The organism is Bradyrhizobium sp. SRL28 (genome assembly GCF_018596315.1).
Classification (GTDB): Bacteria; Pseudomonadota; Alphaproteobacteria; order Rhizobiales; family Xanthobacteraceae; genus Bradyrhizobium.
On sequence record NZ_JAHEAG010000010.1, the window covers coordinates 115344 to 230363 of the forward strand.

Below are 115020 nucleotides of genomic sequence, written 5' to 3' on the forward strand. Positions count from 1 at the left end.
CGAAGCGGCCGACCGCTACGTCGATCTCGCTTTCCGTGCCGTGCAGGCCGCAGACGCAGCCTAGCAGGTTCGGGAAGCTCTTCAGATAGCCCGACCGCTCGAGCTGCCCGCGGTTCATGACGGGAGGGAAGCGCATCACCTCGGCGTCCGGTTCGCGATACCGCGTGATCAGCGCCGCAAGCCGCTCCACGATGTCTTCGTAGAGCGCGGTGCGGGCATAGACCCCCGGAGAGCCCATTCGGTGGAACAGCGCATCGGCGAGATGGTCTAGCGGATCAGCGGTTTCCACCGGTGCGGCGGCAAACATGGCCACGTTCATATCGAGCCCCATTCCTTTGAGAAAAAAAATTAATCGCGCAGCGACACCGGGACGGCGCTCATCAGCGTGGCGCTACCCATGCTGGTGAGGATGCGGTCGTTGTTGATCATGATTGGAGCTGAAAGCACGTCGCGGAGGTGGCGGCCAATGCTGACGTCGGTGTCGTTGCGGTAGCCGGACAGGCCGCAGGCGCGCATCGCGTGCAGCACGGCTGCGACGGCGAGCTCGGAAGCCTCCACCTTGAGAAGGTTGATCGAGGACTGAAAGTCGATGGACGACAGTGCGCGCCCGTCCTGTTCGCGGGCCGCATAGGACTCGAGATTCGCGGCGATGATGGCGCGCAGTTTGTTCAGCGTCATCTTGGCGGAAGTGAAATGTGACGCGGCGGGAGGCATGTTGCCGCCGGATCCGCGAGCGGCCTTGCGGATGAATAGCTGCGCGCGGTCAACTGCGGCGGCCGCAATTCCCGCCCAAACCGACGACCAGCACAGATGGGCGACCGGCGTCATCGTCTGCGCATGGATCCTGTCGTAAGGCACGGGGAATATCTGTTCCGCGGTGCCCTTGAAGTTCAGCTTGAAGCCGGCGCTGCAGGTTCCACGCATGCCGAGCGTCTCCCATGCGAGAGTGGGCTCCAGCGTATAGTCGTCCCGGGTGATGGCCAGCATCACCTGATCGGATCCGGCGGCCTCGTCGGCGCGGCGGGCGATAGTGACGATGCCGTCTGCCTCGGCGCCGTAGGAAATCACCGTCGCGTCGCGCATTAGCGAGATCTCGGTGCCGGCGTGCTCCACTGCCGCTGAACTGAAGCGTATGTTCCCGCCGTTCTGGCCTTCCGTGGTCGACGACGCCAGCAGCAGCTGTTCGGCCGCTACGCGGCGCATCAACCCTTCGTGCCAGTCGCTGCCCGCGCCGTGGCGGACCAGACACGCGACCTTGGTTTGATGCATCGCGAAGATCATCCCGGCCGATGCGCAGGCGCGGCCGAGCGCGTAACACATGTCGGTCACCTCGGATATCGATGCGCCGTCTCCGCCGAATTCGACTGGGATCTGGGTACCCAGAAGTCTCTGCTTGCGCGCCGCGTCGATGGCTTTCCGCGGGAATCGAGCCTCGCGGTCCACCGCTTCGACCTCTGTCGCCGCCGCCTCTGCGACGGCGGCTGCCCGCTGCCGGAATGAGGGGCGATCGGAACCGAATTGTACTCGGCTGCTTTCCTGGGCCAAGTTGCGGAACTGGACTTCCTGCACGTTCATGGCCCTAAGCCTCCCATTTGATGGTCGGACGACCCGCACCTAATGGTCGGATGGTCGGGCGACCGCACCGCGTTGAGATGATTTCCGCGCGCATTCGAGGGCGGCAATCTAACCGACGGCGCTTGCGGTGTCGGCGGCGCAAAGGTGGATGTCGATGAGCAATGCGCTTCCGGGCGAGGTACCTCCGAAGTAGAACTGTTGACCCAAGTTGCAGTCAGGTATCTTTGCATCGATGACAATCATGCCATGTCACGCGATGAGTGGGGTTGAAATGCAATACGTTAGCGCCAGCGTTCAGGACCGTGTTCTTTTCGTCGTCAAGAGCGTCCTCAAGCAGAACTCGATCGCCGCGGACGTCCATCCGGAGTCGCGATTGGTAGACATCGGGCTGGACTCGATGGATATGGTCGCGCTGATGCTCAAGGTCGAAGCCGAGTTCGATCTCACCCTTCCTCAACCCGAGATTACGCCCGAGAATTTCCAATCGGTGAAGACGCTGGAGCTGATGATCCTCAACCAGCTCGGACCCGGAGCGGGATGAAGCACTTGAACAGCTCCGGTACCGAGCGACGCCGCATCGACAATGCTCGCAAGGTCGCGTCCGGTCCGCGCCTCTACCGTTCCATCGCAGCTTTATCTCTTCGGGAGGCGATCCGCGCTGACATCGATCAAACTCATCTGCATGGTCAGGTCATGGAAGCAGGGGTGATCCAGCGGGCGACTCGAAGTGACGTGCCGTGGCGCAGGCCCTCCGTCGCCAAAACCTGGCTGAAGGCCATCGAACTGACCTCGCAGATTGAGGCCGAGCCGCATCGACTGTTCGCTGACGTCGTGGAAGACTGGGCAAAGCGGCAGCCCGGGCGCCCCGCATTGCTCTCGGATGGCCAATCCTTCACCTACGGGGAGCTTGCCGCCCGGATCAACCGATATGCGCGCTGGGCACTGAGCCTCGGCATCCGTACCGGCTGCACCGTCTGCCTTCTGATGCCCAACCGGCCGGACTACCTCGCTTGCTGGCTCGGCATCAGCAGGGTCGGCGGCACGGTGGCGTTGATCAACACCAGGCTGGTCGGACGGTCGCTCGCCCACTGCATCGACCTCGCACGCGCCGATCATGTCATTCTTGCCGCCGAGTGCGTGGATGCGTTCGAGACCGCACGCCCGCATCTGGATCGCGTGCCGCCCATCTGGAGTCTCGGTGCCGGCGGGGCAGGCGCAGATCTGGATGCGGCGCTCGCGGCCGCGGACGCCCGCCCGCTGCCCTCCGCCGAGCGTGGCCACGTCTCGATCAATGAATGCGCGCTCCTCATCTACACCTCGGGCACCACCGGGCTGCCGAAGGCCGCGAACGTCAGTCATCGCCGCATTCTCAGCTGGGGTGGATGGTTTGCCGGGCTCACGGATGCTTCCGCGGACGACCGTCTCTACGATTGCCTGCCGCTCCATCATTCCGTGGGCGGCGTCGTCGCGCCCTGCAGCATGCTGCGCGCGGGCGGTTCGGTCGTGATCGCGGAGAAATTCTCCGCGACGAACTTCTGGGACGACATCGTGCGTTTCGACTGCACCGTCTTCCAGTATATCGGCGAGCTCTGCCGCTACCTGCTGAACGCGCCGGCGTCCGGGCCAAAATCAGGACACGGGCTGCGGCTGGCCGTCGGCAACGGACTGCGCGGCGACATCTGGGAGGCGTTCGCCGGGCGGTTCGCGATTCCTCATATCCTCGAATTCTACGCAGCGACGGAAGGCAATTTTTCGCTGTTCAACGTGGAAGGAAAGCCGGGCGCGATCGGCCGGATCCCGCCGCTGCTGGCGCATCGCTTTCCCGCCTCGATCGTGAAGGTCGATGCCGACAGCGGCAGCCCGGTCCGCGGCGAGGACGGGCTCTGCATCGTCTGCGCCCATGGTGAGGTCGGTGAGGCGATCGGGCGCATCGGCGCCGCCGATCAAAGTGGCAGCCCCTTCGAGGGTTACACCGATCCGGCCGAGACCGAGAAGAAGGTCCTGCGCGACGTCCTTGCCGAAGGCGATGCCTGGTTCCGCACGGGCGATCTGATGCTGCGCGACGAGCAGGGCTACTTCCATTTCGTCGACCGGGTCGGCGACACGTTCCGCTGGAAGGGCGAGAACGTCGCGACCGGCGAGGTGAACGACGCGATAAGGGACTGCCCCGGCGTTCTCGATGCCTCGACCTACGGGGTCGCCGTTCCCGGCGGCGACGGCCGCGCCGGCATGGTGGCTTTGGTAGCGGACCAAGGGTTCGACTTCAGGATCTTCGCCGAACACCTGGCGCGCCGGCTCCCGGTCTATGCGGTTCCGATCTTCGTCAGGTTCTGCCGCGCGCTCGACGCCACCGAGACCTTCAAGCAGAACAAGCAGCGGCTGATCCGCGAGGGATTTGATCCCTCGGTCGTGAGCGACACACTGTTCCTTCGTGATCCGGCGACCGGCGATTATTGTCCGATCGACCGCGCCGTCTACGCGCGCATCGTAGAGGGCGGAATCAGGTTCTAGCATCGGCTCGAGAGCCGTCTTTTTGAAAGGTGAGGTGTTTCATGTCAGTAAGGTCGAGGATTTTCTCGGCGATGCAGCAGATTGCCGAAGAACAGAAAGTCACGCTTCCGCCGCTCCAGGACGATCTATCGCTCCACGACACCGGGTTCGATTCGCTGGCGTTCGCTATCCTGGTCGCGCGTCTGGAGGACGATCTCGGGATCGATCCGTTCACCATCGCGGAGGATGCCGCCTTCCCATCGACTGTAGGCGAGTTTGTCAGAGCCTACGAAAATGTCCCCGCCTGAGACCTTCGCACTGCGCGAATATCTCGGCCCGGAGCTTAAGGGCCGCACGATTTGCGATGGCCGGCACAGCGTATCGCTGACCGACATTCTCAGGAATAGCTGCCTGACCGGCAGATCCTGCGAGCTGTCCGGCCGATCGGTGCTGCTTGCGGCGTCGGGGCAGCTGCAGTCCGCGCTCGCAATGATGGAGCTCGACGGGGTCGCCCGCCGCATGCTCCTGTGCCCGCCCGACCTCGATCCGGATCGCATCCAGACGTTACTAGCGGATGCCGAGATCGATGCCATCGTCACCGATCAGCCGCACCGATGCGATGCTGGCAGGTACTTGGTCGTCGGCGTCGGCCTGCCCGAACGTCCGGCTGTGGGATGGAGGACCGAACGCGCGACAGAGTGGCTGATGCTGACCTCGGGCACATCCGGGTTGCCGAAGATCGTCGGACATACGCTCGATGGGCTGGCCGGCGCAATTATCGCCGACGGGCCTGCGCGCCACCGGAATGCGACCTGGGCGACGTTCTACGACATCCGCCGCTACGGCGGCTTGCAGATCTTCTTGCGCGCCGTGATCGGCGGCGGATCGATGGTGCTGTCGGAGCCCGGAGAGGCCATCGCGGATCACGTGGCACGGCTGCGCGCAGGCGGCGTCACCCACATCTCTGGGACGCCGTCGCACTGGCGCAAGCTCCTGATGAGCGGTGCTGCCGCGAACTTCTCGCCGCGCTATGTCCGTCTGTCCGGCGAAATCGCCGATCAGGCGGTGCTCGACGGCCTGGCTCGTGCGTTTCCGCATGCGTCGGTCGGCCATGCCTATGCCTCCACCGAGGCCGGCGTCGGTTTCGCGGTCGATGACGGGCGCGAGGGTTTCCCCGCCGATCTCATCGGGCGGAACCGCGACGGCGTCGAAATGAAGGTCATCGACGGCTCGCTCCGGATCCGCTCCCATCGCACGGCGCACGCCTATATCGGCGCCGACGCGCCACCGCTCGCCGATGCCGAGGGCTTCGTCGACACCGGCGACATGGTCGAGCTGCGCGGCGAGCGTTACCACTTCGTCGGCCGGCGCGGCGGCATCATCAACATCGGCGGACTGAAGGTCCATCCCGAGGAGATCGAGGCCGTGATCAACGGGCACGAGTCGGTGCGGATGTCGCGCGCGCGGTCGCGCAAGAGCCCGATCACCGGCGCCATCGTCGTCGCCGACATCGTCCTCGCCGACGGCGCTGATGCGGGTCGCCAGGAAACGATCCGCACGGAAATTCTCGGCCGGTGCAAGGACTCGCTGGCGGCATATAAGGTGCCTGCAGTGATCCGCTTCGTCGAACGGCTCGACGTCACCGCAGCGGGAAAACTGGCGCGCGCCGATGCGTAACGTCCTCGTCACCGGCGGCAGCCGCGGCATCGGACTTGCGATTGCGCGCAGGCTCGCCTCATCCGGCGACTACAATGTGGTGGCGGTCGCGCGCCGCGAGAGCGAGGATCTGGCACGCGCCATCCGCGAGGCGGGAGCAGACCGCCTGCACTTCAGGGCGTTCGATCTCGGCCAGACAGACAAGATTCCCGCCTTCGTGAAAGAACTGCGCGACGCCTTCGGCGCGATCTATGGCCTCGTCAATAATGCCGGGATCGGCACCGAAGGGCTGCTGGCCAATATGCGCAATTCCGAGATCGAGGCGTTGATCCGTCTGAACGTGCTGTCGCCGATCGTTCTGACCAAATACGTGGTGCGCCATATGATGGCTGACGGCGCCGGGCGCATCGTCAACATCTCCTCCATCATCGCCTCGACCGGCTACAACGGCTTGTCCGTCTACGCCGCGTCCAAGGCTGCGGCCAGCGGCTTCACCCGTTCGCTGGCCCGCGAAGTCGGCAAGCTCGACATCACCGTGAATGCGATCGCGCCCGGCTTCGTCGACACCGAATTGACCAAGTCCTTGGACGACGACGGCCGCCGGCGTATCGCCGGCCGCAGCGCGTTGCGCCGCTTGCCCGAGGCCGACGACGTCGCGTCCATGGTCGAGTATCTCCTCGGAGAAGGCGGCCGCAACATCACCGGCACCGTTCTGACGGTGGACGCCGGCAACACCGCCTGACCGCCGCGACGGCAGGCTTGCGCCCTCGCGGCGCACCGCATTCGTGCTCCGTTGAATGAAGCCGACACTCGTGCAGCCTCCCGCGCAGCAAAGTACGGGTGTTAAAAAACGACAGGTTGAATCGATAGCATTCGTGCTGTGCGCGTCCCCGCCCACCTACGGTGGTTACTGAAATCAAGCTCTCGATCTGGTTGGTCATCCGTTGCCTGATGCTGGCAGCGGCTTTCTTGGATGTACCCCTTAAGAGTTTGCCAGCAGCGGGCAAGCGAAGTGCATAAGGTGCGTGATGACGCATTTGTGAAGGCCATCTCACCGTGCGGCGGTTGATGGCAGATGGGTCGACCAATGAAGAACCGGTCATTCTCAGGCAAGGGTGACGTAGCTGTCGCCTACGAGATCTCGGGCACGTCGCGCGTCGATTCGGACAGGACGCTATTTGCCCAGACTACAATGATGCATCTGCAAGCGGAACGACGAGCGGCGCCCGCGTGGAGCGCTGCCGCTGTCGTCGGGATGACGTGGGAGCCCCAACCGCTGGCTTCCGCGGATCAGGCGCGAGACGCGGCGGATGAGCAACGCGCAATGAAGGTTTGCATGGAGGCGCTACATCCGTAGCACAGGGCTTCCGGCACCGGGGATCGGCAGCGCCTTCAAAGCTTGGAAAGGAATTGGCTGATGAATTGGTCTTTTGGTTTAGGTCCGCGACTTCTACTCCTGGCATTGACCTCTTTGCCCGTGATCATTCAGCCGTTCGATGCGGACGCGCAGACGCAAAATGCCCGGATGCAAGGCGTTCGTCCATTGCCTCGCGAGACGCAGAAGCCGCAAGTGGCGATGAATGCCTGGACAGTCGGTGTTGCAGGAGGCCTTCTCGAGGGGGCGCCAATCCGTCTGGCGGCAGAGATCGCCCGCGTCGTAGACGATGGACACAATCTGCACGTTCTGCCGATCGTGACACGCGGTGCCACGGAAAACGTGAATTCACTGCTCTATTTGCGCGGCATCGACGCCGCGATCATCAATTCCGATGCGCTGGAGGAATATAAGAGCCAGGTGCCGGATATTCAGCAACGGCTTGCCTACGTCCTGAATCTATTCCCGTCCGAACTTCATATCTTCGTTCGTCCCGAGATTCAGAGCCTGAACGATCTCGCCGGCAAGAAAGTGAACTTCAATACCCAGGGTACCGCCGCAGCCTATTCGGGCCCGCTGATCTTCAGTCGGCTCGGCCTCGAGGTGGAAAAGACGTTCATCCCGCATCAGGTTGCGCTCGAGCAGATGCGTAAGGGCGAGATAGCGGGGGTCGTCTTCATTACGTCGAAGCCGGTAGATGCTTTCGTGCGCGGCCGTTGGGAGCCGGGGTTCAAGTTCTTGCCAATGCCCTATGACAGCAAGTTCGAGGACTATTATCTGCCCGCCACACTCGATGCCGCGGACTATCCCAATCTGATCAAGCCGGGCGAACGAGTAACGACGATTGCCGTTCCGACCGCTCTCGTCGCTTTCAACTTCCCAGCCAAATCGAATCGCTACCAGCGCATCGCACGTTTCGTCGATCATCTGTTCTCGCGGATCGGCAAGCTGCAGGAACCCGGCTTCGACCCGAAATGGAAATTGATCAACCTCGCGGCGACGGTTCCTGGCCTCACGCGCTTCCCTGCGGCGCAAGCGTGGCTCGAACGCCAACCGCGCGCAACGCATGCATCGCAATGAGAGCCGCAGCCATCCCGATTGTAGCTGGAATCGCGCTCACAAGCGGGATTGCCTGGACGCAAGGAGCAGAAAATCCAACGGCGCAGATTCGCGACTGCATCCCGATGGAGCGGACCGAGCGGCTGGAGTGCCTGGACAAGGTGTCGCGGGCAATCGCGACGGCACATCAGGCGGCCTCCAAGGGAGACAACTGGATTATCAGCCAAACGACCTCGCCAGTCGACTATTCACCCGTTGCCACCGCCACGACCGTGTCGAACGATGGTGAGGCGGCCGAATCCGCAATGAAGCTTTCAATTCGCTGCCGCAAGGGTCGGACCGAATTGGTAGTCGCAGGACCCGGCATTTCGGGCCGCGGCAACGATTATGCGATTTCCTATCGTGTTAACGATGGTCAGCAGGTGCAGATCGCAGCAGCGCCGCCGGCGTTCGGGGCAGGGGTCGCGTTCGGGGGCGACGTTACTCGCTTGCTGCAGTCTCTTCCGGACACTGGGAGCCTCAGCGTCCACCTGGCACCCCGCACAGGAACCGCGCTGGATGGAACGTTTTCGCTCGGCGGGTGGGAAGCGGTGCGCGCGAAGCTGATTGCTGCGTGCAAATGGACACACCCGGCCGAGAAACCGAACAGGTGATGGTGTTGGATTAGTCTGTACAGGAGAGGCCCAATGAACATGTTTCAGCACTTTGCGAAGGTAGCCACGGTAGGAGTCTTCACGGCATTGTTCGCCGCATCATTCGCGGCGGCGCAGGAGAGCGGACGAAACCGGGTGCCACCAAAGGTGGGTACGGCCACGCTCCAGCCCGGCGCTGCGGCAAAACCCGCCACCACGTCCATGCAGAAGCGCGCCCCCCTTGCTGCGATGGCCCGGGCTGAACCCGACTCCATAGCGCATCGTTTAATCCTGCAGGTGAACACGAACGACGCTGCCGCGATGAACCTTGCGCTCAACAACGCAACGAATGTTGCACAGTACTATAAGGAGGCTGGCGAGAAGGTAAAAATTGAGGTGGTCACATTTGGACCCGGCCTGCACATGCTGCGCGACGACACGTCGCCGGTAAAGGCTCGCATCGAGGAGATGACGCTGAGTACGCCGGAGGTGTCGTTCAAGGCCTGCGGCAACACTCAGGAAAGAATGCGCAAGGCCGAGAACAAGGACATCGCGATTGTTCCTCAGGCAGAGGTGGTGAAATCAGGCGTAGTGCATGTGATGGAGTTGCAGGAGAAGGCGTGGTCCTACGTAAAGCCATGAGCGAGGCATCGGCTCATAACTCGGCCGACGCATGGTAGTGGAGATGGAGACGGCCACGCCGGCTAACCGGACGTGGCCGATCTCCGGCTACGCGCAAGGCTCATCTATGGGGCTCTGCTTCGTCTACCGCTCCCGCATAGACTCCTGCTTGTACCTTGCCAGCGGCGAGAGCAGGTAGCTGATTATTGTTCGCGAGCCTGTCTTGATCTCGACCGTCACGGCCATTCCGGGCCCAAGCTTGACGAGTTTCTCGTCTACCTGCATGGCCGCGCGGTCGAGCGAGATGCGAGCGGCATACTCCAGTTCCTGACCTTTGGGCTCGCTGCTGTTCGTCGCCGCGCCCATAGCCCGATCATTCGAAATGCCCTGTTGCCTGTCGCGGGTGATAGCATCGGACGAGACGCTGAGCACTTCGCCATGAAGCAGCCCATAGCGCGTGAAGTTGAATGTATCGATCTTGATCTCCGCTTTTTGTCCCGGATGCACGAATCCGATGTCGCGGTTGGAAAGCATGGCCTCGATCTCGAGCTGGCTCTCGCTCGGTACAAGCACGGCGAGCGCCTGAGCAGGCGTCACCACGCCTCCCACGGTATGAACGGCGAGCTGCTGCACGACGCCATCGACGGGCGCGGTCAAACGCTGGAGTTTCGTGCGCCGTTCGGCCTTGATCACCTCTTGCGCAGCGCTCGCAGTTTTCTGCTCGGCTTTTGCGAGTGCGTCATAGGTGGAACGCCGATACTCCGCGGCGGTCCTTTCCCTGGTTTCCTTCAGTAACGCCGTGGCTGCATCGGCTTCGCGCAACCGGCTCTGCTGCAGGAGGAGGTCCTGCTGAAGGCCGACCAGTTCCTGGTACTCGGAGAGATAGACGACCTTCGAAGCCAGTGCCTTGTCGACCAGAGTCTTACGGATGTCCACGCGCTCCTGCAGCACCGGTATCGTGGCCTGCAGCTTCGCGACGCTTGCCGAAGTGGTGGCCCGCTCCGCTTCTTTCTGGCCCTGCTGACGCTCGATCTCGGCGAGCTTGGCGTTCTGTTCGGCGCGCTGGCTGATCAGAAACTGGCGATGCATTTCGACCTCCGCGGCGCTCGCGCTCTGCGGCGGACGGAAGGCGGCCAGCGGATCCTCTGCGAGCGCGGCGCGCAGCCGGGCGACGTCGAGTTCGACCGCGATGAGATCGCTCTTCTGACGTTCGTTGTCGGCCTCCGTCATCGTCGGATCGAGTTCGATGAGAACGTCGCCGGCTTTTACGGTCTGCCCGTCGCGGACGTGGATGGCGCGGACGACGCCCGTCTCGAACGGCTGAATCAGCTTGGTGCGCCCACCAGGCACGATCTTTCCGGTCGCGCTCGCGACGATATCGACGCTGCCGAATGTCGCCCACAGTAGCGCGAAGCAGAAGACCGCGATGATGCTCGCGCCGATCGCCCGCCCGATCGGCGACGGCGGCGTCTCGGTGATCTCGAGCGCCGCTGGGAGGAACGCGATTTCCTGCTCGCGGCGGCGAGCCGGAGCCGGGGTTTTCGGAAACGGGACGATATTTCGGCTAGCGGACGTCATGGATACCGGCCTGCAGATAATGGAGGTTTGCGTAACGCCCGTTCGTGCGGATCAGCTCATCATGGCTGCCGTCCTCGACGATGCGGCCATGCTCGAGCGTAATGATCCGGTTCGCATTGCGCACCGTCGAGAGCCGATGAGCGATGACGAACACGGTCCGGCCGGCGGCAATTCGCTTCATGTTCTGCTGGATGGCACGCTCGCTTTCGTAATCGAGCGCGCTGGTTGCCTCGTCGAGGATGAGGATGCGCGGATCGGTAATGAGCGCGCGCGCGATCGCGACACGCTGGCGTTGCCCGCCGGACAGGGTGCTGCCGCGTTCGCCGACGACGGTGTCGTAACCCTCGGGCAGTTCCAGGATGAAGTCGTGAGCGCCGGCGAGCGATGCCGCCTCGATGACGCGCTCCATCGGCATGGCCGGATCGGCCAGCGCGATGTTCTCGCGGATCGAACGGTTGAACAGCACGTTCTCTTGCAGGACGACGCCGATCTGGCGCCGCAGCCAGGTCAGGTCGACCATCGCGAGATCGACGCCGTCGATCAGCACCCGTCCGCTCCCCGGTACGTAGAGGCGCTGGACCAGCTTGGTGATGGTGCTCTTGCCCGAGCCGGACGAGCCAACGATGCCGATGACCTGGCCGGGTTGGACGTTGAATGATACGTCGTGGAGCACCTCGGGACCGTCGATGCGATAGCGGAACGTCGCATGCTCGAACGTGACCTGCCCGCGGATCGGCGGGAGTGCGGCACGGCCCGGACTAAAGCTCGGCTCCGGCATCGTGTTGAGGATGTCACCGAGGCGATCGATCGACAGACGGGCCTGGTGGAAATCCTGCCACATCTGGGCGAGACGCAGCACCGGCATGCTCACACGCCCGGCCAGCATGTTGAACGCAACGAGCTCGCCGACGGTGAGATCGCCGCCGATCACAAGTCGGGCGCCGAAGTAAAGCGTTGCCGCGGTGACCAGCTTGTTGATCATCTGAACCGCCTGGCTTGCCGTATTATTCAGGCTAAGCACGCGGAAGCTCGCGGCCACATAGCCGGCGAGTTGCTCCTCCCATCGGCGCTGCATCTGCGGCTCGACCGCCATGGCCTTCAGCGTCTCGACACCGGTGACGCTTTCGACCAGAAAGGCCTGGTTCTCGGATCCTCGGTTGAATTTCTCATCGAGGCGCCGGCGAAACAACGGCGCAGCGCCCGCCGAAATGCCGATGTAGAACGGGAATGAGGCCAGAACGATCAGCGTCAACGTCGTCGAGTAGTAGAACATCACCACAATGAAGACCACGGTGAACAATAGATCGATGACGAGCGTAAGCGCCGAGCTAGTCAGGAACTGACGGATATTCTCCAGCTCGCGGACGCGCGCGACCGAATCGCCGACCCGCCGGGCCTGGAAATATGCGATCGGCAATGCCATCAGGTGACGAAACAGCCGGGCGCCGAGCTCGACGTCGATACGGTTCGTGGTGTGCGCGAAGAGATAGACCCGGAGCGTCTCGAGAACGGCCTCAAACACCGTCAGCGCCACAAGACCTATGATCAGGACGTCGAGCGTGCTCATGCTTCGATGCACAAGCACCTTGTCGATGACCACCTGGAAAAACAGCGGTGAAATGAGTGCGAATATCTGCAGGAAGAACGATGCGACCAGCACTTCGCCGAGAAGACGGCGATACTTGTGGACCGCGCCGACAAACCAGCCGATATCGAAACGGCGGGACAGATCGGTCAGGGATGCGCGCCGCGTCATCAGGATGATGTCGCCGTCCCAGATCGCCTCGAGCTCGGTCTGCGTCATTGTGTCGGGTTGGGGAGACAATGGGCGCTGAACAAGAAGCTTGTCGTCGACGACCTGGCCGAGGATCAGGAAGCCGCCGTCGCGCAGCAGAGCGATGCCCGGCAGCGGAGTAACTGCAAGTCTGTTCCAACTCGTCTTCTGTGCCCGAGCCTTGAGCCCGAATTCCTTGGCAACGCGCAGGATCTCGGTGACACCGAGCCGCGCCGCGCCCATGCGATGTCGGATCTGGGCCGGGTCGGCCGCAATGCCATGGCAACGCAACAGAATCGCGACCGCCACGAGCCCGGATTCGTCCTCGCTCTCCGGTTCGGTGCTCACAATCTCGGAGTCGGATCTGGCCGGCGGCACCGCCGTATCGTTTCGCTCGCCGAAGCGCGCACCCTTCAATGTATCGCGGGCACGCATCATGGTATCGCGGGCGTGCGTCAAGGCTTCGCCGGCACGTCCAACCAGCTCACGTCCGCGGACAGTCACGTCGGCAACGGCACGAAGCACCCGATTGGCGACGTTTTGCGATCCAGTGAGGATCAAACGGCCGTCCCAGATCTCCTCGAATTCCGTGCGCGTCATCAGCTCCGGGCGCGACGCGGTCGGATGCAGCACCAGTGCCCCGTTGTCGTCGACCTTGCCGAGAAGCAGAAATCCGCCGTCGCGCAGCGATGCGATTCCAGGCAGCTGGAGACTCGCAAGTCGCGTCCAATGCGTTGTTCGCGAACGGACCTCGACTCCGAACCGCCGCGCGCAACGAAGCAGGGCGCGGACACCTATTGTGCTGCTTCCACAGCTTTCGCGGAGCTGGTCCGGCTCGGCGTGGACGCCATGAAGGCGCAGAAACAGAGCCAAGGCTCGAAGCCCGTGGTCTGCGGCGTGGGTATTCCCATTCTGGATCGCCATAATGTTTAACTCAACCCTTCGCGGCTACCGGCCGCGTTTGATGTTCCTTCTCTGCATTCCCAAACTTTGATGGTGCCGCACCCAGGCGCTGATGCGCCTGGGTGCGGAAGCTGATCAATGTTGCGGTCTGGTCAGGAACGATGCCTGACCCGCAGTAGCTCCGTTCGACAAGCTTGCCACGATCTGACCGGAATCGCCCCGACCCGTGCCACCGGCCATATACTGGTTCAGCAGCGCATAGCTCTGGCTTGCAAGGCTCGCGGTTGGCGTTGCCGTCGAGCGCGCGTCATTCGTCGCGGTAATCGCCTGCGGCGCAGAGGTAGCAACGCCGCTCCCGAGGCCTCTGAGTTGGCTCATCAGAGCAGGCGCGGCGTTCGCCACGGCCTTGCTGGCCTGGTCCTGATTCTGGTTCAGCCAGCTCAGGGCCCGGTCCACCTGCGAGGTCGTGGTCGTACCGGTCGCAGGGGGAGTTGTCACGCTAGTGGTCTGCGACGCGGTTGTCCTCGTCGCCGCATATCGCGAAGTCGCCACGTTGATGGTCTGCGGCGCAGCCGACGTCACAGCGCCGGTGACCGGATCCTTCGCGCTTGCGGTCAGCGTGAGCGTAGATTCATGACTCCTGCGAGCGTACGAGTTCAGCACCAATCCGGCATCGACCTGGGCAGCCGTCAGGGTGATGTTATTTCCCCTGTACGTCCGACCATCGAGATTGCTGGTGATCGTCTCGTAGCTCGGCAGACCGGTGACGCGTACGGTCACGCGGTCATTAGGATCGGTCGTTGAGACACCGACCCCCAAGCCGACCGACCCGCCTCTGCCTCGCACCGACAGCGTCGGATCCGCAACGGTGAGGGCTGGCGTGGTCACGGATGACCTAGGGGGGGTTGGCGTAGCGGGAGTCGTTGGCGTGGTTGGAGTCGTCGGCGTGGTTGGCCTCGGGGGGGTGACTGTTGAGGGAGGCGTGATTGGGGTCGTCGGCGTGGTTGGCCTCGGGGGAGTGACTGTTGAGGGAGGCGTGATTGGCGACGTCGGAGTGGTTGGCGAGGTGGGCGTGGTTGGGCCGCCGGTCGTGATCGGCGCGTACGACCCCGTTGACATCGTGAACTCTCGAAAATTGGCGGCAAGAGTCTGGGAATTTGCCGACCGATAGAGTCCTTCCATCCAATAGGTGGCGTACCCATAGCCCAACGGGCCATTATAATCCACGACCTGCTTGCCGTTTATGAAAACGTCCAGATACCCGCTGCTGTTGTTTACAAAGTTGGCCCGGACGTCGATATCGTAATACTGGCCACGCTGAATAGGATTGGGGTCCGTCCAGAGCGTAAGCGTCTTGACGTTTCCGGCAGCGTTACTGGCATTCACGCCCGGCGCGACATATCTGGCAACAATTGCGAGATGCTCGCCGTTAAGGTTGATCGATAGTGGAGGCGAGGTAGGCACCCCCCCAGCTATGTCATCATTATGCATTTCTCCGGTAACCACCCACGATGCCGTGTTCGGGGCGCCGGGCTCCACCATGAAATGATAGCCGATGTTGACCGGAGTTCCGAGCGGAACCTTCGGAGCCCTCTGAACTTCGGAACGATCAACATTCGACCCATCGTACCAGGCGCGATCACCGGCTCGAACTTCGAAGCGCAGCGTGTGATTGTCCGGCGACGTCAGGGCATAGCTGTCGCCCGACGTGTGCACGGTGGTTGTAACGCCATCCACCTGAAAGGCGGTTTGCGGCTTGTTCGAAAACGACGTGATCGTGCCGTCATTAGTAGCCATTTCGGTACTCCATCGAGTTACTAGTGTTAGGGAATTCCACTGCCGCGCATCACGATGGCGCACGACATACCGCATGCTCGCTGCAACCGGCATCGCGAACACATTTCAACGCATCGCAGCCTCAGACCGCGAGCGGATTTCAAAGCAGTGGGATTTCGCCCCCCCGACTGCTGGCTGCGGGGTTAATAAGCAAAAATGGCGAAAAAACTTTCAAAGTATGATTTATACCCATGTATGTAGCCCAATACGTGCCCAATCTGCCCATATCGGGTCGATTCAAGGCACAGGCGCAATTTCCCCATCCGATTGCTTCGTCGTCAACGTTGCGGGAGATCGAAAGCGTCGGAGCCAGCCGAGAAAATTGACGCCTGGTGCGAGGGGCGCTTCGTTCACGCTTAGATCGATGTCGCGTATCGTCGAAATCCGGACCGAGCGACCAGTCGCTCTGTCTCACAACCATTCCGCCGACCCGCGCTCTTTCGCGGCAATATCGACTGCGCAGGGAAGCTCAAGCATGCCCATGTGGTACGTGATCGCGTTGCAGGCTCAAACGAAACAGGGAAGCAACGCGGCTTTATCGCTCATGAGTTCGCGCGATTTATTGCTTGCTTAGGTTCTGGGCCGTGGCAGCAAGGGGAATTCGTCTCGGGGCCCGCGCTTGAGGCGTGGCGGCGCTGCACCGCGCGATCCACCGGCGCTTGATGGATATGACCCGTCGCTAGAACCTGCAGATCAGGCGGGAAGGGCGTCGCTGACCCTCAGGTTCGCCCTCGCGGGTAGAGCCGGTTTGCGGATGATAAAGATGATGTCGTTGTGATCGGAGCTCAGGCGGCCGAGGGACAGGACATGAAGCGTCTTCTTGTAGGCTTCCACCAGCTTCTGCTTGAAGCTGTTGTTGTTCAGGCCGTGGCTGCCAGGCATCCCGTATTCGGCGGCCAGGACCAGTCCGTTCTCTCCGCAGAACGCCCGAATGCCTTCGCGCGACACCACCTGGTCGTAGGTGACCTTGTAGGGGCCGTAGCCTGGCTTGCCGGCGTTCTTCCATCCGAGAATCAGGCGATAGAAGAGCACGTGAAACCAGTGCGGCGTCATCCTGGCGGTGAAGCCGTGCGCCGAATAGGGGTCGGGGATCATGATGATGATCAGCCCGCCCGGCCTCACCCATCTGTTGAAGTTCTCCAGGACCTGCTGCGCTCCCGGCACGTGCTCCAGGACGTAGGAGTTGAAGATGACGTCGAAGGTCCGCTGACCGAAATCGGCCGTGCGCAGATCCCCGACGATGCCTTCGTGGAGGTCTTTCGTTTCGTCGCGCCGGATGCGAAGGGCTTCGGCGTCGAGGTCGATGCCGGTCAGCACATAGCCGCCATCGCCGATGTCGAGATCCCACTGCTGGCCGCAACCAGCTTCGAGGATCTCAAGAACCTTGCCAGGATGCTTGATCGAGCGAATCTCGCGGGACATCAACTCCATCGCGTGATCCCAACCGTTCGTCAGCGGAATCCGGGTTCGTGCTTTCATCGACTTGGCTCCCTTGGCGCAGGCTGACTTCCCGTCCGGCCGGCCTCTCCAATGCGGCGCACTCAGCAGGGGCGTTCAGCCCGGGCGACCTGGGCAACGGCGTGCGGAAGGTCCACGGTAACGTGGTCATACGCATGTATCCTACCGTCAAAATTCGCCTCGAGTGCCGGCCCTTTCGGATTACCCCGTCGGCTTCTCCTGGATTTCGCGTTATCGTCGACCCAATCGACCAGCGAAGCCGAGGCTCACTATGCAGACATCCATGATGCATCGGTGGCCTTTACCCGCACGGGCACACAGAAGCCATTGGGCGGACGCACACTTAGAGAAGATGGCCGAAGACAAATTCCCCGACCGGAACTGGCTAGTGGCGGCCGCCGAGTTCGAGAATCTGCGAATACAGCTGATTGTAAGCAACTTTGCCCTTGTGGAGCAATTCCAAGTTCGGACCGCGCTCGGTGGCGCTATCGAGGATCTTCAGCGCTGTTTCCGCGTCAAGGTCTGGCCGATGCTGCATACACCCACGCCGCAGTAAGTAGCGATCAACATCGAGCAGCTCCGATCGGTAGATCGAGACCGTTGGGATACCGAGCACTGCCATCTCCCGGGTCATTGTCCCACCAGCGCCAATGAATAGATCGCAATCCGGAGCGATGTCTGCCAGATCAAGTGCGGTATCGATCACGCGTATGCCTTTGAATTTTTCGGCTCTGTAATGTGCCCCCTGTGCACGCCCTCTTGGTAGGACGGTCAAAGCGACATGATTGCGAAGCCCAAGCAAAAGACTATCCAGGAAATTGATATCACTCTTGTAGTACTGGGCGGTCCAGGGCTCCGGCCTCACGTAGACCGCTCTGCGCTGATCCTGCGCCGTCCTATCAGTGCGTCGCGACATGAACTGATCGGCAAAATACCATAGATACATGCCTTCCTTTATTCCCGGAAAGTGGCGTACCTTGGCGGCACGAGCCCCCTGCCAGCGTACTCTGCTGATGTCGAGGAATTCCGGCAGCATGATCACATCGGCGAACAGAAAAGATGGCACGTTTCCAAGAGCGTGCTCATTGTCGTTCAAATAAATTGATCGGACACCCAGAAGCCGCGCGACGACCGGTGAATAGAAGGAGCTTTGCGAAACGGCGAGGTCAATGGAACGGTCCTTGAGAAAACGGTGCAAGTCGCGCACTCGCACCGGATACCCTAGAAGCTTTTTGGCGAAGTTGGCCCCGTAGTGCTTACCGACGACTTCGTAATCGAGCCGATGCAGCTTCAGCAGATCAATCGTGTTCGCAAGCGGTCGAGCCGTGATAGTTACTTCATGTTCCCCTTGAAGCTCACTTATAAGCCTTCGAAACATGTTGATGTGGGGCGAGTTATGGAGATCAAACCAAATGTTCATCATCCGTCCAAACTTGCTTGCCGGCCCAGACCACGAAACCGAAATCCGAGTCAACGCACGGCATCCAAACCCACACACACAAGCATAGTCTTTTGACTGGTCCGCAGCTTTACCCTTTCGGATTACCTATTCTCGATCTGTAGAAGATGCCGAGACCAGCCGATGGGGGAATGGACGGCCTTACTGTGATTGCGTACAGGATACGTACGACTCCCGCGTTGGCTTGCAAACAGCCAGACAAGGTTCGTGAAGGCGAAGCGAAATCCAGTGAAGTCGCCTCATTAACGATCCAGATTTGAGATGGCCTGTGGGCGAAAATGGGAAGGCTTTCACATCGAACGCGGTTAGACATTGAACTTTGATTGATTTCGAGCGGCGTCCAACTCAGTCGGCGCTACGGGCCGAAGCTTCGATATTGGATCTGAAACGTGGCGTTGACATCAACCATGTGAGGCGCTTTTGGAATCCGTTTTAGGCCGGGCCGCCTGGTACCGTGACCGTCTGGCGGCAATGAGCGCGGCGGAGATTGTTCACCGCCTGGTCGAAACTGCCAACAAGCAAACTGCGCGTTGGCATAGTGGCGGCTGGGAAGGGGTTGAGTCATCTGGTCCGCTGACCACCATACCTGGCCTTCGTTCCCGGATTATCGCTTCCTCATCGGATCTATCCGCTCTCATAAGCTGCGAAGCCGACAACGTACGTGCGGGCAGTTTTTGCCTGCTCGGTGCACGCTGGCCGAAGCCTTCCTTGATTCCACCAGATCCGACGTTCTGGCGCATCTATCCCGAGGACGGCGAGCCATTTCCGCAATGGGACGCCTATGCCTTCGATATTTCATTCCGACACGGCATGAACACGCGAGATATGAAGCCCGTTTGGGAGCTCAATCGACTGCAATTTCTGGTTCCTCTCGCCGCTGATGCGGTGCTCAAGAAACATGACGAGTCCATGCTTTTGACCGGTATGATCAGGTCATGGATGGCGGGCAATCCACCCTTTCGTGGACCAAGCTGGATTTTCGGTATTGAAGCCGCACTTCGTGTCATCTCGGTCGCGCTGGCGCTCTCGATCATCGGGGTCGATCGCCTCGACGGCGTAACACGCAGCGCGGCGCTTCGCTTTTTCTTTGCACATCTCGACTGGACCAAGCGATTTCCGTCACTGCATTCCTCCGCTAACAATCATCGGATCGCCGAGCTTGCCGGACTGATTGTCGGTTCGATCATGGCTCCGGGATTCCCCGATGCAGTGGCATTGCGCGAGAATAGCTGGCGTGCGTTGCTCGCCGAGATTGATCAGCAAATTCATCCCGATGGTGTGGGGGCCGAACAATCTCCCAGCTATACCGCGTTCTCGATCGAGCTGTTTCTTGTTGCGGCCACCGCCCTTGGACGCGAAGCCAGCCTGCCAGCAACTACCGTCGATCGGCTTTCGGCGTGGTCGGAGCATTCGCTTTGGTTGATGGACGCCGATGCAAAGGTGCCTGCGATCGGAGATTGCGACGATTGCCGAGCTATAGCGACAACACAGGCGCCTGAGCCAAGATACGTGGCGTCCGTTGTCGCAGCCGTTTCGGGCTGCGTTGGCCGCCCAGATCTTGCTCCACCGGCCAAAGATCCAAGCGTTCGCGATGTAGTCCTGGGATCCGCCGCCGTAGCGCCGGCACAACGTGTTGGAATGCGCTCATTTACGAGCGGGGGCTACTCGGCAGTCCGAAGCGGGCATAAGGATCCTGTCGTTCTCACGTTTGATCACGGACCCATTGGCTATCTGTCAATTGCTGCTCATGGCCATGCAGACGCGCTTTCCATCTGGCTATCTGTAGGCAGCCAACCTGTTATCGTAGATGCCGGAACGTACCGATATAATCCGAATAGGGAGCTGCGGGACCAGTTCAGGGACACCGCGGTTCACAACACTTTGAGTCTTTCCGGGATTGGATCAAGTCGCCCATCTGGGCCGTTTAATTGGGCGAGCAAGGCGAATGCGCGCCTCATATCATCCGAAACTACTCCAGTAACGCGGGTTGTGGCAGAGCATGACGGCTATGTCGGGCAATATGGCGTAAGGCACCGGCGTACGGTGGAGTTTGATGACGTTTCGCGGTTCACGATTATCGACGAACTCGTCGGAGTTCCGACAGATGGAAGCGTTACAGTATCGTTTCTCATAGATCCGACTTGCCAGTCGACGGTCGAGCCGGATCGGAGCGGGGTGCTGATCACAAGCGGCAATCATCAACTCGTTCGAATAGCAAACGCCGGCCCGCTGAAAGCCAGAGTGGTTCGGGGTGACCAAGCGACAGGACTTGGTTGGTTATCGCCACGCTACGGTGTGCGCGTCCCTACCGATCAGATCCTTTTTGAGGGGCATCTCCGTGATACTACGTCGACTATCACGATTGAGGTTCTTTAAAGCGAGATGAGTTCAGGTTGAATCGATCCGGGATCTGGTCGTATTGGCGGCCGTATTCGTGTCGGAGACTGCAAAGCCTTGGGTGCCGCCGGGTAGGCCACCCGCCGTCGTTGTACCGCCCCTCACTCGATCCTAATCCCGCGCCGCCGCGGCTCAATGGACCATTTTAGCTACCCCATACGCTACCCATAAATAGCAATGTCCCCTCCGTGACTCGGATGGTACCGATCATCTACCTGCGTTGGCTAGGGCGGCCGGACATGAGCCATTTGTTCTTTACCAGTTTGCCGTCCTCCACGAGTGTTAACGGGCTTCCCGCGCTTTCGCACGATGTCGGCGGGGCAGCCTCAGCCAGGGTCGGTAGGGGTAGATTGATCGTCCTGTTGGTATTGGCAGCAGCTACTTTCCTATTCATCGCCGTTGCCGCCTATTTGGCAGCCCTGCTCTATCATCGCCTTCTGCGGTCCAGCGTTGAGCAGAAGCGCCCCGTTGGTGTTCTCATCGGGGGCGTGCATTTCTGGGGAATTGAAGGCCGTGACCCATGTTAGGGAGACCGCTATGCTGAATGTTGGTTTGATCGGGCTTGGCAAGATGGGACTTTCCCATCTCGCGATCGTCAACACGCATCCTGCGGTCAAGCTGGTCGGAATTTGCGATAGCGCGAGTTATTTGTGCAGCATCCTCCACAAATATACGGGCATCGAGGTCTTCTCCAATTATCGGGAAATGCTCAATAAGAAATCGCTTGATGCGGTCATCATTGCGACGCCTTCGCGATTTCATGGTGAAATGGTCCGCGAGGCCCTCAATAGAGGCCTGCATGTGTTTTGCGAAAAGCCATTTTGCCTCGATGTATCCGACGGTCTCGATCTGGCGGAGCTGGCTGAAAGGAAAGGTGTTGTCAACCAAGTGGGGTATCACTACCGATTCGTCGGGGCGTTCAACGAGGCCAAGCGTCTACTCGATGCGCACGCGCTTGGCCGGCTTCATCACGTCAGGGTTGAAGCCTATGGTCCGGTGGTGTTGCGACCCAAAGGGGCGACATGGAGATCGAAGGGCAGCGAGGGCGGGGGCTGCCTTTATGATTACGCATGCCATGCAATCGATATCGTGAATTATCTCGTTGGCAGGCCCGATGCTGTGTCCGGGACGGTGCTCAACAGGATATTTTCCCGGGACGTGGACGACGAGGTCTACGCAACGATGCATTTTGCCGATGGCATGACGGGGATGATCGCCGCCAATTGGAGCGACGACAGTTTGCGCAGAATGTCGACGCAGGTCACGCTCTGGGGCACGAATGGACGTATGGTCGTCGACCGCCAGGAAGTGAAGACATACATTCGAGCCGCGGCGGGCAGCGCTGTTGCGGCGAAAGAGGGTTGGGATATTCGTCATACAACCGACTTTCATAGCGATGTCTGGTATTACCTGCGGGGCGAGGAATATTCTGCGCAGCTCGACCACTTCTTCCAATGCATCGTGGAAGGTCGCCGGGAGAATATCTCGTCCTTCGAGTCCGCGGTTCAGACTGATTGTGTCGTGTCCGCGATGTTACAGAATGCGGGAGAAGCGTGGCGGCAGGTGGATTCCGGATCCAGGAGCCCAACTCTGAGCCCGAACGGGTCTGGAGGCTTCTTGTCCGCGGTCATGGGGCGCTGAGATAGTCCCATCAAGGGAGGAGCGGCGAGTGGATCGAATATTGTTCGGCGATAATCAGTTCTTCGGCATCAATCACATGTCCGAGGAAAAGGCGCGTGCGCAGGCCATCCGCTTTGCGGATATCCAGGAAATCATTGACCTGCTGGATGCCGCCTATGACAGCGGCATCCATGTCTTCATGTGCACGACGCATGATCGAATCGCTGAGGTCTGCGCGCATGTCCGTTTGCACCCGGAGCGATATTCGAAGCTCGAATTCTATCCCTGCATGCCTTACGCCCACAAATATGCAAATGCCGTGACCGAGCACGGAACGATCGAGGCATTGAAGCGGTTTTTGCCCGCGGAGGGTGCCCTTTCTGCCCTGGTGAGGGGTGGTGTATCTGTGGCCAGGCGCGATGTGGAGGGTATGGCGCGGCTCCTGGTCGACGCTGAGATGAAAATGTTCAGCGGGCTGAAGACGCCGGTTATCTTTCTCCAGAACGTGGTCACCGACCTGCTGCTTGGGATGGGGATCAAGGACGCGTTTCGCATCTTTGCCGACCATGTGAGGGACCGCTACAAGGCCGAGCCAGGCTTTATAACGATGAACTTGCCGCGTCTCCTGGATGTTCTGGAGCAAGTTGGCATAGAAAATCCGATCGTATGTGCGAACATGAATAAGCTGGGCTTTCGGATGTGTGGCGGTATCGACCAATATGAAAAGGTTATTGCGTCGCGCAAGTTCAGACCCGTGGCAATGTCCGTCCTGGCTTCCGGAGCGATCGACCCGCGCGAGGCCATTGAATACGTCTGCAGTCAGAAGAAAATAGAATCAATCGTATTTGGAGCTTCCAGCAAGAGCAACATTCTGAACACGAAACGTCTGATCGACGAGTATAGTGTCGCGTAGGGTCCGCAGGTCTCTGACCCGGCTGTCATAGCGGCATCCTGCCAGGTGCCCGTCTCGAAGCGCACGATAGCCCGCGCTACGATCTCACCTCGGGTAACGTTTTTTCCGCATTCTGGCGTTGTTCAGTTTGATTGATAGCTTGATCGTGACGGTCACCGGAACGGGCATATGCCGACTATCATCTAACTGTCTCCAGATAAGGCATTTAGCGATGTGTGGGATATTTGGATGGGTTCTTGGGGCCGCGAAGCGCGAGGATCGCAGGACTCTTATCAGACTTACGGATTTGATGTTTCATCGGGGGCCGGACGGCTCCGGCTACTGGCTTCACAAGACGCCTGATGAGCGGTTTCAAATCGGCTTCGGCCACCGCCGGCTTTCGATTATCGACATCGGTGGCGGCGCGCAACCAATGTCGAGTGAGGATGGCCGATTCACGCTAATCTTCAACGGCGAGATCTATAATTATATTGAACTACGACAGGAGCTCGTCGCCCTCGGTCACCGGTTTCACACGAACTCGGACACCGAGGTGCTCATTGAGGCATATCGCGCCTGGCAACTCGATGCAGTCCGAAGATTTCGTGGCATGTTCGGCTTTGCACTCTGGGATGAAGCAGAGCAGCGGCTGATACTTGCCCGTGATGCCTTCGGCAAGAAGCCGCTGTTTCTTGCCGAGCTGAAGGGCGTTCTTCTCTTCGGCTCCGAGATTGAACCGCTCGTTCAGTTTCCGGGCCTTGATAGAGAGTTCGATTCCGACGCACTCGGCCACTATCTTCTTAATCGCTATGTTCCGGGGCCTTCCACTTTCTTCCGCGCGGTGAAGAAGCTGCAGCCTGGTCATTATGCCGTATGGCAGGGCGGAACGCTGAAGACGACGCGCTATTTTACACCACCGTTTGCGACGACAGTGCCGGACATCAAGTCATTCCATGATGCAATTCGTTTGTTCGAAGAGACATTCGATGAGGCCGTTCGAATTCGGATGCGCAGCGACGCGCCGTTCGGCGCCTATCTTTCGGGAGGTATCGACTCGTCGGCGGTCGTGGCGACCATGGTCAAGCATAGCGCGGAGCCCGTACGAACCTTCTCGGTAGGCTTTCGGGAAGCGGAGTATTCGGAGCTCGATCATGCGCGGGTTGTTGCAAGTCGATTTGGTACCAACCACAATGAACTATTCGTAGAACCCGACTCCTTCATGGAGCATTGGTCAACCGCCGTCTTGCGCCGTGGTGCCCCAGTCAGCGAGACATCTGACATCCCGATCTTTATGCTTTCGGAGATGGCCTCTCGTAGCGTGAAGATGGTGCTCACGGGAGAAGGCGCCGATGAGCTGATGGGTGGATATCCGAAGCATCGGGCTGAGCAGTGGATAGATCTGTACCACTGGGTGATGCCACACCTGTTGCACGAACGGCTGATCTATCCGCTGGTGCGTTCATTGCCCTATGGGATGAGACGCGTGAAGATCCTCGCGTTGGCCGCGGGCGAGCGCGACCTTATGAACCGCATGCGAATGTGGTTCGGCGGTACTTCGGTTGCCGAAGTTGAGGCGATGCTGGGTCGGCCCGTATCGGCAACGCCGCCGGACATCTATCCATACTCGTCTGGGCTGAAATCCAGTCTGCGGCGTATATTGTTTTTCGATCAGACATCCTGGCTTCCAGACGATCTGTTGGAACGAGGCGATCGAATGATGATGGCAGGGTCGATCGAGGGCCGGATGCCATTTATGGATACGGTGCTGGCCGGCGTCGTAGCGCGTTTCCCCGACGAATTTCTGACGGGAGGCAAAGGCGGCAAGACTGTGCTTCGCGCCGCAATGGACAAGATCCTTCCACCGGAAATCGTGCGACGGAAGAAGGTCGGATTCCGTGTTCCGATCGGAGAATGGTTCAGAGGCCCTTACCGCAATTTCGTACAGGACATGCTGGTAAGTGACGCGTCAAGCGTAGCGAGGATGTGTAACGGGACGAAGCTTCGTGGCCTCGTGGCTGAACATATCGGAGGCCGGCAGAATCATGAAAGAGTCCTATGGTCATTGATAAATCTCGAAATGTTCATGCGAACATTCAAGGTATCACAATGCGAGGAGTTCGAGGGTAATGTTGTGAGGGCTGCTAGAGGACGCTAGTTGTGATCGTCGATGGATTGTTAAGACAAGCAGAACTTGAAAGATGCGACCCCCTAAGGAGTACCCGGGGATGCTTGTAAACGCGCTGTTCTTGTTCCTTATGTTTCGGTGCGGTGCCGATATTCTCAGTCCCGGGGAAAAGGGGACAACGGTGGTCGCGCTTTACGTCGCTTTGGCGTTGGGGCTGACCGCCATAAAGATTGCAACATCTGGCACCACCCGCGGGGACATAGCTATTGGCCTTGCCGTCTGTTGGCTGGCGATAGTTAACCTGCTCTGGATTCCTGCCGAAGCGACCTCACAACTCTATTTTTCCGTAACAGTCTTGCTGCCGATCGTATTCCTGTTGTTCCTGTCGCGCTGCGAGCCGTCAATCTTTGTCGATTTACGAAAGCGAACTTTGACATTTGGTGTACCGGTGTTGTGCGGACTATTGCTCATCTTCATTTTCCGCGAGGGCGCGTCGGAGGCAGATCTGTTGACGACGTTCGGTGGAAATGCCGGCACCGGTGAAGGGGAGAAGTCGTTCCATGTGGTCGCTCAGACGATAGCTAAATTTTCAATTTTGTTGATCAATCAATGGATCGGTCTTCCAATCATTGCTTTGGTCTTGCTAACCGCTCTCAATGTCCGATCCGCCCTCCTTGGTTTCCTGCTCGCATTCCTGATCAAGAAATACAGCACATTAAACTTGAGAGTGTTTCTGGCGACGGTTGCAGTTTCTGTCGTCGCCATCGGCTTTCTTATGTCGAACTCCGAATTGGTGGACGCCTTCCTCCAACGAATTCTCTATCGAGATCGAGTTTTCTTTGAGCAAGACACAACCAATCTGATGAGCGGGCGCGACGAGATTTGGCGCTACTATGGTCAAATGCTGGAGAACTCATCGTTCTTGGAGCTGCTATTTGGGCGTGGAGCGATCTGGCTATATGGTTCCTTCCCGTTCCTTGCTCATAACGACCTTCTTAATCTGATGATTTGCTACGGACTTGCCGGCACAACAGCCGTTCTTTATGCGTGGTATGTGATCCTGTCGCGCCTGGACCCCGAATACAGGATGCCCTGCGTTGCATTGTTCCTGGTGCTCTTTTTCACAAACGGTGTGGTGTTTCATCAATCCAATCTGTTGTTTGTGCTTTTCATGGCCGGCAAAGCACAGCAAAAAGAGCTATCCGAGATCTTGGGTGATGAGGTGATCAAGCGGCGCGCTTTGCCGGCACGCGGATGAACCTCGATGCTGCCATTCGATCTGACACACGGATGAGCTAAGGCAGCTGACTTATACCGTTGAGCTGGATGCGGCGCTTTAACCGCCACATCGCACACGCATCCCTCATTGGGGAACGGTCAACTTAGGTCCACAGGGCGTGCCGTCTCCGCAAGGAAATCCATCCCATATTTCGATGTCCTTTACCCACTGATACAGTGGGAGCGATCCACCAGCGTAGACTTGCGTGAGCATAATGCGGTCTATGGGATCGTTTCCGCCAAGCAATGACCCGAAGCGATCGAACACGACTTGTCCATTAATGGCCTGCCATGCGCGTCCGTCGTGTTGAGAACTCCGGTGCCAAAAAAACTCGAATTTGAACCATTCGCCGACCGGCACGGGGGCTGTGTGGTTCGAGACCTCCCAGAAATTCTTGGCCGGACCAGCCGACAGATCGTCCGTTTTCAAATACCAATACGGCCTGGTTTGGCGGTCAACCAATATATAGGTAATGAGCCTCTGTTGTGCATTGGTCTTCCATTCGAAGAGCACCCACCAATTGTTCGGCCCAAGTTTTTCCAGAAAGTCAGGCTGAAGTTTTATCCAGTAGCTTACGTAAAGGTCGCCTTGCAAAGCAGTGGTTGAGGGCGTGAGAAGATATGGATTTTGTGTGGCACTGCTGCCGCGCTTCCGGATCTCACTATAGAGAACGGAGGTCTGTTGACCGCTAGGCCCCATGACTCTCTGGATTTCATTGTGAACGTAATTGCCCACCGTATCTGGCGTAACTGGTGCATCGGCGAGAAGTTGAAGCTTTCCGCCGCCCTGCCAAACTTGAGGCTCGCCGCTATGCTCGGTCAATGCATCAGAGCCCTTGATATCCTGCCAGCACGACGTTTGACATTCATACGGCTCACTCAACAGCGGGCTTCCCTCGAAGCTTGACTTGAAAAGAAGCTCGGCGGCATGGCTAGGCGACGCCGATCCCAGGGGGAGAAGAAGAGCACCCAAGCGCAAACCTATGCTTGCGATCAAGCCAAGTGTTGGCGAGCGGACTGTCCATGAGAGGGGGGCTGACCCACCAATCTGGTCCACGCTGAGGGCAATTCCCTCGTGTATCCTGAACCTGGTACTGACCACCTTCTGCGAATCCCAAATCCGACGAACTACTCTTCCGAAAAGCGGTCGCTTCATGCTCCGATCCTTACGCGGGTCAGAACAAACGTCAAACTGTATCAACCCGTGGGACAGGCTCATCGCGCCTGCACCGCCTCCATGATACCGCTCATTCGAGCCGTGAAGCCTGAACGACTGCTAAAGCCGATTCTGGGAAGTGCAAGGTGATTCATCTTGTGCTCGTGCAATTGCCCTTGTCGCGTCGTCACCGCAGTTTGAAAACCAACGTCGTTCGCGAGATGCTCTTCACGAAGACCGCACGCTCTGGGACCGCCATACGGATATGCAAGGTGTCGAATGGACCGTTGAAGCAAATTCTCAAGATAAGCGCGGTTATCGGCCAGTTCCGCACGCGCTGAAGGCCCGTCCAGGGTCGCAAGCGCTGCATGTGAGGTCGTGTGGCCGCCGATTGACGCGAGCGGATGACGCGCAAGAATGCCAAGCTCCCGCTCATCCAGGAAATACGCGTCATTCAGTGTCGCCAGCGAAATTCCAGCCTGTTTGAATGTCGGCGCGAGCATCGCACTTCGCCGGTAATCCTGGTGAACCCACCGGATGACCTCGGCCAACGCCAACGTCTTGCTTCGAATGTCAGAACAATGGAACTGTCGACCCAATGCATCGATTGCAACCTTGTCTCTAGAGAGAAACAATTTGCGCAAACCCAACCACCACGACTGCATGGATCGTGTAGGGGCTCCAGTGGGCACGTACATCATGAACGGCGCGTTATGCCGCTCCAGGATTGGAAGCGCTACCGAGACATTGTCGCGATAGCCGTCGTCGAAAGTCAGAACTGCATAACGGCTGGATTGATCGTTCCTTGCCAGTCTCTCGAGGCATTCATCGAGGCTGACGATTGACCATCCTTCGCGCTGCAGCCAATTGAGTAAGTATTCAAAAAGCGAAACTGATGTTCCGGTCATCAATTCCGCCTGACAGTTCGGCTGTATCTCATGCAACAATATGATTGCCGCTCGAGCTGCGAAGCGTGTCCGAAGGAAGGGAAGTTCTCCAACCCGACTCGCGCTGTAGTAGATGCAATCCTTCAGAATCTGGGTCATCTGGGTCACGAACATATTCCCGGATAAACAGGTTGAAAGAAAACGATATTATCGCTTGAAGACACAGTACATGGCGCTGCTTGCGCGGCGCATGCAAAGGTGAGTTGTGGGCCAAGGTGCGTGGAATATCTGATCGCGGCAAAAACCGCTGCCGCAATGTGATAGCTTCTTCTGCAATCAAAATCGCACTGGCGTCGTCCGTTGGAACAAGGGTCGTCGGTAGTTTCAGTTCTCCGCTTCTGTAGGGCAGCGCAGCTCCCGGGATCGAATCTACCCGTAACTTTGCGTGCGGTTACGGTAGTCCTGGGGTCTGCCCGACCTAACGTTGAGCCAGTGTAAGCGAAAGGGTTGCGAATAAGAACCCGTAGAAGATCGGGTTCACTCGGGGCTGAGTGACTACCAAATATGAGTTACTCCGGAAGTCGATCGCAGGACACCGTCTACAACGAGGCGCAACCCCGCCGTAGGCGCGCTACGCCGCCGCCGGGCGGGCGGCCGGCAGGAGCTTTCCGCTCTTGGCGGGTCGTAGGACCCGATCATATTTGCCCCTGATGCGCTGTTGCAAATTTCGCGCTACAGCTAGCGTCCCCCGCTCGACTAGGCCACAATCCCCTCCGCCGTCAGCCCATCTCCTGCCAACAGCACAATCCGCGTTCTCCAAGCTACCTTCTGCGGCGTGTTACGGTCGCGAACCAGCCGCTCACGTTTGTCACTGCCCGAACACTAGCCGCCGGCGCACCATACCTTGGATCGCGGGGGCGGCCCACTTCTGATCATTCACCTGGCGCTGGCCGTCATCGAGCTTGGAGGGGTGGCCCGTCGCCTTTCCGTCCGCGAAGCTCCGCGCCACACTCCCACAAGCCTGTCGACATAGCCGCCAATCTCAAATCGGACAGCATGCTGGGCCCGCGCCTGAATCCCCAGCCGGGCACGAAGGGCGGGATCGGTTAGTAGCCGCTCCAGCGCCGAAGCCAGAGCCCGGGCATTTCTCACGGGTACCAAGAGACCCGTCCTTTCGTGCTCCACAATCTCAGGCAAGGCACCGACCGGCGTGCACACAACTGCTAGTCCATGACCAAAAGCTTCCACCACGCACATCGGCAGGTTTTCGACCCAAGACGGCAGGACAAGAATATCAGCCGCCTGCAGTTCAGCCGTTACACCGTCGTCATTGAGCCATCCAGGCACTTTCACGCGTCCGGCAAGCCCAAGGCGTTCGACCAAAATGCGGGTCTCTGTGACTGCTCCATCACCGGCGAGCGTCGCCCGCCAGTCATTGTGATGCCGAATTATCTCGAACGAATCGAGGAGCTCGCCAATTCCCTTGGCTGGACCAAGACGGCCGAGAAACAGGATGGTGACCGGGCCATCGGCGTGAAAATCATGACGCTGCGCCCTGGTCGAATTGGGCATAACGATTATGCGGTCTCTAAGCTCCGGCAAGTTTGTGACAAGCAGATCCGACCATACCCGACCAAGAACGATTATGGATTTAGCATTGGTAAAGAGAGCGTCTATCCAACGGCGCGTCTGTCCATTACACGAGTCCCAGAAGGTGCCGAATTCACCTGAATGTAGATGGACGACGTACGGAATGCGCAACGCCGACGCAACCGCTGCAACGACAAATTTCCGGTAGACGCTTGCATTTGCGGAAAGGTTTATATGGATGACATCGATCCCCTGCCATGCTTGCAGGAAAACTATTCTCAGAACAGCCCAAGCCAACACAACGGGCGACAGATATATACTCGCGCCCCGACTGACCACAAACTTGAGATCAACATTGACACGCGGATGCTCGCGAAATTCGTGTCGAATGGCATCCATCATGCGATCAATTCCGCCCCGTCCCCCTTCGCCGCCGGGCGTGACCACCACGGCATTGAGCTGCGACGCCGACTCCCTGTGAAACTTGCTGAACATCTGTCGAAGGACCTTGGTCAGGCTATCGATCGTTTATCACTTGTACGTCGCGAAACGCGCTGAGGCTTTGCCCCAATTCTCTCCTTTGTCAGAAGCATTGCGGTCGATGACCGTGTAGAATCGCACCAGTCAGCGTTGATCAACTTGTCAAACGAAAGCAGCGGAGATTTGAACTTCCTGGACGCGTAGACTTTATGATTCGAAAGAATGACCAACACGTCCGCCCAGCCGTCCACTTTTTCGATGGGGAAGAGCTCGAGATCCCAATCTTTCACGAAGGGGTCATGGCAGCGGATCTGGTACTTTTTCGACAGAAGCTTTGCGACTTCCAACGCCGGAGTTTCGCGAGCGTCATCGACGTCCGGCTTGTAACTCACTCCTAAAATCCCAATTTTCTGAACGGATGGGCCGATCTTGTTCTGAATTCGCTCGGCGGTGTGCTTCGGCATATCGTCGTTTAGTTCGCGCGCCCTTCTGATAAGATTCAGATCGTCGACATCTTCGGTCAAAAACCACGGATCGATGGCGATGCAGTGACCTCCGACGCCGATTCCCGGTTGCAAAATGTTGACGCGCGGGTGCTTGTTTGCAAGCTGAATCGCCGCTGAGATGTTGAACCTGAACTTGTCGGCAATCAGGGAGAACTCGTTCGCGAGAGCGATATTGACGTCCCGGAAGGTGTTTTCCATCAGCTTTGCGCACTCCGCGGTCACGAGATTTGTCTGATGAATCGTACCCTTCGTGAATGTCGAATAGAGGCGCGCCGCTCTCTGCGCTGCTTCCGGCGATGTGGCGCCGATGATGCGGTCATTGTGCACAATCTCATGGAGCGTGTTCCCGGGGATCGCCCGCTCCGGGCAATGCGCGACTTCGATCTTCAAATGTTTCGATTGGAGGATTGGAAGTACGATGTCTTCACAGGTCTTCGGCTTGATCGTCGATTCGATGATGAGGAGATTTCCGTCTTTCATGACGGGAAGCAGGCTGTTCACGGCCGAAACAACGAAGGACAGATCGCACTTCTTGTTCTCGTGCGGAGTCGGTACGGCCACAACGAAAACGTCCGCAGCCGCAGGCTTCGTCTGAGCCTTGAAGTTTCCAGTCTTCAGGGCCGCCGTCAACAACGCCGGAATACCCGTTTCTTCAAACGGGCAGCGGCCGGCGTTGATCTTACTCACTTTCCTCTCGCTGAGATCGAAGCCGGTGACCTTTACGCCGGCGTTCGCAACCAGGAGGGACGTCGGAAGTCCCATATAGCCAAGGCCCACAACGCAAACGGTATCCTGTGTTTGCGGAACCGGCTGCACATGTCGGCCCGTGACGATGTCGAGAATTCTCTCGGCGGTGTGGCCGTCTCCAAATGGGTTCGTCCAAGGGGTCATCGGGCGATTGAGAGCCGTAACCATCGCCTCTGCGTTTCGGTGCACCAAAACATTCGCGCCGACGTCGACGGTTTCGGGCCGTTCCGTGGAATCGCGAATCGTCACGCAAGGTACGCCGAGGATACAAGCTTCTTCCTGGACACCGCCGGAATCAGTAATGACGGCCGTGCAGTTCGAAAGTAAATTCAGAAAATCCGAATAGCCGACTGGATCGGTCCAGGTCAGATTCCCAGGCAAATCAATCTTGCTTTCCTTGAGAACTTTCTGCGTGCGATAGTGGATCGGCCAGCACACTTGGCCGGGGATTGTCCCAATCAGTTGGATGATTTCCTTCAGCGCATCCGGATCATCGACGTTCGCGGCTCGGTGGGACGTAAGGAGGTAGTATCCCTTCCTTTGTAATTTCAGTTCGGAAACAATCTTACTCGTTTTCTCCGCGCGAACCCGGTGAGAAAGCAAAGCGTCGACGATTGTGTTTCCGACCTTGAAGATTTTCGACTCCGGAAGACCTTCTTTTTTCAGGTAACCGACCTGCAAGTCGGTGACGGCAAAAAGATAATCCGAAATATGATCGGCGATGATCCGGTTGCTTTCTTCCGGCATGGTTTGATCAAACGAGCGCAATCCCGCCTCGATATGCCCGACCTTGATATGAAGTTTGTTCGCCGCGAGTGCGCCAGCCACCACGGTGTTCGTATCTCCTTGAACGAGCAATACATCGGGCTTTTCCGACATCAGGATCGGCTCAAGCGTGATCAATATGCGGCCCGTTTGGTTGGCGTGGCCGCCGGAGCCGACATTCAAATTGTATTTCGGTGCGGGAAGATCGAGTTCCGAGAAAAAGATCCCGTCGAGTTTCTCCGAATAATGTTGCTTCGAATGAATGATGAAGTAATCGAGCTTTCGCTTCCGGCATTCGCGAATGACCGGCGCCATCTTGATGATTTCCGGGCGAGTGCCAACGAGAATCGCGATTTTCATCATGTTCTCCATGAGCGGCTTAAACACGACCTACTGATGATACCTGGTAAAACTGCTACTCCAGAAACTTCGCCCTCAGATTTCGATTTCGTTCAATCGCCGAGGTTCGCAACGATTCAGTGCATGGATCGCCGTGCGCTGCCGGCAGTTTCCACTAGCCACCGGTGGAAGCCGGACCGTGGAGGGCAGGTCACGAAATTGTAGCCCAGCTTCGGATCCTTCTTCACGCGATCCAGCGCGCAGAGCTCCTTGATCTCCGTAATTGTCCCATCGGCAACAATCGAGAAGACCGGAAATCCGAGCTCGTCGAACACGAACCTCGTGGTAGCGTGGCTCGGATCGTTGCCGTGGTCTTCGTAGATGATCAGCGCGTCGCGCTTCAGTACCTGGTGCGCGCCCTTTAGAGCCGAGATTTCGGCTCCCTCGACATCCAGCTTGACGACGATCCGATCGTTGTCGGTCAGCTGCAGTTGCCGTGCCAGTGCATCAATCGTTGTTGATATGACCGGTTCGATGTGTGTCAAACGGCCGCCCTGTGTCTCCACGATGTGGCGCGCGGCATGATGTCCATTGGAGACGAAGAACAGGCGTTGCCCGTCGTGCTCGCTCAATGCCTTGTGGCATATCTCGAAGCGCTGACCGTTAGCGTTGCAGTTCTGTTGCAGAATCGCGATCGTTTCCCGTGACGGCTCGAGGGCAATCGCGCGTTTGCGCCCCAACATCTCTGACGTGACGAGAACGGACCAGTATCCGATGTTGGCGCCGCAATCGAAGAACAGATAGTCGACGTCTTTCAGCCGCAGTAGAAACTTCCCTATCTCCGGTTCGTAGTCGAGGTGGGGCTGGCAGATGAACGAATTCCAGTAGACGTCGTCCAGCCGAAAGTACAAGCGGCTACCGTCGGTGAAATGGACACAAGACAACTGGGAATGCAGAAGGGGCTTGATCGCCTGCATGGCGAGTCCCATTCCGCGCCCGGCAATCCGCGTAATCGCGGCGTGCAGAAGCTTCACCAGCCCCATCGAAAGCCGGCTTCCCGAAACTTCGTATTCGAATGCATCCATCTTCATGTGCTCATCCATGCTGGGCGCCGCCTTGCGATCGCGATTAGCATCGTGGTGGGTGTGAGATCGATCCCTTCGGCAGCGTAAAGGTAGGCGGCCATCCAGGCCTTCGTCGCGACCCACACGATGGTGACAACGATCGCTGTTCCCCAAATCCCGAACATCCAGGTCGCGGCGATCATGGCCACAACCCCCAATGCGGAAGTGGTGACCATGATGTTCATCGCGGCCCGCTGGTGCCCGGTCATGGTCAGTGCGATACTTCCGACGCCGAAGTATATCGACACCAACATGCCGACCGACAAGACCATCAGAACGCCGTGGGCGCGAACGAAATGCGGTCCGAACGCCATCAGCGCGATGTCGCCAACCAGTGCCAATGCCACGACGCATGCAAGGACTCCGACAAAGGCAACCAGTGTCGCACCCGACATGACACGTGTGATCTCCGGGCGACGATTCTCGTCGAATAGGCGCGCGATGAGAGGTGCTGCGGGAATGCAGAAGGTCCCCAGGAAGAAATCGAGAAGGAGCGCGATCCGATTGGCGGCGTAATAATATCCGGCGGCCTCTGCACCAACGAAGACCGAGACGATGACGATGTCGATTGTACCGAACAGGACGGTGGCAATGCTGGTCACCCAGAACGGTGCGGAAGTGGAAAAGGCATCGGCGATGCTCTCCTTCGATCGCCGCACCGCCATGGTGAACAGCCTATGGCCCTCGGCGAGACGTCGCAGGTGAATTTGCTGAAGGGCGATCAGCACGATCAGGACGCCGGCTGCGATCACGAAAACATCTGCCGCCTTCAGTGGATGGCCGTACGTTACGAAAAGAGCTGCGCCCAACAATATGATGAACAATCGCCACAACACGTCCTTTGGCACGAGTGCGAGGTTGATGGAGCCCAGCGCGCGACCGACCGAACTCTGCATTTCGATCAAGGCCAGGGGCAGTATCAGAAGCAAGCTCGCGGAATGCTCCCAGCGTCCGAATACTCCTCCCCGGCCGTAAGCGACGACGAATATGAAGAGGGCGATCACTGTCGCGGCAATGCTGCCCAAACCTGCCAGACGAACCCCTTGTGCGACGATCGAGCCGATCGCCGTATAGTCTTTCTGGGCTGCGAGAACCGGTATTTCCCTCAGCACACGGAGTTGCTGACCGACGAGGCCAATCGTCGAGGCGATCAACCCGAAGGTCATCAGCGACACGAGAGCGCCGTACTCCTCGATGCTCATCATCCTGGCGAAACTGACGCCAAAGGCGAACGTGACGACCGCACCCGAGCAACGATAGACGAAGGTCAGCGCCGATTTCCAGAAGAGGGATTCGAACATCCAAGACCCTCGCATTCACTTCCTTGAGTACTGTACAAAGCAATTGTCCTGTAGGCGTCGTGCTGTGCCGACCACGTTAATCCCCGCGCGGTCCGACCCAAAGATGAGTGGCCGTTGGGAACATCTAGGACGAACGCCAACGATGAAAACAGGGAATGATTTTGTCATTCGTGGACGCTCCTATCGAGTATATTCATCCGACTGCATTGAGCCGCGACCCTTTTGGGTTACCTATTTCGGTTCTTGGATTGACGCGCATTCGGCCACGTGCGCGGCGTCGAGCAGACAGGGGGCGGCGGGCGATGAGCGGGATTGTGCCTTCCGAAGCTGGCGGCCGTCCTGATGATCTGTCACCACGACGTCCGCTTAGGTGCGGATCCTCGATCTGACAAATCGCGCAGCATTCCGAGAGCGATGCCAAGAAGTAGGCCTCCGATGGTCGATACTCCAAGCACGATTCCGGCCTTCGGCGTACTGGCGGTCAAGGGACGTGACACCTCGGTGAGCAGGCGCGCCTCGAGCGCCGGCGAGGCTTGGTGCTGCACAACTTCCATATAACGTTGCGTGCGGACAAAATTATCATAGGTCCTTGTGGCGACTTCCGCAGCGGCTTCCAGTTCGCGGAGCTCAGCTTGCATCTTCGCGGTCGACTGCGATGCGGATGTTCCTGCATCGGTAACACCTGGGAGATTCGCGATCTCGCTCTTTTTATCCGCCACTGCCGTTTTTGCAGCCGACGCCTGGCCGCTCAATTCGTTCGTTCGTTCCTTGACCCACTTCTCACTCTGCAATGCCGATTTGTACTTCGCGTCCATTTGACCCGAGGTGTATGAGTCGACGACAGCGTTTAAGATCTGCGCGGCGCGCTCGGGGTCGCCGGAGTCGTAGGCAAGCTCGACAATGTAGGTCGAGCCGGCGCGCTTCACCGAAAGATTGCGGGCCATCGAGTCCGTGGCATAGCGCATCAAGCTATATTCCGTTTCTGCCTTGCTCCAACCGAGCATTCGGGATACCGCCCTTTTCATGCGTCGCGAAAAGCCCTGGGAGGCAAATTCGGGATCGTTTGCCAAATCGAGTTTCTGTATCACGGTGCGGGCGACACTCTCAGATCTTATGATTGCGATCTGACTTTCCACGATCGTTGACACGGACGCAGGGTCTCCCGGCGCCGCCTTCGAGTCTATGATCAGTTGCGCGTTGGCGGTGAATGTGGGTGCTGCGGCGATGAGGTAGAGCACAGCGATGACAAGCATTACCGAACACGTCAGGAGCATGAGCGAGAGATGTCGCCTTATGAAGGCCACCCCCTCTCCCAGGGGCTCGAAAGGCGACCGAGCTTCAGACGGTGTGATGTCCTGATTTGCCGAACTGTCCGGTTTATAAATCTGCAGCATTTCACGTACCTGCACTGACAATTGAACTACTCATGCTCTGCGCATCAGGCGCAATGGGACACGACGGACACGCGGATCGAATGCGTCGTGCGATCTACTAGACAAAAGATTGGCTGGCAGAAGGTGCGGCAGCCGAAGTCGCGCTAATAGGCGTTCCAATACACCTTTCTGGAAAGGAAGGTCATGATCATGATCTTGAGATCGAGAAGGAGTGACCAGTTGTCGATATAGTAGAGATCGTGCTCCACACGACGCTGCATCTTCTCGAGGGTATCGGTGTCGCCACGATACCCGTTGACCTGAGCCCAACCCGTAATGCCAGGTTTGATGTTGTGGCGACGGGAAAATAAGGAAATCAGCTCAGCAAACGTCTCGTTCTGCGAGGTTGCATGTGGACGGGGCCCAACGAGCGACATGTCGCCGACCAGGACATTGAATAACTGCGGAAGCTCGTCGATATTGGTGCGGCGCAAGAGACGGCCCAAACGGGTGACACGTGGATCGTGTCGGGTGACTGGTCTGAAATTGTCGCCATCCTCCATTACAGTCATCGATCGGAATTTCAGCACACGAATTGGCTCGTTGTTGTAGCCGTGCCGCGTCTGGCGAAATAGCACCGGCCCACGGGAATCGAGCTTGATTGCGAGAGAAATGATGACGAAGAGGGGGCTAATCACAATAAGTCCAGCGATTGCAGCAACGACGTCGAATGCACGCTTCATTGCGCGGTTGAAAGGAGTGAGCGGGGACTGGAAGATCCGCATCGTCACCATGTCGCCGAACTGAGTGAACCGCGACACGGCCATCAGATCGATAGCTCCAACAGGAACGATATGAACGTCAACTGGCAGCTCTGATAGGGCGCTGGCAAGCGCGAGGGCAGCCGGAACATCCGGCTCCGAATTCAGAATGACAATGTCATCTGCTCGGAGCGGCCGGCAGTTCGCGACCAGTTGGCGGGCATCAGGTAGCGCTTGGACGGCGTCGGGGCGCGCCGGTACTGAAGAGTCGGCAGAGTCGGCGCGATCCGTCGGAAAGTCGAACGAGCGGATGGTCCGAATTCCAGTGGCGATTGCTCGAGCGGAAAAATGCGCGCAGTGGCTCGGGTCGCCTATGAGAATGATGCGCCTGGCGTCGATCAGCCCTGATGCAATGGCAGGCTGCAGCAATGAGAACCATATTGCCCGTGTGCAGAGGACCGAAAGGAGGACGCTCACAGCTTGGGCAATGACCGTTGCGCGCGAGTAGTCCACTGAGATTTTCAGAAGGAATATCATCGAGATGAAGAAAGAGAATGCGAAGAAGACGCTGCTGGCGCCGCTCCATAGAAACACGTGCCGGGGCTGCGTCTGGATCCGAGAATATTGCTGGCGCGCTATGGAAACGAGCAACTGCAACGAGGAGATGAGAAGGGATTCCTGGATGTAGTGGGCGGCAACTGGCGAGTCCTGCAGGATCAGCCGATGATAGAGGACGGTTGCGAAATAGGCCGCAATGGCTACGAGTAGGAATTCGGTAGCGGCTGCGAACGCTAGCAGGGCAGTCAATCGGCTCTTATCAAGCGCCCTGCCGCCAGCGACCGAATGCGCCGGAATCTTGGTAGAGGCCGGCGAGTTGGTAAAGGACGCATAACTCACCGGTCGCTCCCAGCCAGACCATTCCGTCACCCAGCAAAACAGTAGCATTCGGATCACTGGGTAGGATTGGCTATGAATGGGTAGAATTTGGGGGGTAACTACGATGGGCGATTGAGCCGCGGCAGTGCGGGACTAAATTGTCGGGAAGCAATTCGTTCTGATGCCCATCCCGGTGGGCTGATGGGAATACGAATTGAAAATCAATAGCGGACCGACCAATCGAGCATACCCAGGAAAGCACTGAACGGCCCAGCGTCAACGAGGAAACAGCACGTTAGTTTTGCGGATCGGCCGTCAGGACGGCTGCTCGGACGGGACCGATGTCCACGCGCCTGCCTTCCGCGAACAGATTCGAAGGATTTCATCCAGTGACCATGTTCCACACCGATATCTTTGGCAGTGACCTGAGTCGTTGCATCAAATGGGGCTTGGTGGCTGCTGGTCTGGCAATTTCCGTCACTCAAGCAAAGGCCGAGTATCGAATAAACATCGGAGACGTGCTGGAGGTCGCGGTGGCGGGCGTGCCAGAGCTACGGCATCGCGCTCCCGTCCAAATAGACGGAAATATTTCGTTGCCGTTGGTCGGAATGCTTCCCGTAGCCGGCCTGCCTTTGCCGCAGATCCGGGCTCAAATCGGGGCCGCATTGGCGAGCAAAGTGTTTCGACAGAGGAACCCCGATGGCCGGGAGAACGTCATCGTGATCAGCGCAGATGAGGTCACGACGATCGTAGTGGAATACAGGCCGGTCTATATAAATGGGGACGTGTCGAAGCCGGGCGAGTACCCTTATCGTCCCGCCACCACCGTACGCCAACTCGCCGCTGTGGCGGGCGGCTACGACATCATGCGCATCAGAATGAATAATCCGTATCTCGAGTCAGCGGACCTGAGAAGCGAGTACGGATCGCTTTGGACAGAGCTCGCCAAAGAACAGGCGCGTATGTGGCGCATCAAGAATGAGCTCGGAGAGGCGACGCAGCTCAATCCTGGCATTCTGACGGACGTGCCCATAGCTCGATCGGCGATTTCGGAAATCATCAATGCAGAAACGGAGTACTTGAAAACGAAGCAGAGTGATTATCAGCAGGAAAAGACGTTCCTTCAGCGTGGCGTCCGGCAGGGAGACGACCAGGTCCGCGTGTTGTCAGAGCAGCAGAAAAAAGAGGAAGAGGGAGTTCAGTCAGATCTCGAAGAACTGCAAAAAGCGTCCGATCTCTTTGCCAAGGGTTCCTTGACCAGCCCTCGCGTTACGGATGCGCGGCGCGCGGTGCTGCTGTCATCAACGCGGAAGCTGCAGACCTCTGCGCTACTAATGCAGGTCAAGAGGCAACAGGACGAGGTCGCCAGAAGGCTGGTAAAGCTCGACGACCAGCGGAGGCTCGACCTGCTCCGTGAGCTGCAAGACACCAGCGTAAAGCTCAACCAAATCCGCGAAAAGCTGCAGAGCGTCGGCGAGAAGCTCCAGTACACTGCGATGGCTCGATCACAACTCGTGCGGGGAGCCGGCAATAAGGCGGTAATTACCATCTTTAGAAAGGGCGAGAAGGGGCAGGAGCGGATTATCGCAAGCGACGATACCGAATTGCAGCCGGGTGACGCCGTCGAGGTCGCCCTGCCATACCAGGACGGTCCTGACGCGCCTTCCCGAAGGCTAAGGAGTTCATCGATAGGCCAGACCGACGCGACCGAGTCGCTGCGCGCCGGGAGGTGACGAGAGCTGCCGCAACTTCCAAACGTAATTCGTGGCGATATAAATCTGGCGGTTCGCGGCTTTTTTCCGCATATCATCTAATGGTTTTGACGGCGGGTTTTGCGTCCATTCGGGTCAGCGTTCAGAACGCCGATATGGGCACTCGGCGGCGGCTGGTCGGCAGGGATTTTACGGTTCCAGCGACCCCGCTCCGACCGCGCGTTGCTCAATGACCCGTCGCGCGCCCGAAACCGGCGAGGGAGCTTTGAGGAGTTCACGTTTCGGTAGATGGACACAACGCTCCGTGGCCGAACCCCGAAAGAGGTAGGGGAGGGTCCTCCATGCGAGTTATAGGATTCGCGTCAGCGGAGCGCATAATGACGCATCTCAGAAGCCGTATCATCAGCGAGAGGTGATTGCAGATGGACCGCGCAGTCATTCTCAATGGGGAAATGAACACCGCCTCCGGTATCGCGGGCGCGTTGCGAAACGATGCGGACGAGGCGCCGTTTGCGCAGAAGACGATGAGGCTGTCCAGGCAGGGACGGTCCGCGAGCCCGTGGGTAGCCGCGGCTATGCTCGCGATGACGTGGACGTCGGAAACGCAAGGTTTCCCGGATCAAGCGCAAAACCGTGCGGGTGCGCAACACGCGATGGCTGCCCGCAATTTCGATCCCGATGGACCGGCAGGTTATGGCGACTTCGTGGCTTTGCTGCCGAGCAGCGGCAGCAACGATAAATCGGTGCAGGTTGCGCAAGCAACGACCGGCGATCCAGGACGCCCTCCGGAACGGGAGCAGCACTGGGCGGAGACACTGTTACTTGAGCTCACGATTGCAAGGCGCGACATCGAACTGCTGCAACGTCTCTCGCAGGAGAACGATCGGGCCGAGGGACTGGAGGAGGCTCTTGCGGCCGCGCGGCGCGACGCTGAAACGCAGACCGCGATAGCGGAGAAGGCGCGTGAGCAAGCGTCCCGGCTGAAACAGGTGGGGGAGAGTGGCACGGCGGAGGTGCAAACGTCCTTGCAACAAGAGCGCGAGCGGTCCGCGCGGCTGGAACGGGATCTCGCGGCAGCGCGGCGTGATGTCGAAGCCCAGACTGCGTTGGTGGCGAGGGCAGCCGAGGAAGTTTTGCAGCGGAAGCAGGCGGCAGAATCCGGTGACGGCGAGCTGAGGCAATCGATGCAGAAGGAGCGAGAAAGGGCCGACGCACTCGCTCACGACCTCTCGATGACACGCAGCGCGATGCAAGCATCCGAGGCTCAGGCCCGAAGAGCCGGAGACGAAGCGGCGAAGCTCAGGCAGGCTATTGCAAACGACGCGCCATCGCTTTGTAAATCCGCACAGGACGAGCATGACCGGTCCGCGCGGCTGGAGCAGGATCTTGCGGCGGTACGGCGCGACGTCGAGACCCAGACGGCACTGGCGGCGAAAGCAGGCGAGGAAGCGTCCCGGCTGAAACAGGCAAGCGAGAGCAGCGAAGCGGAGCTGCAGAAGTCTGTGCAGCAGGGGCGCGAGCAGTCCGCGCGGCTGGAGCAAGATCTTGCGGCGGCGCGGCGCGACGTCGAGGCCCAAACGGCACTGGCGGCGAAAGCAAGCGAGCAAGCGTCCCGGCTGAAACAAGCAAGCGAGAGCAGCGAAGCGGAGCTGCAGAAGTCTCTGCAACAGGGGCGCGAGCGGTCCGCGCGGCTGGAGCAGGATCTTGCGGCGGTACGGCGCGACGTCGAGACCCAGACGGCACTGGCGGCGAAAGCAGGCGAGGAAGCGTCCCGGCTGAAACAGGCAAGCGAGAGCAGCGAAGCGGAGCTGCAGAAGTCTGTGCAGCAGGGGCGCGAGCAGTCCGCGCGGCTGGAGCAGGATCTTGCGGCGGCGCGGCGCGACGTCGAGGCCCAGACGGCACTGGCGGCGAAAGCAAGCGAGGAAGCGTCCCGGCTGAAACAAGCAAGCGAGAGCAGCGAAGCGGAGCTGCAGAAGTCTCTGCAACAGGGGCGCGAGCGGTCGGCGCGGCTGGAGCAGGATCTTGCGGCGGCGCGGCGCGACGTCGAGGCCCAGACGGCACTGGCGGCGAAAGCAAGCGAGGAAGCGTCCCGGCTGAAACAAGCAAGCGAGAGCAGCGGAGCGGAGCTGCAGAAGTCCCTGCAACAGGGGCGCGAGCGGTCAGCGCGGCTGGAGCAGGATCTTGCGGCGGCGCGGCGCGACGTCGAGGCCCAGACGGCACTGGCGGCGAAAGCAAGCGAGGAAACGTCCCGGCTGAAACAGGCAAGCGAGAGCAGCGAAGCGGAGCTCCAGAAGTCCCTGCAGCAGGGGCGCGAGCGGTCCACGCGGCTGGAGCAGGATCTTGCGGCGGCGCGGCGCGACGTCGAAACCCAGACAGCACTGGCGGCAAAGGCAACCGAGGAAGTTCAGCGGGCGAAGCGGGCTACGGAAGCAGATGCTGCCGAGCTGAGGCAGTCGATGCAAAAGGAGCGCGAAAGGGCCGACGCCCTTGCGCAAGGCCTCTCGATGACGCGCAGCACGCTCTATGCATATGAGGCTCACGCCCGCAAACTTGAAGACGAGGCGGCCGAATTCAAACAGGCGGCTGCCAACGGTGCGCCGTCGCTTCCTAAATCCGCACAGGACGGGAGCGATCGGACGAAGCGGCTGGAACAGGATCTCGTAACCGCACGTCGCGATCTCGATACTCAGGCTGCCTTGGCGGCCAAGGCGAGCGAGGAGGTGGTGCGGACCAGGCGGGCGGCGGAGCGCGACTCAGCCTCGTTGCGCAGCTCATTGCAGCAGGAGCGGGCTCGGGCCGAACAGCTCGAGCGGGATCTCGCGCTTGCGAAGCAGGTTGCACCCAATGCCGTGACGGTTGGCTCGATCACGCGGGACAAGCCTGCGGAAAACGCGAAGTCAGTCGCCGACTGGTCACCAGCGGCGGGCGTTCGGAGCGATGCCCAGCCCAATTCCAAGAAAGTCGGGGTGGCGGCAGCCTTGCTTGCGCGTGCGAGCTCGCTGCTCGGGCAGGGAGACATAGGCGCGGCGCGGATTGTGCTGGAGCGCGCCGTCGAGATGGGTAGCGTCCAGGCAAGCTTCTCGCTCGCAGAAACCTATGATCCCTTGATCCTTGCCAAATGGGGAACTCTTGGAACGCGCGGCGATGCGGTCAGGGCGCAAGACCTCTACGCGAAAGCCGACGCCGCAGGAATCAAGGAGGCGAAAGCGCGGATTGAGGCGCTGCGTCGGTAGCACCAGTTTGGGCGAACACGAAAGGTGTCCGAGACAGCCTTATTGAGCGGGGATGCCGGCCACATTGGAGCAGACACTCGTTGCCAGTTCATCCACGAGCGTATTTTGACAGTTGCCCTGTCGCGATCGCGAGGCCGCGCTATACCGCTATACGTAGACGATTTCAATGAACGGGCTGCGACTGTTCTGGAATCGTCAAGACCTAGGTGCCGCGATAGCCATTCGGGTTTTTCATCTGCCAACGCCAGTGGTCGGTACACATCTGCGTCAATGATCGGCTTGATCTCCAACCCAACAGTCTCCTCGCGAGCGTCGGATCAGCGTAACAGGTTGCGACATCACCGACCCTGCGTTCGTCTATGACATAGGGAATTGGTCTGCCGCTCACGACCTCGAATGCCCGAACCACCTCCAGGACGCTGCTGCCGTTTCCTGTGCCGAGATTGACGGTCAGTACGCCGGGCTGTTTCAGGTGGCTCAAAGCACTTAGATGTCCGGATGCAAGATCCACGACATGAATGAAGTCGCGGATTCCTGTGCCATCCGGAGTATCATAGTCGTTTCCCCAAATGTGTAGTTCCTCACGCTTTCCGATTGCCACTTGCGCCACAAACGGCAACAGGTTGTTCGGAACGCCCAGAGGATCTTCTCCGATGAGTCCGCTTTCATGCGCGCCAACCGGATTGAAGTAGCGCAAAACACCAATCCGCCAATCGTCGTCGGACCTATAAAGATCCTTTAGTATTTCTTCGATGAAAAGCTTCGTGCGGCCGTACGGATTTGTCGGTCCGACGGGATGCTTCTCGTCCAGCGGCAGGTACGTAGGAGCGCCATAAACGGTCGCGGACGAGCTAAAAACGAGTGTCTTTACGCTTGCTCTCGTCATGGCTGACACAAGCCGCATCGTTCCCCAGACGTTGTTCTCGTAATAGGTCATGGGCCGAACGTTGGAATCGCCTACCGCTTTGAACCCCGCGAGGTGAATAACGGCGGTCACTTCGTAAGCGCGCAGTATCTCGTAGATCGCCTCTTCATTGCAAATGTCGGCATGTCGAAAGACGAGCGATCGTCCGCAGATGGTTTGTACACGTTCGAGAGACGCTTCGTTGCTGTTGGAGAGGTTGTCGACTGCGACGACATTGAGCCCAGCGTCAAGCAACGCGACAGCGACATGGGACCCGATATAGCCAGCGCCTCCGGTCAATAAAATCATGTCGGAGCTTTCCGTTCGGTACTTGCGCGGTCATGACCAATCCTAGCAGAGCTTGCGGTATTCAGACAGCTTATGCTTGTGTTCAGGTAGCGGCGTCCCGTGCCCGACCATCTCGCGGCGTTCGCAACTCTGGTCACGCGGAATTTGCGATGAACGCCGACGGAGCTTGCGTCCGTGATGGCGTGCATGGGCTCGATGTCGACGCTCATGTGAGAGCACTTAGGTATTATTGACGAGGGGCTACTTGGTGTTGAAATAGTGGAGCGGCTGAGCGTATAACGGGCAAATCAATCCAAACCGAAGTCAACCTCGAAGGCAGGAGCGCCGCTGGCGTCGATCCTGTCTTACACAAGGTCGCGTGCGACTGGCTCAGTCGCAATCGACAGCTTTCGGTGTAGTTCCGCTCACGAAACAGGGGACGCGAGAGTCCTGACAGTTGCCTGGCCTACTTGCCGAGCCGCGCTGTTCCGTTGCGTATCAGGCGACCAATATTGGGAGCCTTCACGCGATTTGCGGGTTGATTGATCAACTCTGGTCGTACTATTCCCTCGATCTGCTTGATATCGGAAACAATCGGGAGCGAATCCGGAAATTGCTCGCTTGTAGTGGAGCCGTCAATTATCGGCCGCACCAGTGAACCGTTGTTCATACCCCAAATTGCCGCTTGGGTTCGGTTCTGGACCCGGATCTTGCGAAGGATCGCCTTGACGTGGACCTTCACGGTCGCCTCCGCGATATCGATCTTGCGCGCTATGCACTTGTTGGAATCGCCCGCGATCAGGCATCGCATGATTGATTTTTCGCGGGGGGACAATTGTTGCGTAATGCTGCGCTCCGCCGTGAAGGCGATCGCCCGATCATTGTCGTTGCGCAGCTCCGCCTTGGCGAAGTGGTCTCTTTGAGAGTGGAGAATGGATGCCATGAATGCCGGCGGGAAGATTGTTTCGCCCATCATCACCAGTTCGATGGATTTGACGAATACATCGCACGTCATGACGTCGATGAAATAGCCGCTGGCGCCCGCCCGAAATGCGGAAACCATCTCGTCTAGCCGATAGTGATCGGCCACCACCGCAATGCGTGCTTTCGGATTCCGCTCCCGCAGGAGCTCGATTTGTTCAACCACGGCTTCGAAATCATCGCCCGCATGGACAATGAGAACCAGCAATGGGTGCGATTGGAGTTTGTGCGGCGACAAATCGTCAGCGCATGACACCGACGCTATGGTGCGAAAATTTGCCGCGCTTAGAATTCTAGCAATTCCCTCTCTGATTAGAACGCTTTTCCCAACAATGAACGTTGCAAAAGATTGCCGCCTCGCCATTTTACTCTCCCAGCCATTTACGCAATTGAAAATATCGACAATTCCGAAGACGCCGTATCAACAACAATTCCGAAGACGCCGTAGGCCTTGAATTAGCGCTTTTCCGACCAATTGAATCTTCTTCTTCGTCGGCTTGTTTCTAAGAATTCGGCAGGCTTTAGTCGGGTAGAATTGTTCTCCTTTCACAACATCGGGTTGGTGGATTTCGAGTACCCAAAATTAATAAGCCTTTTGTGAATGTTAGATTCGAATTGCCGTTATCCCTATATATCTTCGGTTATAAGCCTTCCGTTATGCGCGGGGCATGTCGTTCATAATAGCAGCCCCTTTCTGACGTCCGAGATGAGGTGCTCGCGACATTCTCTGAGCGAATTAGACGTGCGATGTCGATCGATCGTTGCAAAATTTCGATCGAAGCTACCACTTGCCAGAACTTCATCCGCGAGCGCTTAAGGGGTGGAAAGCGCACTCGCATCCCGCAGTTCTACGGGCGCTTCGTCTTCCAGGAATGTGCGGAGGTACCAAGAAAGGGAAGCCAACTCTCGCTACCTCCGCTTCTGTTGCGATGCAGCATTAGCCATACCGTCATGATCGATATATAGTATTACGGCATCGCGCAGGGGGAGACGAACAAAGGCTGGGGGGCGGGGTTTAACATTGGGGGACAGGCTGAGGACTGCCCAATGCGTCGTATCACCGTCGTGATTGCGGATCGGCATCCCGTCGTTTTGCACGGCTTGAGCAGCGTGCTTGGGGCCCATTCCGATTTCCACATTGTTGCATCTTGCAGCGGTGGTTCGGGCTACGTCGAAGCAATTCGGAATCTGGCGCCGGACATAGCCATTCTCGACGGCTCGATGCCTGGCGTGACCGGGCCGGAGATCCTCTCCATCGTAAATGCCGAGAATTCTTCCACGCGGGTCGTCTTTTTCATCTCATCTGAAGTGGAACGTGAGCTGGTCATGTCAGCCGCGGTCGACGGTTACAGCTTCATCTCAAAGGACGTAGCGCCCGAAATTCTCGTGCAGTCCTTGCGCCAGATTGCGAAAGGCCGGCGGCTGTTGCCGCTGCCCACAGTCGATCAGGCCGTATTGCGGGAGCAAAGTACGATCACGGAGAACGCACTGGCTGTGCTGACAGACCGGGAGCGCCAGATCATGCGGTTGGTGTCCGAAGGTCTGTCGAACAAGGAAATTGGCCGACGCCTGAACATTACCGACGGCACCATCAAGGTGCATCTTCATCACATCTTTCAGAAACTTGAAATCAGCAACCGAACGGTACTCGCGGCCATTGCGATCTCGCAGGATGACGGCGCGGGTCTCGCCCCGGAACATGAATCGTTTCGGTCTCGCCGTGGTTTAGCAACGAATGAAGAGCGAGATTGAATCACCCTCGATCACAAGCAGTCTGATCTGCGCTTATTGGCCAGGACGGGGGCACGCCGCGCGGCTGGTTCGGCAGGAAAGCCTGTTGGCAAGACCCACTCAAGTCCGTGAGTTGATATCTCTGATTTGGACGACGACGCGTGCGCCGTGACATCAAAGAAAAGCGCAAAGAGAAGCAACGTGTGTCATGCAGCAGCATTCAGGCGGAGACGAGGGAATAGCTCGTGCTTCTACCGCCGCCTTCGTCCTTGGCGAGGATGCCCTGGTCAACGAGATCCCGAATGTCGCGCAAGGCCGTATCGGGCGAGCACTTCTCGATTGTTGCCCATTTGCTCGAGGTAAGTTTTCCATCGAAGCCGTCCAGCAGACGATTGAGCATATCGCGCTGCCGGTCACTGAACCTGGCCGTGGCATGCCGCTTCCAGAATTCCGTCTTTTCGAGCACAGCTGCGAGAATAGTATTAGCTCCGCCGAAGGCGCGGTCGAGACAGTCTAAGAACCACTCAAGCCACGACGTGACGTTGAGGTCGCCCTTCTGGGTACTCTCCAGCATGTCGTAGTAGGTTTTCCGCTCCGCACGTATTTGGGCGGACATGCTGTAGAAGCGTTGCGGGCTTCCTTCAGAACGGGCAAGCGACATGTCGGCGATGGCGCGCGCAATCCGTCCATTGCCATCCTCGAAGGGGTGGATGGTCACGAACCAAAGATGCGCGATCGCGGCCTTGATGATCGGATCGATGTTTTCTTCCGTGTTGTACCAATTGAGAAACGCGGTCATTTCGCCGTCAAGCTTGTCCGCCGTCGGTGCCTCGTAATGCACGCGTTCGCGTCCGTAATCGCCGGAGACGATCTGCATCGGTCCTGCCGACGCGTCGCGCCAGGCTCCCACAGTGATCTTCTTCATGTTGCTGCGGCCCGTCGGGAAGAGCGATGCATGCCAGCCGAAAAGTCTCTCTGCCGTAAGCTCGGCTTTGAATTTCTGAGTGGCGTCGAGCATCATCTCGACAATGCCTTCGACATTGCGATCTGCCGACGGCAAAGCGCCCGCGTCCGTGCCAAGGCGACGCGCGAGCGATGAGCGCACCGCGTTCTTGTCGAGCTTTTCTCCCTCGATGTCGCTGGACTTGAGGACTTCTTCGGTCAGGGTGGTCAGGACAGCTTCTTCCTGCTGGGAGAAACCTAGTCCCTGCATCCGGCCAAGAAGCTGCCCCTGCCGCAGCCGAACCGCGGCAAGCTGCTTTGCCAGGGTGTTCGAATCCCAGGAAAAGTGAGGCCAATCAGGTAGTTGGTGGATATAATTCATCATTTACCGCAGTTTCTGCGGAGAATATACCAGCTATTCTCCGCATCCGCAAGGCTATTTTCCGCAAATTATGCGGAGAATAGAGCGGCCATTCCCTGCATCGGCCCAAATCCCAGCATCGGACGATGGATTGAGCCCGGGTTAGCGAGAGCGGTCCGCTCTTCAGTTCGCCCGGAGGGACGTTCTACGACCCAACTCGGCCACGTAACCCAAAGTCCTTGGGAGGATCGTTCGTTGCTTTCGATGAAAGGACCGTCGGTTCGGGCGAGTGGAGCGGGGCCATTCGTTCGCACGCAATCATAATCGCTTCGTCGAATGAGTATAACCCGGCGCGCTTTCGTGCAGTCTGATCCCACGAACGCGCGAACGAGGTTCTTCGATTTCGCTTACCTACCGGCGCGCCGTCTTGTGCGCAGCGCAATCGATCTCACCTCGACGCGTTTGCAACGCGGGTTTTGTTGCGGATCACGATCTTTGTTTTCGATTGAATGTGCTCCGTTCTCGCCGTCTTTCATCGCGCCGTTCACGCCGCGCTATGAAGGGCAGGGAATGTTTCTGATAAAGATATCTCCGGCGTGCTCCTCGGGCATGCAGCGCCGGCCTCACAAACTCCCGCCGTTGATCATGACCGACATCTCCCGTCATGGCATGCTGGATGCGAAGATTGCGATTCATAAGTGTGCTGGCCGTGATGGCGGCGCTCCTGGTTGCTTCCCTGGTTTCGGGGCGGGAAACTCCCACTCCCGATGCCTCTCGCAAATGAATAACATCCCTGCGTTTGCACGACGGCTAACCCGTTTCAAAGCGGTAGCTTTTCCCATTTATCTGCGGCTAATGTGCCGCCAAACGGGAGAGAAGCAGCATGAATGAGGGGACCCCCCTGCGGCCGGCGCGGAATATCGAACTCGGCGCCAGCGGTGAAGAATTCCAGAATCTTCATGAATTCATCCGAAAAGCCCGCTCCCGGCTGAACCAGAACGCATGGGACTATATCGTCGGCGCCTCCGAGACGGAGACCACCATGCGCCGCAACCGCATGGCGCTCGACGAGATTGCATTCCGGCCGCGGGTGCTGCGCAATGTCGCTGAGGTCGACGCCTCGACCGAGGTATTCGGTCGTCGCTTGCGGTTGCCTGTCATGATTGCGCCGGTCGGCGCGCTCGAGATTTTCGATCCCGATTCAGGCGCGGCGGTCGCGCGGGGAGCCGGTCAGTTCGGCGCGGCTCACATGTTGAGTTCGGTGTCCGAACCGGGGCTTGAGGCCACCGCCAAGGCCGCACCCGACGCGTTGCGCATTTACCAGCTCTATGTCCGAGGCGACGATGCCTTTGTCGAAGACGTTGTCAGCCGCAGCATCGACAACGGTTATGCCGCATTCTGCCTGACCGTCGATACGGCGCATTATAGCCGGCGCGAGCGCGATATAGCCAAGCGGTATGTCCGAGAAAGCCGCATCCGGGCCACCGGCGGCGACTTCCAGAAGGGGCTGGAATGGCGCACCGTAAAGCTGATCAAGGACAAGTATGATATTCCGCTGGTGATCAAGGGTATTGCGACCGCGGAAGACGCCGCCATCGCGCTCGATCATGGCGTGGATTGGATCTATGTGTCGAACCACGGCGGCCGCCAGCTCGACCATGGACGCGGTGCGATGCACGTCCTGCCGGAAATCGTCGACGCCGTTGCCGGCCGCGCCAGGATCATGGTCGACGGTTCGTTCTGCCGTGGCACCGACATCGTGAAGGCGATCGCCTCCGGCGCTGATCTGGTTGGCATCGGCCGCCTGCAATGCTGGGCACTCGCAGCCGCGGGTGAAGCCGGCATCGTGCGGATGCTGGAGCTGCTGGAAGATGAGGTGATCCGCTGCCTCGGGCTGCTCGGCGTCACCAGCCTTGCCGAACTCGACAAGTCCTACCTGCATGCGGCGACCGCGACGAATCTGCCGAGCGTGTTCAGCGCCTTTCCACTGCTGGATATCGAACCCTATCGCTATTGAGAAGGGCGGCCGCGCGGGGTTCTTTCGCCTGAAACCAGCCCCGTCGTTTCCGGAGTTGGTCGCTCGTCAGGGAACCTGGCGGGCAACCCCGCATTATCAGGTGCGCCGAGGACGGCGCCGCCAAACCCGAGTCTGATCTCCCATGGTCAAGTAGCCGCAGGCGAATGGCAGAAAATCCTTTCGCTCAATTCAGCCTTGAGAAGGCAATCGACCTTCGCTGGACGTTGCGGGATATTCAGGCTCGCCGGCTGAAAATGTCGCCGGTCAGCGACGAAGATTTGAGGACATTGACGGGCCTCGGCCTGGTCGACGTGCGCGACGAAGGGCTCGTGCTGACGCCGGCTGGAATCGCCGTGCTGAACAGGGAGTGATCAGCGCGCCTTCAGGAAGCTCTCGCCGGAGTCGCAGGGCGTGCAGCGGTAGGTCAAGACGTCATAATGCTGGTCGCGCGGCTCGATCATGGCCAGGCGCATCTGTGCGCCGCATTTCATGCAGGGCATTTCTATGCTGGTTTGAAACCGTGTGCAGGTTGGCGTCGGCCGAAACGTTTGTAGCATCGTATCCCCATGTCCCAAGAGACTTAAAACCAGAGACGCAACGCCACCGACAATCGACCCTTAACCCGAATCACTATGCCACACTGTTGCCACCATTGGAATCGGCTGCTGCACCCGTATGGCTACGGACCGCGAGGGAAGGAAATCATTCCTTGGGATTGCGCCAGCCCGGATGCCGGCGGCCAAAGTCCATGCCCGCAAGTCGGTCCATTCCGACGCAGACGCAGCCGGGAATTGTGCTAACCTGCCATAGTCGACATTGGAGAAGCGACCATGACTGAACCGAAACTCGAAGTCCCGGCCGAGCTGCGCGATCTGGCCGAGAAAACCATCGATCAGGCAGAAAAGGCGTTCGGCATGTTCTTCGATGCCGCCGGAAAATCCATGACGTCGATGCCCGGCGCGGGTACGGAAATTTCCAGGCAGGCGCTATCGTTCACCGAACAGAATATGAAGGCTGCGTTCGAGCATGCCCGCAAACTGGTTCATGCGACCGACCTTCAGGAAGCGATGCGGATCCAGTCCGAATTCCTGCGCAGCCAGTTCACCAACGCCGGGGAACATATGCGTCAGATCACCGGCGGCGTCATTTCGGCCGCTAAAGATTCGACGAAAGGCAAGTTCTGAGCCGGCGTACTAGCGGCGGCGCGCGATCGCGACACCGAACAGAAAGGCGACGAACAGGCTGGCCAGCGGCGCTTCGCGGGTAATTGCGCTGATGGTGGAGAGCGGCATCCCCGGTTGCCGTGCCGCCGAGATCGCGTCGCTGAGACGACCGACCGCGGCCTGCAGCCCGGCGGACACTTCCGTGAGCGTGCGTGACACATCGGTCGCGGTATCGATGGCGCGTTCCGCCATGCCGGGCTGCGATGGCTCTGTGGGTTCGATTTTCACGGTCTGCAACTCACTCGGTCGCTCGGCATTTGCCGGGCAACGGCTGATGTCCTTACAATACGAAATCAGGACATTTGTTCCCGCAAGCTATCGCCTTCGATAAGGAACCTTGGTGCTCGTCGGGATTTAATCTCGTCAGAGGAAATCAACGCGGGTTTTCATATGGCGAAGGTTTTGACGGAAGATCGTCTGAGTCGGTCTGGTGGCGCGCCTCTGAAGGTTGCGATTGCAGTCGCAGTTCTCGGCGTGCTCGGCATGCTGATCGTCGATCATGGGCCATGGAACAAGCCGAAGATGCAGCCGGCCTTCATGACGAGTTACAGCTCCACCGGTGAAGCTGCCCGGGCCGCCGGCGCCAAGGTCATGCCGACCGAACCGAAGCTGCAGGTGGAGCCTGAGCCACCTGTGCCAAAGCCCGTTCATCCGGTGAACCCGGCGCCGCAGTAACGCGCGCCGTTTGACACGTCGGGCAAATCACCGGCATAACGGCATCATCGCGCAACTTCGCCAGCTTCCGAACGAATGCGTCAGCGCACGCTGACGAATGCGCCCCAGCACGCAGCCAACCCTGCAGCCACCAGCACGAGCAGCGGATTGTCGCAGAACGGGCTGCCATATTGGCACATCGCGACACCCAGCGAGCCGATCTCGTGACGGCTCGCTGCATAGAACAAGCCCGACAGAATCGTGAGCACGGCAGCAACGAAAAACATCCGACAGCCTCCTTGCGCTCGGTTGGGCCGCAGGTTGCGCCGTCCATGGCCCAACGATTTCGTTTCGATGTTGCTGTGCTGAATCTGGTTTGCTTTGGCCACTTGACGCGTCGGGCAAATCAGGGGCACATTGGCATCATCGCCGATATCATAGAGCCCGCGCCGGAAACGGCGGCGGGCTTTTCATTTCGCAGACAATCACCAGTCACAAGACAATCACCAGAGCGGTTTCAATTTGTCGAAACCGTTTCGTCGAATTTTCTGCAATTTGTTGACTGCTTGAAAACGGTTTGACATGTCGGGCAAATCACCGGCATAACGCCATCATCGCAAAAATTGCAAAAGCCCGCACGGAGAAATCCGTCGCGGGCTTTTTGTTTGGAATCCTCGAATCGGACGGCGGCCGCACATCGACGCCGCAACTCCCAACGCCCTCGCCCGGGCGTCGCGAGCGTGCCGTCGTCCGAGCCTTTCATCACACAATTGGTCGGCATGCGCGAACATGTCGGCCTGCGGCGCGGATCGTCACCGCCGCACGCGGTCCCCAACGGGACGCGGCGCGCAACAAGGACTGGAGCATTGGCCGGACGCTTACCATGCTCGAGCAATATAACGGCCTCGGTTACGCCGCGCGCGGGAGGCCGTCGCCTTACATCTGGTCCGGCACCGATCAGTATAGGTCCGGCAAGTATGTCCGCGACGGAGTCTACGATTCGAACGTCGTCGACAGCCAGCCTGGTTGCGCCGGCCTGCTGATGGCGATGATGGCGCTCGATCCCACCATCACGTTCACGGGTGCGACGATCACGCCGGCGATTTCGGTCACGACGAGTCCGGCCGAAAAGCGCGCCGCGCCATCCATCGCCAATCCGGCGAAAGGCTCCATCGGTGCGTTCATTGCCAACATCTTCAACGCCGTTTTCAGGAGGAACGCATGATCACCACATGGAACAAGATCAAGGCATGGTTCAAGGATTCCGTGACGATCCTCTGGGCACGTATCCAGTACGTCGTCGGCATCGTCGGAGCTGGGCTCATCGGGGCGTTCTCGGGATACGACTTCACGCAGCTGTCGAGCATGGACGCCAGGTCAGCGTTCAAGATGCTGGCCTTTGCTGCGCTGGCTGGCGTGATTACCGAAGTTTGCCGTCGCCGGACGCTCTGACATGAAGATCGCTTTCGTCCTGCTGACATGGGCGGCCGTGCTGGCCGGCGCATGGGTGATCTGGATGGCGAGCCAGCTCCACCAGGTCCGTCCCGGTGTGTTTGGTGCCGAAGGGCTGGCGGTCGTGTTCGCGGTGTGGATGACGCTGGAGGCGCGCAAATGTGGATGACCATCATCAGTTTCATCGGCGGTCCCGTAATCAAGGGCCTGATCGACGGTTACAAGGCCAAGCTGGCGGCCGGCAATACGTCGGAAAAGATCGCGAGCGAAACGGCGTCTGCGGAGATCGCGGCGCAGGTCTCCGAAACCAACGCCATCATGCAGTATCGCATCGCCGAGATCGGACACTGGTATGAGCCGGACAAGCTGATGGGATATTTCGTGACGATCTATTTCGGCAAGCTGCTGATCTGGGACAAAGTTCTCGGCCTTGGCACAACCGATCCGCTCGCGGGCTTTGCGGCGATCACCTCGAATCTCGTGGTGTCGTTCTATTTCGCCAAGCGGGGTTTCGAGAACGTGGCGCGGATCATCAAGCGATGACCGGGGAGCAGGCTGCGGATGTCAGGGCCATCGTCGTCGAGACCTTGGCCGAACAGCAGAGGATTCGTCATGACGATATCGATGCAGTGGTTCTCAAAGCCGTCGCGACGACACTGACCTCGTTCGGAATCGACGAGGAAGACCGTAAAGAGTTGCGCGCGGATTTTCAGCATCTGCGACGCTGGCGCCGAAGCGTCGAGCAGGCACAGAGCTACACCTTCAAGGCGGTCATCACGGTGATCGTAACCGGGTTCGTCGGGGCCGTGTGGCTCGGTATCAAGGCGACGCTCGGAAAATGATCTGCGGACGTGCCGAAATACTAACGATGAGCACGAACTCAGGTGCAACGATGTATCGGATTCGCGAGGTTGACGGGAGTGACGATGACATTGCGGACTCGCTCGCAGAACTTCATCAGTTGACATTCCTTGACGCCGCTCCCGTTCCCAAATTCGATCAAGGGCACTGGTGGCTTGCCTTTCGCGGAACAGAGCCGGTCGCCTTCGCCGGTATCATTCCGTCCACGCATGTTTTTAACGCCGGCTATTTTTGCCGTGTTGGTGTGCTGGGCAAGCATTACGGACACCGGCTTCAGTTGCGCCTGATGCGAGCCATGGAGGCGCGTGCGCGTCTGAACGGGTGGTGTTCGATCATCTCCGACACCACAGATAATATGCACTCAGCCAACAACTTTATTCGCGCAGGCTATCGCCTCTTCAGCCCCAGGACCCCTTGGGCCTGGCCGAATACGCTTTATTGGCGCAAGGACGTAAAGTAGCTGCTCGTCCGTTGCGTACCTCAAATTGCTTAACTCGCCCGGTGGCCTTGTGGCCGCCGGGCCTTTTTGCGTTTTTGGGGCCGGCGCCCTGTAGTGGAGTAGCCATGCTTCCCTTGCGCCTTGATCATTGGCGGTCAGCCGGTAGACTGGCAAAGCTCGGGCGGCGCAAAGCAACGGAGCAGGCGAGGAAACCTATGGCTGGAGACGGCGGAAAGCCGGATGCAGGTTCGTCCGCGGGGCCGGGCGCGGACAGCTATGTCGCCATGGTTGCTCGTGCCAAGGCTCTGATTCCAGAATTGCGCGATCGTGCTTCAAAGACGGAAGAGCTTCGGCGCCTGCCGCCGGAGACCGAGCGCGATTTGCATGACGCTGGTTTGTTCCGAATTGTGCAACCCAAACGCGTTGGAGGTGCCGAGCTTGACTATGTCGCTCTGGTCGATTGCGCCGACGCGCTGGGGCAGGCGGACGCTTCCGTGGCGTGGAATTTCGCCAATCTTGCCAGCCATCACTGGATGCTGGGCATGTTTGATCGGCAGGCGCAGGACGCCGTCTGGGGCAGGAATGCCGATGCGTTGATCGCGTCGTCCTTCATCTTTCCAGCCGGCCGCGCCCAAAAGGTCGATGGCGGATACGTCCTGCGTGGTCATTGGCCGTTCTCCTCGGGCGTCGAGTCTTGCGACTGGAACATGCTTGCCGGTGTGGTGTCTTCCGACGATGAGGCTGATGGTATCGAATATCGGATATTCCTGCTCAACAAGAGCGGCTACAAGATCAACGACACGTGGAACGCGACGGGGCTCAGCGGTACGGGGTCGAACGACGTATGGGCCGAGGGTGCCTTTGTTGCGGAGAACATGACCGTCGCGGTCAGTGATCTGACCGGTGGCCCGACGCCAGGAAGCGCCGTCAATCCAAATGCGCTGTACGGGTTGCCGGTGTTCTCGCTGTTTCCCTACGTTTTGTCGGGTGTCGGTTTGGGCAATGCGCAGGCCTGCCTGAATGACTATGTCGGGTTCGCGCGGTATCGGGCCTCGACCTACAATCGTGCCAAGCTCAGCGACCTGCAGACAACGCAAATCAAGATCGCGGAGGCATCCGCCAAGATCGACGCGGCCCGTCTCGTCATGCGCACGAACTGCATCGATGCGATGGCTGACGCGAGGCGGGGCTACATTCCCGACCTTGCAGGCAAGACGAGGCTGCGGCGGGACGGAGCATTCGCGGTGAACCTCTGCACCGAGGCGGTCTCGTTGTTGTTCGCGGCAAGCGGTGCGCGTAGCCTGTTCACGTCAGGCGCGCTGCAGCGGCAATTCCGCGACGCTCACGCGGTGAATTCTCACCTCGCATTCAATTTCGATGCGGCGGGAACCAATTATGGACGTGTGGCGCTTGGCCTGCCGTCCGAAAACCTGACGCTCTGAGGCTTGGCGGATGTCTGACGCACCCAAACATCCAGCCGATCCGGCCAACGAGTTTGCCAGTGACAACTCGGCGATCGATCCCCGGGACTTTCGCAATGCACTTGGCACCTTCGCCACAGGCGTCACCATCGTCACGGCGATGGCGGCGGATGGAAGGCCGTATGGCGTGACCTGCAATTCCTTTGCCTCGGTGTCGCTCAATCCGCCGCTGGTATTGTGGAGTCTGGGGATGTTTTCTCAGGGACTCACGATCTTCCAGAATGCCAGTCATTTCACGGTCAATGTTCTCGGAGCTTCCCAAGAAGCACTGGCGTCTCAGTTTGCAAAATCGTCGGACGACAAGTTCGCGGGCGTGAGCTGGACGCCGGGGCTTGGCAACGCGCCGGTGCTGACCGACAGCGTCGCCAATTTCCAGTGTCGCGCGGCCAATCGGTATTATGGCGGAGACCACATCATCTTCCTGGGCGCCGTCGAAGCCTACACCTATAATCGGCAGGAACCGCTGCTGTTTGCGCGGGGCAGCTTCGGCCGGTTTATTGCCGCGGATGGCAAGAAGTCCTCGTGAGCTGGTCGCCGAAGCTAGCTGGATCCCTCGCGGTCCTGCGGTAGACCCTAATTCTTTGCCATCTCTGCGCGATACCAGTCGCCGATCTCGCTGGCTGTCATCAGTGCGACGCCGTTGTGACCGAGGACGTAGTCGAGCAGCGCCTCCAGATACTTGATGCGATGCGGCACACCCGTGATGTAGGGGTGAATCGATATTGCCATGATCCGCGCGTTCGATGCGCCTTCGAGATATAGCCGGTCGAACTGATCGGTGCAGCGTTTCAGGAACTGCTCGGAAGGCAGATGCTGCAGGGCGTGGATGACGATATCATTAGTTTCGACCGAATAGGGGATTGTGGTTATGACGCCGTGAGGCGTGGCGATGTCCTGCGGCAGATCGTCGATCACCCAGTCCGCGACATACTCGATGCCGTTGAGGCGAAGCAGATCAAGGGTTTCCTCGGTCTCCGTGAGGCCGGGGCTTTCCCATGACCGTGGCGGCTTCGCTGCAAATTTCGAAATTGTCTCGACCGAGCGCTTAATGGCATCCGCCTGGTTCTCGACCTTGTGCATCGGCCCCTGCACGAAACCGTGCCCCATGAATTCGAATCCCGCTTCCAGCGCCGCTGACGCGACACGCGGATAGGAATTGCAGACATTGGCATTGATTGCCAGGGTCACCGGCATTTTGCGGTCGGTCAGTGCCTTGAACTGACGCCAGAAGCCGGCGCGCATTCCGTATTCATGCCATGACCAGTTCGGCACGTCCGGCAGTAGCGGCTGCCCCATTGGCGGGCTCAGCACCGTGCGAGGCATGGCGTTCTCGATCCGCCATTCCTCGACATTGAGGATGACCCATACCGCAAGCTTCTTGCCGCCGGGAAGCGTCAGCTTCGGTCGGTCGACTTGTGCTTGATAGGGGATGCGATCGCTCAGCGCCACGGCAAGCTTTCCTGGTGTAGATGGACTATTCGGCGGCCTTGGAGGAGCTGGACGCGCTGGCATTGACGCGCGGCATGACCTTTTCGGCCATCAGAATCATTGACTGGCGTCCGAGTTCGCGATCTTTCCAATCCTTGCCGGCATAGAGCAGTGTGCCAAAAGGCCCGGTCTCCTCCTGAAAAGCCAGCAGTTGGTCGGCCACGCTCTCCGGCGTGCCATGAATGATCAGCTTGTCGCAGATCGACTCCAGCGTCACCTCATCGTCGGGCTGATCGCGGCGCGTTTTGAACAATTCGATACGACCGCCGCGCTTCAGCTTGGTGAACAGCGAGCGATAGTAATAAACATAGGGTCCATTCGGATCGGTGGCGTAGGCTTTCGCCGTTGCTGCGTCCTTGGCGACGAACACGCTCTTGGCGACGCGCCAATTCGCCGGGTCCGCGGGACGGCCGGCGCGTTCGCATCCCTCTACATATTTGGGCCAATGGCTTTTCACCCAGGCCGGCATCAGGAAGTTTGCCGAGATTGGCTCCCAGCCGCGCGCGGCGGCTTCCGTCACACCCTTTGAGAACGGCGCCACCGCCGTGACCACGATCGGCGGGTGCGGCCGTTGCAGTGGGCGCGGAATGAAGCCCTGGCCGATGTCCTCGATCAGGGTCTTCTGAACCGATATGTTCCAGAATTGGCCCTGAAGATTATAGGGCGGCTCGCTTGCCCAGATCTGAAGCACCTGATTGATCGCCTCCAGGAACATGGCATTCCTGTCCACCTCGAGGTTGCCGAATACTTCGGCGTCCGACAGCAGGCCACCGGGGCTGATGCCGAAGATCAGGCGTCCGTCGAGCATATGATCAAGCATCGCGATCGAGGCTGCAATCGCCGCCGGATGAGCGTTGGGCATGTTGACGGTGCCGGTGCCAAGCTTGATCTGCCTGGTTGCGGCTGCGAGCCACGCGATGAAAGCTATGCAAGAAGTAATATTCTCGGCCTTGTCGGTGACATGCTCGCCGACATAGGCTTCGGTGAAGCCGAGTTCGTCGGCCAGCAGGAAAGCCTCGCGGTCCTCCTTGAGCGAAAGCCGCCAATCCTTGTCGACAGGATGAATCGGCATCGTAAAAAACCCAAGCTTCATGGTCTGCTCTTCCCCAAAGGCAGGCTTTTGTTTGGCACAGAACGTGCGTCGTTCGTCGCTCGAAAACAAGTTCAAAGTCGAAATAATCATTCTATAACAAACTTGACCTTTGGCGGTCTCAGCCGTCTAATCCCGCGAAAATGCCGATAGTATTGGCCGGGGAGGTCACACCAAACATGAAGGCCTCGGCTTTCGCTTACGCCCGCGCGACCAGCGTCGCAGATGCGCTGGAGTTGCTGACCGCGCATGGCGAAAGGGCCAAGGTGTTGTCGGGCGGCCAAAGCCTGCTGCCGGCGATGAATTTGCGCCTGATCGCGCCCGAACTCATTATCGATATCGGCGCGTTAACCGAGTTGCGTGGAGTTGTGGTGAAGGAAGGCGTCCTCACCATCGGTGCGCTGACGTGCCACGCCGATCTCCTGAAATCTCCGGAAATAGCAGCCCACGCTCCCTTGCTGACGGATGCGGTTGCCCATGTTGCCCATCCGGCAATCCGCAACCGTGGCACCATCGGGGGAAGCCTTGCGCACGCAGACCCAGCTTCTGAACTGCCGGCCTGCATGCTTACGCTTGGCGCTACCATCATTGCTCGCGGGCCAGGCGGCGAGCGGCGGATTGCCGCTAGCGGGTTCTTCGCCGGGATCTACGAAACCGCGCTTGCGCCGCAAGAGTTGCTGGTCGCCGTTGAGTTGCCGGTGCCCCCTAAAAATTCGACGCATTTCTTTCATGAGTTCGCCCGTCGACAGGGCGACTACGCGATCGTCGGTCTCGCAGCGCAGGCCTTCGTCAGGGATGGGCGGTTTACCGATCTTCGCCTTGGTTTCTTTGCCGTCGGGGATCGCCCGTTGCTAGCCAGGTCTGCCGGCAAACTGGTCGATGTCGCCATCACGCCCGCCGTGTTGGCCGAGGCGGCTTCTGCATTGAATGACGAACTCGATCCGCTGGAGGATCATCAGGCGACACCCGCAATGCGCCGGCATCTGGCGAAGATCTTGTTGGCGCGTTGCGTTTCTTCGCTGCTTGCCCGCCCTGAACTCCGCGCGGGAGCATCAGCGTGACGGCTGCGGTTGAGATTTCGCTGAATGTTAATGGTGAGCGTGTTGAAGCGAATGTGCTGCCGCGCCTGAACTTAGCGGACTTTCTTCGCGAGCATCTTGAGCTGACCGGCACGCATGTCGGTTGCGAACACGGGGTGTGCGGTGCGTGCACGGTCCGCGTCAATGGCGATATCGTCCGTTCCTGCTTGATGCTTGCAGTACAGACGCACAATGCGACGGTTGAGACGATCGAGGGGGTCTCCGACAGCGGCGAGATTGCCGATTTGCAGTCTGCATTCCGGGAACGCAACGCACTGCAATGCGGCTTCTGTACGCCGGGAATGCTGATGGCGGCACAGGATCTGCTGAAGCAATCGCCGTGTCCGGATCGAGAACAGATTCGCGAGCATCTTTCCGGCAATTATTGCCGCTGCACAGGCTACCAGGCAATCGTCGACGCCATCGAGACCACAGCGCGTGCGCGCGCCGGACGCTTGACATGACAACGGCACGGGAAAATTCTGAAACGCTTTCTGCGCTGGACCGTCCGAACTCCTATATCGGCAAGACAGTGCCGCGGCCGAACCTCGACCGGCTGATGCAGGGGCGGGGGCTCTATGTCAGCGACATCGAGCTGCCGCGCATGGCGCATGTCGTGTTCCTGCGCTCGCCGCATGCCCACGCGAAGATCAATGGCATCGACGCTTCGACGGCCAAGCAGATGCCGGGAGTGATCGCCGTTGTCTCAGGCAGCGAACTCTCGACCGTCATTACGCCGTGGGTCGGCGTACTCTCGCATTTGAAAGGCCTCAAATCCGCTCCGCAAAGCGCTATCGCGGTTGACCGCGTGTGCTGGCAAGGCGAAGCGGTCGCGGCCGTGGTGGCGAGCAGTCGCGCTCAGGCGGAGGATGCTGCGGAGCTTGTCTCGGTCGAGTATGAGGAGCTCGATGCCGTAACGGACATGCGCACCGCGCTCGATCCAGCAACAGCAGTGATCCATGCCTCGCTCGGCGACAACCTGGCTTTTGAGCGCAATCACGACGCGGGCGCCGTCGATCAGGCCTTCGCTGAATCCGACGAGGTGGTGGAGGCAGAGTTCGTTTTCGGACGGCATACCGGCGTGACGCTGGAACCGCGCGCGGTGGTAGCAGACTGGAACGCCGCGGAAGCGAGACTGACCATCTATCAAGGCACGCAGGCGCCGCATATGGTGCAAAACATTGCGGCGCTCCATCTCGGTTTGAAGGAATCGCAGGTCCGCGTGGTCTGCAAGGACGTCGGCGGTTCTTTCGGCATCAAGGTCCACATCTATGCCGACGAGATGGCGACTTACGCGCTGTCGAAGCTGCTGCGGCGGCCGATCAAATTCGTCGCCGACCGGGTCGAGAGCTTCAACACCGACATTCATGCCCGCGACCATCGGTGCAAGGGAAAGATCGGCGTCACGCGCGATGGCACTATCACGGCATTCGAGATCGACGATCTTACGGGCATCGGACCCTATTCGATGTATCCGCGCACCAGCGCGATCGAGGCCAATCAGGTCGTCAATCTCGTCGGTGGTCCCTATCTGACCAGGAATTATCGTGCCCGGGCCCGCGTCGTGTTCCAGAACAAGAACGTGATGTGCCAGTACCGCGCCGTTGGCCACCCGATCGCCTGCTCGGTGACGGAAGGCCTGGTCGATCTGGCGGCCATGAAGATCGGCATGGACCCGATCGAAATCCGTCGCCGTAATCTGATTGCCGACGACGCGTATCCGTGTGCCTCGCCGTCCGGCTTGCGCTTCGAGCAATTGTCGCACCATGCATCGCTCGCCAAGCTCATCAAAATGATGGGCTACGACGCGTTGCGCGCCGAGCAGACCGCCCTGCGAGCGAAGGGCATCCATCGTGGGATCGGCATCGCCAGCTTCATCGAGGTTACCAATCCCAGTGCGGCGTTTTATGGCGTCGGCGGAGCGAAGATATCCTCGCAGGATGGGGTTGCGGTGCGGCTCGACGCGCAGGGGTCAGTGATCTGCCAAACAAGTATCACCGAACAGGGACAGGGATCGGAATCGCTCACCGCACAGATCGTCGGAAGCGTGCTCGGCGTCTCGATGGATCGCGTCCGCGTTATTCTGGGCGACACTGACATTACGCCGTATGGCGGAGGCACCTGGGCCTCGCGCGGCGCTGGTATCGGTGGTGAGGCCGCGCTTCAAGCTACCAAAGTACTGCGCAAGAATATTCTCGACGTGGCAGCCGCCGTGCTGCAATCGACGCCAGGGGATCTCGACATTGTCAACAATGGTGTCGTGAATGCCGCCGATGGTACGCCGCGGATCGATTTGAGCGAGCTCGCGCGTATTGTCTATTTTCGTCCCGATACGCTGCCGCCCGGCATTCAGGCCGAGTTTATGGCTACCAGGCACTTTGTCCCGCGCGAATATCCCTTCGCCTTCACCAATGGCGTTCAGGCCTCCTGGCTGGAGGTCGATACCGATACCGGCTTTGTGAAGCTGCTGAAACATTGGGTTGTCGAGGATTGCGGCACCATCATCAATCCACAGTTGGTCGATGAGCAAATCAGAGGAGGCGTGGTGCAGGGCCTTGGCGCCGCGCTGTTCGAGAAATGCGTGTATGACGAACGCGGCCAGCTCACCAATGCCAACATGGCCGACTATCTGGTGCCGATGTCCGGGGAAATGCCTGATATCGATGTCGGGCATGTGGTTTCACCGACCCTGGAATCGGAACTGGGTGCGAAAGGCGCAGGGGAGGCAGGTACGGCAGGTGCGGCGGCAGCCGTAACCAACGCGGTCAACGATGCGCTCCGGCCGTTTGGGGCAATAATCACGGAAATTCCGCTGACGCCTCAGGTCATCCTGACTGCCTTGGGGCGGATATAGACCACGGCAATAAGATCGACCGGACAGAACGAGAAGCCATTTGGATCAAGCCTAACGCACCACGCAAACCGAATCCAATGAAGTCCTTTATGACGTGGCTGACCATATCGCGGTCATCACGCTGAACGCGCCGGAGCGCATGAACACGATTTCCGGGCCCATGCTGAATGATCTGACGCGGCTTCTTATCGAAGCAAACGAGGATCGCGACGTTCGCTGCGTCATCCTCACTGGCAACGGGCGCGCATTTTGCGCCGGCCTGGATTTGCGGAAAGAGCGCAGCGGCGATGGCCTCAGTGCGGCTTCGTCAGCAACTTCGCTGGACCTGCACAGCACGCCGCCGACCGTTCTGCAGGCCATGGACAAGCCGACAATTTGCGCCGTGAACGGCGGCGCCGTGGGATACGGCGCTCGGCTGCGACATTCGCATCATGGCTGAATTGGCAAAGCTGGCAGCCGCCTTCGTCAAGCGCGGCGTGGTGCCGGAATCAGGCGGTACCTGGTTTTTGCCCCGCATGATCGGCTGGGCCAAGGCATCCGAGCTGATTTTCATCGGCCGCACGCTCTCGGCGCGGGAAGCGCTCGACTGGGGTCTTGTCAACGAGGTCGTGCCGGATGCCGCCCTGATGGGCCGGGCTCGCGAGATGGCACGTGAGATTGCGGCCAACGCGCCGCTGGCGGTACAGGCCGCCAAGCGCATGATGCGGATGGGACTCAACAGACGTTCCCCGATCATGTGCATCACGTCTATCTGCAGCTCTTGCCGCTGTTCAAGACGCAGGACATGCAGGAAGGCATCAAGGCGTTCATGGAGAAGCGGGAACCGGGGTTCGAAGGGCGTTGATTGCCGTTCGCACTATTCGGCTGCCGCACTCGCGATCGCGCCTGCCTGCCGGTTGGTGACGACTACCTTGATCGCATCTTCGACGCGCTCGCGGGCATAGCGCAACGCGGTCGGCAGGTCGGCCAGCGGAAATGTGTGAGTATGGATCTTCGTGGCATCGAAGCGCTTCTCCGCCATCAGCGCCATGGCGCGCCGGGTGGCGCTGCGGCCTTCGCCACGAATTCCGTAGGCATATATATTGTTTTTCACGAGATGCGCGAGATCCATCGTGACTGGGTCGTGCGGAAACGCGGCGAGACAGATTTTCCCGCCGCGATTGGTCATGTGAATAGCCTGATTGATCGTTGCTTCGGTGCCGGCGCACTCGACCACATAGTCCGCGCCGATACCGCCGGTGAGTTGCTTGACGACCTTAACCGCGTCCTCGTCGTTAATATTGACGACGCGGTCGGCGCCGAGCTCCCGGCCGATCGCCAGCCTTCCGTTGCGTGTCCCGGTCAGGATGACCGGGCTGGCGCCGAGCGCCTTAGCAACGGCCACCGCGAGTAGTCCGATCGGCCCCGGGCCGATCACCACGACGCTCTCGCCGGCTACCAACCCTCCCAACTCCGTCAATCCATACATCGAGGTCCCCGCGGTGACGACCAGCGTCGCCTCGGCGTCGCTCATCGTGTCGGGCACCCGCGCCAGCGTGTTGATATGATTGATCGCGTATTCGGCAAAGCCGCCGTCGGTCGTGAAGCCGTTGGCGCGATGGCCCTTCTCGGGCTTCCCGTAGTTCAGACATGACGTATACATGCCCTGGCGGCAGCGCTTGCATTGACCGCAGCCGGCGTGGATCTCCACGCTAATCCGCTCCCCGATCTTGAATTCGTTGACGTCGGGCCCGAGCGCGGCGACCGTGCCCATATACTCGTGGCCCGGCGTGAAATTCTTATTGAAGGGCAGGCCACCTTCAATGCTGGCCGGTGACCCCGAATGAATGATTTCGAGGTCGGTTGCACAGATCGCGACCGCATCGATCCGGATCAGGACTTCGGCGCGTGAAGGGATGGGCACAGGTTTTTCAAGCAGCAACAGCTGGTCCGGGTCGCCGAGCACCCAGGCCTTCATCCGGTCGGGAATGGGAAGCGCGGGCGATGTCGTCACGCCTGAGGGTTGGTACATGGGCGTATCCTCTCGCGCCGGATGCTACCGGAAATCGCCGGCCGACAAAATTGCTGAATACGGGTGGCGTTTGCCGGGGACATTTGCTGCATAGCAAAACGCCTTGTCGCAAAAGCTTCATACGCGGCCTATACTTGCACACCGGTTGGTGATGAGATCGTCAATTGCCGCCCTAAACCGGAGTGACCCATGAAGACCGCCCGTTTTGTACTTGCCTTGCTCGCGCTGTCGCTGATCGCGCCCTGGCAGTCCGCCAAAGCGGCCGACGTCATCTGCTACAATTGCCCGCCGGAATGGGCGGACTGGGCCTCGATGCTGAAAGCGATCAAGGCCGATCTCAACTACGATATCCCGCACGACAACAAGAATTCCGGCCAGGCGCTGGCTCAGATCCTCGCTGAAAAAAACAATCCTGTCGGCGATATCGGTTATTTCGGCGTGACCTTCGGCATGAAAGCCAAAGCGCAGGATGCGCTCGAGCCTTACAAGCCGGCGAAATGGGACCAGGTCCCTGCCGGCCTGAAGGATGCCGACGGCTACTGGACCACTATTCATTCCGGCACACTGGGCCTGTTTGTGAACAAGGACGCGCTCGGCGGCAAGCCGGTGCCGGCCTGCTGGAAGGACCTCCTGAAGCCCGACTACAAGGGCATGGTCGGCTATCTCGATCCGTCGTCGGCTGCGGTCGGATATGTCGGCGCGGTCGCCATCAATCTGGCGCTCGGCGGCTCCGAAACAAACTTCGATCCCGCGATTAATTTCTTCAAGGACCTGCGGAAGAATGATCCGATCGTTCCCAAGCAAACGTCCTACGCCCGCGTTGTCTCCGGCGAGATGCCGATCCTGTTCGACTATGATTTCAACGCCTATCGCGCGAAATATTCGGAAAAGGGCAATTTTGAATTCGTGATCCCCTGCGAGGGATCGGTGGTGTTTCCCTACGTCGTCGGCCTCGTCAAGAACGCGCCCGACAAGGACAAGGCCAAGAAGGTGCTGGATTATCTTTTGTCCGACAAGGGACAGGCGATCTGGACCAATGCCTACCTCCGCCCGGCGCGGCCAATCGAGCTGCCCGAGGCTGTGAAGAAGAAATTCCTGCCTGACAGCGATTATGCGCGCGCGAAGAACGTCGACTGGGGACAGATGGAAAACGTGCAAAAAGGCTTTGTCGACCGCTATCTCGCCGAGGTCCGCTGAGGCAATATGGCGCCACTCGTCGGGGCGCTTTCTTCTGATGTCACATAAGTCCTTTGTCTGGCTTTGCCTGCTGCCGCTAGCGGTACTGACGGTGGCATTCTTTCTGCTGCCGATGGCGCGGCTGGTCGTGACCGGCGCGGAAGGCCCGCAGGGGCTCGCGGGATATCTCGCGATCCTGACCGAGCCGCGTTACCGCGCGACCCTCATCAATACGGTCCTGCTCGCCGCCGCGACCACCGTCGTGACCCTTATCGTGGCGACGATCGCCGGAATGTTCCTGCAACGGCATCGTTTCCCGGGTCGCGCCGTCCTGATCGCGATGCTGACCTTTCCGCTGGCGTTTCCCGGCGTGGTGGTCGGCTTCATGATCATTCTCCTCGCCGGGCGACAGGGCCTGATCGGCGATTTCTCCAACCGCCTGTTCGGCGAGAAGCTGGTCTTTGCCTATTCGATCTACGGCCTGTTTCTCGGCTATCTGTACTTCTCCATTCCGCGCGTCATTCTCACCATCATGGCCGCAGTGCAGAAGCTTGATGTCGGCCTGGAAGAAGCCGCGCGTTCGCTTGGCGCGGGCCCGTGGGCGGTACAGCGCGACGTCGTGCTGCCGGCGCTGGCGCCGGCCTTCGTCGCCTCCGGTGCGATTGCCTTTGCGACCGCGATGGGTGCATTCGGTACGGCGTTTACGTTGGCGACGAACATCGATGTACTGCCGATGCTGATCTATACCGAATTTACGCTGGCTGCGAATTTCTCGATTTCGGCCGCGCTGTCGGTCGGGCTTGGCATCATCACCTGGTTCATTCTTGCGCTTGCTCGCTCCTTCAGCGGAAGCGCCGTCGCTGCGGCTGGATGAGACCATGCGCGATCGCCTGATCTTCGCCGGCCAGTTCATCTTCACCCTGCTCGTGGCCGGATTCCTGGTGGTGCCCGCGATCCTGTCGATCTCCGCCGGCGTCACGGTGAACTACTTTCGCGGCATCCAGTCCGGCGTGACCCTGCAATGGGTCGTGCAGGTTTGGGAGCTCTATGCCGGCACCATCCTGCTGTCATTCGTAGTCGCATTTGCGACGCTTGCGGTAACGCTCACTGTGGGCGTTCCTGCCGCCTATGCCTTGCATGTGCGGGGAGGGCGCCTGTCGCGGATCGTCGAGGAGATCATCACCCTGCCGTTGGCGATCCCCGGCCTGGCCATCGCGCTGGCACTGCTCTTGACCTACGGGGGATTCGGCGATTTTCGCCGCTCGTGGTTATTCATTCTCGTAGGCCATGTCGTCTTCACCATGCCCTTCATGGTGCGATCAGTCATGGCCGTGTTCGCGACCGTCGACATCAAGACGCTGGACGAAGGCGCGGCGTCGCTCGGTGCATCGCCGTGGCGGCGCTTCCGCGACGTGATCGTGCCCAACGCTCTGCCGGGTATCTTGGCGGGCAGCCTGATGGTGGTGACGCTGTCGCTCGGTGAATTCAACCTGACCTGGATGCTCCACACGCCGTTGACCAAGACGCTGCCGATTGGCCTTGCCGACAGCTATGCCTCGATGCGGCTCGAAGTGGCATCGGCTTACACGCTGATCTTCTTCGTGATGATCATTCCGCTGCTGGTTGCCATGCAATTGTTTGCCGAGAAGGAGCAGAAGAGATGAGTGCGCAGGCCGGACACGGCGCCTCGGTGCGTATCGAGGCCTGCGGCAAGACCTTTGCCGACGGAACGCGCGCGCTCGAACCTGCAACGCTTGACATCGCCCGTGGTGAAACGCTGGTACTGCTCGGGCCCTCCGGATGCGGCAAGACCACCATGCTGCGTATCATCGCGGGGCTCGAAGTGCCCGATGCCGGCGGCAGGGTGCTATTCGACGGCATGGACATGACGGCGGTGCCGATCGAGCGGCGCAATGTCGGCATGGTGTTCCAGTCCTATGCGCTCTTCCCAAACATGACCGTGTCGGACAATATCGGTTATGGCCTGAAGATCCGTGGGGTGCCGAGCAAAGAGCGCGCCGAACGCGTCGCCGAACTGGTGGCGCTGACCAATATCTTCGGGCTTGAAAACCGCCGCATCGACCAGCTTTCCGGCGGGCAGCGTCAGCGCGTCGCGCTGGCGCGCGCGGTTGCGATCCGGCCGGGCATCCTGTTGCTCGACGAGCCGCTAACGGCGCTTGACGCCGCGTTGCGCGACCGGCTGCGCGGCGAACTGAACCGCCTGCTGCGCGCGCTGGGCATCACCACGATCTACGTGACCCACGATCAGTCCGAGGCCATGGAGCTTGGCGATCGTGTCGTCGTCATGCAGAAGGGAGCGATTGCTCAGATCGGCACACCGCGCGAGATCTACTTCACGCCGCGAAGTCGCTTTGTTGCCGAATTCATTGGCGCTGCGAATATTGTCGAAGCGGCCATTGAGGACGGTCATCTCGTGTTACCAGGCGGACGGCAGCCAATTCATTGCGATGTGGACATGCCGGCGGCGGTTGCGATGATCCGCCCGGAAACCATCCGCGTAACGAAAGCTGGAAATGCGTCGCTTTCCGGCATTATCGACAGCGTCAGCTTCATTGGCGACCGGCAACGGTTGGTCATCAGTGGCGCATCCAATAGATTGCTCACCGTCGACGCGCCGAATACGGTTCAAGTCAAGCCCGGCGAACGGATCGGATTGTCGATTTCGCCGGACGCCGTTCGTCTGCTGCCGCCTGACAACTGAGAAAGCCAATGTCGCCAAAGCCGGTTCATATTGCCCAGATTTCCGATCTCCATATCAAGCCGCCGGGATCGCTCGCCTATGGCAGGGTCGATACCGCCAAGGCGCTTGAGCGCTGCATCACCGCACTGAATGAATTCGAGCCGGTGCCCGATTTCGTGGTGATCTGCGGCGATCTGGCGGACACGCCGACGGCTGAGGAGTATCAATATCTCAAGCGGCTGCTGGCACCGCTCAAGCTTCCGTTTGCCGGTATTCCCGGCAATCACGATTCACGCGAGTTGATGCGCGCCGCGTTTCCTTCCGCTTCGTATGCTTTCGTATCCGGGCCGCTCAACCAGAAGATCGAGGTCGCCGGGCTCGATCTGCTGTTGCTGGATTCAAGCGTGCATCGAAAGCCGCATGGCGAACTCGACGGGCCCACGCTGCAATGGCTTGATGCTACTCTGGCTTCGTCGATCGACCGGCCGGCGCTGCTGTTTCTGCACCATCCGCCGTTCAAGGCGGGCATTTGGCACATGGATCGCCAGAATCTCCTTAACGCGGCCGATCTCGCGCCCATCGTGCGCCGTCATCCCCGCGTGCAGTTGATCGCAACGGGGCATGTCCATCGCGCGACACTGACCATGTTTGCGGGCGTGCCGACCACGATCTGCCCGGCCCCGAACCATGCGGTCGATCTCGATCTGGCCGAACTGCGCCAACCCTCCTTCAAGGTCGAACCGCCGGCTTTCCATCTTCATACGTGGTTTCCAGGCGAGGGATTCGGCACCGTCGTGACCCATCAAGTCCCCATAGGTACCTTCGACGGGCCGCATCCGTTTTTTGGACCGGACGGCAAGCTCCTTTAGTCACCGCTGGTCGGCATTCGCTGCCGGGGGCAGTCCATTTTCCGGACCGATTGCAAAGCGGTGAGTTCGAGCGCAATCTTTCCTCAAGAGAGGCGGCTGCGATTGCGCAAGGCCGCCCGGTCAGGGGGAAATGTATGCGTCTGGTCCATTTGCTGATTCCGGCCCTCGCGCTGTTCTCAAGCCACCAAGCGATTGGCCAGGGGAGTTATCCCGACCGGCCCATCAAGATGATCGTGCCGCTGGCCGCGGCAAGTGCGGTCGATGTCGCCGCACGGATCGTCACCCAGAAGATGGCTGACAATATGGGCCAGCAGATCGTGATCCTGAACCAGCCGGGCGCGTCAGGACTGATCGGGGCGGAGGCCGTCGCCCGTGCCGAACCGGACGGCTACACGATTGGCGGGTTCAACGACAGCATCATGACGATGGTGCCGAACCTGCAGTCCAAGATGCGATGGGACATCCTCAGGGATTTCGAGCCGGTGTCGCTGGTTGCGACGGTGGAGTGGGGGCTGGTTGCCAACAATCGGGCCAGCTTTAAGAGCGCAGCGGATCTGATCGCGGCCGCGAAGGCGACGCCCGGCAAGATCGATTATGGCTCGGGCGGGCCGGGAAGCCCGCAGCATCTGGCGATGGCGATGTTCGCGTCGGCGGCCGGCATATCGCTGACACATGTGCCCTATAAGGGCGCCACCCAAGCCGCAACCGACATTGCCGCCGGCCAGATTCCGATCGGTTTCCAGGGCCTGGGCACGGTCGCAACGCTCGTGCGCGGCGGTCAACTCAGGCTGATCGGGGTGACCACAGAGAAGAGATTGTCGCAATTCCCTGATGTGCCGACCGTCTCGGAATCCGGCCTGCCCGGCTTCTTCTTCAATTCCTGGTTTGCAATTCTGGCTCCTGCCGGCACCCCAAAGGACATCATTGCCCGTCTCAATGCCGAGGTGCTGAAGGCTGTCGGCGATCCCGATGTACGCCGCAAACTTGAAGAGCTGGGGTTCGCGGTGCGCGGCAGTTCGGCGGCGGAGTTGCGCGCCATGACGCGCGATCAGCTCGCCAAGTATGAGCGCGTGATCAGGGAAACGGGAATCGCCAAGGAATAGCCGCCGGCAGATGGCGTCACAGGCGGCTGGGCTGCTCCGCATTCCCTAGTTGCATGGCATGCTGTTTGAGGAAGCCATGGGCTGTCTGCAACGAATCATCGAATTCACTGCCAAACTCGAAGCCTTGCCCCTGCTTGGGGCGGCCAAGGAGGTGCGGGCCCGGCTCCATATTGGACTTCACATGCTTTGTCCGAATTCTTCGCTGAAATAACCCTGATCGCTTAGATTAGAATTGCCAGCAAGACCATTTGGTTTTGCTGGCTTTTTGCTGCAATATCCCGTCCGCCGGAACGGTCGTGCGATCCGGCCATGGTTCTGCCGCTACGGCATGGGCTGTTTCCAACCGCCAAATCGACGCGCCGCGGCGCTTTCCGGTTGAAATGCCGGCCTGCGTTGATTACGGAAGGGCTGCAATCCCGTGTCCCCCAGGAGTTTGACTGGCGTGCCTCAACAAAGGACGGGTGAAGCTCACGGATTCTCGAGCAGCAAACTATCGGTTTTGCGCAAGCACCCGATTTTTGCCGACCTCGAGCCAGAGGCTTTCGAGCAGCTCTGCCGCTACGCCAAGCACTCCACGCTGAAGCGGGGAGCCACGCTGTTTTCCAAGGGGGACCCCGGCAACAGCCTGTACGCGGTCATTTCGGGTACGGTGAAGATGAGCATTTCTTCGCCCGATGGCCGCAACGCGATCCTGAACATCGTTGGGCCTGGGGAAATTTTCGGCGAGATCGCGCTGCTCGACGGACAACCCCGCTCGACCGACGCTATCGCAAACAGCAATTGCGAACTCTTCGTCATCGACCGGCGCGAATTCATCCCCTTTGTGAAAGATCAACCGGCGCTGGCGATGAAATTCATCGAATTGCTCTGCGAGCGGTTGCGATCGACCAGCGATCAGGTCGAGCAGATTATCCTGCAGAATCTGCCCGGACGGCTGGCCAGCGCGCTGCTTCGCCTGTCCGAAAAGCACACGTCTGCGCCGCAGGGCCGAACCATCGCGATCACGCAGCAGGAGATCAGCGAGATGGTCGGCATGACCCGGGAGAGCATCAACAAGCAGTTGCGGGCCTGGGCAGGCCGCGATTGGGTACGTCTCGAGCACGGTGCCATCGTTGTGCTGAATGCCGAGATGCTTCGTGAGACGGCGGAAGCGGGGGCCGGGCACGACGGCGAATAATCCGGCAACGCGCCTCGCGAAGCCGACCAGCCTGGACCGTCAGGGCTCATTGATTGCCCGGGCGGGATTGGCGCCACGTTCAATCGTGAACTCCACGTCAATCAGCCCACGCGAGTGATTCAAGTCCGATTGAGACATCAGCAAGGTCAGATCCTTGCCCTTGAGGGATGCTAGCACCTCCGACAGCCGTTCCGACAGCGCTGGTGCGATGCCTTCGAACGGCTCGTCGAGCAGCAGGCATTTGGTTCCAATGGCAAGCGCTCGGCCGAGCGCGACCAGTTTTTGCTGTCCGCCGCTCAGCAATAGCGCCTTGCGCTGGCGCATCTCGGTGAGTTCGCCGATCACCTCATAGACGAAGTCTAGCCGGGCTTTGCGGTCGAGATGCTCCGCCACCCATAACGGCAGCAGGATGTTTTCCTCGACCGTCAACTGAGGCACCAGGCAGCGATCTTCCGGCATATAGCCGATCCCGAGTGCCGCGCGCGCATGGCGCGGACGGGACGACAGATCGCTGCCTTCGAACCGCACCATCCCCCTGGCCGGCGTGAGGTGCCCCATGATCGAACGCATCAGTGTCGTCTTGCCCGCGCCGTTGCGGCCCACCAGACTGACCATGGCTCCTCTCGCGACGTGCATCGTAAAGCCGCGCAATGCCGGCATCGACTGGATCTCGACGACAAGATTGTCGATTGCTAGCAAGGGCGCTGCGTCGTTCATCGCGCGCCTCCGGTGACGTAGCGGCGGACTTCCTGATTATTCAGGACCTCGGCGGGCACCCCGTCGGCCAGAATCCGGCCCTGATAGAATGCCACGACGCGATCGGCATAGCGGCTGACGATTTCCATGTCGTGCTCGACGAATACGATGGTCGCTGCGTCCTGCGCGACGGCGCGGATAACGCGATCCATGGTCGAGAATTTTTCTTCCGCCGATACTCCGGAGGTCGGCTCATCCAGCAGCAGTAGTCTTGGACGGCGCACCAATGCCATGGCGATATCGATCAGTTTGCGCACGCCGCCCGCAAGCTCCGAGATCGGGCGATCGGCCAGATCGGCAAGGCCAAAGCGCTCCAGTAACTCGACGGCCTTGTCGCGGCGGCCTTGGGCCTCCGCCGGTGCCCGGAGTGACATCCGTGTGCCGATGCCGGAAATCGCCACAGTGAGATTTTCGGCGGCGGTGAGCTCGACAAACAATTGTGGAATCTGGAAGGAACGGGAGATCCCAAGCTGGGCTGCGCTTCGTGGCGAGCGTTTGCCGATGTCAATTCCGTCGAGCAGGATCGTCCCGCTGTCGGGTTTGAGATAGCCGGTGACCATGTTGACGAAGGTGGTTTTACCGGCACCGTTGGCGCCGATCAGGCTGATCTTCTGACCGGCCGGAACATCTAGGGTAAGCGCATCGGCGGCAACCACTGCGCCAAAGCGCTTCTCGAGCCTGCGTACCGAAAGAACCGGGTTCACGGTGCGGCTCCTCGTTCGGCGGTGAGGGGAGCCGTCGCCGAGATGCGCCGCTTGCGCCGGTCCCTGATCCAGAGCGAACCGATGCCATGCGGCAGAAACAGAATGACGCCCAGGAGGAAGACGCCGAGCACGAGCTGCCAGGTATTGGGCAAATACAGATTCGAGAACGAACGGACCAGCTCCAGCGCCATCGAGGCGACGAAAACGGCGGCCACACTCTGGTTGCCGGCAAGCACCGCCACGAAGACGAATTCACCCGATGTGGTCCAGTATGCGAATTGCGGATCGATATGCCGCTGCGCCATCAGGGCAAAGGCGCCGCTGGCGCCGGCGAAGATCGCGGCGATCAGGAAGTTGATCGATATGATCCGGTTGGCTGAGAGGCCGAGATATTCGACCCGCAGGTTGTTTTCGCGCACCGCAAGGCTGGCAAGGCCGAATTCGGACCGGAACAGGATGGTCGCGGCGATGCCGGCAAATCCGGTCACGATGACCGAGACGGCATACAGCATGAAGTCGGCCTCGCGCGGATCGGTGAAGCTCATGCCAAACAGGCTTGGCCGCCCGACATTGAAGCCGTCGGAGCCGCCAAGCGCGGTCGATTTCACCAGCGCGCCGTAAAACACCATCGATAGCGCCAATGTCAGCATGCCGAAGAAAATCCCGCTGTAGCGTGCGATCAACGGCCCGATGACCAGGCCGAGCAGGCCGCCGCAGGCCGCGCCGACGATCACCTGCGCGACCGCGTCGGTGAGACCCCAGGCGTTGGCGATCAGCGCCACGCCATAGCCGCCGGCGGCAAAGAACAGGCCCTGACCGAACGACACGTTGCCGGTGCGCGCCAACACGACGATGCCAAGGGCGATCAGCGCATTGGAGGCGGCAATCGTCGCCAGCGACAAAGTCCAGGTCGGCAGCGCGCGGCCGGCCAGCGTCACCGCAGCGACAAGACCGATCATGACCAGGGGATGTTGGCTCATCTTCATCAAATCCGCCTTGCCGTCTCGCGCTTGAACAGACCCTCAGGGCGAAACATCAGCACTGCCGCCATGATCAAATAGATCATGAACAGTTCGGCTTGCGGCATCAGATGCACCGAAGCAGCGCGCGCCAGCCCGACCAGAATCGCGCCGACTGCCGCCCCCTCGACGCTGCCCAGCCCTCCGATCACGACGATAGCGAAGCTCAGGATGATGACATCAGAACTGAGGCCCGGCTGCATCGATATTTTCGGCGCGGTCAGGGCGCCGGCGAGGGCCGCAAGCAGAACGCCGAACGCAAAGGCGATCGCATAGACGCGGTTGACGCGTACACCCATGCTCACGCTCATTTCCTCGTTGTGTATGACGGCGAGCACGATCTTTCCGATCACGGTGCGATTGAGGCCGAACCAGATCGCAAAGCCGACCATCGCCGAAATCGGTATCAGCACCAGATCGTAGCCGACGTAATAGAGCCCGGCGAATTCGAGATTGCCGAACAGCTCATATGGCTGCGTCGCATAGATCGGATTGACGCCCCAGATCAGCTTGGTGACATCTTCAAGGATCAGAAACACGGCATAGGTCACCAGCAGCAGCACCACTTCGTCGCGGCCGTAGAACATTTTCAGCAGGCCGCGTTCCAGCAGCAGTCCGACGGCGGACGCGATCAGCGTCACCGAGAGCAGCATGGCGACGAAACCAACGCTTGGGGGAAGGCCGCGCGCGGCCACCATGGTTACCGCGGTTGCCGCGATATAGGCACCGAGGGCGTAGAAGCTGCCATGGGCGATGTTGAGGATCTTCAATACGCCGAATACCAGCGTCAGGCCGAGGGCGACGATGAACAGCCACGAGGCCTGAATCAGGCCATCGAGAATGATCGTCAGAAAGAAATTCATGGCGGTGGCGTCACGCGGGTCGGTCGGTGGCAGAAAAAGGCGGCGCGGAGCTTAGTCACGCGCCGCCATGTGTGCTCATTGGATAGCAGTGCGGTCTAATTGCACTTGGCGCCCTGCATACCGCCCTTGATCCAGTCGATCGATTTGACGCCCGGGGGCGGGTTGACGCATTCGGCGGCGAAGTATTCGATATCGACCAGATCGACCCGCTTGAGATCCGGATTGTATTTGGTGCGACTGAAGGCGATCGGCTGGATCGCCTGATGGCCGTCGGCGAGTTTCATCTGAATGAGCCCGCCAGGCGATGGCCACTCCAGACCGGTCATTGCCGCGACCATTTCATCGGTCGAAGGCTTCTTTCCGCCGTTCTTGCTCATGGCCTTTTCGACAGCAGCCTTCAATCCAAGAATCGATTGCGTACTGCGGTAGGCGGCCTGGACCGGATAGACGCCGTTGGCGGCCTCGTATCCTTTGAACAGCCAATCGTTCAGCGGCGACTTCTGCGACATCAGGCCATAGGCGCCGCGCGCGCCGAGGATGGTGCCGTCGGGCATCTTGTCGCCGAGTGGGGGCAGCACGTGGTCGGCGGCGCTGAACACCAACTGGCTACGCTTCGACAACCCGCGGGGAACAGATTGCAGGATGAAGGCCTGCAGGTCGCCGCCCCACAGGCTCGAATAGACCACATCGGAGCCGGCGCCTACCAGCGCGGAAATTTCGGTGCCGTACTGGCCTGCACCGTACTTGGGCAGCAGGTCGGTCTGGACCTTGACGTTAGGGTAGAGTTGTTGGGCGGCTGCGACGAAGTCAGCCCGGCTGTCCTGTCCCCAGGCGTAATCCTGATTGATCGCCGAAAGCGATTCCATCTTGATGTTCTTGGCCTTCATGTATCTGACGAGGCCGACGTTATCCATCGTGGCATGGGCAGCGGTACGGAATACGTAATTGTATTTGGCTTCCTCGAAGATGCGCGGTGTGCCGCAATCCATCAGCACCAGCATCTTCTTCAGCTCTTCCGCGATCGGCGCCACGGCAAGACAGTCGCCCGAGCTGATATAGCCAAGCACGACATCGACATTGTCGCGCTGATAGAGATTGCGTAGTTCCTGCACCTGTTTGGTGGCGCCGCCATTTTCGTCGATGATGACGGGCTCGATCTTCATGCCGCCGAAACCCACTTTCTCGTAGGGCGATGGCACTGAACCTTTGTTCAACTGATCGATGACGAACTGCGCGCCGTTGCGGGCGGGAACGCCAAAGCTGTCCGCCGCCGGTCCGGAGAGGAACGTCACGATGCCGAGTTTGAAGGTTTCCTGAGCAGACGCGGGTACCGCCAGCCCAAGCGACGTCGCAGCGACTGATGCAAATAGGACAGCACGATTAGTCCGCCAAAGACGGTCCATGTTTTCCTCCCCTGTTCGACGGGTGTTCCCGCCCGATTATCCGCGCCGTTTTGCCCCGGCATCGGCCATTATTGGGATGAGTTTAGGCAAGCTTTCACAGCACGTCCATACGCGCTTCGTCCGAAACGACGAGCGGGGTAAGCGGCTAGATGCCGCCTTTGTCGAAGGCGCTACGGCGCTTCGCTTGCTTCACATGTCAAACACCGCAACCGCGCGGATCGGCGAAGCCGTCCCGCCGCGCCACTTCATCGGCAGGCCGATAAAGGTGAACTGGCCGCGGCCAAGCAGCGCTTCGAGATTGCACAGGCTCTCTATATGGGTGATGTCGAGGTCGAGGCAGGCCTTGTGGACGAGGGCATTCACCTTGCCCTCAGGCCCCGGCCGCATCGAATCGATACCGAAATGCACGACGCCCTGCTGCGCCAGCCATTCGGTGGCGGCGACGTTCACGCCGGAATTGTCGCTCGAATATTCCTTGCGGGGGAATGTTCGCTCGTGGTGACCGGTGCAGAGCAGCACGGTACCGCCCCTCGGCACCGGCACGCCCGCCTTCGTCACCGCCGCCTCGAGATCGGCAGGCGTAATCTCGGCGCGCGGCGCGATGTGGCGCAGGTCGATGCAGATGCCCGGCACGATGCATTTCTCCAGCGGATACTCGTCGATGGATATGCCGCTCTTGCCGAAATGTCTGGGCGCGTCGATGTGGGTACCGGCGTGGTCCACCATCGAGATGAACATCGACGCCAGCCCGTGCACATTGCCGGACTCGGCAAAGGATTCTTCGTGGGTCTTCCAGACGCCGTGCATGACGGGAGGGTGGCCGGGATAGCTCGGGGTACGATGATAGAGCTCGCGGCTGAGGTCGACGATCTTCACGCAAAGTCTCCCCGCCGCCAACTGCGGCGTCTGTTCTAGAACCCGAACGCCCTCGGCAACGCCAGCGACAGCCAGGGCACGTAGGTCACGATCATCAGCACCGTAAACATCACATAATAGAATGGCCAGATGCCGCGCATCACCTCATCGACAGAAACCTTGCCGATGGCGCAGCCGACGAACAGCGTGGTCCCCACCGGCGGCGTCAGCAGGCCGATACCGAGATTGAGCAGCATGACGATGCCGAAATGCACGGGATCGATGCCGAAGCTCTTCACGACAGGTAGCAGGATCGGCGTACAGATCAGCAACAGGGGCGCGAGATCGAGCGCCGTTCCAAGAACCAGCAGCATGATGTTCAACCACATCAGCAGCACGTATTTGTTGCTCGATATGGCAACGAAGAAATCGGTCATCTTTGCTGGCATCTGCATCAGGGCAGCGACATAGCCGAAGCACGACGCGGTCGCGACCAGCGTCAGCACCATCGCCACGGTCTGCAGCGTCTTGTAGACCAGTAACGGCAGTTCGGACCATTTGTAGTCGCGATAGATGAACATCGTGACGAAGAACGCCCAGACGCATGCGACCGCGCCTGCCTCGATCGGCGTGAATACGCCGGTGAGGATGCCGCCCAAAACGATGATCAGCGTCACGATCCCCCATACGGCGTCACCGAGCATCCTGACGGCCTGGCGGATCGGCACAGGCTCGCCCTTGGGGTGCTTGTCGCGATAGGCGTAGAACAGGCAGAGCAGCATCAACGAGAAACCCAGCAGCAATCCGGGAATCACGCCGGCGAGAAAAAGGCTCGTGATCGACACCACGCCGCCAGTCGCCAGCGAATAGATCACCGAGTTGTGGCTCGGCGGGATTATGATCGCCTGCAGCGAGGCGCTGATGGTCACATTGGTTGCGAACACCCGCGGATAGCCTTTGGCGGCCATCTGAGGAATCATCACCGAGCCGATCGCGGAAGTATCGGCGACCGACGATCCCGAGATGCCGCTCATGATCGTGGTCGCGAGGATATTGACCTGCGAGAGGCCACCGCGCATGCGCGTGAACCCGACGACGACGGCGGCGAAGTCGACCAGCCGCCTGGCCATGCCGCCCTCGGCCATGATGGCGCCCGCCAGCACGAAGAACGGGATGGTCAACATCGAGACCTTGCCGACGCCGCTGGCAAATTGCTGCATAACCGCGCCAACCGGCAAGTCGATCCAGAGCGCGCCGACGAGCGCGGACAGCGCCAGGGCATAGGCGATCGGCATGCCAATCGCGAAGAACAAGCACATGCTGAGAAGCAGAACCGCGATATCCATGGCAATTACTCGACCGGTACGTGGGCGTCGCTGCCATCCCGCGGCGGCGGGCCGATGGTCAGGCGTTCGACGACGAACAGAAGCATCATGGCGCCGCTGACCACGATCGGAAGATAGGTGATGCCGACCGAAAGCCAGGGAAATTCGTCGACCGAATTATCCCAGGTGGTGTGAACGAGCCGGAGTCCCCATACCACCATGAAGATCGCAATCACGCCCATCAAGACTTCACTCAGGAAGAGAGAAGCGCGGCGTAGCGGCGGCGGCAGCAAGTCGGTGCCAACAGTCATGTTCATGTGGATGCGCTGGCGATAGCAGTTGGCCGAGCCGATGAAGGTGATGCCGACGGTCAGCAGCACGGCCATCGGCTCGGGCCATGACGAGGCGCTGTTGAGGACGTAACGGGTGTAGACGGCCCACGGAATGACCGCCGAGACCAGCACGAGCGCCACGCACGCGACCGCGGCGCCGGTCCAGTAAACCGCATCGCTCACACGCCGGAAAACTCCGGCCGCAGAATGGGACATTTTGACCTCGGAGATAACGGCGATTCAAATCGCTTCGGCAGCTCGAACGCGTGGCCGGAACGGACATCGTCCGGCCACGCCTCTATCGCGGATCGTGTCCTACTGGACCGCCTCGATACGCTTGACCATGGCCGCATACTTCGCGCCGTACTTGTCCCAGACCGGTTTGACGGCTTCCTGGAACGGCTTCTTGTCGATGTCGGTGATGATTTCGGTTCCGGACGCCTTCATTTTTTCGATGGCCGCGTTCTCAGCTTCATACCAGAGGACGCGCTGCTCGGCCTGCGCTTCCTTGGAAAGCTTCTTGATCAGCGCCTGATCGTCCGGCGACAGCTTCTGCCAGGAGATGCGCGAGAACACCAAAAGCTCCGGAATGATCAGGTGCTCGGTCATCGTGAAATACTTGGCCACCTGATTATGGTTCTGCGCTATGAACGACGGTGGATTGTTCTCGGCGCCATCGACCACGCCCGTTTGCATTGAGCTGAAGACCTGATCGAAGCCGAGCGCGACGCCATTGCCGCCCAGCGCGTTCATGGTGTCGACGAACAGCGGATTGCCCATCATGCGGACCTTGAGGCCCTTGAGGTCGGCAATGGTCCGGATCGGCCGCTTGTTGTTGTAGACGTTGCGCGAGCCGGCGTTCATCCAGCACAGCGCGATCAGGTTGGTCTTTTCGTTCGCGGAAATCTTCGCCAGTAATTCGTCGCCGATCTCGCCGTCGATCACCTTCTCCATGTGCTTGGAGTTGCGGAAGACGAACGGCATGTTGAAGACGTTGACGTCGTCCACGACCGGGCCGACGGCGCCGACCGAAATACGGGCGATCTGCAGCGCGCCGAGCTGTGCCTGCTCGATCATTTCCTTTTCGCCGCCGAGCTGCATCGAGGGGAACATCTGGATCGTCAGCCGGCCGTTGGTGGCGGCTTCCAGCTTCTTGCCCATCCGGACGACGGCTTCGACCGTCGGATAGCCGAGCGGATGAACGTCCGATGCCTTCAGCACCATTTTCGTTTGCGCAAATGCAGATGACAGCGGCGCCGTGGTCGCCATCGTGGCCCCGAGCCCTGCGCTCAACTTGATGAAGTCGCGGCGTTTCATGGTGTTCCCTCCTGATGTTGTTTATCGTTTTATGGACTTTGAACTCTTAGGGTCGCTCGTCGAAATACTCCGGATTGATATGTTGCGTGGTCGAGATGTTCTCGAGAAGGCTTTCGAGGTGGACTTCCATCGCACGCCTTGCGCCCTCTGCGTCATGCGCCTCGATCGCGGTCAGCACGGCCTCGTGTTCGACGATCACCTTTGCGATCCGCCCGCGCTGGGGCAGGGTCAGCCGGCGGTAGCGATCGACGTGGACCTTCACCTGCTGGATATATTTCCAGATTCCGGGATAGCCGGCGACATCGGCGACTGTAGCATGAAACATTTCGTCGGCCTGATGGAACGTATCGCTGTCTCCGGCAGCGCTGGCCTCGCGCTGGCGCTCCAGGATCGACTGCAGCGCCAGTATCTGGCTCGGCGTCGCGCGTTCCGCGGCGAGCCGCGCGGTGGTTTCCTCCAGCGCCTTGCGGATGATGATGGCCTCGGGGAGTGCAGCCACCGGAATGCGCGAGACGAAGATGCCGGACTGCGGATAGATCTCCAGCAGGCCTTCATCCGATAATTTGAGTATGGCCTCGCGAACGGGCGTGCGGCTCACCCCGTAGGAGAGCGCGATTTGCGCTTCCGAGATGGCTTCGCCGGGTCGGCGCTGCAGAGACACCAGTTCGACCCGAAGATCGGAATAGATCCTGGACGCTGCCGTTGCCGCGCGCGGTCTGCCGCTGCGGCGAGTGCCGGCGGCCATTCGGCGAACCGTTGGATCCGTCTTTTTCGATGCGCGAGCGGGCATGGCTACTTTCTCGATTGATATATTAGTATATGAATTAGCTCTGGCAACCAGAAATCGTGCCGAGCACCGGTTTGGTGCAGGTGCGGCGGGAGATCCTCAGCCGCCAGTTGGACCGATCCGCTGGCGCCTAGCTCCGGCTGCTGATGAAGCCGGCGCGTTTCCGCTGTTCATGCTGTCCGGCGCCGGTCAACAAGTCGATCAGGTCCTGGGCTTGTTGCGGGTGGGCCGCGGCGATCGTGATGCCCGCCGTGTACATCGTTGCGAGTTCGCAGCCTGGCGGCAGCGAACCGGACAGGGTCACGCCTTGGGTGCTTATGATCTCGGTCGACTGCGTGCACCCGATCGGACGCCGCGCCTTGGATGCCGCCAGTTCACGCATCGCGGTTGCGCCGTTCGGGAAAATCCGGAGGCGGGCGGCAACCTCATCGGCGATGCCAAGCTGCTGAAGGACATTTGCAACATGAATTCCGGCCGTCGAGGCTTTGGTATCCGGCACGAAGATCGCATCGGAGGCCAGCAAGACCTCGCGCAGGCCCGCAGCATCCCTGACTGTGACCTCGGGATCGCCGGTGCGGACGGCGAGGGCAGTTTCGACCAAGCCGACGTCGGAAATCATCGCGGCAACGACCAGCCTCTCCTCCGCCAGTTTGGCGAGGAGCGCCGCGGTCAGGATAACGATGTCGGCCGGCGTGCCGCTGCGCAATTTGTCGGCCATGACACCGACCGCGCCAAACTCACCGGTGATATCGAATCCGGTCACGCCCTTGAAGGCTGGCATCAAGCTTCCGACCAGTCCCTGTGCCGCGCCGCCGCTCAGAATGTTCAGGCTGCTCATGAGGTCAATTCCATCGCGGCGATGATCCTGTCACGCGTGATCGGAAGATCGCGAACCCGCACGCCGAGCGCGTCGAACACGGCGTTGGCGATGGCGGCCGTAACAGGGCCGTGGGCCGCCTCGCCGGCGCCGACCGGGTCCATATCAGACCGCTGGATGACCTCAACCTCGACATCGGGCACTTCGCTGAAGCGCAGGATCGGATATTCCGTCCAACTCGTGCTGGTGATGCGTTGCCGGTCGAAGCGGACCCGTTCTTTCAGTACCCAGCTCGTGGCTTGAATGGCGCCGCCCTCGATCTGGTTGATGACGCCGTCGGGATTGATCGCTTCGCCGACATCGACCGCCAGCGTCAATTTCCTGACACTGATCTCCTCGGCGCCCTCGATCTCGGCGATCGCAGCGCAATAGGCGCCGGTGTTCTTGTAGCGGGCAAAGGCCACGCCGTGACCGATGCCCGGCTGCTTCTCGGGCTTCCATTTGGCGCGAGCGGCAACGGCGCGGATGACGTCTTTTGCCCGCTCATCCCGCAAATGGCGCAGCCGGAACGCAATCGGGTCCTCGCCGCGTTCGGCAGCGATTTCATCGAGGATCGATTCAATCGCAAACACATTGCCCTGCCCACCAAGCGTTCGCAGCGCCGAGGTGCGGATCGGCATGGTCGTCAGGCGATGGCTTTCGATGTGCCAGGACGGAAAATCGTAAAGCGGGACTGAGTTGCGATCGCCACCGCCGCCATTGGCCTGCGGGGGATTGGTCGAGATCATGCGTGGAAACGGATCCGCCAGTTCGAACCCCGCCAGCAAGGCGGGTTGCGCTGCGCGCCCCGGCCGCGCCGCATGGCCGTTGCTCCAGATCGAATGCCGCCAGTCGATGATTTCCCCTTGCGCATCCAGGTCAGCCTCAATCTCGATTGCCATCGCCGCCCCAAACGGCGCATCCGACATCTCGCCCTGGCGCGACCACTGCACCCGCACCGGCCGGCCGTTGGCGGCTTTAGCAAGCAGTACAGCATCGAGCGCAACATCGTCGGCGGCGTTATGCCCATAGCAGCCGGCACCTTCCATATGCTCGACGGTGATGTTCTCGACCGGTAGCCTGAGAACCAGCGCCAGATCGGCGCGCAGGAGATAGACGCCCTGGCTGTGGGTCCACACATGAACGCGGTCGCCATCCCATTGCGCCATCGCACAGGATGGTGCGATCGACGCGTGCGCAATATAGGGGCGGGTGTATTGCCGCCGGATGGTCCGCGTTGCCGTGCCGGGTGATGCGGCCGTTTTCTTGTCGATGGTCGTCGACTCCGATGGCTGAGCTTTCAGGAATGAAGCCAGATCGTTTTCGTCGGGCAGGGGCTCGCCGTCGGACCAGGACGCGCCTTTGCGCAACGCGTTGAGAGCCGCCTCCGCGGCATGCTCGGTCTCGCTGACGACACCGGCAAAACTGCCGTCGCGTACGACTGCGACAAGACCGGCGACAGCGCGGACGCCATCCTCCTTCAATTCGGTAAGTTTCGCGCGCGCGTTCTCCGGCCGCAGCACGCAGCCATGCAGCATTCCCGCCAACGCCTGATCGTGGATGAACCGCGGCCGGCCCAAAACCTTGTCCGGAATGTCGAGCCGCTGAATTGAATTCCCGGCCAACGCCCGGCGCGATGCGATCTTTGGGGTTGTTCCGGGCGTAGCATCGCGATCGAGCGAGACTTCCTCGGCAAGCTCCCAATAGCTGGTCCTGACGTTGCCGGGGCCCGAAATGGTGCCGTCTTCGACGTCGAGCGCATCGATATCGACCCCCAGCCGTTCCGCCGCCTGCTGAAGAAAGATCCGGCGAACTTCCGCGCAGGCGTGGCGCAGCGCGCGCCCCGACTGCTGGATGGAGAGACTGCCCGAGGTGACGCCCTCGTTGGGGCTGGCTGCGGTCGATGCGCGGATCATCTGCACCCGCGACAGATCGATATCGAGCTCGTCGGCGGCGATCTGTGCCAGCGCCGTCACGATGCCTTGCCCGATCTCTACCTTGCCGGGCGAGATCGCTACCTGTCCGGTGCTTGAGAATTTCAGCCACGCCGACAATTTCGGGTTCGCTGCAAGGCTTACCGGCAGTACGGGCGGAGAGGGAGCGGGGGCCGGCTGGTTCATCCTGCGGCCATTTCCTCTGCCGCACGCAGCACCGCCCGCACCATGCGATTATGCGAACCGCAACGGCAGAGGTTGCGGTCGAGCGCCTCCTTCACCTCCCGGCTCGTCGGTGACGGGTTTTTCTTCAACAGCGCTGCCGCGCTCATCAGGATGCCGGAGACGCAATAGCCGCATTGCAGCGCCTGCTCGGCGATGAAGGCGCGCTGCAGCGGGTGCGGGCGCTCGCTCGTTCCCAGCCCTTCGATCGTCGTGACATCCTTGCCCGCCACCGACCAGAGCGGTGTATCGCAGGCGGACACCGCACGATCGCTGATGATCACATTGCAGGCGCCGCATTCGCCGGCGCCGCAGCCGAAATGCGGCCCGGTCATGCCGAGCTGCCCGCGCAGAATATCCAGCAATGACCGATCGGGATCGGCATCAACTTCTATCTCGGCGCCGTTGAGGCGAAATCGAACGCTCGGCATCGAGGGCGAACCTTTGCTCACGGCTTCTTATTGCGGCGGCTTGTCGAATTTCTTGACCACTTCCGCCCATTTCACAATATCGCCGCGCAGGAATTTGTCGAATTCCTCAGAGGTCATCGACATCGGAACAGCGCCTTGTTGAGTCCAGAGCTTGACGACATCGGGCCGTTTCACCGCCGCGTTCACAGCCGCATTGAGCTTGTCGATGATCGGCTTTGGTGTGCCCGCCGGCGCCATCAGGCCGAGCCAGATGGTGGCCTCATAGCCGGGAATGCCGGCCTCGATCACGGTCGGCGCGTTGGGCAGGACGGTCGATCGCGCCTTGCCGGTCGTCGCCAGCGCGCGCACCTGATTTTCGGCGACATTGGGGGCCATCGTCGGAACCGCATCGATCATCATCTGCACCTGACCGCCGAGCACGCCGCTGCGCGCTTCGCCGCTGTTGCGGTAGGGCACGTGCACGACGTCAATGCCGGCCATGGCTTTGAACAGCTCGCCCGCCATGTGGTACGGCGTGCCCTGGCCCGATGACGCATAGTTCAGTTTCGCGGGCTGCGATTTGGCAAGCGCGATGAATTCCTGCAGCGTCTTCGCCTGCACGGATGGATGAACCACGATCACGAGGTCGGAATAGTTCACCGGCGCGATCGGCGCGAGATCGCGCATCAATTCGTACTTGCGCTGCGGAACCAGCGATTCATTCGCGGTCTGGGTGTTCGACATCATCAGCAGCGTGTAACCGTCGGGCGGCGACTTGACGGCTTCCTGCGTGCCGATCACGCCGCCGGCTCCGGTGCGGTTCTCGACGACGAAGGGCTGGCCAAAACTTTCCTGCAGAATGTTCCCGATCTGGCGGGCGGTGACATCGGCAGGTCCGCCGGCCCCGAAGGGAACAATCACCTTCACCGGTCGCGACGGATAGTCCTGCGCCAGGCCGGGCGTAGCCAGGAGAGGTGGCGCCGTAACAATTGCTGCCAGCGCGAGCGCCGTTCTCAAGCGCATCATATCGACCTCCCCAACTCTGACTTCTTTTGCAACGGCCCGTTTACCGGCCTCGTGCCAAGTCTAGTGCCAAGTCTAGCTATCCGCGCACTGACCGCTAGTCCCCAGAATCAGATATTCGTCGGCGCTCGGGCCATGCAATTTGAGGGTGACAAGGACGCAATATGAGGATTTCCCCCAGTCTGGCCGTTGCTGCCATCATGCTTTCGGGCGCGACCGTCGCCAGTGCCCAGACCCTTCCTGCCTACATGGCGCCAATCGCCGGCAAAGCCGCCGCGACGCCTTCCGACACCGCGACCAAGGATATGCTGGCGCTCAACACCGGCATGTTCGAGCTCTATGGCGATGCAGCAAAGATTTTCCAGAAGAACATCCTGAGCAAGCATCCGGTGATCCTCGCTCTCTTCTCAGGCTCCGGCGGCCGGATGGTCCTCTATCGGCCGGGTATGGCGCCGATCGACGCACCACAGGTGCCGATCATGTATCAATTGCTCAAATCCGTCGGCCACAGCACGATGGCGCTGGTGCAGGTCGTTGGCCCCTATGTCGACAACCCCGACAACAAGTCCTGGCGCGGCTCGATGCTGGCTTATCGCAGCCGCATGCAGTCGGCGCTCGACGGCCTCGATGCAACGCCGATGGAACCGGGATGGCGCGACAACAACCGCACCATCCTGCAGAACAACATCGCTTTCATGGACGAATGCGTTGCCAAAGGCGTCATTCCATTCGCAGCTCTCGAAGCTTTCGGCAAGAAACAGGCGCCGTATCTGGCGAAGAACGTCGCATGGGCGGCCCAGACGCAGGTCGCGCACTGGATGACGGTGCTGGCGGACTGGAAGGCGCAGCTCGGCGCCGACTGGGACAAGACCTATGCCGCCAGCAACACGATCTACGTCGCGCGGCAGAACAACGTGCTGTTCAGCGTGCTGGCACAGTTCTTCGGTCCCGATGCCATCAACAACCGCCTGTTGTTGATCGAGACGATTTCCTTCACGACCACGCCGGCCGACATGCTGGAATCGCTGACCCGCATCATCGCCGATCGCTCCGTCGGCGCGCTGTTCTTCGGCAATTACCATTTGATGGATTACGAATTGATGGGCGGCGATGCGCGCGCCGCTATCATTGCCGAGAGCGGCAAGCGCGCCATGACGCCATTCCTGCCGCCCGCCGTTCCTTTCGGCTCGAAGCAATGGCCGACACTGGTCACGCCGGGTCCGGGGCCAGCGACCATCGCCGATCTGAAGTAGTTCCGGCAAAGGGCAAAAGGCATGCGGCCTTCGCGGCGCGAGTTTCTGAATTGGGTATCGGCGAGCGGCATAGCGCTCAGCCTAGCGCGCCTCGGCTCGGTGGAGGCCGCCGGCCTGCCGCCGCGCGCGTCGCTTCCCGGGCGTGCGAATTGGAACCCGGCCGCCAATGGCGCGGGCCGGGTCGATGGCACGGCCAAGGTCACCGGCGCGAAGCTCTACGCATCCGACTTCCGTGCCGCCGATCTTCCGGGCTGGCCGGCGAATACGTCGCACGCGATGCTCATCCGTGCGCCGGATGCGACACACGTCTATCTCGGAATGGATATTGCGCGGCTTGGCGGCGCGATGAAGCCGTCGGTCGTGGTGACATCAGCTGATCTCGACAAGATCGGCACTCGCGTTCCCGAATTCTACACCGGCGACCTGTTCTGTCCGCTCGGCAAGACGCCGCTCTATTTGGGGCAGCCAGTCGGGCTGTTGATCTTCGAGACGTTCGACGCCTTCGATCAGGCGCGCCTCGCGTTGCGCGATGGAACGTTCGTGAGGTTCGGCGAGGAAACCGGCCCCGTCGCCATGCCGAGCTATGGCGCCTATCGCTTCACGCGCGTGGCGGGCCCGACGCCGGAGGCGCCCGATGTCTATTCGCCGATCCTGGCCGGCTGGGTCAGCCCGGGACGGTCGCAGAACGCGCCGCTTCCGATATGGTCGCCGGCCGCCAAGGACACCGAGGCTTCCTACGCCAAGGCCGCGGTCCATGGCGAAAGGATCCGCGCCGAACTCGCGGCTAAAAATCCGAACGTTCTGGTGCTCGATCGCGAGTTCGAGACGCAATCGGTCGATCCGATGTTTCTCGAACCGGAGACCGGCCTCGCCTGGTACAGCAGGAACAGCGGCAGCCTCGAGCTCGTGCTTGGCGTGCAGTCTCCTTACGAGGCGGCGGAGTCAATCGCGCATCTGCTTGGCGAGGCCCGCGGCCCCTTCAAGCCGGCGCGGATCAATACCCAGTTCACCTATATGGGCGGCGGCTTCGGTGGCCGCGATCACACGCCCTTCGTGCTGTACGTTGCGCTGGCCGCGATGTTCTTCCCTGGTCATCCCGTGCGGCTGGCGCATGACCGCTATCAGCAGTTTCAGGGCGGCATCAAGCGCCACGCGTTCAAGATGCGGTCGCGGATCGGCGTCGATCGGTCGACTGGGAAAATTCAGGCTTTCGCTGCGGACCACGTTCTCGATGGCGGCGGCCTGGCCAATTTCTCGGTCAATGTGGCAACCGTCGGCGCGACCGCCGCGATCGGCATCTATGATGTGCCCAAGGTGGACGTGACAACGGTTGCCGTTCATTCGCGCGGCGTGACAGCGGGATCGATGCGCGGCTACGGCACGCTGCAGACGATGACTGCGCTGGAGGCGCTGGTTGACGAAGTGGCCGCTGCCCTGCCGCTTGATCCGATCGAGTTCCGGCGGCGCAATGCGCTCGCACCGAAGGGCCGGACCATGACCGGTAATCCCTACGGCGTTTCGGTCCGCACCACTGAAATCCTCGACAAGCTCGAGAAGCATCCAATCTGGCAGCAGCGCGCGCAGCAGAAATCGGCCGCGGCGCAGGGCATGCTCGTCGGCACCGGCGTTGCTTGTGTCACCAAGGATTACGGCACCGGTGCCGATTGTTCGCTTGGGCGCGTCGAACTGTCTCCCGACGGCAAGGTCACGATCTATTGCGACCATACCGAGATGGGCAACGGCATCGGCACCGCGCTCGCCAACCGGGTCGCGATCCATCTCGGTGCGGTCGCTGACGAAGTCTCGGTGGCGCGTGTCGACACGTATGACGCCCTCGGATTGGTCACATCGGGTGATCCCTACACGATGGACCAGAAGACACAGGATGCGGCGGAGAAAAATCCACGCTGGGTGCCGGCGATCAGCTCAGCGACCAGTGCCTCGATCGGCGCGCATGTCGGCACTCATTCCGCTGCCGAGGCGGCGCGCGTGATTTTCCGTTTCGGCCTGTGGCCGGCGGCGCTGGAACTATGGCGCATCGCTGCGAACGATCCGCGCGCAAAGGATTGGGAGAAGGCGCAATGGAAGGACGGGCAGCTCGTCATGCCCGGTCTTGCGCCGTTGCCGCTGCCGGCCCTCGCCGCAAGCGCGCACGCGCGCAATCTCGTGACCGGGGCAGTGGCTCACAGCTTCTCCCGCTGGGAATGGTCGCGCGCCCGTTTTCCCCTTCTTGGCGAACAGTACCGCGCTGAGATCGATGCGCTGGCCTTGCGCAGGGGCAACGGCAAGTTCGAGCGCATCAACCGCGTCAGCGTCAAATTCCCGCCGACCGACAACAACCGGATCGGCACCAGTTATACCTCGATGTGCGGCACGCTGGTCCGCATCGAGATCGAGCGCGCCACCGGCGCGCTGCGCATCGCCAAGGCCTACAGCGTGTTCGAATGCGGACAGGCGCTGGTGCCCGAGGTGGTGATGGGGCAGGCGCAGGGTGGCTTCGCGATGGGCGTCGGCTATGCCTTGCTGGAGACACTGCCGCCCTTTGAAAGTGGCCCCGGCAACGGCCAATGGAATCTCGGGCAGTACCTCGTCGCGCGGGGATCGGACCTGCCGCTGCACGACCTCGAAATCGAGATGCTGCCGCCGCTGACACCGGACGAGCCGCCGAAGGGCATGGCGGAGGTCGTCATGGTTCCGGTGGTCCCCGCCATACTGAACGCGATCTTCGACGCCACCGGCCGCCGCTTTCGGTCCCTGCCGGTGACCGCCAACCTGCTCAAGGGAGTTTTGGCGTGACCAAATTGAGCCTCACGATCAACGGCCGGCCGTACGGACCGGTCGAGGTGCGCGACGAACTCTCGATGAATGATTTCCTGCGCGAGTATCTCGGCATGACCGGCACCAAGTTCGGCTGTGGCGCCGCGCAATGTCTGAGTTGCGCTGTCATCGTCGATGATCCCGATGGCACGAGCTACACCAGCCCGACCTGTGTCGCCTCGGCGGCAAGTTTTGACGGCAAGGCCATCCGCACGGTCGAGGGGCTTGCCAGGGATGGCGAACTCTCCGCGCTGCAGAAGGCCTTCATCCGGCACTTTGCCTTCCAGTGCGGCTATTGCACCGCGGGTTTCCTCAACGAGGGACAGGTTCTGCTGGAGCGTCTGGCCAAAGCGCCCGTGAAGCGCGCTGATCTCGAAAACACCATCGCGGAAGCCCTCGATGGCCATATCTGCCGCTGCACCGGCTACATCAAATACCACGAGGCCGTGCGGGATGTGATCCTTGCAGATTCCAGGCGCTATCTCATGGCTAACCAGTGACCGGGCAGGGGAACGCGGCATGAAATCGGAATTGCGGTTTCAGTTCGCGGTCGCGGTGCTCGCGGTCGCGACGAGCATGTTCGCCGGCTACGCCGTTTCCCAGACGGCACCGCAATCGCTCGCAAGCCCGGAAAGCTTTGCGTCGATATCGGATACGGACGCTCGATCGGCGGCCATGTTCACCGAGCTTGGCAAGGTGCTGACCCATCCGCGCTGCACGAATTGCCATCCCGCAACCGATCGGCCGCGGCAAGGCGACGAGGGGCGGCTGCACCAGCCGCCGGTCACGCGCGGCGCAGACGGCCATGGCCTTGCCGCGATGCGCTGCTCGACTTGCCACAAGCATGCGAACTTCGAACCCGGCCGCATGCCGGGCCATCCGGAATGGCACCTCGCACCGCGCGAAATGGCGTGGGAGGGCAAGACGGTTGCCGAAATCTGCGCGCAGCTCAAGGACCCCGCACGCAACGGCGGACGCAAGCTCGAGGAACTCATCCATCATATCGGCGAAGATACGCTGGTTGGCTGGGCCTGGGCTCCCGGCGCTGGCCGCAGCCCTGTTCCCGGTACGCAAAAGCAGGCCGGTGCCCTGGTCGAGGCCTGGGTGAAAACCGGCGCGGCCTGTCCTGCGCAGTAGAAGCATTTGGGCTTGGCTGTGCCATGGCCGGGCACTGCCGGCGATGGACAGCGGGCAATCCATAGGAATAATGCGGGGGATCAGGGGTACCTAACTTCGCCAACAGCGCGGGGAACGAAAACATGAAACACCCAGGGATTTCACGCCGCCACGTGCTGGCTGGCGCCGGCGCCGCTCTCGCAGGCGCAGCATTTTCCACGCGCGTGATGGCGGCTGCGCCGCCACCGGAAGGGGTGACGCCGGCGCTGATCGACGCGGCGAAGAAGGAAGGCAAGGTCATCTATTACACGTCGACCGATTTGCCGGTCGCGGAGAAGCTGGCCAAAGCGTTCGAGGCGAAATATCCGGGCATTGCGGTGCGCGTCGAACGCACCGGTGCCGAGCGCCTGTTCCAGCGCATCGGCCAGGAATATTCCAGCAACATCCATGCCGTCGATATCGTGAACTCGTCCGATGCCGCGCATTTCATCGTCTGGAAGCGTGACGGCATTCTGGCGCCTTACATGCCGGAGGATGTCGCAAAATTCTATCCGGCCGAGCACAGGGATCCCGATGGCCAGTTTGCGAGCTTCCGCGTCTGGCTCAGCATCATTGCCTACAACACCAACCTGGTGAAGGCGGAGGACGCGCCGAAGAGTTTTGCCGATCTGCTCGACCCCAAATGGAAGGGCAAGATCGTCAAGGCGCATCCGGGCTACAGCGGCACTATCATGACCGCGACCTACCAGATGCAGCGCGATCTCGGATGGAGCTTCTTTGAGCAGCTTGCCAAGCAGAGCATCATGCAGGTGCAGTCATCGGCCGATCCACCGAAGAAGCTCGATCTCGGCGAGCGCGCGGTGATGGCCGACGGCAACGAATACAACATCTTCCAGATGAAGGAAGCGGGCCGTCCGGTCGAGCCGGTCTACGCCACGGAAGGGTCACCGCTGATCATCGGACCGAACGGCGTCTTCAAGGATGCACCGAATCCGAACGCGGCAAGGCTGTTCCAGTCGTTCAGCCTCAGCCGGGAGGCGCAGCAGCTCATCGTCGACGTCGGCGGCCTCCGCTCGGTGCATTCTCAAACTGTCGAAAAGGCGGGACGCAAGCCGCTCAAGGACATCAAGACCATGAAGGACGACGCGGCGGCAGTGGAGAAGGAAAGCGAGGCCATTAAGGCACGCTACACAAAAATCTTCCGCGTTTGACCGCTATGGCCTCCGGACTGCCTGAGACCTCGGTCGCCGAAACGCTGGCCGAAAAGATCGTCGCATTGCAAGCCGGTGCATTGCCGGCTGCAACCGCGCGCAAATGCGAGGACCTGCTGATCGACGTGGTCGGGCTATGCCTCACCGCGCGCAACGAGGACTACATCAGAAGCGCGCTGGCAGGTTGCGATGATGACGGCCCCTGTACGGCGATCGGGCACCGGCGCACGCTGAATGCGGCGGGCGCCGCCTTCGTCAACGGCACCGCTGCGCATGGCGAGGATTTCGACGACACGTTTGAGGGAGGCCCGGTCCATGCAGGCGCCGTGATCGTGCCGGCGGTGCTCGCTGCCTGCGAACGGCATAGCCCGGATGGCCGCATGGCGCTGATCGGGATCGCGGTTGGCACCGAAGTGCTGTGCCGGTTGAGCCTCGTGGTGCCGAAGGCCGTTCATAGGGCTGGTTTCCATCCGACAGCGGTCTTCGGCGCGATGGGCGCGGCCGCCGGTGTCGGTGCAGCGCTTGGTCTCAACGCCAGGCAGATCGTCGATGCGCTCGGCGTCGCCGGCAGCATGGCCGGCGGCATCATCGAATATCTTGCGGAGGGCGCCTGGACCAAACGGCTGCATGCCGGCTGGGCGGCGCAATCGGGGATCCGCGCGGCGCTGCTGGCGCGGGGAGGGTTCGTTGGCCCGCGCACGGTGTTCGAGGGCGTGCACGGGCTGTTCCACGGTTTCGCGCGCACCACGGAGGGCGATTACGACGCGCTGACCGGCGATTTCGGCACGCGCTGGGTGACAGACACGCTGGCCTTCAAGCCTTATCCATGCGGAACGATGGCGCAGCCCTATATCGATTGCGCGCGCCGGCTGGCCGCACGGGGGGTCAAACCCGAGGATGTCGCCGAGATCGTCTGCGAGGTGGCGGAGGGGACGGTGCACCGGCTATGGGAGCCGCTTGCCGACAAGCAGCGTCCGCGCAACGGCTATGCCGCCAAGTTCGCTGTGCCGTATCTGTTGTCCGCCGGCTTCGTCCATGGCGGTGTCGGGCTCGGCGCATTCACGGAAAACGCGATCCGCGATGAGCGCGTGCTGGCGCTTGCTGCTAAAGTGAAGTTCGTGATCGACCCGGATAATCCCTATCCGAACAATTACACCGGCCATATCCGTGCCACCCTCAGGGATGGCAGCGTGGTGGAGGAGCGGCAGCCATATCTGCGTGGCGGTGCGCAGGAACCGCTGACGCGGCAGGACGTGACCGACAAGTTCTTGCTCAACGCTGAACATGGCGGCTGGAGCGCAACGCAAAGCAATGCGGCGTTGAAACTGATGGCGGGGCTGTATAATGGGCGCGTCGATCTCTCCTCATTGCGCGGGTAGCAGCTCATGACAAAAGAACTCGCGGGCGAAGTCGCTGTCGTCACCGGCGCGGGCCGCAATATCGGCCGCGCGATCGCCCTGACCCTGGCAGAAGGCGGCGCGTCCGTGGTGGTGAATGCGCGCAGCAATCGCACTGAGGCGGATGCCGTCGCGCGTGAGATCCAGACTGCCGGCGGCAAGGCGTTGGTCCATATCGGCGACGTTGCCGACGCCGTGGCGGTGCAGGCCATGGCGGATGCGGCCGTCAAGCAATTCGGCCGTATCGATATCCTCGTGAATAACGCGGCGCTGCGGCGCGAGAAGCCGTTCGCCGAGATGAGCTATGCGGCGTGGCGCGAAGTCCTCGACGTTACGCTCGACGGCACGTTCCTCTGCGTAAAAGCCTGCCTGCCGGCGCTGCGCAAGTCAGGTGCGGGAACGATCGTCAACATCGGTGGCCTCAGCGCGCATACGGGTGCGAAGAATCGCGCGCATGTGGTGACGGCGAAGGCGGGCATCATCGGCCTGACCCGCGCGCTGGCCCACGACCTTGCCGATGACGGCATCACCGTGAACTGCGTGGTTCCCGGCCTGATCCGCACGCCACGGCCCAAGGATAGACCGGAGCCGGCGCATCATTTGACCCATCAGACCATCACCGGCAATCGGGGCCTGCCGGAGGATGTTGCCGCAACCGTACGTTTTCTGTGCGGGCCCGGTGCGCGCTACATCAACGGGCAGGCCATCCACACCAATGGTGGCGCCTATTTGGGCGCCTGATGCATGACTAAAGGCCGTTTTTGCAGGTGCACTGCCCGACAAACCCTCTCGGCGACCGCGGCGTTTGATGTTACCTAGAAACGCATGAACCAGCATGCCAAGGTCGATATCCGCCACTCCACCTGTCCGCACGACTGTCCGTCGGCCTGTGCGCTTGACATCGAGGTGATCGACGGCCGCTCGATCGGCCGGGTCCGCGGCTCCAAGGTTCAGACCTACACGGCGGGCGTTGTCTGCGCAAAAGTCGCGCGCTACGCCGAGCGCATTCATCACCCTGACCGGCTGCTCCATCCGATGCGCCGTACCGGACCAAAGGGTTCGGGCCAGTTCGCGCGGATTTCATGGGATGATGCGCTGGACGAAATCGCCGCGCGTTTCGATCAGGCCGAGCGTGAATTCGGCGCTCAGTCTGTCTGGCCCTACTACTATGCTGGCACCATGGGGCTCGTCATGCGCGACGGTATCAATCGCCTCGCGCATGTGAAGAAGTATTCCCGTTTCTACGGCACCATCTGTGCGACCGTCGCGCGCATCGGGTTTGCCATCGGCACTGGCAAGATCGCTGGCGTCGACCCGCGCGAGATGGGGGTTTCCGATCTCGTTGTGATCTGGGGCACCAACCCGGTGAATACCCAGGTCAACGTGATGACCCACGCCTCGCGCGCCCGCAAGGAGCGCGGCGCGAAGATCGCTGCGATCGATATCTACAACAACGACACCATGAAGCAGGCCGATATCAAGATACTGCTCCGGCCGGGTACCGATGGCGCCTTCGCTTGCGGCGTCATGAACGTGTTGTTCCGCGAGGGTTACGCGGATCGCGCCTATATGGATCGCTACACCGATTGTCCTGACGAACTCGAGGCGCACCTCGCGACCCGCACACCGGAATGGGCTTCAGCGATCTCGGGCGTGCCGGTGGAAGAGATCGAGGCATTCGCGCGCGTTGTCGGCCAAACCAAACGCTCGTTCTTCCGCCTCGGCTACGGCTTTACCCGCAGCCGCAACGGCGCGGCGCAGATGCATGCAGCGCTATGCATCCCGGCGGTGACGGGAGCCTGGCAGTATGAAGGTGGCGGCGCCTTCTTCAATAATGCTTCGATCTGGAAGTTCGACGAATCCATCATCGAGGGGCATGACGCGATCGACCGCGCGACCCGCTGGCTCGATCAGTCCCAGGTCGGGCGTATCCTGACCGGCGACGCCGAAGCCTTGAAGGGTGGACCGCCGGTCAAGGCGATGCTGATCCAGAATACCAACCCGGTGACGGTGGCGCCCGAACAGGCACTCGTGCGAAAGGGCTTTGCGCGCGAAGATCTGTTCGTCGCGGTGCATGAGCAGTTCATGACCGAGACGGCCGTTATGGCCGACATCGTGCTTCCGGCCACGATGTTCATGGAGCACGACGATCTCTACTACGGCGGCGGCCACGGGCATATTTCGGTCGGCGCCAAGCTGATCGATCCACCCGGCGAGTGCCGCTCCAACCATGAGGTGCTGCAAGGCCTCGGCCGCCGCCTCAACGCCGTGCATGCCGCGTTTGAGATGACGCCGCGCGAGCTGATTGATGCGACGCTGAAGAAGAGCGGCCACGGCGATATCGAAACGCTGGAATCGGATCTGTGGCGCGACATCCAGCCGGATTTCCGCACCTCGCATTACCTCGATGGCTTCGCGCATGCGGACAAGAAATTCCACTTCAAGGCCGATTGGGCGAATCCGCCGGTCGGCAATCCGGGCCTCGGCCCCTGGGCGCAGATGCCGTCGCTGCCGGACCACTGGACCATCATCGAGGAGGCGGATGAGAAACATCCGTTCCGCCTCGCCACTTCGCCGTCACGCAGCTATCTCAATACCAGCTTCAACGAGACGCCGGGATCGCAGGCCCGCGAGGGTGCGCCGACGGTGATGATGCACCCGGAAGACGCGGCCGCCCTTTCGATCGCCGATGGCGGCGCCGTGACGCTCGGCAATACGCGAGGTGAAACCACGCTGACCGTGAAACTGTTTGACGGTGTGCGCCGCGGTGTGCTGATCGCCGAGTCCATCCATCCGAACAAGGCCCATATCGGCGGCCGCGGCATCAACATGCTGACCGGGGCCGAGGCCATTGCTCCCATCGGCGGCGCGGCATTCCATGACAACAAGGTCTGGGTGAAGAAGGCCGCGCCTGCGATCTGATCCGACGGCAGCCTGCACAAGCGAACGCGCCCGGCATAGCACGCTCGCGTACGGTCATTCGACCAGGAATACGGGCGCGTGCCTCTTTTGTTTACCTTTTGCTAACTTCAATCATCGGCTCGCTTCCAACTCACGGTAGCAGAACCCGGACGTCTTAAACTGAATCTTAGAGCCCGGGACCTACCGTCGGGTTCATTTTCATGGCTTGAGCGTGTCCGATGGCCTGGCGGCGGCCCAGTGTTACCCACGTAGCAATGCTGGCGGCAAGCGTGGGCTTATTCCTCGCTGCCGGACATTTCGCTGCGAAAGCCGTCATCGACGGGCATCAAAAGCGGCAGCTCGAAGAGTTGGCCGATGTTGCATTGCGACGCGCCGAAGTCGCCGTCAGCTTTGGAGCCGCCACGCTCGACGAACTTGCCGGCAAGGGAACGCTGAATTGTGATCCGGGAACGCTGCAAAGCGTCCGCCTTCAGGTTTATCAACGCTCAACCGTAAAGGACATACGGCTGGTCAATCGCGATGGATCGGTGATCTGTTCGGCCTACTCCGAGACGCTGGAGTTTGACAGCGGATGGGTCGACCGCGCGGACATGTTACCGTCTCAAGACGGCCGCCTGCTGCTGTTTCGGGTTGATCAATTCAGCGGTGTAGCGCTCGGCGTCCTACGCGATATCGACAAGAAGAGTTCGGTCGTAGCCATTCTGGGAATCAATTCGTACCTGTTCGACATCATGCCTGCGGAACTGCGGGCCCACAGCGAAGTATTACTGCGGTTGAATACCGGCCTGGAGGTCGTACGTTTTCCTGCGAGTCACGATGGGTCGTCCCATTCGGTCACGATCACCAATGCCTCGACCCACTATCCGCTCGAAGCAATTATTCGCGTCGACACCGGTGTATTGCAGCGGTGGAACAACGAAGCATACTGGCCGACGATGTTCATCGCGTTGGGGCTGGGAATTGCCTTTGGATTTCTTCTGACCAAGACGAGGCCCAGGCTGGAGGGGCCGATAGCCGATATCGACCAGGCTCTGGCGCGGCACGAGTTCAAGCCGTTCTTCCAGCCGACGTTTGATCTCCGCTCTGGCGAAATTGTCGGATGTGAAGTGCTGGCCCGGTGGATACGTAGCGACGGCACCATCGTTTCTCCGATCAATTTTATTCCGCTCGCCGAGTCGAGCGGACGAATTGAGCCGATGACATGGCAGATATTGTCGACGGCCCTCAGGGAAGCCGGGCCCCTTCTTCGCGAAGACAAGAATTTCAAGATGTCATTCAATGTCGCGCCTCGGCACCTGCTAAGCGAGGGGTTCATCGAGAGCCTTCGCCGCGTGGTTCTTGCTGCAAAGGTGTCTCCTCGCCAGATTGTGCTGGAAGTGACTGAGCGGAGCGAACTGCCTGATCTTGAACGAGCCGCTTCTGTGGTGAGGGAGTTGCGCGAATTCGGCTTTCGGGTCGCAATGGATGACGTTGGCGTCGGCAATAGCGGCCTGTCCCAGATGAAGGGGCTCGGCGCCAACACGATCAAGATCGACAAGTTCTTCGTCGATACCATCACGGAGGATGAGGCGGCGGCATCGATCGTCGCCATGCTGGTGCGTCTTGCGCATGATCTTCGGATGACCGTTGTTGCCGAGGGAATCGAGACATCAGAGCAAATTCAGGCCCTGATAGCCTGCGGCGTCGAGGAGGGACAAGGTTATGTCGTCTCGCCCCCTGTGCCATTTCCGAACTTCAGCGAACTCCTGCAAGCCCGCCGGTCCAGCGCTCGCGCCAAAGAGGCCGTCGGGCAGGCCGCCCTGGTCGCTTAGTCTACTGCTTCACCATTTGGCCGCGTAGCTCGCCACCGGGGTTGGCGGCGGTATGTATGTTTGCGTACCACTTGCCAGCGATCAGGTCTGCAACCTGCGCATCAGAAAGTACGGCCGTACCTTCGATCGGGCTTTGCGCACTCTTGAACGGGAGTACGATTCCGGCATTCTTGCCGGGCTCGCCTGGTCCGTGAAAGTGCGCGGCAACGGCGGGTCCGGTCAAATCGTTGAAGGTAATGGTCCACGAAAGCGCTTTGGTTTCGGTGTTGAAAGTGGCCGTCGCTTCGCCGGATGCCGGACTGTTGTTGGGTGGAACTTCGTTTGATCCCTTGAGAGCTGCCTTCAGGGTAATTGTCTCGGCGCGGGCTGCCGAAAGGCTGCCTGACACGCCGACAAGGATCAGGATCGTCGAAATGAAATAAGTCATGCTCTTCATGGCGCTCTCCGTCGGTGGTCCTGTCATCACACTAACACCCATCGGAATGGAAAATTTCAGAAAATGTTTGGGGCCTGGAGCCCCCCCGTTTGGTCGTACTACAGCGTCCGGTACCCCGGTCACCGAATTCCCGCTTGCAGTCCACCGCCATCCTGCCGCAAATGTTGCAAGGCAACAGCAGACAGGCGAGCGGGACAATGAATGATACGAGCAGCGTGATACGCGAAAAGCGCGGACAGGCGTTCTGGATTACCATCAACCGGCCGGACAAGCGCAACGCCATCAATGCCGACGTGGTCGCCGGCATCGCGCGCGGCTATCGCGACGCCCATGACGACAAGGACGTCCGCGTCATCGTGCTGACGGGCGCAGGCGACAAGGCGTTTTGCGCCGGCGCCGACCTGCAGAATAGCGGCGCCGCCTTCGCGATGGATTTTTCCCGGCCGAATGTCGACTACGCCGATCTGCTGCGGCTGTCGCAGAACGCCACCAAGCCCGCGATCGCACGCGTGGGCGGCGTCTGCATGGCCGGCGGCATGGGTCTGTTGTGCATGACCGACATGGCGGTTGCCGCCGATCATGTGATTTTCGGTTTGCCCGAAGTGAAGGTCGGCGTGTTCCCGATGCAGGTGCTGAGCCTGTTGCAGTCGATCGCGCCAAAGCGGCTGGTCAGCGAATGGTCGCTGACCGGCGAGCCGTTCGATGCGGCAACCGCGCAGGCTACCGGACTTCTGAACTACGTGGTGCCGGCGGCCGAGCTCGACGCCAAGGTCGATTGGCTGATCAGCCGCATCGTCGACAAGTCGCCGACTGCGATCCGGCGCGGCAAATACGCCATGCGCGCCATCGCATCGATGTCGTTCGACGAGAGCATCGCCTATACCGAAAGCCAGATCGCGTTGCTGGCGATGACGGAAGACGCCAAGGAAGGCCTCAAGGCCTTCGGCGAGAAGCGCAAACCGTCATGGCCGGGACGGTGACTAGCCCGTGCTTGCCTTCAGTCCGGCGGCCTCGATGCCCGCGACAGCGCAGGCTTCGTCATTGTCCGACGTGTCGCCGCTGACGCCGACGGCGCCGAGCAAACCGCCGTCACCCTGGATCAGCACGCCGCCGGGCACCGGCACCAAACGTCCCTGCGCCAGCGCATTCACCGCGCCGACGAAATAGGCCTGTTCCTGGGCGCGCTGGAACAGCGCCCGCGACCCCATGCCCATCGCAAGCGCGCCATAAGCCTTGCCGTGTGCGATTTCGGCCCGCATCAGGCTGGTGCCATCCTGCGCCGCCGTGACCTTCACACAGCCGCGGGCATCCAGAATGGTGATGACCAGCGGCTTCAGTTTCATCTCGACGCCTTTCGCCAGGGCGGCATCGAGAATCTTGCTAGCGATGTCGAGGGTGAGTTCAGCCATAGATCAGTTCCTTTTGCGATTGAGCGGGATTAATGGTTGGGCCGCGCGTTGTCGAGGCTCATCGCAAGCACCCGGGCGACGTGCAGTGCGGCACGGTCCGTGCCATCCTTGATCTGGTGCCGGCACGAGGTGCCGTCGGCAACGATCAGCGTGGCCGCGTCGGCGCGGCGTACCGCCGGCAGCAGCGATAGCTCGGCCATCTCCATCGAGGCCTGATAGGTGTCGGCGCCGTAGCCGAACGCGCCGGCCATGCCGCAGCAACTGGATTCGATGGTTTCGACACTGAGATCGGGAACGAGGCGAAGTATTTTTTCGACCGGCTTGAATGCGCCGAATGACTTTTGATGGCAGTGGCCGTGAACCAGCGCTTTTGCCTGGACCGCACCGAGTGACAGCTTGAGGCGGCCGGCCTCCGCCTCGCGAACAAGGAACTCCTCGAACAGCAATGCGTGTGCACTGACGCTCCTGGCATCATTGTCCGAGCGGAGCGAGAGCAGTTCGTCACGAAGCGTCAGCAGGCAGCTCGGCTCCAATCCCACGATTGGTACGCCGCGCGCGGCGAACGGCGCGTAGGTCGTGACGAGCCTGTCCAGTTCGCTGCGCGCCTGTTCGACCAGACCGGCCGAGAGAAATGTCCGCCCGCAACACAGCGGACGGGCGCGGTCGACAGGTTTTGGAATATGCACGCGATATCCGCCTTCAACCAAAACACGCAAGGCGGCGTCGAGATTCTCGCGCTCGTAGGCGCGGTTGAACGTATCGGCGAACAGCACAACCTCAAGGCCACCGGCGGGGCCGAAGACCTCAGCATCGGCCTTGAACACGTCGCGACGGAACGCGGGCAGGGCGCGCTTGGCGCTGATGCCGGCCAGTTTCTCGAACAGCGTGCGCAGCAACGGACTGCTGTTGCGCCAGTTGGCGAGCGGGGCGAAGCGGGACGCCAGATCCGCGTAACGCGGCAGATAGCCGACCAGCCGGTCGCGCAGCGAAAGGCCGTGTTTCTCCGCACGCGCAGCCAGCACCTCAATCTTCATCTTGGCCATGTCGACGCCAGTCGGACATTCATGGCGGCAGGCCTTGCAGGAGACGCAGAGTTTGAACGTGTCCATCATTTCATCTGAAGCCAGCGCGTCAGGACCCAACTGGCCCGAGATCGCCAGCCGCAGCGTGTTGGCGCGGCCTCGCGTAACGTCCTTCTCGTTGCGGGTCGCGCGGTAGGACGGGCACATCACGCCGCCCTCGAGTTTTCGGCAGGCGCCGTTGTTGTTGCACATCTCGACCGCGCCCTGAAAGCCGCCGCCGGCGCCGGGATAGGCCGACCAGTCGAGCGCGGTCTTGAGTTCTGCGACGCGATAGTCCGGCCGATAACGAAACAGCGAACGATCGTCCATTTTTGGTGGGTCGACGATCTTGCCGGGATTGAGCAGATTGTTCGGATCGAAACGCGCCTTGACCTCGCGGAAATCGGCAACGATGCGGGAGCCGAACATCGCTTCGTGAAATTCGGAGCGAACCAGCCCGTCGCCATGCTCGCCGGAGTGCGAGCCCTTGTACTCGCGCACCATCTCGAACGTCTCTTCGGCGATGGCCCGCATCGCCTTGACGTCCTTATCGAGCTTCAAATTGAGCACAGGGCGAACATGCAGGCAGCCCTCGGAGGCGTGCGCATACATCGTGCCGCGCGTGCCGTGCCTGGCGAAGATGGCGTTGAGCCGCTCGGTATAGTCGGCGAGGTGCGGCAGCGGCACGGCGCAATCCTCGACAAAGGAGACCGGCTTGCCCTCCTGCTTCATCGACATCATCACGTTAAGGCCGGAGGTGCGGAAATCCGCGATTGCCGCCTGCGTCACAGGTTCGATGACGTCAACCACACCGCCCCATTTGCGCTGCGGATGGTTCCAGCCGAAACCGAGGTCTGACATCAATTCGGAAAGCTGCTTCAGCTTTTGCAGATTGTCGGACTGATCCTCTTCCGCAAATTCGACGATCAGCAGCGCATCCGGATCGCCGCGCACGGTCGCCTCGATCACGGGCTTGAACATCGCGATGTCCCGGCCGAGCGCGATCATGGTGCGGTCGACCAGCTCGACCGCGATCGGCCGCAGCTTCACCAGATGCTGCGCCGCGTCCATCGCCTCATAGAAGCTGCCGAAATGGCAGACACCCAATACCTTGTTGCGGATGACCGGCCACAGCTTGAGTTCGACCTGCGTCGTGAACGCCAGCGTGCCTTCGGAGCCGACCAGCAGATGCGCCATGTTGTTCGGTGCATTGCGCGGTACCAGCGCATCGAGATTGTAGCCGCCAACGCGGCGCTGCACCTTTGGAAATCGCTCGGATATCTCGGCGGCCTCGCGCTCGCCGAGATCGAGCATATCGCGAAACAGTTCGAGCCCAGTCTGGGGCGAATTCACCCGCGCCAGATCCCGCGGCACCTCGCCGAAATGGACGAGCGTGCCGTCGGCCAGCGCTGCATCCATCGACAGCGTGTTGTCGCGCATGGTGCCGTAGCGCAGCGAACGGCCGCCGCAGGAATTGTTGCCGGCCATGCCGCCGATGGTGGCGCGCGAAGCGGTCGAGACGTCGACCGGAAACCACAGCCCGTGCTTTTTGAGCTGGCGGTTGAGATCGTCGAGCACGATGCCGGGCTCGACCACGCAAATGCGGTTTTCGACGTCGAGCGAAAGCACCCGGTTCAGGTGCTTGGAAAAGTCGACGACAATTCCCTCGTTGACGGTCTGGCCGCACTGCGAGGTGCCGCCGCCGCGCGGGGTGACGACCAGGTCCTCGTCCCGGCAAATGGCGAGCGCCTTGAGGGCCTCGTCCATGCTGCGGGGCACCACGACGCCCGCCGGCATGATCTGGTAGAACGAGGCATCGGTGGCATAGCGGCCGCGGTTGAAGGCATCGAAAAACACGTCGCCGGTCAGATTTGACCGCAGGCGTCGTTGGAGCGTCGAGGCGTTTTTCATCCCAAATCCAAAGCGATCCTGGAGGGCTGTTGTAACCCCTCAATGGGATTATGCACTTTTTCTAAGATGAACAACATTATGAATTCATAACAGGCCAGCTAGCTGCCCGCAACCGTGGCCGTGGTGGCGCCCCGTGCCGCGGCCAGATGTTCAATGGCTGCGGTTCGCTTGTTGCGCAAGTGCTGGAACAGGGTGTCGCTCAGTTCGCTTCCGGCGCGACGGCGCAGCGCATCCAGGATCGCTTCGTGCTCGCGCATGGCCTCGCCCCAGCGCTGCCGTTTGCGCGCGAAATTGGCGGAATAGCGGACGCGGCGGATCCGGCCGGCAAAACTGTCGTAGGCCGCGCGCAGGGTTTCGTTGCGCGCGGCGGCGACGATGCTCTCGTGGATGCGTTGGTTGACCTGAAAATAGCCGTGCATGTCGCTATTGAGGTAATGGCCGTACATCTCATAGTGCAGCCGCTCGATCGCGGCGATTTCCTCGTCCGTGATGGCCTCGCAAGCAAGGCGTCCGGCGAGGCTTTCCAGGCCGGCCATGACGTCGAAAAGCTCCTCCAGATCCCGCTCGCTAAGCTCGCGCACGCGTGCGCCGCGGTTTGGCAGGAGTTCGATCAAGCCTTCCGCAGCCAGAACCTTGAGCGCCTCACGCAGCGGCGTCCTGGAGATTCCAAGCATCGCGCAGAGCTGCCGTTCGGGAACGCGTGCACCCTCTGGAATGTTGCCTTCGACCACGTAATCACGAAGCCGCAGCAGGATTTCGCCGTGCAGCGAGGCCTCCTGGCGGTCGGGCTGGGTGATCGGCATCCCGCTTTCGGGAATCGTGGATTTCATTTGCATAACGGTAGTTTGCGGAATCTACGGCGTCGACGGTCTAAATAGAATACCAAAATTAGGTTGATAAGACAAAAAATGAATGCAAAATGAGTCTCGATGCGCTTTTTGGGAGGTTGTCATGCGGCAAGGACGGCATTTTCTGCAGATTCCAGGGCCGAGCCCGGTCCCGGACCGGGTTCTTCGCGCGATGGACATGCCCGTGATCGATCACCGCAGCGCCCAGTTCGCCGAACTTGGCCGGGCGGTGCTGGAGGGTAGCCAGAGGATTTTCCAGACCGCTGGACCGGTCGTGATCTTCCCGTCATCGGGCACCGGCGCCTGGGAAGCTGCGATCGTCAACACCCTGTCGCCGGGCGACAAGGTGTTGATGGTGGAGACCGGTCACTTCGCCACCCTGTGGCGCCAGATGGCCGCGCGCTGGGGAATTGACGTCGACTTCTTGCCCGGCGACTGGCGCCGCGGCGCAGACCCGGCGGCCATCGAAGAAAGGCTGGCGCGTGACACATCGCATGCGCTCAAGGCGGTGATGGTCGTTCATAACGAGACGTCGACCGGCGCCACCAGCCGGATCGGCGAAATCCGCGCGGCGATGGATCGGGTCGGTCATCCGGCCTTGCTCATGGTCGACACCATCTCCTCGCTCGGGTCGGTCGACTACCGGCACGACGAATGGAAGGTCGATGTCAGCGTCAGCTGCTCACAGAAGGGATTCATGCTGCCGCCCGGTCTGGGCTTCAACGCGATCTCGGACAAGGCCCGTGCTGCTGCCAAGACCAACAGAATGCCGCGGTCGTATTGGGATTGGGAGGAAATGCTAAAGCCGAATGTGAATGGCTTCTTTCCCTATACCCCCGCGACCAATTTGCTTTATGGCCTGCGCGAGGCCATCGCGATGCTGCTTGAGGAGGGGCTCGACAACGTCTTCGCGCGCCATCAGCGGCTCGCTGCCGCGACGCGCGCCGCCGTCAATCACTGGGGTCTCGAGGTGCTCTGCCAGGAGCCGAAGGACTTTTCCCCTGTTCTCACCGCCGTGCTGATGCCGCCGGGGCATGACGCCGACCAGTTCCGCAAGGTGGTGCTCGACAACTACAACATGTCGCTCGGCTCCGGATTGTCGAAGGTGGCCGGCAAGGTGTTCCGCATCGGTCATCTCGGCGAGTGCAACGAGCTGACCTTGCTTGCAGCTCTGACGGGCGTGGAGATGGGGCTGTCGGTCGCCGGCATTCCGTACCGGGCCGGCGGCGTCGATGCTGCGATGAAATATCTGGAGCAGCGCCCGCAAGGCAATTCCCCGGCGCATCTCAAGGTAGTCGGCAGCTAGCTCTGCCTGCTGGGGCGTCGCTTCAGCCCTGGTCCTTATGCATTGACGTGCCGCGTCCGGCGGGCGACAAGCCCGCCAAATGGTGATATTCGAGCGGCTCGAAACGCCCAGACCGGGAAGGACGCCCATGACTGTGCATACTGGACGGCATTTTCTGCAGATTCCGGGACCGACCAACGTGCCGGACCGGGTGCTGCGCGCCATGGATATGCCGACCATGGACCATCGGGGTCCGGAATTTGCCGAGGTCGGATACGCCGCGCTGGCGGCCATGCAGCGGGTGTTTCGCACCAAGCAGCCGGTGATCATCTATCCGTCGTCCGGCACCGGCGCCTGGGAGGCAGCCCTCGTCAATACGCTGCAGCCTGGCGACAAGGTGCTGATGGCGGAGACCGGGCAGTTCGCCGTGCTGTGGCGCGGTATCGCCGAGAAGTTCAAGCTCGAAGTCGATTTCCTGCCCGGCGACTGGCGTCACGGCGCCGACCTCGAGCAGATCGAGGCGCGGCTGTCGGCCGACAAGGCGCACAAGATCAAGGCCGTGTGTGTCGTTCACAACGAGACCTCGACCGGCTGCGTCACCCATCCGCAGGACGTCCGCAAAATTCTCGACCGCGTCAATCACCCCGCGCTGCTGATGGTCGACACCATCTCTGGTTTGGGATCGCTGGCGTATGAGCACGATGCCTGGGGCATCGATGTGTCGGTCGCCGGGTCGCAGAAGGGCCTGATGCTGCCGCCGGGTCTCGGCTTCAACGCCGTATCGGAAAAGGCGCTCGCGGTGGCGAAGGCCAATCCCGCGATGCGGTCCTATTGGGACTGGCAGGAAGTCATCGCCATCAACAAGGCCGGCACCTGGCCCTACACACCGGCAACGAACCTGCTGTTCGGATTGCGCGAGGCGGTCAAGATGCTCGAGGAAGAGGGCCTGGAGAACGTCTTCGCCCGGCACAAGCGCCACAGCGCTGCGACGCGCGCGGCGATCAAGGTGTGGGGCCTGGAAACGCAATGCCAGGAGCAGGGCGCGCACTCGCCTGCGCTGACTGGCGTCGTCGTGCCGGAAGGCCATGACGCCGATAATTTCCGCAAGGTCGTGCTGGAGAATTTCGACATGTCGCTCGGCACCGGCCTGAACAAGATCAAGGGCAAGGTGTTCCGGATCGGTCACATCGGACACTTCAACGACCTGATGCTGATGGGTACGCTGTCGGGCGTCGAGATGGGTCTCGATCTCGCCAAGGTGCCGCATCGCGGCGGTGGCGTACTGGCGGCGATGGAAGTGCTCAAGGGACGCGACGTCGTCGCGATGCCGAAGGCTGCCGTCGCCTGAGATCGTTTGACCGAAACAAAAACAGAGAGAGCTGCGATGAACGCTCCGGTAGCTGCGACCGAAGACCTGATCTATTCCGTCGAGGACGGCATCGCCCGGCTGACGTTCAACCGTCCGCAGGCGCGCAACGCGCTGACCTTTGCCATGTACGAGCAAATGGCTGTTATCTGCGAGACCATCAACAATGATCGTTCGATCAAGGCGATGATCCTGACCGGCGCCGGCGACAAGGCGTTTGCATCGGGCACCGACATTTCGCAGTTCCGGGCCTTCAAGACCGCTCAGGATGCGCTCGATTATGAAGCGCGGATCGATCGCGTGCTCGGCGCGCTGGAGGCGTGTCGGGTGCCGACGATCGCGGCGATTGCCGGCGCCTGCACCGGTGGTGGTGCGGGAATCGCGGCGTGCTGCGACATTCGCATCGGCACCGAGACGACGCGAATGGGATTTCCGATCGCGCGCACGCTCGGCAACTGCCTGTCGATGTCCAATATTTCCAGGCTGGTTTCGCTGGTCGGCCCGGCGCGGACCAAGGACCTGATCTTCAAGGCGAGACTGATCGAGGCGCCGGAAGCGCTGGCGCTCGGGCTGCTCAACGAAGTGGTGCCTGATGTCGCGACGCTGCAGCGCCGCGCCGACGAGACTGCGAAGCTCGTTGCCAGCCATGCGCCGATCACGCTCGAAGTCACCAAGGAAGCGGTGCGCCGCATCCGGCGGACGCTGACGCGCGACGAGGGCGAGGACCTGATCCTGCGCGCCTATATGAGCGAGGATTTCCGCGAGGGAATGGACGCCTTTCTCAACAAGCGCACGCCGAACTGGAAGGGCAAGTAGGGCACCAAGCGGTCAGAACCGTCCACTATGGCTTGGCAGCCTTTTTTGCCAGTTCCATGCCCAGATCGAGAGCCGCGATACCTATCCTGTCCGAAGGTGTGGCTCGGCAGCGGTGATCCATCCACGCGATGATCGCGTCGAAGTCGCCGCCGCCAACCATGTCCCGCTCGCCGCTGATGTTCAGGCCGCTGATGAATCCAACCAGCCAGGATTCAAAGCTTCCTTTGACGACCGCATTCTTCTTGCGGTTGGTCCACGCCGTGCAGGTTTGAGAGCCCGCGCCGATGATTGAGGACCCGGCGTCCGCGACGGTGGCAAGGCAAGCCAGCGCCAAACCAATCGCGAACGCGTTCATGCTTTCCCGCCGGCGCGTCATTCGTCCGATCACAGCATAGTGGGATGGCTACGGCTTTTTGAGGCAAAGACCGATGGCCGGGCCGCTGCCGCACTTGGCGCCGTCGGATGCACCGCCAGACGGACAGAACACCGACACCAGGTTTTCATTTGCATCGCAGCTGACTTCGCCGCTGGCCTGAACCGACCTGATGGCAGCGGCTGCCGGTCCGGGATCGCCTTTAGCGCCGGGCGCACCTTGCGGTCCCTGTGGTCCTTGGGGACCCTGTGGCCCTTGAGCGCCCTGTTGCCCTTGAGCGCCGGGCACGCCTTGCAGGCCCTGCGCGCCCTGCGGCCCGGCTGGTCCTTGCGCGCCGGCATCCCCTTTCGGTCCTGGATCCCGTCCGCACCCCGCGAGGGTCAGCGCCGTGCCCATTAGGACAGCCATCAAAATCCTTCTCATTCAGCTCCTCCTCCTGATTTTCCTTATAACGTGCATTAAATGAGCCCGCTCACAGCGATGCAACGGAAAAGCGGCGAGATTGAATCGCCTGCAGGCAGCTTCGGTCCTGGTGGAAGGATCTGCGCCTTATGCGAAAGTCATAGGCGGTACATTGCGCTGCAGCTTGAACTCGCGCCGGTTCGCTCGCAAGATGTAGCGACCAGGCAAGTCTGATTTTACAAAGTCTTACAAATACATAGGGATGAAACTCGTGGGACAGATGCTGAAAGCCGCGGCCGCCTTGACGGCCATGATCGCAAGCACCCCGGCGCTTGCCGCCTGGGAGCCAACCAAACCGGTTGAAATCGTGGTCGCAGCCGGCGCGGGCGGTGCCTCCGACCAGATGGCGCGGATGATGCAGGCCGCCATCCAGAAGAACAACCTGATGAAGCAGCCGATGGTTGTATCGCTCAAGGGCGGGGCGTCGGGCGCCGAGGCGCTGATGTACATGAAGTCCAGCGACGGCGACGCCAACAAGGTCCTGATCGCCTATTCCCTGATCTACATGCTGCCGCTGTCGGCCAAGATCCCCTTCAACTGGCGTGACCTGACGCCGGTGTCGGTCGTTGCGATGGATCAATTCGTGCTGTGGGACAATGCCGACGGACCGAAGACGGTGAAGGACTTCATCGCGGCCGCCAAGGCGGCAGGCTCGCCATTCAAGATGGGCGGCACCGGCTCCAAGCGCGAGGATCACGTGCTGACCGTGTTCATGGAGCAGAAGACCGGCGCGAAATTCTCCTATCTGCCGTACAAGTCCGGCGGCGAGGCGGCGACGCAACTGGTCGGCAAGCACACCGACTCCAATGTCAACAATCCATCCGAAAACCTGGAAGTCTGGCGCGCCGGTCAGGTCCGCGCGCTCTGCGTGTTCGACAAGGAGCGTATCTCCTACAAGACCAAGGTCACCGAAACGCAATCCTGGAACGACATCCCGACCTGCAAGGAGGAAGGGCTCGACGTGCAGTATCTGATGCTGCGCGCGATGTTCCTGCCCGGCAAGGTCACGCCGGAGCAGCAGGCGTTCTATGTCGACCTGTTCCAGAAGGTGACGCAGACGACGGAGTACAAGGACTATATGGAGAAGCAGGCGCTCAAGCCGATCTTCCTCACCGGCAAGGACATGCTGAAGTTCCTCGAGGAGGACGACAAGCTCAACGCCTCGCTGATGAACGAAGCGGGCTTCGTCGCGAAGTAGGCCGATCGCTTCTATTTGTCGGCAGGACCGTACCCTGCGATCCTGCCGAGAACGTTTTCGATCTCCGCCTTTGGCAGCAGGCGCGGTGTCCCGATCTGCAGGCAGCCGTGATATTGCCGGGCCAGCGTTTCGACTTCGACGGCAAGCCACATCGCTTTCGAAAGCGATGCGCCGACCGCAATCATGCCATGGTGTTCCAGCAGGCACGCCAGCCTGCCTTCCAGCGCGCGCACGGCGTGCTCCGAAAGCTCCTGCGTGCCGAAGGTCGCGTACGGCGCGACGCGGATGGTGTCGCCGCCGGCACACGCGATCATGTAATGGATCGGAGGAATTTCGAGATTCATGATGGCGAGGATCGTCGAATAAGTCGGGTGGGCATGGACCACCGCATTGATTTCGGGCCGGGCCTTGAGGATGTCGAGGTGAAATCGCCACTCGCTCGACGGCCGCTGGGCAGGATCGTGCGAGCCATCCAGGCCCATGAACACGATCTGCTCGGGCTTCATCGCCTCGTAGGGCGTGCTGGTCGGGGTGATCAGCATGCCATCGCCATGGCGTAGACTGATATTGCCCGATGTGCCCTGGTTGATGCCGAGCGCATTCATGCTGCGGCAGGCATCGATGATCGACTGGCGCTTTTCCCTGTCCTTCGTGGTCGGCATTTTGAGACCTCTTGCAACCGCGCGACAATGCTTGATTATTGCGCCGCAGTATAGTCGAACATCTTGAGTGAAATCCTGACTGGGAGAAGTCATGACGCGTGCCGTGCTTGGCATCATCGGCGGATCCGGCATCTACGACCTGCCGGGGCTGGAGGATGTCCGCGAGGAGACCATCAAGAGCCCTTGGGGCGAGCCGTCCGCAGCCCTGACGCGCGGCGTCATCGGAGGCTTGCCGATCGCGTTCCTGCCGCGGCACGGCAAGGGGCATGTGCTGTCGCCCTCCGACATCAACTACCGCGCCAATATCGATGTGCTGAAGCGGGCGGGGGTCACCGACCTGGTTTCGCTCTCGGCCTGCGGCTCGTTCCGGGAGGAACTGCCGCCCGGCACCTTTGTGCTGGTCGATCAGTTCGTCGACCGCACCTACCGGCGCGAGACTTCGTTCTTCGGCAGGGGCTGCGTGGCCCACGTCTCGATGGCGCATCCGGTTTCGCCGCGGCTGCATGTGCATCTGGCGGCCGCCGCCAAGGCCGAAGGCATCGCGGCGGTGCAGGGCGGTACCTATGTGTGCATGGAAGGCCCGCAGTTCTCCAGCCTCGCCGAGAGCCTGACCTACAAGGCGCAGGGCTATTCGGTGATCGGCATGACCAACATGCCCGAGGCAAAACTCGCCCGCGAGGCCGAGATCTGTTACGCCAGCGTGGCCATGGTCACGGATTTCGATTGCTGGCATCCCGATCACGACGCTGTCACCGTGCAGGACATCATTCGCGTGCTGAACTCGAATGCCGGCAAGGCCAAGGCGCTCGTTGCACGTCTCGCCAGCGATTTTCCGCGCGAGCATGAGCCGTGCCCTGTTGGATCGGACAAGGCGCTGGATACGGCCCTGATCACCGCGCCGGAAGCGCGCGATCCCAAGTTGCTCGCCAAGCTCGATGCGGTGGCGGGCAGGGTGCTGAGATCATGAAAGTTGACGGCCGGCATTTCCGCAGCATCTGGCTCGAGGAGGACGGCTGGACGATCGGTGCGATCGATCAGCGCCGGCTGCCGCATGAATTCGTGGTGGCGCGCATCGCAACCGCCGAGGACGCGACCGAGGCCATCCGTTCCATGCTGGTGCGCGGCGCGCCGCTGATCGGCGCCACGGCTGCTTACGGCATGGCGCTCGCCATGCGAACTGAGGCTTCCGATGCGGCACTCGACCGCGCCTATGCCATGCTGCTGGCGGCGCGGCCGACCGCGATCAACCTGAAATGGGCGCTCGACGAGATGCAGCGATTGCTCCGGCCGTTGCCGGCGTCGGAACGAACAGCGGCGGCCTATAAGCGTGCGGTCGAAATCGCCGAGGAGGACGTTGCGATCAACCAGGGGATCGGCCGGCATGGTCTGGCGTTGATCGAACAGATCGCGGCGAGGAAGGGGCCGGGCGAGCCCGTCAACGTCCTGACGCATTGCAACGCCGGCTGGCTCGCCACAGTCGACTGGGGCACGGCGACGGCGCCGATCTATCTCGCGCATGACCGCGGCCTGAAGGTTCATGTCTGGGTCGACGAGACCCGGCCGCGCAATCAGGGCGCTTCGCTCACCGCCTGGGAACTCGGCCACCACGGCGTGCCGCACACGGTGATCCCGGATAACACCGGCGGCCATCTGATGCAGCACCGCATGGTCGATCTCGCGATCGTCGGCACCGACCGTGTGGCCGCCAATGGCGACGTCTGCAACAAGATCGGGACCTATCTGAAGGCGCTCGCCGCTCATGACAACGGCGTGCCGTTCTATGTTGCACTGCCGTCGCCGACCATCGACTTTAGTATCGATGACGGCATCAGGCAGATTCCAATCGAGCAGCGCGGCGCCGACGAAGTGGCGAACATGACCGGCCGCACTGCCGACGGGCGCGTCGAGACCGTGCGTGTGGTTCCCGAGGGCTCGCCTGTGGCCAACTACGCGTTCGACGTCACGCCGGCGCGGCTGGTGACGGGCTTGATCACCGAGCGCGGCCTGCTTCGTCCCGAGCGTGCTGCACTTGCGAGCGCATTCCCGGAGCGCAGCGGCGGACATTGACGCCGGCGACATCGGCACGTATCCCCGTTCAGGTCTGTCGTACCGGGGGTCACCGTCTCCATGTCCAATACCGACATCGAAATCGTCGTAGAGGATCCGACCGCGCCCGAGGCTAACTCGCCTGCGGTGACAAGCGTTCGCGCGGTCGACGTCGTCGTCTGCCTCCTGCTGCTCGCGCTTGCGCTGACGCTCGGGTACGACAACTGGCGGACGGGAGCCGGCTGGGAATCGACCGGCCCGCAGTCCGGGTACTTTCCGTTCTATCTCTCGGTCATCCTCGCCGGCGCCAGCCTCTATGGCCTGGTCGCCGCGTTCCTCTCGCGGAAGGAGGCTGCTGAAACCTTCGTGACGCGGGCGCAGCTTCGCCGCGTGATGGCGGTGTTCGTGCCGACGGTGCTGTTCTGCCTCGCCATGCAGTTCCTCGGGCTCTATGTCGCGAGCTTCCTCCTGATCTCCGGTTTCATGCGCATGGTCGGCAAGATCGCGCTGTGGAAATCGTTGCTCACCGCCTTCGTGTTCACCGCCGTGATGTTCGTGACCTTCGACGTTGCCTTCGACGTCATTATGCCAAAGGGCCCGCTCGAAGCGGCGCTCGGCCGCTGACCGGTTTGGCATGACTCCTTCCGTCATTGCGAGCGAAGCGAAGCAATCCATTCTTGCTTTGCTGCGCCATGGATTGCTTCGCTTCGCTCGCAATGACGAACTGCTTGGGAATAACTGATGGAAGCCTTGTAATGGAAGCATTGGGCCTCTTGATGCACGGCTTCGCCGTGCTGCTGACCTGGAAGACGCTGCTGCTGATGATGCTCGGGCTGGTGCTCGGCATTTTCGTCGGTGTGCTGCCGGGCCTCGGCGGTCCCAACGGCGTGGCGATCCTGCTGCCGCTGACCTTCACGATGGACCCGACCTCGGCGATCGTGATGCTGTCCTGCATCTACTGGGGCGCGCTGTTCGGCGGCGCCATCACTTCGATCCTGTTCAACATCCCCGGCGAAGCCTGGTCGGTCGCGACCACCTTCGACGGCTATCCGATGGCGCAGCAGGGCAGGGCGGCGGAAGCGCTGACCGCGGCGTTCACCTCGTCCTTCATCGGCTCGCTGGTCGCGGTGATGCTGATCACCTTCCTGGCGCCGATGATCTCCTCCTTCGCGCTGAAATTCGGTCCGCCGGAATTCTTCGCGGTGTACCTCCTGACCTTCTGCTCGTTCGTCGGGCTCGGCCGCGAAGCCAAGCACAAGACGGTTATTTCGATGTCGCTCGGCCTGCTGCTCGCCGGCATCGGCATGGACACGGTGTCCGGCCAGTTGCGCATGACCTTCGGCTCGGCGGAGCTTCTGCGCGGCGTCAACTTCCTGGTCGCCGTGATCGGCTTGTTCGGCATCAGCGAGATCCTGCTCACCATGGAGGAGCGGCTCGCGCTGCGCGGCCACGCCGCCGGCATTTCCTTGCGCGTGGTGTTGTCGGTCTGGAAGGACCTGCCGAAATACTGGGTGACGCTGTTCCGCTCCTCGTTCATCGGCTGCTGGCTCGGCATAACACCGGGCGGCGCGATCGCCGCGTCCTTCATGGGCTACAATCTCGCAAAGCGCTTCTCCAAGGACCAGGACAGCTTTGGCAAGGGCCGCATCGAGGGTGTGTTCGCGCCGGAGACGGCGGCGCACGCTTCCGGCACCGCCGCACTGCTGCCGATGCTGGCGCTCGGCATTCCCGGCTCCGGCACCGCCGCGATCCTGCTCGGCGGCTTGATGGTGTGGGGGCTCAACCCCGGGCCGCTGCTGTTCGTCGAGCATAAGGATTTCGTCTGGGGCCTGATTGCATCGATGTATCTCGGCAACGTCGTCGGTCTCGTGCTGGTGCTGACGACGGTGCCGATCTTCGCCTCGATCCTGCGGGTGCCGTTTGCGGCCGTGGCGCCGATGATCGTGGTGTCGTGCGCGATCGGCGCCTATGCGATCCAGAATGCGATGTTCGACATCTGGCTGATGCTGGGTTTTGGCGTGGTCGGTTACGTCTTCAAGAAGATCGGCATTCCCTTGGCGCCGTTCACGCTGGCACTCGTGCTCGGCAACCGCGCCGAGGACGCGTTCCGCCTGTCGATGATCGGTGCGGGCGGTGATCTCAAGGTGTTCTGGTCGAACGGGCTGGTCGGCTCGATCACCACGCTCGCAATCGTGTTGTTGTTCTGGCCCGTCATCGACAAGGCGTTCAGCGGTATCACGCGCATGCTGCGGCCGGCGAAGGCGTAAGAAGTCGTTCGACGTAAGACAACTTGTCGTCCCCCGCGAAGGCGGGGGATCCAGTACGCCGCGGCCTTTCAGCGTCATTGCGAGCGA

Annotated in this window: 102 protein-coding genes and 1 pseudogene (1 of these 103 cut by a window edge); 58 read left to right on the forward strand and 45 right to left on the reverse strand. The window is 60.6% G+C overall.

Annotated elements, in window-relative coordinates; all coding sequences use genetic code 11:
* Window positions 1-319 carry the 5' end (the start) of an amino acid--[acyl-carrier-protein] ligase gene (locus tag KIP88_RS21370; RefSeq protein ID WP_214489943.1) on the reverse strand. It extends 626 nt beyond the left edge of the window, so only the first 319 of its 945 coding nucleotides appear in the window; the start codon lies at window positions 317-319; the stop codon falls past the left edge of the window.
* A gap of 29 nt (window positions 320-348) precedes the next feature.
* The gene (locus KIP88_RS21375) at window positions 349-1575 is read right to left on the reverse strand and encodes an acyl-CoA dehydrogenase family protein (RefSeq protein WP_214489944.1); all 1227 of its coding nucleotides are present in this window, start codon (window positions 1573-1575) and stop codon (window positions 349-351) included.
* A 271-nt stretch (window positions 1576-1846) separates the two neighbouring features.
* On the opposite strand from KIP88_RS21375, the gene KIP88_RS21380 reads away from it, so the two are divergent.
* The 8 genes from KIP88_RS21380 (at window position 1847) to KIP88_RS21415 (ending at window position 9429) form a co-directional block, all read left to right on the forward strand.
* On the forward strand, window positions 1847-2116 hold the full coding sequence (locus tag KIP88_RS21380) for a phosphopantetheine-binding protein (RefSeq protein WP_214489945.1): 270 nt from the start codon (window positions 1847-1849) through the stop codon (window positions 2114-2116).
* Between the two features lie 152 nt (window positions 2117-2268).
* Window positions 2269-4086, forward strand: coding sequence for a long-chain-acyl-CoA synthetase (locus KIP88_RS21385; protein WP_214490054.1), 1818 nt, complete (start codon window positions 2269-2271; stop codon window positions 4084-4086).
* 41 nt (window positions 4087-4127) lie between these two features.
* Window positions 4128-4373: an acyl carrier protein gene (locus tag KIP88_RS21390; protein ID WP_214489946.1), complete on the forward strand. Its 246-nt coding sequence runs from the start codon at window positions 4128-4130 to the stop codon at window positions 4371-4373.
* Window positions 4360-5742: a class I adenylate-forming enzyme family protein gene (locus KIP88_RS21395; RefSeq protein ID WP_214489947.1), complete on the forward strand. Its 1383-nt coding sequence runs from the start codon at window positions 4360-4362 to the stop codon at window positions 5740-5742. The genes KIP88_RS21390 and KIP88_RS21395 overlap by 14 nt, the downstream gene beginning before the upstream one ends.
* Window positions 5735-6463, forward strand: a complete 729-nt coding sequence (locus tag KIP88_RS21400; protein ID WP_214489948.1) for an SDR family NAD(P)-dependent oxidoreductase — start codon at window positions 5735-5737, stop codon at window positions 6461-6463. The genes KIP88_RS21395 and KIP88_RS21400 overlap by 8 nt, the downstream gene beginning before the upstream one ends.
* Window positions 6464-7138: 675 nt before the next feature.
* Window positions 7139-8176: a TAXI family TRAP transporter solute-binding subunit gene (locus KIP88_RS21405; protein ID WP_214489949.1), complete on the forward strand. Its 1038-nt coding sequence runs from the start codon at window positions 7139-7141 to the stop codon at window positions 8174-8176.
* The gene (locus tag KIP88_RS21410; RefSeq protein ID WP_214489950.1) at window positions 8173-8808 is read left to right on the forward strand and encodes a hypothetical protein; all 636 of its coding nucleotides are present in this window, start codon (window positions 8173-8175) and stop codon (window positions 8806-8808) included. Before KIP88_RS21405 ends, KIP88_RS21410 begins: the two co-directional genes overlap by 4 nt.
* A gap of 33 nt (window positions 8809-8841) precedes the next feature.
* On the forward strand, window positions 8842-9429 hold the full coding sequence (locus tag KIP88_RS21415) for a DsrE family protein (protein WP_214489951.1): 588 nt from the start codon (window positions 8842-8844) through the stop codon (window positions 9427-9429).
* Between the two features lie 123 nt (window positions 9430-9552).
* Here KIP88_RS21415 and KIP88_RS21420 read toward each other — a convergent pair whose 3' ends face one another.
* The 5 genes from KIP88_RS21420 to KIP88_RS21440 all read right to left on the reverse strand — a co-directional run bounded on the left by KIP88_RS21420 (window position 9553) and on the right by KIP88_RS21440 (window position 18377).
* Complete coding sequence (locus KIP88_RS21420; RefSeq protein ID WP_214489952.1) at window positions 9553-10986, reverse strand: HlyD family type I secretion periplasmic adaptor subunit; 1434 nt, start codon at window positions 10984-10986, stop codon at window positions 9553-9555.
* Window positions 10973-13684 (reverse strand): type I secretion system permease/ATPase, encoded by a 2712-nt coding sequence (locus KIP88_RS21425; RefSeq protein ID WP_214489953.1) that lies wholly within the window; start codon window positions 13682-13684, stop codon window positions 10973-10975. Before KIP88_RS21425 ends, KIP88_RS21420 begins: the two co-directional genes overlap by 14 nt.
* Before the next feature lie 114 nt (window positions 13685-13798).
* Complete coding sequence (locus KIP88_RS21430; protein WP_214489954.1) at window positions 13799-15460, reverse strand: heparin lyase I family protein; 1662 nt, start codon at window positions 15458-15460, stop codon at window positions 13799-13801.
* Between the two features lie 732 nt (window positions 15461-16192).
* On the reverse strand, window positions 16193-16978 hold the full coding sequence (locus KIP88_RS21435; protein ID WP_214489955.1) for a bifunctional 2-polyprenyl-6-hydroxyphenol methylase/3-demethylubiquinol 3-O-methyltransferase UbiG: 786 nt from the start codon (window positions 16976-16978) through the stop codon (window positions 16193-16195).
* A gap of 364 nt (window positions 16979-17342) precedes the next feature.
* Window positions 17343-18377: a DUF354 domain-containing protein gene (locus tag KIP88_RS21440; protein ID WP_214489956.1), complete on the reverse strand. Its 1035-nt coding sequence runs from the start codon at window positions 18375-18377 to the stop codon at window positions 17343-17345.
* A gap of 459 nt (window positions 18378-18836) precedes the next feature.
* Between KIP88_RS21440 and KIP88_RS21445 the strand changes: the two genes are divergently transcribed.
* The 5 genes from KIP88_RS21445 (at window position 18837) to KIP88_RS21465 (ending at window position 26708) form a co-directional block, all read left to right on the forward strand.
* Window positions 18837-20792 (forward strand): alginate lyase family protein, encoded by a 1956-nt coding sequence (locus tag KIP88_RS21445; RefSeq protein WP_214489957.1) that lies wholly within the window; start codon window positions 18837-18839, stop codon window positions 20790-20792.
* Between the two features lie 558 nt (window positions 20793-21350).
* On the forward strand, window positions 21351-22454 hold the full coding sequence (locus tag KIP88_RS21450) for a Gfo/Idh/MocA family protein (RefSeq protein ID WP_214489958.1): 1104 nt from the start codon (window positions 21351-21353) through the stop codon (window positions 22452-22454).
* Window positions 22455-22482: 28 nt separating this feature from the next.
* Window positions 22483-23346, forward strand: a complete 864-nt coding sequence (locus KIP88_RS21455; RefSeq protein ID WP_214489959.1) for a hypothetical protein — start codon at window positions 22483-22485, stop codon at window positions 23344-23346.
* A 211-nt stretch (window positions 23347-23557) separates the two neighbouring features.
* Window positions 23558-25480, forward strand: a complete 1923-nt coding sequence (gene asnB / locus KIP88_RS21460; RefSeq protein WP_214489960.1) for an asparagine synthase (glutamine-hydrolyzing) — start codon at window positions 23558-23560, stop codon at window positions 25478-25480.
* Between the two features lie 70 nt (window positions 25481-25550).
* Entirely contained in the window at window positions 25551-26708 is a 1158-nt protein-coding gene (locus KIP88_RS21465) for a hypothetical protein (protein ID WP_214489961.1), read from the forward strand.
* 105 nt (window positions 26709-26813) lie between these two features.
* On the opposite strand, the gene KIP88_RS21470 is transcribed toward KIP88_RS21465, so the two are convergent.
* The 8 genes from KIP88_RS21470 to KIP88_RS21505 form a co-directional block, all read right to left on the reverse strand.
* Complete coding sequence (locus KIP88_RS21470) at window positions 26814-27611, reverse strand: hypothetical protein (protein WP_214489962.1); 798 nt, start codon at window positions 27609-27611, stop codon at window positions 26814-26816.
* Window positions 27612-27943: 332 nt separating this feature from the next.
* On the reverse strand, window positions 27944-28930 hold the full coding sequence (locus KIP88_RS21475; protein ID WP_249790931.1) for a polysaccharide deacetylase family protein: 987 nt from the start codon (window positions 28928-28930) through the stop codon (window positions 27944-27946).
* Window positions 28931-29707: 777 nt separating this feature from the next.
* Window positions 29708-30856, reverse strand: a complete 1149-nt coding sequence (locus KIP88_RS21480; protein WP_214489964.1) for a glycosyltransferase family 4 protein — start codon at window positions 30854-30856, stop codon at window positions 29708-29710.
* Window positions 30857-30873: 17 nt separating this feature from the next.
* Window positions 30874-33219 carry a non-hydrolyzing UDP-N-acetylglucosamine 2-epimerase gene (wecB, locus tag KIP88_RS21485; protein ID WP_214489965.1) on the reverse strand — a complete coding sequence of 782 codons (2346 nt, stop codon included), beginning with the start codon at window positions 33217-33219 and terminating at the stop codon, window positions 30874-30876.
* A gap of 116 nt (window positions 33220-33335) precedes the next feature.
* Window positions 33336-34289: an FkbM family methyltransferase gene (locus tag KIP88_RS21490; RefSeq protein ID WP_249790921.1), complete on the reverse strand. Its 954-nt coding sequence runs from the start codon at window positions 34287-34289 to the stop codon at window positions 33336-33338.
* On the reverse strand, window positions 34286-35623 hold the full coding sequence (locus KIP88_RS21495; protein WP_214489966.1) for an oligosaccharide flippase family protein: 1338 nt from the start codon (window positions 35621-35623) through the stop codon (window positions 34286-34288). Before KIP88_RS21495 ends, KIP88_RS21490 begins: the two co-directional genes overlap by 4 nt.
* A 350-nt stretch (window positions 35624-35973) precedes the next feature.
* The gene (locus tag KIP88_RS21500) at window positions 35974-37017 is read right to left on the reverse strand and encodes a Wzz/FepE/Etk N-terminal domain-containing protein (protein WP_214489967.1); all 1044 of its coding nucleotides are present in this window, start codon (window positions 37015-37017) and stop codon (window positions 35974-35976) included.
* Between the two features lie 143 nt (window positions 37018-37160).
* Window positions 37161-38654, reverse strand: coding sequence for an undecaprenyl-phosphate glucose phosphotransferase (locus KIP88_RS21505; protein WP_214489968.1), 1494 nt, complete (start codon window positions 38652-38654; stop codon window positions 37161-37163).
* A gap of 320 nt (window positions 38655-38974) precedes the next feature.
* Here KIP88_RS21505 and KIP88_RS21510 point away from each other — a divergent pair, with 320 nt between their 5' ends.
* Both KIP88_RS21510 and KIP88_RS21515 read left to right on the forward strand, forming a co-directional pair.
* Window positions 38975-40366, forward strand: a complete 1392-nt coding sequence (locus tag KIP88_RS21510) for a polysaccharide biosynthesis/export family protein (RefSeq protein WP_249790923.1) — start codon at window positions 38975-38977, stop codon at window positions 40364-40366.
* Window positions 40367-40767: 401 nt separating this feature from the next.
* Entirely contained in the window at window positions 40768-43578 is a 2811-nt protein-coding gene (locus KIP88_RS21515; RefSeq protein ID WP_214489969.1) for a hypothetical protein, read from the forward strand.
* A 202-nt stretch (window positions 43579-43780) separates the two neighbouring features.
* On the opposite strand, the gene galE is transcribed toward KIP88_RS21515, so the two are convergent.
* From galE to KIP88_RS21525, 3 genes are all read right to left on the reverse strand, one after another.
* On the reverse strand, window positions 43781-44791 hold the full coding sequence (galE, locus tag KIP88_RS21520; protein ID WP_214489970.1) for a UDP-glucose 4-epimerase GalE: 1011 nt from the start codon (window positions 44789-44791) through the stop codon (window positions 43781-43783).
* Between the two features lie 42 nt (window positions 44792-44833).
* A complete protein-coding gene (locus KIP88_RS48525) occupies window positions 44834-45010 on the reverse strand; it encodes a DUF922 domain-containing protein (RefSeq protein WP_374226493.1) in 177 nt (58 codons plus the stop codon).
* Window positions 45011-45236: 226 nt separating this feature from the next.
* A complete protein-coding gene (locus tag KIP88_RS21525; protein WP_214489971.1) occupies window positions 45237-46115 on the reverse strand; it encodes a response regulator transcription factor in 879 nt (292 codons plus the stop codon).
* A gap of 683 nt (window positions 46116-46798) precedes the next feature.
* On the opposite strand from KIP88_RS21525, the gene KIP88_RS21530 reads away from it, so the two are divergent.
* Window positions 46799-47503 carry a response regulator transcription factor gene (locus tag KIP88_RS21530; RefSeq protein ID WP_214489972.1) on the forward strand — a complete coding sequence of 235 codons (705 nt, stop codon included), beginning with the start codon at window positions 46799-46801 and terminating at the stop codon, window positions 47501-47503.
* Between the two features lie 199 nt (window positions 47504-47702).
* On the opposite strand, the gene KIP88_RS21535 is transcribed toward KIP88_RS21530, so the two are convergent.
* Entirely contained in the window at window positions 47703-48806 is a 1104-nt protein-coding gene (locus tag KIP88_RS21535) for a Fic family protein (RefSeq protein WP_214490057.1), read from the reverse strand.
* A gap of 862 nt (window positions 48807-49668) precedes the next feature.
* Here KIP88_RS21535 and KIP88_RS21540 point away from each other — a divergent pair.
* The 3 genes from KIP88_RS21540 (at window position 49669) to KIP88_RS21550 (ending at window position 51986) form a co-directional block, all read left to right on the forward strand.
* A complete protein-coding gene (locus KIP88_RS21540; protein WP_214489973.1) occupies window positions 49669-50802 on the forward strand; it encodes an alpha-hydroxy acid oxidase in 1134 nt (377 codons plus the stop codon).
* Between the two features lie 164 nt (window positions 50803-50966).
* Window positions 50967-51173, forward strand: coding sequence for a hypothetical protein (locus KIP88_RS21545; protein WP_214489974.1), 207 nt, complete (start codon window positions 50967-50969; stop codon window positions 51171-51173).
* Between the two features lie 459 nt (window positions 51174-51632).
* Window positions 51633-51986: a phasin gene (locus tag KIP88_RS21550; protein WP_161856013.1), complete on the forward strand. Its 354-nt coding sequence runs from the start codon at window positions 51633-51635 to the stop codon at window positions 51984-51986.
* A 9-nt stretch (window positions 51987-51995) separates the two neighbouring features.
* Here the strand turns inward: KIP88_RS21550 and KIP88_RS21555 are convergent, their stop codons facing one another.
* Window positions 51996-52217 carry a hypothetical protein gene (locus tag KIP88_RS21555; RefSeq protein WP_214490058.1) on the reverse strand — a complete coding sequence of 74 codons (222 nt, stop codon included), beginning with the start codon at window positions 52215-52217 and terminating at the stop codon, window positions 51996-51998.
* A 198-nt stretch (window positions 52218-52415) separates the two neighbouring features.
* Here KIP88_RS21555 and KIP88_RS21560 point away from each other — a divergent pair, with 198 nt between their 5' ends.
* On the forward strand, window positions 52416-52700 hold the full coding sequence (locus KIP88_RS21560; RefSeq protein WP_214489975.1) for a hypothetical protein: 285 nt from the start codon (window positions 52416-52418) through the stop codon (window positions 52698-52700).
* Window positions 52701-52780: 80 nt separating this feature from the next.
* Here KIP88_RS21560 and KIP88_RS21565 read toward each other — a convergent pair whose 3' ends face one another.
* Window positions 52781-52966, reverse strand: coding sequence for a hypothetical protein (locus tag KIP88_RS21565; RefSeq protein WP_214489976.1), 186 nt, complete (start codon window positions 52964-52966; stop codon window positions 52781-52783).
* A gap of 45 nt (window positions 52967-53011) precedes the next feature.
* Here KIP88_RS21565 and KIP88_RS21570 point away from each other — a divergent pair, with 45 nt between their 5' ends.
* The 9 genes from KIP88_RS21570 to KIP88_RS21610 all read left to right on the forward strand — a co-directional run bounded on the left by KIP88_RS21570 (window position 53012) and on the right by KIP88_RS21610 (window position 57438).
* On the forward strand, window positions 53012-53260 hold the full coding sequence (locus KIP88_RS21570) for a hypothetical protein (RefSeq protein WP_214489977.1): 249 nt from the start codon (window positions 53012-53014) through the stop codon (window positions 53258-53260).
* Window positions 53261-53562: 302 nt separating this feature from the next.
* Window positions 53563-53904 carry a hypothetical protein gene (locus tag KIP88_RS46615; RefSeq protein WP_249790924.1) on the forward strand — a complete coding sequence of 114 codons (342 nt, stop codon included), beginning with the start codon at window positions 53563-53565 and terminating at the stop codon, window positions 53902-53904.
* Window positions 53901-54131 (forward strand): hypothetical protein, encoded by a 231-nt coding sequence (locus KIP88_RS21580; RefSeq protein ID WP_214489978.1) that lies wholly within the window; start codon window positions 53901-53903, stop codon window positions 54129-54131. The genes KIP88_RS46615 and KIP88_RS21580 overlap by 4 nt, the downstream gene beginning before the upstream one ends.
* A 1-nt stretch (window position 54132) precedes the next feature.
* Window positions 54133-54300, forward strand: coding sequence for a hypothetical protein (locus tag KIP88_RS21585; RefSeq protein ID WP_214489979.1), 168 nt, complete (start codon window positions 54133-54135; stop codon window positions 54298-54300).
* Window positions 54291-54674, forward strand: coding sequence for a hypothetical protein (locus KIP88_RS21590; protein WP_214489980.1), 384 nt, complete (start codon window positions 54291-54293; stop codon window positions 54672-54674). Before KIP88_RS21585 ends, KIP88_RS21590 begins: the two co-directional genes overlap by 10 nt.
* Complete coding sequence (locus KIP88_RS21595) at window positions 54671-54973, forward strand: hypothetical protein (RefSeq protein WP_025589467.1); 303 nt, start codon at window positions 54671-54673, stop codon at window positions 54971-54973. Before KIP88_RS21590 ends, KIP88_RS21595 begins: the two co-directional genes overlap by 4 nt.
* A gap of 50 nt (window positions 54974-55023) precedes the next feature.
* A complete protein-coding gene (locus KIP88_RS21600; RefSeq protein WP_214490059.1) occupies window positions 55024-55452 on the forward strand; it encodes a GNAT family N-acetyltransferase in 429 nt (142 codons plus the stop codon).
* A 194-nt stretch (window positions 55453-55646) separates the two neighbouring features.
* Entirely contained in the window at window positions 55647-56873 is a 1227-nt protein-coding gene (locus KIP88_RS21605; protein ID WP_214489981.1) for an acyl-CoA dehydrogenase family protein, read from the forward strand.
* Window positions 56874-56883: 10 nt separating this feature from the next.
* The gene (locus KIP88_RS21610) at window positions 56884-57438 is read left to right on the forward strand and encodes a flavin reductase family protein (RefSeq protein WP_214489982.1); all 555 of its coding nucleotides are present in this window, start codon (window positions 56884-56886) and stop codon (window positions 57436-57438) included.
* Between the two features lie 47 nt (window positions 57439-57485).
* On the opposite strand, the gene KIP88_RS21615 is transcribed toward KIP88_RS21610, so the two are convergent.
* Both KIP88_RS21615 and KIP88_RS21620 read right to left on the reverse strand, forming a co-directional pair.
* Window positions 57486-58361 carry a polysaccharide deacetylase family protein gene (locus KIP88_RS21615; protein WP_214489983.1) on the reverse strand — a complete coding sequence of 292 codons (876 nt, stop codon included), beginning with the start codon at window positions 58359-58361 and terminating at the stop codon, window positions 57486-57488.
* Window positions 58362-58386: 25 nt separating this feature from the next.
* Window positions 58387-59493: an LLM class flavin-dependent oxidoreductase gene (locus KIP88_RS21620; protein ID WP_214489984.1), complete on the reverse strand. Its 1107-nt coding sequence runs from the start codon at window positions 59491-59493 to the stop codon at window positions 58387-58389.
* A 176-nt stretch (window positions 59494-59669) separates the two neighbouring features.
* Here KIP88_RS21620 and KIP88_RS21625 point away from each other — a divergent pair, with 176 nt between their 5' ends.
* The 4 genes and pseudogenes from KIP88_RS21625 (at window position 59670) to KIP88_RS21640 (ending at window position 64267) form a co-directional block, all read left to right on the forward strand.
* The gene (locus KIP88_RS21625) at window positions 59670-60551 is read left to right on the forward strand and encodes a xanthine dehydrogenase family protein subunit M (protein WP_214489985.1); all 882 of its coding nucleotides are present in this window, start codon (window positions 59670-59672) and stop codon (window positions 60549-60551) included.
* Complete coding sequence (locus tag KIP88_RS21630; protein ID WP_214489986.1) at window positions 60548-61033, forward strand: (2Fe-2S)-binding protein; 486 nt, start codon at window positions 60548-60550, stop codon at window positions 61031-61033. The genes KIP88_RS21625 and KIP88_RS21630 overlap by 4 nt, the downstream gene beginning before the upstream one ends.
* On the forward strand, window positions 61030-63423 hold the full coding sequence (locus KIP88_RS21635; RefSeq protein ID WP_214489987.1) for a xanthine dehydrogenase family protein molybdopterin-binding subunit: 2394 nt from the start codon (window positions 61030-61032) through the stop codon (window positions 63421-63423). The genes KIP88_RS21630 and KIP88_RS21635 overlap by 4 nt, the downstream gene beginning before the upstream one ends.
* A gap of 94 nt (window positions 63424-63517) precedes the next feature.
* Window positions 63518-64267: pseudogene (locus KIP88_RS21640) on the forward strand (enoyl-CoA hydratase/isomerase family protein).
* Window positions 64268-64279: 12 nt separating this feature from the next.
* Here the strand turns inward: KIP88_RS21640 and KIP88_RS21645 are convergent.
* Window positions 64280-65434 carry a zinc-binding dehydrogenase gene (locus KIP88_RS21645; RefSeq protein ID WP_214489988.1) on the reverse strand — a complete coding sequence of 385 codons (1155 nt, stop codon included), beginning with the start codon at window positions 65432-65434 and terminating at the stop codon, window positions 64280-64282.
* A gap of 189 nt (window positions 65435-65623) precedes the next feature.
* On the opposite strand from KIP88_RS21645, the gene KIP88_RS21650 reads away from it, so the two are divergent.
* The 6 genes from KIP88_RS21650 to KIP88_RS21675 all read left to right on the forward strand — a co-directional run bounded on the left by KIP88_RS21650 (window position 65624) and on the right by KIP88_RS21675 (window position 71283).
* Window positions 65624-66631, forward strand: a complete 1008-nt coding sequence (locus KIP88_RS21650) for an ABC transporter substrate-binding protein (protein WP_214489989.1) — start codon at window positions 65624-65626, stop codon at window positions 66629-66631.
* 37 nt (window positions 66632-66668) lie between these two features.
* Window positions 66669-67484, forward strand: a complete 816-nt coding sequence (locus KIP88_RS21655; protein WP_214489990.1) for an ABC transporter permease — start codon at window positions 66669-66671, stop codon at window positions 67482-67484.
* A 4-nt stretch (window positions 67485-67488) separates the two neighbouring features.
* A complete protein-coding gene (locus tag KIP88_RS21660) occupies window positions 67489-68274 on the forward strand; it encodes an ABC transporter permease (protein ID WP_214489991.1) in 786 nt (261 codons plus the stop codon).
* Window positions 68271-69332, forward strand: coding sequence for an ABC transporter ATP-binding protein (locus KIP88_RS21665; protein WP_214489992.1), 1062 nt, complete (start codon window positions 68271-68273; stop codon window positions 69330-69332). Before KIP88_RS21660 ends, KIP88_RS21665 begins: the two co-directional genes overlap by 4 nt.
* Before the next feature lie 8 nt (window positions 69333-69340).
* The gene (locus KIP88_RS21670) at window positions 69341-70180 is read left to right on the forward strand and encodes a phosphodiesterase (RefSeq protein ID WP_214489993.1); all 840 of its coding nucleotides are present in this window, start codon (window positions 69341-69343) and stop codon (window positions 70178-70180) included.
* 134 nt (window positions 70181-70314) lie between these two features.
* The gene (locus tag KIP88_RS21675) at window positions 70315-71283 is read left to right on the forward strand and encodes a tripartite tricarboxylate transporter substrate binding protein (RefSeq protein WP_214489994.1); all 969 of its coding nucleotides are present in this window, start codon (window positions 70315-70317) and stop codon (window positions 71281-71283) included.
* Window positions 71284-71299: 16 nt separating this feature from the next.
* Here KIP88_RS21675 and KIP88_RS21680 read toward each other — a convergent pair whose 3' ends face one another.
* Entirely contained in the window at window positions 71300-71464 is a 165-nt protein-coding gene (locus tag KIP88_RS21680) for a hypothetical protein (protein ID WP_214489995.1), read from the reverse strand.
* A 261-nt stretch (window positions 71465-71725) separates the two neighbouring features.
* On the opposite strand from KIP88_RS21680, the gene KIP88_RS21685 reads away from it, so the two are divergent.
* Window positions 71726-72460 (forward strand): Crp/Fnr family transcriptional regulator, encoded by a 735-nt coding sequence (locus tag KIP88_RS21685; protein WP_214489996.1) that lies wholly within the window; start codon window positions 71726-71728, stop codon window positions 72458-72460.
* Window positions 72461-72499: 39 nt separating this feature from the next.
* Here the strand turns inward: KIP88_RS21685 and KIP88_RS21690 are convergent, their stop codons facing one another.
* The 14 genes from KIP88_RS21690 to KIP88_RS21755 form a co-directional block, all read right to left on the reverse strand.
* Entirely contained in the window at window positions 72500-73177 is a 678-nt protein-coding gene (locus KIP88_RS21690) for an ATP-binding cassette domain-containing protein (protein ID WP_214489997.1), read from the reverse strand.
* Window positions 73174-73920, reverse strand: a complete 747-nt coding sequence (locus KIP88_RS21695; RefSeq protein WP_214489998.1) for an ABC transporter ATP-binding protein — start codon at window positions 73918-73920, stop codon at window positions 73174-73176. The genes KIP88_RS21690 and KIP88_RS21695 overlap by 4 nt, the downstream gene beginning before the upstream one ends.
* Window positions 73917-74906: a branched-chain amino acid ABC transporter permease gene (locus KIP88_RS21700; RefSeq protein ID WP_214489999.1), complete on the reverse strand. Its 990-nt coding sequence runs from the start codon at window positions 74904-74906 to the stop codon at window positions 73917-73919. Before KIP88_RS21700 ends, KIP88_RS21695 begins: the two co-directional genes overlap by 4 nt.
* Window positions 74906-75802 carry a branched-chain amino acid ABC transporter permease gene (locus KIP88_RS21705; protein ID WP_214490000.1) on the reverse strand — a complete coding sequence of 299 codons (897 nt, stop codon included), beginning with the start codon at window positions 75800-75802 and terminating at the stop codon, window positions 74906-74908. Before KIP88_RS21705 ends, KIP88_RS21700 begins: the two co-directional genes overlap by 1 nt.
* A gap of 95 nt (window positions 75803-75897) precedes the next feature.
* Complete coding sequence (locus KIP88_RS21710; RefSeq protein ID WP_214490001.1) at window positions 75898-77205, reverse strand: ABC transporter substrate-binding protein; 1308 nt, start codon at window positions 77203-77205, stop codon at window positions 75898-75900.
* A gap of 189 nt (window positions 77206-77394) precedes the next feature.
* Entirely contained in the window at window positions 77395-78081 is a 687-nt protein-coding gene (locus KIP88_RS21715) for a cyclase family protein (protein ID WP_214490002.1), read from the reverse strand.
* A 35-nt stretch (window positions 78082-78116) separates the two neighbouring features.
* Window positions 78117-79406, reverse strand: coding sequence for a TRAP transporter large permease (locus KIP88_RS21720; protein ID WP_214490003.1), 1290 nt, complete (start codon window positions 79404-79406; stop codon window positions 78117-78119).
* A 5-nt stretch (window positions 79407-79411) separates the two neighbouring features.
* The gene (locus KIP88_RS21725) at window positions 79412-79933 is read right to left on the reverse strand and encodes a TRAP transporter small permease (RefSeq protein WP_214490004.1); all 522 of its coding nucleotides are present in this window, start codon (window positions 79931-79933) and stop codon (window positions 79412-79414) included.
* A 99-nt stretch (window positions 79934-80032) separates the two neighbouring features.
* Entirely contained in the window at window positions 80033-81034 is a 1002-nt protein-coding gene (gene dctP / locus KIP88_RS21730; RefSeq protein WP_214490005.1) for a TRAP transporter substrate-binding protein DctP, read from the reverse strand.
* Window positions 81035-81080: 46 nt separating this feature from the next.
* A complete protein-coding gene (locus KIP88_RS21735; RefSeq protein ID WP_249790925.1) occupies window positions 81081-81779 on the reverse strand; it encodes a GntR family transcriptional regulator in 699 nt (232 codons plus the stop codon).
* A gap of 172 nt (window positions 81780-81951) precedes the next feature.
* The gene (locus tag KIP88_RS21740) at window positions 81952-82659 is read right to left on the reverse strand and encodes a substrate-binding domain-containing protein (RefSeq protein ID WP_214490009.1); all 708 of its coding nucleotides are present in this window, start codon (window positions 82657-82659) and stop codon (window positions 81952-81954) included.
* Window positions 82656-84797, reverse strand: coding sequence for a molybdopterin cofactor-binding domain-containing protein (locus KIP88_RS21745; protein ID WP_214490010.1), 2142 nt, complete (start codon window positions 84795-84797; stop codon window positions 82656-82658). Before KIP88_RS21745 ends, KIP88_RS21740 begins: the two co-directional genes overlap by 4 nt.
* Window positions 84794-85264, reverse strand: a complete 471-nt coding sequence (locus tag KIP88_RS21750; RefSeq protein WP_214490060.1) for a (2Fe-2S)-binding protein — start codon at window positions 85262-85264, stop codon at window positions 84794-84796. Before KIP88_RS21750 ends, KIP88_RS21745 begins: the two co-directional genes overlap by 4 nt.
* Window positions 85265-85291: 27 nt before the next feature.
* Window positions 85292-86266, reverse strand: coding sequence for a tripartite tricarboxylate transporter substrate binding protein (locus KIP88_RS21755; RefSeq protein WP_214490061.1), 975 nt, complete (start codon window positions 86264-86266; stop codon window positions 85292-85294).
* Between the two features lie 164 nt (window positions 86267-86430).
* Here KIP88_RS21755 and KIP88_RS21760 point away from each other — a divergent pair, with 164 nt between their 5' ends.
* The 9 genes from KIP88_RS21760 (at window position 86431) to KIP88_RS21800 (ending at window position 98793) form a co-directional block, all read left to right on the forward strand.
* Complete coding sequence (locus KIP88_RS21760) at window positions 86431-87519, forward strand: hypothetical protein (RefSeq protein WP_214490012.1); 1089 nt, start codon at window positions 86431-86433, stop codon at window positions 87517-87519.
* A gap of 21 nt (window positions 87520-87540) precedes the next feature.
* Window positions 87541-90315 carry a xanthine dehydrogenase family protein molybdopterin-binding subunit gene (locus KIP88_RS21765; RefSeq protein WP_214490014.1) on the forward strand — a complete coding sequence of 925 codons (2775 nt, stop codon included), beginning with the start codon at window positions 87541-87543 and terminating at the stop codon, window positions 90313-90315.
* On the forward strand, window positions 90312-90836 hold the full coding sequence (locus KIP88_RS21770) for a (2Fe-2S)-binding protein (RefSeq protein ID WP_214490015.1): 525 nt from the start codon (window positions 90312-90314) through the stop codon (window positions 90834-90836). The genes KIP88_RS21765 and KIP88_RS21770 overlap by 4 nt, the downstream gene beginning before the upstream one ends.
* A gap of 19 nt (window positions 90837-90855) precedes the next feature.
* The gene (locus KIP88_RS21775) at window positions 90856-91473 is read left to right on the forward strand and encodes an Isoquinoline 1-oxidoreductase subunit (protein ID WP_214490016.1); all 618 of its coding nucleotides are present in this window, start codon (window positions 90856-90858) and stop codon (window positions 91471-91473) included.
* A 122-nt stretch (window positions 91474-91595) separates the two neighbouring features.
* Window positions 91596-92663, forward strand: a complete 1068-nt coding sequence (locus KIP88_RS21780) for an ABC transporter substrate-binding protein (RefSeq protein WP_214490018.1) — start codon at window positions 91596-91598, stop codon at window positions 92661-92663.
* A gap of 5 nt (window positions 92664-92668) precedes the next feature.
* On the forward strand, window positions 92669-94042 hold the full coding sequence (locus tag KIP88_RS21785) for an MmgE/PrpD family protein (RefSeq protein ID WP_214490019.1): 1374 nt from the start codon (window positions 92669-92671) through the stop codon (window positions 94040-94042).
* Between the two features lie 6 nt (window positions 94043-94048).
* Window positions 94049-94801, forward strand: a complete 753-nt coding sequence (locus KIP88_RS21790; protein ID WP_214490021.1) for an SDR family NAD(P)-dependent oxidoreductase — start codon at window positions 94049-94051, stop codon at window positions 94799-94801.
* A gap of 84 nt (window positions 94802-94885) precedes the next feature.
* Window positions 94886-96982 carry a molybdopterin oxidoreductase family protein gene (locus KIP88_RS21795; RefSeq protein ID WP_214490023.1) on the forward strand — a complete coding sequence of 699 codons (2097 nt, stop codon included), beginning with the start codon at window positions 94886-94888 and terminating at the stop codon, window positions 96980-96982.
* A 218-nt stretch (window positions 96983-97200) separates the two neighbouring features.
* Window positions 97201-98793, forward strand: coding sequence for an EAL domain-containing protein (locus tag KIP88_RS21800; RefSeq protein WP_214490024.1), 1593 nt, complete (start codon window positions 97201-97203; stop codon window positions 98791-98793).
* 1 nt (window position 98794) lies between these two features.
* On the opposite strand, the gene KIP88_RS21805 is transcribed toward KIP88_RS21800, so the two are convergent.
* Window positions 98795-99220, reverse strand: a complete 426-nt coding sequence (locus KIP88_RS21805; protein WP_214490062.1) for a CHRD domain-containing protein — start codon at window positions 99218-99220, stop codon at window positions 98795-98797.
* A 206-nt stretch (window positions 99221-99426) separates the two neighbouring features.
* Between KIP88_RS21805 and KIP88_RS21810 the strand changes: the two genes are divergently transcribed.
* Entirely contained in the window at window positions 99427-100209 is a 783-nt protein-coding gene (locus tag KIP88_RS21810) for an enoyl-CoA hydratase/isomerase family protein (protein WP_214490026.1), read from the forward strand.
* Here the strand turns inward: KIP88_RS21810 and KIP88_RS21815 are convergent, their stop codons facing one another.
* The 3 genes from KIP88_RS21815 to KIP88_RS21825 all read right to left on the reverse strand — a co-directional run bounded on the left by KIP88_RS21815 (window position 100210) and on the right by KIP88_RS21825 (window position 104440).
* Window positions 100210-100638 (reverse strand): heme-binding protein, encoded by a 429-nt coding sequence (locus KIP88_RS21815; RefSeq protein ID WP_214490028.1) that lies wholly within the window; start codon window positions 100636-100638, stop codon window positions 100210-100212.
* A 29-nt stretch (window positions 100639-100667) separates the two neighbouring features.
* Window positions 100668-103610, reverse strand: coding sequence for an FAD-binding and (Fe-S)-binding domain-containing protein (locus KIP88_RS21820; RefSeq protein ID WP_214490029.1), 2943 nt, complete (start codon window positions 103608-103610; stop codon window positions 100668-100670).
* 98 nt (window positions 103611-103708) lie between these two features.
* Entirely contained in the window at window positions 103709-104440 is a 732-nt protein-coding gene (locus KIP88_RS21825; RefSeq protein ID WP_214490031.1) for a GntR family transcriptional regulator, read from the reverse strand.
* A 121-nt stretch (window positions 104441-104561) separates the two neighbouring features.
* Between KIP88_RS21825 and KIP88_RS21830 the strand changes: the two genes are divergently transcribed.
* The 3 genes from KIP88_RS21830 (at window position 104562) to KIP88_RS21840 (ending at window position 107925) form a co-directional block, all read left to right on the forward strand.
* Entirely contained in the window at window positions 104562-105764 is a 1203-nt protein-coding gene (locus KIP88_RS21830; RefSeq protein ID WP_214490032.1) for an alanine--glyoxylate aminotransferase family protein, read from the forward strand.
* Between the two features lie 127 nt (window positions 105765-105891).
* On the forward strand, window positions 105892-107091 hold the full coding sequence (locus KIP88_RS21835; RefSeq protein WP_214490034.1) for an alanine--glyoxylate aminotransferase family protein: 1200 nt from the start codon (window positions 105892-105894) through the stop codon (window positions 107089-107091).
* 36 nt (window positions 107092-107127) lie between these two features.
* Window positions 107128-107925: an enoyl-CoA hydratase/isomerase family protein gene (locus KIP88_RS21840; protein WP_214490036.1), complete on the forward strand. Its 798-nt coding sequence runs from the start codon at window positions 107128-107130 to the stop codon at window positions 107923-107925.
* Window positions 107926-107950: 25 nt separating this feature from the next.
* On the opposite strand, the gene KIP88_RS21845 is transcribed toward KIP88_RS21840, so the two are convergent.
* On the reverse strand, window positions 107951-108280 hold the full coding sequence (locus tag KIP88_RS21845; RefSeq protein ID WP_214490038.1) for a hypothetical protein: 330 nt from the start codon (window positions 108278-108280) through the stop codon (window positions 107951-107953).
* A 700-nt stretch (window positions 108281-108980) separates the two neighbouring features.
* On the opposite strand from KIP88_RS21845, the gene KIP88_RS21850 reads away from it, so the two are divergent.
* Entirely contained in the window at window positions 108981-109958 is a 978-nt protein-coding gene (locus KIP88_RS21850) for a tripartite tricarboxylate transporter substrate-binding protein (protein ID WP_249790937.1), read from the forward strand.
* Between the two features lie 11 nt (window positions 109959-109969).
* Here KIP88_RS21850 and KIP88_RS21855 read toward each other — a convergent pair whose 3' ends face one another.
* Entirely contained in the window at window positions 109970-110620 is a 651-nt protein-coding gene (locus KIP88_RS21855) for a class II aldolase/adducin family protein (RefSeq protein ID WP_214490041.1), read from the reverse strand.
* A gap of 91 nt (window positions 110621-110711) precedes the next feature.
* Here KIP88_RS21855 and KIP88_RS21860 point away from each other — a divergent pair, with 91 nt between their 5' ends.
* From KIP88_RS21860 to KIP88_RS21875, 4 genes are all read left to right on the forward strand, one after another.
* Complete coding sequence (locus KIP88_RS21860) at window positions 110712-111587, forward strand: S-methyl-5'-thioadenosine phosphorylase (RefSeq protein WP_214490043.1); 876 nt, start codon at window positions 110712-110714, stop codon at window positions 111585-111587.
* Window positions 111584-112687: an S-methyl-5-thioribose-1-phosphate isomerase gene (gene mtnA, locus KIP88_RS21865; RefSeq protein ID WP_214490045.1), complete on the forward strand. Its 1104-nt coding sequence runs from the start codon at window positions 111584-111586 to the stop codon at window positions 112685-112687. The genes KIP88_RS21860 and mtnA overlap by 4 nt, the downstream gene beginning before the upstream one ends.
* Window positions 112688-112747: 60 nt before the next feature.
* Window positions 112748-113290, forward strand: coding sequence for a tripartite tricarboxylate transporter TctB family protein (locus tag KIP88_RS21870; RefSeq protein WP_214490047.1), 543 nt, complete (start codon window positions 112748-112750; stop codon window positions 113288-113290).
* Between the two features lie 131 nt (window positions 113291-113421).
* Window positions 113422-114933: a tripartite tricarboxylate transporter permease gene (locus KIP88_RS21875; RefSeq protein ID WP_214490048.1), complete on the forward strand. Its 1512-nt coding sequence runs from the start codon at window positions 113422-113424 to the stop codon at window positions 114931-114933.
* The last annotated feature ends 87 nt before the right edge of the window (window positions 114934-115020 follow it).

Coding starts and splice junctions, on each gene's coding strand:
- KIP88_RS21375 (WP_214489944.1), bottom strand. CDS start 1,575: ATGAACGTGCAGGAAGTCCAGTTCCGCAACTTGGCCCAGGAAAGCAGC.
- KIP88_RS21380 (WP_214489945.1), top strand. CDS start 1,847: ATGCAATACGTTAGCGCCAGCGTTCAGGACCGTGTTCTTTTCGTCGTC.
- KIP88_RS21385 (WP_214490054.1), top strand. CDS start 2,269: ATGGAAGCAGGGGTGATCCAGCGGGCGACTCGAAGTGACGTGCCGTGG.
- KIP88_RS21390 (WP_214489946.1), top strand. CDS start 4,128: ATGTCAGTAAGGTCGAGGATTTTCTCGGCGATGCAGCAGATTGCCGAA.
- KIP88_RS21395 (WP_214489947.1), top strand. CDS start 4,360: ATGTCCCCGCCTGAGACCTTCGCACTGCGCGAATATCTCGGCCCGGAG.
- KIP88_RS21400 (WP_214489948.1), top strand. CDS start 5,735: ATGCGTAACGTCCTCGTCACCGGCGGCAGCCGCGGCATCGGACTTGCG.
- KIP88_RS21405 (WP_214489949.1), top strand. CDS start 7,139: ATGAATTGGTCTTTTGGTTTAGGTCCGCGACTTCTACTCCTGGCATTG.
- KIP88_RS21410 (WP_214489950.1), top strand. CDS start 8,173: ATGAGAGCCGCAGCCATCCCGATTGTAGCTGGAATCGCGCTCACAAGC.
- KIP88_RS21415 (WP_214489951.1), top strand. CDS start 8,842: ATGAACATGTTTCAGCACTTTGCGAAGGTAGCCACGGTAGGAGTCTTC.
- KIP88_RS21420 (WP_214489952.1), bottom strand. CDS start 10,986: ATGACGTCCGCTAGCCGAAATATCGTCCCGTTTCCGAAAACCCCGGCT.
- KIP88_RS21425 (WP_214489953.1), bottom strand. CDS start 13,684: ATGGCGATCCAGAATGGGAATACCCACGCCGCAGACCACGGGCTTCGA.
- KIP88_RS21430 (WP_214489954.1), bottom strand. CDS start 15,460: ATGGCTACTAATGACGGCACGATCACGTCGTTTTCGAACAAGCCGCAA.
- KIP88_RS21435 (WP_214489955.1), bottom strand. CDS start 16,978: ATGAAAGCACGAACCCGGATTCCGCTGACGAACGGTTGGGATCACGCG.
- KIP88_RS21440 (WP_214489956.1), bottom strand. CDS start 18,377: ATGAACATTTGGTTTGATCTCCATAACTCGCCCCACATCAACATGTTT.
- KIP88_RS21450 (WP_214489958.1), top strand. CDS start 21,351: ATGCTGAATGTTGGTTTGATCGGGCTTGGCAAGATGGGACTTTCCCAT.
- asnB (WP_214489960.1), top strand. CDS start 23,558: ATGTGTGGGATATTTGGATGGGTTCTTGGGGCCGCGAAGCGCGAGGAT.
- KIP88_RS21465 (WP_214489961.1), top strand. CDS start 25,551: ATGCTTGTAAACGCGCTGTTCTTGTTCCTTATGTTTCGGTGCGGTGCC.
- KIP88_RS21475 (WP_249790931.1), bottom strand. CDS start 28,930: ATGACCCAGATTCTGAAGGATTGCATCTACTACAGCGCGAGTCGGGTT.
- KIP88_RS21480 (WP_214489964.1), bottom strand. CDS start 30,856: ATGTTCAGCAAGTTTCACAGGGAGTCGGCGTCGCAGCTCAATGCCGTG.
- wecB (WP_214489965.1), bottom strand. CDS start 33,219: ATGAAAATCGCGATTCTCGTTGGCACTCGCCCGGAAATCATCAAGATG.
- KIP88_RS21490 (WP_249790921.1), bottom strand. CDS start 34,289: ATGAAGATGGATGCATTCGAATACGAAGTTTCGGGAAGCCGGCTTTCG.
- KIP88_RS21495 (WP_214489966.1), bottom strand. CDS start 35,623: ATGTTCGAATCCCTCTTCTGGAAATCGGCGCTGACCTTCGTCTATCGT.
- KIP88_RS21500 (WP_214489967.1), bottom strand. CDS start 37,017: ATGCTGCAGATTTATAAACCGGACAGTTCGGCAAATCAGGACATCACA.
- KIP88_RS21510 (WP_249790923.1), top strand. CDS start 38,975: ATGTCCACGCGCCTGCCTTCCGCGAACAGATTCGAAGGATTTCATCCA.
- KIP88_RS21515 (WP_214489969.1), top strand. CDS start 40,768: ATGGACCGCGCAGTCATTCTCAATGGGGAAATGAACACCGCCTCCGGT.
- galE (WP_214489970.1), bottom strand. CDS start 44,791: ATGATTTTATTGACCGGAGGCGCTGGCTATATCGGGTCCCATGTCGCT.
- KIP88_RS21525 (WP_214489971.1), bottom strand. CDS start 46,115: ATGGCGAGGCGGCAATCTTTTGCAACGTTCATTGTTGGGAAAAGCGTT.
- KIP88_RS21530 (WP_214489972.1), top strand. CDS start 46,799: ATGCGTCGTATCACCGTCGTGATTGCGGATCGGCATCCCGTCGTTTTG.
- KIP88_RS21535 (WP_214490057.1), bottom strand. CDS start 48,806: ATGAATTATATCCACCAACTACCTGATTGGCCTCACTTTTCCTGGGAT.
- KIP88_RS21540 (WP_214489973.1), top strand. CDS start 49,669: ATGAATGAGGGGACCCCCCTGCGGCCGGCGCGGAATATCGAACTCGGC.
- KIP88_RS21545 (WP_214489974.1), top strand. CDS start 50,967: ATGGCAGAAAATCCTTTCGCTCAATTCAGCCTTGAGAAGGCAATCGAC.
- KIP88_RS21550 (WP_161856013.1), top strand. CDS start 51,633: ATGACTGAACCGAAACTCGAAGTCCCGGCCGAGCTGCGCGATCTGGCC.
- KIP88_RS21555 (WP_214490058.1), bottom strand. CDS start 52,217: ATGGCGGAACGCGCCATCGATACCGCGACCGATGTGTCACGCACGCTC.
- KIP88_RS21560 (WP_214489975.1), top strand. CDS start 52,416: ATGGCGAAGGTTTTGACGGAAGATCGTCTGAGTCGGTCTGGTGGCGCG.
- KIP88_RS21565 (WP_214489976.1), bottom strand. CDS start 52,966: ATGTTTTTCGTTGCTGCCGTGCTCACGATTCTGTCGGGCTTGTTCTAT.
- KIP88_RS21570 (WP_214489977.1), top strand. CDS start 53,012: ATGGCCCAACGATTTCGTTTCGATGTTGCTGTGCTGAATCTGGTTTGC.
- KIP88_RS46615 (WP_249790924.1), top strand. CDS start 53,563: ATGCTCGAGCAATATAACGGCCTCGGTTACGCCGCGCGCGGGAGGCCG.
- KIP88_RS21580 (WP_214489978.1), top strand. CDS start 53,901: ATGATCACCACATGGAACAAGATCAAGGCATGGTTCAAGGATTCCGTG.
- KIP88_RS21585 (WP_214489979.1), top strand. CDS start 54,133: ATGAAGATCGCTTTCGTCCTGCTGACATGGGCGGCCGTGCTGGCCGGC.
- KIP88_RS21590 (WP_214489980.1), top strand. CDS start 54,291: ATGTGGATGACCATCATCAGTTTCATCGGCGGTCCCGTAATCAAGGGC.
- KIP88_RS21595 (WP_025589467.1), top strand. CDS start 54,671: ATGACCGGGGAGCAGGCTGCGGATGTCAGGGCCATCGTCGTCGAGACC.
- KIP88_RS21600 (WP_214490059.1), top strand. CDS start 55,024: ATGTATCGGATTCGCGAGGTTGACGGGAGTGACGATGACATTGCGGAC.
- KIP88_RS21605 (WP_214489981.1), top strand. CDS start 55,647: ATGGCTGGAGACGGCGGAAAGCCGGATGCAGGTTCGTCCGCGGGGCCG.
- KIP88_RS21610 (WP_214489982.1), top strand. CDS start 56,884: ATGTCTGACGCACCCAAACATCCAGCCGATCCGGCCAACGAGTTTGCC.
- KIP88_RS21620 (WP_214489984.1), bottom strand. CDS start 59,493: ATGAAGCTTGGGTTTTTTACGATGCCGATTCATCCTGTCGACAAGGAT.
- KIP88_RS21625 (WP_214489985.1), top strand. CDS start 59,670: ATGAAGGCCTCGGCTTTCGCTTACGCCCGCGCGACCAGCGTCGCAGAT.
- KIP88_RS21635 (WP_214489987.1), top strand. CDS start 61,030: ATGACAACGGCACGGGAAAATTCTGAAACGCTTTCTGCGCTGGACCGT.
- KIP88_RS21645 (WP_214489988.1), bottom strand. CDS start 65,434: ATGTACCAACCCTCAGGCGTGACGACATCGCCCGCGCTTCCCATTCCC.
- KIP88_RS21650 (WP_214489989.1), top strand. CDS start 65,624: ATGAAGACCGCCCGTTTTGTACTTGCCTTGCTCGCGCTGTCGCTGATC.
- KIP88_RS21655 (WP_214489990.1), top strand. CDS start 66,669: ATGTCACATAAGTCCTTTGTCTGGCTTTGCCTGCTGCCGCTAGCGGTA.
- KIP88_RS21660 (WP_214489991.1), top strand. CDS start 67,489: ATGCGCGATCGCCTGATCTTCGCCGGCCAGTTCATCTTCACCCTGCTC.
- KIP88_RS21665 (WP_214489992.1), top strand. CDS start 68,271: ATGAGTGCGCAGGCCGGACACGGCGCCTCGGTGCGTATCGAGGCCTGC.
- KIP88_RS21670 (WP_214489993.1), top strand. CDS start 69,341: ATGTCGCCAAAGCCGGTTCATATTGCCCAGATTTCCGATCTCCATATC.
- KIP88_RS21675 (WP_214489994.1), top strand. CDS start 70,315: ATGCGTCTGGTCCATTTGCTGATTCCGGCCCTCGCGCTGTTCTCAAGC.
- KIP88_RS21690 (WP_214489997.1), bottom strand. CDS start 73,177: ATGAACGACGCAGCGCCCTTGCTAGCAATCGACAATCTTGTCGTCGAG.
- KIP88_RS21700 (WP_214489999.1), bottom strand. CDS start 74,906: ATGAAGATGAGCCAACATCCCCTGGTCATGATCGGTCTTGTCGCTGCG.
- KIP88_RS21705 (WP_214490000.1), bottom strand. CDS start 75,802: ATGAATTTCTTTCTGACGATCATTCTCGATGGCCTGATTCAGGCCTCG.
- KIP88_RS21710 (WP_214490001.1), bottom strand. CDS start 77,205: ATGGACCGTCTTTGGCGGACTAATCGTGCTGTCCTATTTGCATCAGTC.
- KIP88_RS21720 (WP_214490003.1), bottom strand. CDS start 79,406: ATGGATATCGCGGTTCTGCTTCTCAGCATGTGCTTGTTCTTCGCGATT.
- KIP88_RS21725 (WP_214490004.1), bottom strand. CDS start 79,933: ATGTCCCATTCTGCGGCCGGAGTTTTCCGGCGTGTGAGCGATGCGGTT.
- dctP (WP_214490005.1), bottom strand. CDS start 81,034: ATGAAACGCCGCGACTTCATCAAGTTGAGCGCAGGGCTCGGGGCCACG.
- KIP88_RS21735 (WP_249790925.1), bottom strand. CDS start 81,779: ATGGCCGCCGGCACTCGCCGCAGCGGCAGACCGCGCGCGGCAACGGCA.
- KIP88_RS21740 (WP_214490009.1), bottom strand. CDS start 82,659: ATGAGCAGCCTGAACATTCTGAGCGGCGGCGCGGCACAGGGACTGGTC.
- KIP88_RS21745 (WP_214490010.1), bottom strand. CDS start 84,797: ATGAACCAGCCGGCCCCCGCTCCCTCTCCGCCCGTACTGCCGGTAAGC.
- KIP88_RS21750 (WP_214490060.1), bottom strand. CDS start 85,264: ATGCCGAGCGTTCGATTTCGCCTCAACGGCGCCGAGATAGAAGTTGAT.
- KIP88_RS21755 (WP_214490061.1), bottom strand. CDS start 86,266: ATGCGCTTGAGAACGGCGCTCGCGCTGGCAGCAATTGTTACGGCGCCA.
- KIP88_RS21760 (WP_214490012.1), top strand. CDS start 86,431: ATGAGGATTTCCCCCAGTCTGGCCGTTGCTGCCATCATGCTTTCGGGC.
- KIP88_RS21765 (WP_214490014.1), top strand. CDS start 87,541: ATGCGGCCTTCGCGGCGCGAGTTTCTGAATTGGGTATCGGCGAGCGGC.
- KIP88_RS21775 (WP_214490016.1), top strand. CDS start 90,856: ATGAAATCGGAATTGCGGTTTCAGTTCGCGGTCGCGGTGCTCGCGGTC.
- KIP88_RS21780 (WP_214490018.1), top strand. CDS start 91,596: ATGAAACACCCAGGGATTTCACGCCGCCACGTGCTGGCTGGCGCCGGC.
- KIP88_RS21785 (WP_214490019.1), top strand. CDS start 92,669: ATGGCCTCCGGACTGCCTGAGACCTCGGTCGCCGAAACGCTGGCCGAA.
- KIP88_RS21790 (WP_214490021.1), top strand. CDS start 94,049: ATGACAAAAGAACTCGCGGGCGAAGTCGCTGTCGTCACCGGCGCGGGC.
- KIP88_RS21795 (WP_214490023.1), top strand. CDS start 94,886: ATGAACCAGCATGCCAAGGTCGATATCCGCCACTCCACCTGTCCGCAC.
- KIP88_RS21800 (WP_214490024.1), top strand. CDS start 97,201: ATGGCCTGGCGGCGGCCCAGTGTTACCCACGTAGCAATGCTGGCGGCA.
- KIP88_RS21805 (WP_214490062.1), bottom strand. CDS start 99,220: ATGACTTATTTCATTTCGACGATCCTGATCCTTGTCGGCGTGTCAGGC.
- KIP88_RS21810 (WP_214490026.1), top strand. CDS start 99,427: ATGAATGATACGAGCAGCGTGATACGCGAAAAGCGCGGACAGGCGTTC.
- KIP88_RS21815 (WP_214490028.1), bottom strand. CDS start 100,638: ATGGCTGAACTCACCCTCGACATCGCTAGCAAGATTCTCGATGCCGCC.
- KIP88_RS21820 (WP_214490029.1), bottom strand. CDS start 103,610: ATGAAAAACGCCTCGACGCTCCAACGACGCCTGCGGTCAAATCTGACC.
- KIP88_RS21825 (WP_214490031.1), bottom strand. CDS start 104,440: ATGAAATCCACGATTCCCGAAAGCGGGATGCCGATCACCCAGCCCGAC.
- KIP88_RS21830 (WP_214490032.1), top strand. CDS start 104,562: ATGCGGCAAGGACGGCATTTTCTGCAGATTCCAGGGCCGAGCCCGGTC.
- KIP88_RS21835 (WP_214490034.1), top strand. CDS start 105,892: ATGACTGTGCATACTGGACGGCATTTTCTGCAGATTCCGGGACCGACC.
- KIP88_RS21840 (WP_214490036.1), top strand. CDS start 107,128: ATGAACGCTCCGGTAGCTGCGACCGAAGACCTGATCTATTCCGTCGAG.
- KIP88_RS21845 (WP_214490038.1), bottom strand. CDS start 108,280: ATGAACGCGTTCGCGATTGGTTTGGCGCTGGCTTGCCTTGCCACCGTC.
- KIP88_RS21850 (WP_249790937.1), top strand. CDS start 108,981: ATGCTGAAAGCCGCGGCCGCCTTGACGGCCATGATCGCAAGCACCCCG.
- KIP88_RS21855 (WP_214490041.1), bottom strand. CDS start 110,620: ATGCCGACCACGAAGGACAGGGAAAAGCGCCAGTCGATCATCGATGCC.
- KIP88_RS21860 (WP_214490043.1), top strand. CDS start 110,712: ATGACGCGTGCCGTGCTTGGCATCATCGGCGGATCCGGCATCTACGAC.
- mtnA (WP_214490045.1), top strand. CDS start 111,584: ATGAAAGTTGACGGCCGGCATTTCCGCAGCATCTGGCTCGAGGAGGAC.
- KIP88_RS21870 (WP_214490047.1), top strand. CDS start 112,748: ATGTCCAATACCGACATCGAAATCGTCGTAGAGGATCCGACCGCGCCC.
- KIP88_RS21875 (WP_214490048.1), top strand. CDS start 113,422: ATGGAAGCATTGGGCCTCTTGATGCACGGCTTCGCCGTGCTGCTGACC.